Here is a 114,648-nt window from a genome sequence, read left to right on the forward strand (position 1 = left end):
GGTGCAACAGTTTTTTTTGCGTGGGGCGTTTTTGCAACGCTGCGTGCAGCTTGCAAAAACGCTGTTTTCAGAGGAGAAACGGTGCTGAAGGCTATCGATACGCTAGTGTGGCATCCGCGCCGCGCGCTACCAGTCGGCCGGGTCTTCCGCCGCCGCGCGCGCCAGGTCGTCGCGCCAGTCCTGCTGCGCCAGTCGGTAGATATCGGCAAAGAAGGCGCGCGGGTCGTCCATCTCGTCCCACAGGGCCGGCAGCGCATGCGTGCTTTCGGGGTCATGTTCGAGGATGGCCTGGAAATCGTAAGCAGGGTCTTGCAAGGCCTGCGCCAGCACGGCCACCAGCGCGTGGCGGTGGCGGTAGCCGAGTTCCTTGTATTGCGACGTGATGTCGCGCCGTATCAGCGCCGCGCGCTGGGCGGGATCGTTCATGTCCCAGGCATTCAGCTCCACGCCCAGGGTTTCTTCGCGGTCATACACGTCAAAGGGACCGAGGAAATGGTGCAAGGTGGGAAGGTAGGGGGCGTCGCTCCAAGGGCCGCGCAATCCTTTTTGCTGTTGCATGATGGCTCGCCCTTTTACGCGCACTCGGGCAAGGTCCAGCCTTCATACCCGAGGTCGGTCGGGTAGATGGCGCGGTTCTGGCCCCAGCGGGCATGGTCGAGAATGCCGTCTTCATGCATGTCCAGCACCCATTCCGTGCTTTCCAGCAGGGTGCCATCCTTGTGATACACGCGGAAGAAGGTGGAGGTGCTGAGGGCGCGCACGATGTTCTGCGGCACGCCGTTGCCGTAATGCGGCACATAGGTCTTGATCACGCACGTGCCCTGATCGTTCCACTGCTGTGCATAGACGGTGGCATTGCGCGCCGCGCTCACCTTGATGAATAGCCAGCCTGCCAACACAATGATGAGCAGGAAGGCGGCGGCGATCAGGCCGGTTTTCTTGAGTAGCTGCATGAGGTCATGGCATGGCCAAAAACGAAGTTGCCGCATTGTATGTCAAGAGCGGAAATACTTGCTGTACAGCACGTACTGCAAGTATTTCCCCGCGTATGGCTGTCTATTTCGCCAACGTCGCCTGCAGGGCGTTCGCCATTTCCAGGTGATGTTGCAGCGCTGGCAAGGTTTTGACGGCAAAGGCCTTGATGTCGGGATCGCTGGCTTTCTGGCTGGCGTCCGTAAACAGTTTCACGGCTTCCTTGTGCGCCGCCACGCCGATGCTGGCCGCATATTCCTTGTCGAAAGGATGGCCTTCCAGGCGGCTCAGCCTGTCGATCTGCGCCTTGTGTTTGGCGCCGGGCTGGTCGCTGACCTCGATTTGCTTGCTGCTGGCCAGCTGTTTCAGCTCCTCAGCCACTTTCGTGTGGTCAGTGACCATGGCGTCGGCGAATTTCTTCACCTCCCCATTGCTGCTCTTGCTTTGCGCCACTTTGCTGGCAGCAATTTCCGTGCTGCCAGCATCGGCGGCCTTGCTGAGGAATTGCTTGTCGTACGCACCCGGCGCGGCAGCGGCGATGCTGTTGATGGCGATGCCGCTCAGGAGCGCCACGGCGGCGCCGATGGCCACGCTTTTCAGGGAGGGAGTACGCGAACTGGTGGTAGAGATAGGCATGGGAAATCCTTTCATATCATGAGTGCATGCATGGTTTTTTCTGCAAGCTGATGACAATGTTAAGCCCACAGCCTGCGCACACCCATAGGACAGCCACGACCATGCCCGTAGGACTAGTCCTGTTCGTTAGCGCACAATTCGACTTGTTTGAGAGCAAACAAAGCGGCAATGCCCGCATCGCGGCGCCAGGCGGGCATGCCGATATCGAGCCATTCTGCCATCGCGTCCAGGTGGGAAGGCTCCGAGACGCTGTGTTCGAGTTCGTCGAGCACCGTGTCGCGGTCGATATACAGGCTGTCCAGCCAGGCGTCGAAGGATGGCGCCAGCTCCATCATTCCGTGGGCCCGCTTGCCTGTCCAGTCCGGCAACTCCTGCACATAGGCCAGTACCCGGCCGCCGCCTTCCTCCGTCAGGTCCAGGTAGACCATGGAATTGCCGCCATCGCGGGCAAATGGCAGGATGCGCACCGGCATGCCCGTATTCTCGCGTTCGGAGCGGATTTCGCCCACCAAGGTTTCATCGCAGAAATCGCCTTCGTCAGCGCTGAAGAAGGTATTGAAGCCCATTTTTTCCACGCCGCCATTGCCGTCAGGCACATCGCAGGTGTAATCAAAATAAGCGCCATTGGCCACTTGCAAGAACGCGAGGAAGGCCGCCGGCAAGGGCGCTTCCAGCAAGGCTTCGATGGCGGCGATCTGCTGCGCCGTGGGGGCAGGCTTGGCGCCTTGCAGTGCCAGGTGGCGGTATTGCATGTAGTAGTTGCTCATTGATTCTCCTTATTATGTACTGGCGCCGCATCGTCGCAGCCCGTCTCCACCTTGGCCAGCGCATCGGCGAGGCCGGCGCGCAGCACGGCCATCGAGCGGGCCTTGTCATCGATCTGGGCAATTTTCGTTTCCAGCATCGCTCGTTTGGTGGCCGTATCGAGCGCATTTTCCTGCCATACAGCAATGACTTCGGCGATTTCCTTCAAGGTAAAGCCCAGCGCCTTGGCGTGGCCGATCAGCTCGATGCGCCGCAGCGCCTGCGCCGAATATTCCTTGTAGTTATTCGTCAAGCCCGGCTGCGGCGCTTCATCCAGCAGACCCTGGCGCTCGTAAAAACGCACCGTGTCCTTGCTCACGCCCGTCAGACGGGTGATTTCTCCGATGCGCATAGTTTTTTGACTTTCTACTCATTTGCGTCCCACGCTTGACCGTGGACTAAGGTCGACAGTTTACAGTGAATTTCCCTTCACTACGATTCAATTGCCATGACCGCATTCAATTTCACCAAGCAGACCGTGCTGATCACGGGTGCCTCGTCCGGCATCGGCCGCGTCTTCGCGGAAACCCTGGCCGCGCGCGGCGCCCATTTGCTGCTGCTGGCCCGTTCCGGCGCGGTGCTCGACAGCCTGGCCAAGGAACTTTCCCAGCGCCACGGCATCCGCGCGCATGCGCTGGTGGCCGACCTGGGCCTGCCCGGCGCCGCAGCACAAGCCCACGCGCAAGCCTGCGCGCTGGGCATGCCGCCCGATGTACTGATCAATAATGCGGGTTTCGCCACGCACGGCCGCTTCGAAAGCATCGATCTCGCGCGCCAGGGGCTTGAGGTGGCCGTCAATTGCACGGCCCTCATGGAACTGACGCACTGCGCCTTGCCGCACATGCTGGCAAAAGGGCGGGGCGCCATCATCAATGTGGCGTCCACGGCGGCCCTGCAACCCGATCCCTACATGGCCGTGTATGGCGCCAGCAAGGCTTTCGTGCTGTCGTTTTCGGAAGCCCTGTGGGCCGAAAATCGCAGGCGCGGCGTGCGCGTGCTGGCCCTGTGCCCGGGCGCCACGGAAACGGCCTTTTTCGACGTGGTGGCGGCACCCGAAGCGGCCGTGGGCAAGCGCATGGATCCGCAAGCCGTCGTCGATGAAGCGCTGCGCGCGCTGGACCGGGGCCGCAGCAGCCATGTGGCAGGCAGGCCGAACCGGCTGCTGGCCTGGCTGCCGCGCTTGCTGCCGCGCCAGACCGTGCTGGGGATCGTGGAAGGCATGCTCAAGCCGAAGGCGGCGTAGGCTTCAGAAGGCCATGGTGGCGGACATGGCTGGCGCGGTCAGCATGGCTTGCCGCTGCGCATGGTGCCTATTTGATGGCGTCATTGACAAAAACGTCGTCGAGGTTGCGCGGTTCGCGCGCGACCTTGCCCGTGCGTTCGAAGCGGAAACGCGCAGACATCGCGTACGCAGCCTTGCGCACGCGCATGATGGAACCGAGCGGCCGGTGCGCCAGCAGGCCATGCCAGGGACTGAAGGCCATGCCGTCATCGACGGCACGCGACAGGGCCTCGCTCCAGCCCGCCTGCGGCTGGGCCGTGATGCGCGCCACGGGCAGATACGGGCTGTCTGCCTCGGGCCAGGCGACGGACGCGTCTTCCAGCGGCATGCTGGCGATATCGCGGCACAGCTGGATACGCACTTCCCAGGTGGCCGCATGGCGGGCAAAGTAGGCCACGACGGCGTCGCGCAAGCCATTCGGTTTGCCATCCAGGTCAACAGGCGCACCTTTCAGGGCTGACAGTTCCGGCAACACGGGCACCAGCGCCACCTTGGCCATGTAGACGCCATATAAAATGGGCGCCTGGCTATAGTAGGTTTCGCCCAGCACATGGGTTTCCGGATGGCCACCCAGGCTTTTCAGCGTACCGCTTTCGCCACCCACGGCTTCGAGCGCCTTTTCCGCTCCCTGCAGTACGGTCGACAGCGCCTGTTTCAGGCGCGGGACTTTATCCGTGGTGCTGGCCAGCAGCTTCAGGCTGCCGAGGAACTTTTTCGCGCTGGGTGCGAGGAAGGCGGGACCGTTGACGAGCACGAAATCCTGCGTGCTGGCGGGCTCCGTGCCATCGTCCGGTTCCAGGCTGGACAGCTGCGTGCCCGGTACGCCGATCACTTTGATGGCCATGCCACGCGGCACGGACACCTTGTCGTCAAGCATGTCGCCAGGGATGGTGGAGATGCGCATGACCACATCGTAGCTGGCCGGCGTGGCAAACAGGCCTTGCGCCAGCTCGGGCGCCAGGCCATCGAGTACCTGCAGGCGGGCGCGCAGCAAGCCGTGGCTTTTCGCATGCACGCTGCGCGTGGCATGGCCCGAGTCGGCATAGGTAGTGGCGGAAATGCCGTGCAGGGTCTGCAGCAGCTGCGCGCACGTCTCCTGCTCGCCGTCTTCTTCAAACTCGTAGCGCGGCTCGTAGGGCAGGGGCGGGCGTGGAATGGCGAACATGGCTTTTCCTTGTGATGGGTGAGTGTGCCCCCATCATTGCCGCCAACGCCACATCCTTCTGTTTGCTGGCATACACTGGCCCCTAAATACCTGCCGATGCCGCCTTTTGCGCCACGAAAGCGGCCGTCCGGTAGGGCACGCTGATGCTGTCCCGCCCGCGCAATGCCGGCTCCGAGGCGATCATCTGGCGAATTTCGTCGTCGATGCGCTGGCGTTCCTGCGGCGGCAAGGCGGCAATAAAACTGGTGGAGCGCACGCGGTTGAACAGCACGTCTTCGGCCGTGCCCGTATGCTCCTGGGAAAATTGTGTTTCCTGTAAGTGCGTCAGCCCCGCGTGGGGGAAGACGTGGCGCCAGGCGCCCGTGTAGTAGCGGGGCGTGTCGCCCTCGACACGGTTGACGATGGCGTCCAGGCTGGCCACCCAGGGCACGCTGGCGTCGCGCAGATTCCACACCAGGCCCAGCCTGCTGCCAGGCTTGAGCACGCGCAAGATCTCGTCGAGCGCCGCAGAGGTGGCGAACCAGTGGAAGGCTTGCGCGCAAACCACGGCATCGACCGAGGCGTCGGGCAGGGGAATGGCCGTTGCCGTGCCTGCCAGGGCCTGGACTTGCGGCAAGGTTGCGGACAATGTCGCCAGCATGGCCGGCACGGGTTCCACGGCGATGACCGTGGCGCCCGTGTCCAGCAGGCGCGGCGTGAACTTGCCCGTGCCGGCGCCCAGGTCCAGCACGGTTGTGCCCGGCCCCAGGCCCAGGCTATCCTTCAGCCAGACCGACACTTCCGGCGGATAATCGGGCCGGCCCTTGACGTAGCTGGCGGCTGCCGTGGCGTAACCGTCGGCTGCCGCGTGATGGATGTTGCTGCTCATGCAAGACTCCTCGGATGGTCGTGGCATGAGCGTAGCAGATTCCGCACTGGATGGCGCTTCAGTAGCGCGCATCCCTGGGCTTGCCGCCCTTCGGCCAATCCTTGACCTTGTCGGGGAAGTCCGGGCGCGGCATATGCGTAAAATATTCGGCCACGTCGACGGCATCCTGGTCGGACAGATTGCCTTGCCCCAGCGGGAATTTCTGGCCGTGGCCCATCACCATATTGGCCTTGACGAAGCCGGCCGCCGTGTAAGTGCGGGCCATGCCGGCGCCGATATTGAAGGAACGGTCGCCCCACAGCGGCGGGAAGGCTACCACGCCATTGGCGCCCTTGATGCCCTCGCCATTTGCGCCATGGCAGACGGCGCATTGCTCGGCATATACTTTTTTGCCATGCACGGGATCGGGCAGCAGATTGCGGTCGATCTTCGCCACGCCGCGTCCCGCCACCTTGTCGTTCGCCTGCGTGGCGCCCTTCATCCAGTCGATATAGGCGACCATCGCCTGCAGGTCGGGGCCGTCCACGGGCAGCGGCTTGCCGTGCATCGAGCGGCGGAAGCAGCCATTGATGCGCTCGCCCAGGCTGATGATCTTGCCGGCGCGCGGCGCTTCTGACGGGAAGAAGGCGGAAATGCCGAGGAAGGGCGAACCGTTGGCCACCGTGCCGCCATTCAGGTGGCAGCTGCTGCAATTGAGGTCGTTGCCCACGTTTTGCGGCAGGCGGGCGCGTGTTTCCGTCATCAGCTGCATGCCATGGATCAATTGGCTGGCATTCGGATCGGCCGTCAGGGCCGCGAAGCGGGGCGTGACGAAGCCGCCCGCGTCCGGCGCCTTGAGCTTGAGCTCCTTGCGCACCTTGGCGATCTGCGCAGGCGTGACGGGGGCGCCTTGATTGCCCCACTTGCCGCGCACAAAGGTGAGGATTTCCGCCAGTTCCGTGTCCGACAGGCGGTCATACGCGGGCATGCCGAAGGAGCGGGGCGAATGCTGCGTGACGGCCGACTGCCAGCCCGTCAGCGCGATATGGATGACGGAGGTGGCATCCTTCGACTGCACCGAGTCGTTCTGCGCCAGCGGCGGGAAGATGTTGTCCACGCCACGGCCGTCGCGGCGGTGGCAGGTGGCGCAAAACTGCAGGTAGCCGAGGCCGCCGCGCGTGTTGTACAGGGCGTCGTTGCTGGCCGCCACGAGGGGCGCCGTTTTCTTCGGCGGCGCGGCTGCCCCATTCTTGGCCGGCAAACTGTGCAGGTAATGCGCCAGCGCATCGAGGTCGCCATCCGTGAAGTACTGCGTGCTGTGCGTGATGACTTCCGTCATGCTGCCGGCCGCCGTGCCGAAGCTGTTGCGGCCCGTCTTGAGCAATTGCACGATGTCGCCCGGCGTCCACAGGCTGCGCAGGTTCACCGCATGCCAGCCGTCGAAGGTGAAGCCGGACAGGTAGTGCTTGCCGCCGCTGCCATCCTGGCCCATGGTCTTTTCCTGGAAAGCCACGCCGCGCGGCGTGTGGCAAGAGCCGCAATGGCCAAGGCCCTGGGCCAGATAGCTGCCGCGGTTCCACATGGCCGACTTGGCGCTGTCGGGCTTGAACGGCGCGTCGTCGAGGAAGACGGCATTCCACAGCGACAGGCCCCAGCGCATGCTGAACGGCCATTTCATGTCCGTTTCGCGGTTTTGCTGCGCCACGGGCGCCACGCCGCGCTGCAAATAGGCGTACAGCGCCTGCATGTCGTCGGGCGTGATCTTGGCGTAGGAAGGGTAGGGCATGGCCGGATACAGGTTGTGCCCGTCCGCCGCCACGCCCTTGCGCATGGCGCGGTCGAATTGCGCGAAGGTGTACGTGCCCAGGCCCGTCTTGGCGTCCGGCGTGATATTCGTGCTGTAGATGGTGCCGAACGGCGTCTTGAGCTCCAGGCCGCCGGCCATGGCGGCGCCGTTCGGGCTGGTGTGGCAGGCCACGCAGTCGCCCAGGCGGGCGACATATTCGCCGCGCTTGATCAGCTCGGCCGAGGCGGCGGGTTTGGACGGCGCCGCGGCGGGCGCGGCCCAGGCGCCGGCGCAGAAGGCCAGCATGCCCAGGAACATGACGGCAAGCCGGCCAAACAGCGAGGGGGAGGAAGCAGGAGGGCGGCGCGAGCCGCGATGCAGGATGGAAATGGCGTTCATGGTGACCCTTTATTATTACGCGCAAGCTTACGCAGTCGTCACCACGGCGAACATTGGGAGTTTCTTTCGATCGACTAGGTAATTTTGCCTAGTGTTTTGAGATGGAAAATCGTGTAAGCCAACTTACAAGCTGGCCATGATGCGCTCACGCAGCCAGCGGTGCGCCGGGTCCAGGTGCATGCGCTCGTGCCAGACCATGGCCATGTCGTAATCGGGCAGGGTGACGGGCGGTTCCCACGTACGCAAGCCGTCCAGCGCATTCTTCAGCAGGCGCGACGGCAGCAAGGCCACCATGTCGGATACGGCCAGCAGGGGAGGCACGATGAGGAAGTGCGGCACGGACAGCACCACCTTGCGCGTGCGCCCCAGCTGTTCCAGGGCCGTATCGACGTTGCTGCGAAAACCCCCGCCGTTGGGCGAGACGACGATGAATTCCAGCGCGCAAAACTGCTCGAGGTCGGGCGGCGTTTGCAGCAGCGGGTGGTCGCGGCGGCCCGCCAGCACATAGTGCTCGGTGAACAGGGTGCGATGGCGCAAGCCGGGCGGCGCTTCTTCCTGGGCCAGAAAGCCCAGGTCGACCTGGCCGCTTTCCAGGTCGTGCGCCATGCGCGCCGGCACGGCTTCGAAGACGGCCATGCGCGACAGCGGCGCCTGCGCGCGCAGGGCTGGCAGCATCGGCAGCAGGATCGCATACTCGGTGGCATCGGCCGCCGCCAGGTTCCAGCATACCTCGGCCGTGGCTGGCTCGAACGCCTGTTCCGGCTGCAAGACTTGTTCCAGCTGGGCCAGCACGGCTTGCAAGGGCGCGAACAGGGCCAGCGCCCGCGCCGTGGGCAGCATGCCGCGCGGGCCGGGCAAGAGCAGCGGATCGTCGAAAGCGGCTCGCAGCTTGCCCAGTTGCACGCTGACGGACGGCTGGCTCAGGTGTAGCCGCGCCGCCGCCCGCGTGACATTGCGCTCGATCAACAGCGCATTCAGGGTCAGCAGCAGATTCAAGTCCAGCTTACGCAAATTGTTCATGGCTATACCTTGTATATCAACTATTCATTTCCACTATGATAGCGCAAGCCCTAGAGTAGTTCCTGTGATCTCCACTCCTCATCCATTACAGGAATAAACTGATGCAACTCCATGAATATACAAGCTTTGATGGTCTGGGATTGGCCCAGCTGCTGCGCGACGGCGACGTCTCGGCCGTCGAATTGCACGACGCGGCCGTACGCGCCTGCGCCGCCGTCAACCCGCAGATCAACGCCGTGGTCGAGCTGTGGCCGGCGGATTTGACTGCCATCGACAGCTCAGCGCCGTTCGCCGGCGTGCCATTTTTGATCAAGGACGTGGCCGTCACCATGGCCGGCCAGCGCAGCGAAGCGGGCAGCCGCCTGGGCGCCGGCCATGTCGCCGCGCTGGACTCCCACCTGATGACGCAGTTTCGCGCCGCCGGCTTGGCGACGTTCGGCCGCACGAGCACGCCGGAAATGGCGTTTGCCACTACCACGGAACCCGTGCTGTACGGCGCCACGCGCAATCCCTGGAATTTGGGATTGAGCGCCGGCGGCTCCAGCGGCGGCGCGGCGGCGGCCGTGGCGGCCGGCATCGTGCCGCTGGCCCATGCGACGGATGCGGCCGGTTCCATCCGCGTGCCGGCCGCGTCGACTGGCCTGTTCGGCTTCAAACCGAGCCGGGGACGGGTGTCGAACGGTCCCGCCATGGACGAGATCTTCAGTGGCCTGGGCGTGCAGCTGGGCGTGAGCCGCACGGTGCGCGACAGCGCCGCCTTGCTCGATGCCGTGCAGGCAATCCTGCCGGGCGAGCCGTATCTGACGAGTCCGCCCAGCCACAGCTGGCTGTCGCAGGTGAGCGCGGCGCCGGGCAAGCTGCGCATCGCCGTGCAGCGCGCCGCCTGCAATGACGCCCATCCCGTGCCCGCCGTCGACGCCGCGCTGGACACCACCATGCGCCTGCTGCAAAGCCTGGGCCACCACGTGGAAGAAGTGCAAGCCGCGCTGGGCGTGTCGTGGGAAGCGTTCGTGCACGCGAATGCCAGTATCTGGTGCGCCAACCTGGTGCCGTGGATCGATGCCCTGGCGCAAGAGAGCGGGCGCGCCGTGTCGCTGGACAACCTCGAAGCGGCGACCCTGGCCTGTTACCGCCATGGCCAGACGATCTCTGCCGTCGATTTCGTGGCGGCCCTCGACGTGCGCAACACCGTCACGCGCCACGCTGGCGCCTTGTTTGGCAAGTACGACGTCTTGCTGACGCCTACCATGCCAGATGTACCGTGGCCGCTGGGCCGCTATGGCGAAAAGGAGGAACAGCTTGACGGTGTTGGCTGGACGGCGCGCCTGTTCGAGCATTCGCCGTACACGCCGCTGGCGAACGTGGCGGGCTTGCCAGCCATGTCCGTGCCCTTGGGCATGTCGGATGACGGTTTGCCGATCGGCATGCAGTTCATGGCCGGCTACGCCAAGGATGGCGTGCTGCTGCGCCTGGCTGGCCAACTGGAGCGGGCGGCGCCGTGGGTGCAAAGGCGGCCGCCCGTGTGGGCAGGTAATTAAGGAGGGGGATTACAGCGCGGCGAGGCGGGCCGCACCGCGGCTTTCCAGGCGAAAGCGGACTTTTCCCCACAGCCGGTCGTGGAAGGGCAGGACGATCACGTTGCAGATCGGCTCGACCACGGCCAGGAAGCCGCCAAAGGCCATCGAACCCGTGGCCCAGTACATGACGCCGAAGGCCACGCCCATGTGCAGGGCTGTCTGGCTGAGCTTTTCGCCGGCCAGTGCGGCAATGCCCAGGCGGCTGGCGGCGTAGCGGCGGCGGATCGCGTGCCAGGCTTTTTCGTGCCATGGCAGCAGGGCAACATTAATGACCGGTTCGATGATTGCGGCCAAGCCACCGATTGCCAGGGATCCCGTCAGCAAGTAGGCGAGACCGAAGGCGATCGACATATGCGTGCAGACCTGGCTGAATGTTTTGATGGCTGTAAACAAGGGATGCTCCTCTCTGTTGAATTCGCTTATCCTTGACGTAGATAGTAACGATTCTCATTTACAAAAGAAAGTAAAATATTTCAACTGAATCCATAGATTAAGACTATGAATTGAGAAATATCAATTGTCCTTACTGGATTATGGATGGCGTCAGGCACGCGCGGGGGAGGGGAGATGCTTCGCCAGGGCATGTGCTGCGCATGTGAGCAGCAAGGCTCCCATGCGCAGTCGGGCAAAGGCTGTTACGGCAGGGTCTTCAGCACATTCTTCGTCGGCACGGAGAAATTATAGTTGTCGTGGCGGTCCCAGTTGATCGACCACGTCATCACGCCGCGGAAGTCCGGATACGCCTGCAGCGGCTTGATGGTGCCGCAGTTGAGCAGGCGCGTCAGGCAATTCAGGGCATTGCTGACGTCGGCATTCGTCGTGAAGCCCGAACCGGCCGAGCTGCGCCCCGACGGCACGCCGAAGCCCACCTGGTCCGGACGCAGGCCGGCGAAGGTATTTCCGCCATAATTGAATCCCTCGATCAACATGCGCGCCGTGGCCACCAGCTGGTCGGCCGAACCCGCCTTGATGGCGCCCGTCGCGTACGGCGTGTAGATGTCGCCATTGTTGTAGTACTGCGGGTGCAGCACCGTCAGCTCGCTGCGCAAGGCGTTGATGATGGGAATGTAGGCGCCCCAGATGCTGCCATAGCTCGTGTATCCCCCTTCCACATACACCCATTCGGGCGCCATCGACAGGTAAAAGCTGTTGCCGACCTTGGTTTTCAGGTTTTTCACGGCGATCGGCAGATAGGTCTGGATGGCCGCGCCTTGCGCCACGCCATTTTCCAGGTCCAGGTCGATACCGTCGAAGCCATACTTGGTGATGATGGCGTACAGGCTGTTGGTGAAATTGGTCGCTTCGGCCGTATTGCCGACGGAAACGGAACCGTTCTGTCCGCCCAGCGACAGGATGACTTTCTTGCCCTTGGCCCGCTTGGCCGCCACGTCGGCGATGAATTGCGCTTCCGTGCCCGCGCCCGGATCGATGGTCAGGCTGACATTGCCGCCGCCCGCGTTGTCGCCGAATGAGACGACGATCACATCCCAGTCATCGCTGACCTGGCTGATCGGATACGTGGCGCCGCTGGGGTTGGTGAAGTTGTGCCAGTAGCCGATCAGCGCGTGCTTGGCCAGGCCGGTGGGCGTTGGAGTAGGCGTTGGAGTAGGCGTTGGTGTCGGGGTCGGCGTTGGGGTAGGCGTCGGTGTCGGGGTGGGAGTCGGCGTAGGTGTTGGGGTAGGCGTCGGGGTAGGAGTCGGCGTGCCGCAGTCTCCCACCGCCGTCCAGGGCTGGCCGCTGCCGGCGCCGCCGCTGCTGGTCGAAGGATTATTGCCTTGCGTCCACCAGTTGGCCGTGTAATTGACGTTGTTGTAGCTGGCCTTGCCGCCGCCATTGTAGGCAGTGCCGCTGTTCCACGGCGTGTAGCAGGCGACTGCTTCCGTCGAGGCTGCCAACAGCTGGCTCGCGCCTGCGCTGGATCCATCGCCGCCGCCACCGCAGGCGGCCAGCGTGCCGCCGAAGAGGGTAAGGATGAGGGTATTCATGACTGTCCGGTTCACTTGCATCTCCTTGTGTGTTTTTAGTATGGCCGGGCGGCTGGACACCGTCCGCCGTTTCAGAGTGCAAGCATTACAAGTGGTAGTCAACTGGTTTTATTCATTGCGCAAGATCACAATACCAGTTGTGGCGTTGCCCCATTAGATGGGCGATGCGAGCCATACCAGTGCCTGTTTTCCAGTGCGCTGGTATGGTGTCCGGAATGGTGCCGGGAGCAGGGCGGGGAAGGGAGGAGGACGCCAGGCAAAGTCTATGGCACCGTTTCCTTGCGCAAATCAGCATACGGCACGCGCGACAGGTCCAGCCGCATTTGCGTCAAGGCCACCGTCTGGCGCTGCATCAGGCGGTAGTCCAGCGTAGGGTATGCGAGTGTTGAGACTTCTCATGCAAAATGGGCGGCAAATGCCTGATTTCATTGATATTGCTGGCATTGGAAATACTGGCCACGGGCAATAACTTACCACCAGGCCAGGCGCTGATCCCGCGCGCCTCATCAGGCAATGTCTCTTTTTCAAGGGTTCCATGTTCCGCTCCTGAAAGAAAACCTGTAACTTCCTGCATGGCAGCGTGTCATGACGAAAGCGGAAATAATGAAAAAGATACTGATACTGGGTGCAGGCGGACAGGTGGCGCAGTGGGTCATCCGTGCCTTGGCGGGCCGTGAGGACATCGCCTTGACGCTGTTGTTGCGCAATCCCGGCAAGCTGCCTACGCCAGTCCCGTCCAATGGCAGCGTGCTGGCCGGCGACGTGCTGGACCAGCCATTGCTGCGGCAAACGATGCCCGGTCACGATCTGGTCTACGCCAATCTGGTGGGCGACGACATGGAAGACCAGGCCAACAGCATCATTGCCGCCATGCGGGCATCCAGTGTCGGGCGCCTGGTTTTCGTCCTGTCGATGGGCATCTATGATGAAGTTCCCGGCAAGTTCGGCGCATGGAACAACGCCAGGCTGGCAGAACACCTGAAACCATTCCGCCGCGCCGCCGACGCCATCGAAGCGTCCGGCCTGGCATACACCATCGTGCGTCCAGCCTGGATGACGGACGAAGACGAAGTCGACTACGAACTGACCACGCGCCACGCGCCATTCAAAGGCACCGTGGTGTCGCGCAGGAGCGTGGCAGACCTGATCGCCAGCATCATCGAAGCGCCAGACTTGCACCTGCATGCCAACCTGGGCGTGAACAAACCAAACACGGACGGGGACAAGCCGTATTTCATGTAGCTTGTCCAAGCGAAGATATCCAGCGGCCACGACAGCGGCGCGCAGATGGGGAAAATCGCATTTGCGATTGGGGAGTTGGCAAAATGGGGGTTTTCTCAAAAACCTCCATAACTTCGCATAATTTATATTATGTCAAATGTAAGACGGAGAGTGGAATGTACTATTGGTAGTTCAAGTGCGGCAGCTGAAGTACGCCGACAGCATTTTGAGTACTCCAGCGACAGCATTGTAGGTACTCTGGGACTTCCATCTGAAAAAGATCAACTTACTGTCGTGGCAATCTAAGGATGAAAAAGATCAACTTGTTGTCGCACAATGCCTCGAACAATCACCTATATCAGTAAGTAAGCCGACATAATTCTCTATCATTCTCTGCGAACCCCCTTCCGTGCATTTTGCGCGGCTAGTTGGCTGATCATGCCTCGCCAAGTGGCCATATGGGAAAGCAGTCTCGGAATCATTTCAAGGAATATGCTTGTTCCAGCGTAAAAGTCGACCGCGACTCTTATAACCTCCAACTCATCGATATTGGTGATATCACGATATTGTCGCAAGGCATCGGCATCGCGATGCGCAATGGTCGAGTTTCTAAGATAGGCAAACTGTTGCTGCGCCTTTGCTTGGGCCTTCCGAATGGTCCGCATTGCTTCTGTTATGTCGTGTCGAAGGTCCTCTGGAATGTCGCAATCTTCAAGTGACTTTCGCAATTTATTCCCTGCAACCTTATTAATGTCCAACTCGTGGATGGTCAGAAGCATGACTCTCGCCGCGAGACTACGTGCCCAAGCATCAGGATGAGTCAAAGCATCTATCTTCACCGCTTGTATATCCCTTTCAGCAATTAAAAAGAAGAGTCCAAGATTTAGAACAACGGTGTTTGCTTCGAATCCAAGTCGTCGTGCCCTGGCGGTCTCAAGCGCAAGTGTCTCTAGCGCAAATACCAGTGCCAGCCGTCTCCTTTTTTCCGACCATTGAAGTCTAGGGCGACTGAGGCATCTCGCAAGTGCTCGCGTCTTGGGTTTCATCCAGCGGTACACTGCTAGGCTAACGTAGCGTTTAACGAGCTCTTGACGTTGCTGAAAAAGTTTTCGAGGTTGGGGTGACATGCCGATTGACCTAAATATCTAACCAAGCTGCTCAAAAGACGTTCTAACCTATCAGCTAGAAGATAGGTCAGCTAGCTCTGCATCGCGCAACCAGTTCTCTGGAATTTTCATTAACATTGTAGCTGTCCGGGGCCATGCCCGCATGGTTTCCGCCCACTCGCGAGACTCTCTCGCAAGCATATCTGCCCAGGGCTGGAGGTTTAGTGCAGTGATCCAGCGCAATTTCGTTACCTCTCATTTTTGTCGAGATGGTGCATCATTTTTAAGCAAACTATGTGCTATGCTGAAGCAATCGGCAGGTTATTAGCTATAATCATAGCGGTCTGAGATGGCATTATGGCAAGCAATTCAAAAATTCAATACAATAACGGCCCGTTCTTGGACATTGATGAACGTCGTCTCGCAAAGCATGTGCCAGTTGCATTGGCCCTTCGCACTGCACCGGCTGCAATTGTGAACGAAATTATCTTTTTAGCTAACCTCCAGGTAGAAAGTTGGGAAAAGAGTTTGCTCTGTAGCAGAGACTATATTTCTGCTTGGCGAGAACTTCTCAAGCGACCTAGTGACGCGGCTTCCATTTTGGAAGAGCGGTCATCTCGCGCAGCTGCTTTGCGCCAGAACTCCCCTTTTGTTGCCTCGGTTCGAAAATTCCATGCAGCCTCCAAAGTGCTCACACAAGACTAGACACCCATCTTATTGCTGATGGGCTAGGCAAGCACGCGGCTTGAGTGGCACTCACTCCAATGAGTGTCCATGTAGGCGTAGACGCTGGTAGATCGCCATCTTGTGCCCGGACAGAGGAGCACGTTCTGCGTCTTCATGCCAGTCGACCATGGATACTTCTTCAGACGTCACATCATTTGCCCAAAGAAGATCAGCTAGCTCAGTGGCGTCAGCGTGCGATAAATGAAGGCCTCCTTCGCACTCCGCGACTAATACATCGTCAATAAGATAGATTCTGGCTCTCACAATAGTCCTTTGAAGCAAACTTCAAGTGATACTCCCCCGTGCAGGTCGCCGCTGTCATCAGTAGCCAGGTCTGAACACGAATCGGCTTCAGGCTGTCGAAATCTAGCCCCAACAGCCACAATATGGCAAGTTCGGATTGATATTCCGTAAGCCTGGAAGTCACCTTGCTTACATCAAAGGCAAGCTAAATCCGCGCATCGCTCACGGATCACTTTGTCACGCGATGGATGATGCAAGCCCATGTACGGCGTAGCCTTCACTTGTGGATCCGTCCAAAAAATGTGCACCGGGATAGCGATCACTTAAACCCATTACCGCCCTGCCCGCTATGTCGCGCCCCGGAGTTCGGAAGTGAGCTTACAGTACGCAAACAATTCAGGCAGGCGTTTGAAACTATCGTTCCAAGCTATATCGGCAATCTCATTATTCCAACAGTGGCTGCGCGCTCAGCAAGTCGCTCATATACATTCTCAGGAACGGCCAACCAAAATATATCCCTCGCCCTAGTCAGCGCGACGTAGCCGATACGCCCGTTCTCCGTGCCGACTCCTCCGAATAGTTCTTGTGCATGTCTCTCAGTCGCGATATACAGAACCGAACCGATACTTTCCCCCTTTACCTGGTGTACGGTATCGACCCTCACGTAATGCCTGGGACGTACCAGAGGATCAGCATCAAGATCCCTAGCAGTAATTCTTCGCCCTATTTCAGCGAAAGTCATCCCATGGCCCGCAAGATTGAGAAGCAGTGCACGCAGATTGATTAACAATCGTGGTAACCACACATCGCGCGCGCTAAGTTCGCTGCGGGGCAGGCCATTCTCGTGATCACATACAAAGCGCCAGATTTTTGCCTTCACTTCAAGTGCCCATGGTTCTTGCGAGTCGTCCAGCAGTGCCCGGAACCTTGGATTCGGTGGTTCGATTAAAGCAGCGACGACCCCGACACATTCGGAAAATGCGCGGTCGTACTCGTTGGAAATTCTTTTATCCACCGCTTTCACCAAATTTTTCACCAAGCCTGTCCCTCGGCTTGCGGAGCCGCCTCTAAGCTGCTCCACCAACGCATTAGCCCGACAGATCACTGCGCTTTCGTTTAGTGGATAGCCCAAATCATTCGTCACTTGCTGGAAACGATCGAGAATCAATCTCGGGTTTTCCGGAACATAGGGAACGATGAACGCTCCGGAATGGGTCTGAAGTGCTGCTCTATTTGCGACGTCCGTCCGGCCCGTGAGCTGATTTGCGCATCGGACAATCGAAGGCACCGATCTGAAGTTAGTAGATAGTGAATAATGGGCAATCCCATCGGTGGCAACGTATCGCTGAAGATGTCCCCCATCAGCGCCATTAAATCCGAAAATCGCCTGCGCAGGATCGCCAATCAGCGATAGTTGCAATCCATAATCTTTTAAGATTTGAAGAACCGCCCAGTCCAAAGCCCCGATATCTTGGGCTTCATCAACAATAATATGGGGATACCGTGTAACGATAAGTTGGGCAAGATAGGGCCAATTGCTCAAGACCAAGTGAGTCCAATAGCGTGCCGTTTCATAGGTGTAAGCCCCTGTTCTTCCCAAATTTGCAATCGCCGTCTGCGCGACCGGCCAGGGCACTATTTGGTTTTGCCCAAGGATCGCTTGATAGCCTGCGGCAGTGTAGCGGATTTTTAAATCACTTATGTTGTAATGTCGATTCTCATGGAAAATAGTAAACGAGTTCAAAAAAGGCTCATAACCGAAAACGAGGAATGGCTTCTCTGGGCAGGCCATGAAATTCCAGGCGTAAGGGATTACGATGTGTTGTGCAAAAAAAGAATCGAATGTGGACACGTTCACTCGCGCAACGTCTCCGCCCGCCTTAATAAGTCCTTCACGAAAAGTATTTACTGCAATATTCGAAAAGGAAAGTAGTGCCACTCTTTTTAACCGAGGAAGGCGATTCACAATTGCAAGAACTCTGGCGATCGCCGTTTTGGTCTTGCCACTTCCGGCGCCGGCAATGATCGACATACTGATCAGCGGCGCGGTTATTACAGTATTTTGATCTTCGATAGACATTAAAATCCTTACACGGCTAGTGCTGGAGGAGGCAAGACCACCAATGCACGAGGCGGCGCCGGAACCCGGATCCAAGAAAAGGCCGCGTGGATATGTTCGGGAACCACAAAGCCGGCGGGATTCTCTCTTAGCTTCTCCGCTAGCTCTTGAGCGAATGCTGCCTTTGAAACATTTTTGCTTCCTAAGGGGCGCTCGAACATGCCTTGAAAAAGACATCGGGCCGCTTCCGTGTTATCCAATTGAAGACCAACAGCGGCCGCGAGATCCCGGGCAATAACAGGGTGAATTTCTGCCAATGCCGCAAGCATTAGTGAGCGATTAATAGGCCCCTGCAGAGCTATGTCATATTCAAGCGTCTTCGCGCCGATAAACGCCTTCCTGAAAGTCTCATCCATGGCGATAATTGCCAAGGCAGCATTGGAAATGTCACCATGTACGCCCAACGCCGGAAATGGAATTGCGTTAGGATCTCGATCTGTAATGGTGGCCACCTTTACAGGCATCGCGTTCTGTCCAAACAATGGCAGAAAGCAATCAAAATTCAAACCTTCCGCGCTGACCACGGTGACTCCCAGATGCCGCAAGCTGACATTCAGATGAGCGGCCATAGCGGGCACGAGCGCTCGTTCTGCGGCACCCTCAACCATGATTACCGCCCTAGCGAAGAAGAGGTCGGCACGGGTGATGTCCAGATAGCGCTCAAGTTTTTTCTTTTGACGCGCGACAAGATTTGCATTTCTCACCGAGAACGCCGTCAGAACACGGTGATGCTCGCTTAATTTAATTAAGTCGTCTAAGTTTGCCAAAGCAGCAAAATGCGGGCTATGTGTCGTTACGAACAACTGCACTTGCTGTCCCCCATGCGCAACCTCTTGCTGAAAGTACGACAGCAAAATTGATTGTAATTGGGGGTGCAAATGTGCTTTGGGTTCCTCAATAATTAAGGAGCGATATACGGCCTCTTCCGCTAAAGACAATTCACCGAGGACCGCGGCCATGTAAATCAGATTATTGTAGCCAAGTCCATTTCGCTCGATATCGAATCCGTCAGCGAGAATCGCCAAGCGTGCCGCAATTTTCCCGATGTCCTGAGGGCTTAAATTGAGGTCAAGTTGCTGGGTCAGAACGTCGCCAAGCATGCCATTGTACCGCTGGGATATGGCAGCCTTCGTAGCTAAGATTGGTTGCGAGGCTCCCAGTTGTTGATCAACTTGAGCAAGGATTTGGTTGCACTGCTGCAGCCCCTCCGCTGAAGAAACACTTTGCAGCAATCGGGCCAATAGGCTCCGAGCACCGGGTTTCAGGCCCCGTGATGCGTCCCGCAGCGGCGGTAAATAGACGCTGCGCAGTTGCTCAGCCATTTCCGCGGTCATCGCGGTCGTATTTCTCGCGCCACAGTATCGTCGCGCTTTGAGACGGCCTAACCGATCTGGAGCATCAAATTCTGCGAGAAATTCGGCCGAAAAACTCCCGTCTGCGTCCAACACGGTTGCGCCCATGAATAGGGCCGCTTGGTCGATATCGAGGCCCTTGAAAACAAAACGGAAGGTGATCCGCTGGAGCGTTTGATCATTGACATCTTCTAGTCCCAAGCGCGTGTAAAGCTCATCGGGGCCGCTCAATAATGTGCGCAATGCGTCAACAATGGTGGTCTTCCCAATATTGTTCTCTCCTAGTAGGATATTTAGTCCAGAAGAGAATGACATGGTAAGCGCACTAATTTTTCGAAAATTCTTGATTTCCAGTGTTTGTAGATACATAGGGACGTTGGTTGTCGAGCGATAAAGAGTTAATTTGCGGACGTAACATGAAAAAATAATCTATGTCGATCTTTTAAAACACATCCATGAAATGCCATACGGCAACATTGCGAAACCAAAAAAATCACTAACCCGGCAAAAATCTTAGGTCATCTTTGAGTTAGCGATGTGGATTATTTTTTATATTCTATCGGAATTTGCCGTTAATATGTGCGTTAGGCAAGAAGTTCCCCCAATACATATTGGAAGGTTCCCATCAATGACGACCAGAGTTGAGCGCATTTTGATTTTGGCGAAAACTTATCCCTCGCCTAGCGCCAAACATGCGGAGACATCGTGTGTCGCTGGAATCAATGACCGGGGTGAGGCAAGGCGGCTGTATCCGGTCCCATTTCGTATGATTTCTGGAGATCAACAGTTTCAGAAATGGCAGTGGATTGACGTCCGAGTCGAAAAGTCGTCGGCCGATCATCGCCCTGAGAGCCATAAGATTTACGTGGACACGATTCAGGTGCGTGAGAGAATTCCGACGAAAGAGAAATGGTGCACACGCCGTTTGTGGTGGGAAAAGTTGCCCTTATACGACAGCTTCGAGCTGATGGACGGCGAGCGCTCGGGTCGGGGCATGAGCCTCGCGATATTGCGGCCCAAGCGACTAGTTCGACTGGAAATTGTGTCGGTCAGCGAGCCCGATTGGACAGAGGAAGAGATGGCCAAACTACTTCAAGAGCAAAGCCAGGGCAACCTCTTTTCACGGGATGAAGAGCGGAAACACCTGAAACGGCTCGAAAAGTTGCCTTTCGACTTTTATTACCATTACGTTTGCGAGACGCCCGCGGGCGAGGAGGTCCGTAAACACAAGATCGTCGATTGGGAAGTCGGCATGTTCTTCCGCACGTGCCGGACAAATTACGGTGCGGGCTGGGAGGCGCCCTTCCGTGCAAAACTTGAACTCGATTTCGCGGAGAAGGACTTGATCTTCATGATGGGAAACATGCATCGATTCCCGCACCAGTGGCTCATCATCAGCCTGATCTACCCGCCTAAGCGAGTGCCTCAGGACGATTCGCAGTCGTCGCTGTTTTGACCGTGCCTGCTTGGAGATGCGCGACTTCGATGCCGTATGCCAGATGAACCGCGTCGGCGACCATGGAGCGATGGCACATGCGGTAGTTCGCCTCGAAGCAAAGCAGCGCGCAGTTGGAGCTTCCGGCCATTTCCGAAAGGTCGGCGATCACATCATTCTTAAGGGACAGATAGCGCTTGAAATCCTTCTTGTAGCGTTGCCAGTCTCCATCTTGGCGGTACTGGTCGCGTATCGGTTTCGGACATCCGAGTTCGGACATGTGCCGATACGCGAAACCGTTGGCGTTCAACATGTCACGCAGCCCATTCTTTGAGAAGCCGCGCTTGCGCGACAGAGGAAGTTCTCGGATGTCGACGACCATTTCCACGCAGCCCGATCTGAGCAATGCAAGGAAATTGTCGATGTTTAGGCCTTCGTAGCCGATGGTGAATATGCTCATGTTCTATTCCTTGTGATCCCGAAGTTTACACGAAACGAGCAAGCACTCGTTAGAAACCCCGTTTCGCGCCAACATACGCGACGTCTTATGCGCCAGGCTTCTCGCCTTCAAGGCCCCGTTTCATGAATTCGAGGTAGGAGCGCATTTGGTCGTCGATCTCTTGCCGTGCTTGTTCGCGTGCCTCGGCCTGGGTCAGCGCAACTTCGAGTTCCCGAACTCGCTCTGCAGTTGGCGTTATTTGTTCCTTGGTAGCAGCCAGATCCTGCGACAGTATATCGATCTCGACCATTTTGCCTACGAGTTGCCGTTCGAGATCGGGCACCTGCACTTGCAGCGATTGAAGCCGTTCGATTGTCTGTACCTGCTTGCGCACGAGCGTTACTTGTTCGTACAACGACTGCTTGACGTGCGACAGTTCCACGACCAAGCGGGTGGCGTCCTGATTAAGTCGCCCCCCCTCCTCCTGCTTGGCCACCAACGCCTGCTGTTGCAGCCGCAGTTCCGCCTGCACCTGCTGAAGCTGCTGCTCATGGCGTCGCTGTTCTTGGTCGCGCTGTTCCTTGGCCGCCTGGCGATAGTGTTCGAGGGCTGAGCGGGCGTGGGCGTGTTTGTCCTCGAGCGAGGCGCGGTGCTGCTCATTTTCGATGAGCCTGTCCTTGAGACCGGCCGCCTGCTGCTCGGCCGTGTGGCGCAGGATGGTTTCCCGCTGCAGCGCCGCCTTCGTTTCCTCGTGCATGTCCCTTTCGGTTGCCAGCGATTCTGTCAAGTCGCGCTCGCATCTGCGGGCCGCCTCCAGATCTTGCTGAAGCTTTTGGGCGATTTGCGCTTGGCGCCGTGCTTCTTTGGTGCTGTCGACGAGGGCGGCGTCCGCGCGCAGATCTGCTTCCTCGTGTAATCGCGCCGCCAGGCGCGCGACCAGATCCTGCAGCGCATCGCTGACAGCCACGCTACGTCCGTTAACGACGCCCTCCTTCGCCTCGAACTCCTTTAAGTACTTGTGGATCGTGGTCTTCGAGCCTGTATTGCCAAGCGCGACACGAACGGCGTCAACGGAAGGATGTCGCCCCTGTGCAAGCAGTGAATCCCGTGCTTTACGGACGTCTGATGGGTAAAGGCCAGTACGGGACATGGTATCTCCACGAATTAAGATAATGCAGTATGTGCCATGTAATTACATACCATTGCGGGCGAAAATCAAGGCGAGATTCTGCTTGAAATTGAGGCCGGATAATGTATTCTTATCCTGTGCCAGGCCATGTTTTGTGCAGTTTTGACCAGTGCACCTGTACATTTAGCCTGAACGCCAGACAAACGCGACACCGCTCCTTTTGCCAACGACCTCATTACTGCCCTTGCCCGGACTCCTTCAGCTTTGCTTGCCATGTCTGATATCGACCGCTTCCTGCAGGCCGCCACGCGCGAAAATACCCGGCAGAGCTATCAAAGCGCGCTCCGCGACTTCGAGGTGGAATGGGGCGGGTTTTTACCCGCCACGCCTGACAGCATTGCGCGCTACCTGGCCAATCGCGCCGACAAACATGCCGTCAACACCCTGCGTCAGCGTTTAGCTGCATTGGCCAAGTGGCATCTCGATCAAGGCTTTCCAGATCCGACCAAGGCACCCGTGGTACGCCAGGTTTTGCGTGGCATCCAGACCTTGTACCCGGCCCAGGAAAAGCGGGCAAAACCCTTTCAGATTGATCAACTCATGCTAGTCGATCGCTGGTTGACGGCCAGCGCTGACGCGGCACAAGCGCAGGGAGCACTGGGAGCCGAATTGCGGTACCGTCGCAACAAGGCGTTGTTTCTGCTCGGATTCTGGCGTGGGTTTCGCGGCGACGAGCTAACACGCCTGCAAATCGAGCACGTTCACATTACTCCAGGCGAAGGGATGACCTGCTTCCTGCCGCGGACAAAAGGGGATCGCCAGTTTAAAGGCGGCAGCTTCAAGGTGCCACTTCTATCGCGCCTGTGCCCGGTCACCGCTTACGAGGAGTGGGTTACTGCAGTGGCATTGCCGGCCGGTCCTGTGTTCCGCGCAATTGATCGCTGGGGCAATATCCGCCCTACCGGCCTCAATATCGACAGCCTGGTGCCGCTCCTACGCACTATCCTGCACGACGCCGGCGTGGGCGCGCCTGATCTGTACAGCGCGCACTCATTGCGGCGCGGTTTTGCCAGTTGGGCAACAGCCAATGGATGGGATCTCAAAACGCTGATGGAGCACGTAGGCTGGAAGAATGCCCAGTCTGCCTTGCGCTACATTGACCGGGAGGATTCGTTTAATCGACTCCGCATCGAGCAGAACCTACCTCGTCTTGACGCCAAGTAACCGGCCCTTTTCGGCCAGACCACAAGCGGCTACCGATTCTTGACCGGAATGAAGTGATGTTTTTGGTAAAGGCCACCAGCTTGAGTGTTGGTCTGATGCATAAAACCAGCTGACGATGTCGCGTACTGCTCTGTCAATGCGGCAATTCGTACAAGGTCATAGGTGGTAAAAATATATTTTTTGGCCGAAATTTTCGGAGCGTTACTAACTATTAGCTGCTATATTTTCCCGATGGCTCCAGTAGCTTTTACGATTCTCCAGCTCTATATCTAAATCCATAGCTAAAGTGGTTTTCATTAGCAAGTGGTAATGGCTTCCTTCCCCCTATGTGTTTTGTAATTTTCCAGTATGACAATGCAATCGACGAAAGTGAAAAATTATTATTCGCCAGTCTAAGTTTTTGATATATTTATCGCGGAAAATTGCGATGAATATTTTGATTAGCTGAACGGACTATTAGGTACTTTTTAGGCGTTAGTGTTCTTCATTTGATTACGATATCGCATCGGCGCCTTTGATACTTGCTCGACACGCCAGCGATCGGGGCGTTTCCCAACTAGGAAATCTGGGCCGTGGTTACTATATAGGGAGCCCAGTGAGCTGGATGAACGAATGCTGATGTGGTATTGCAGTTGGATGTCAGCAGTGCTAACTGAGCCGCTCTTGCAGCCGAAGCAGCGGCTGAGGCCGAAGTCAGGTCCGTTATGTGAGCGTAGAATCGCTGAAAGAACTCTGGTGCTGAGTCGTCGAACGTCTCCCACAGTGTAGCAAGGACTGTCCGGACTCCGGATCTCAATAGAACTGAGCTAAAGCCTTCGACGTCAATGTCTTGACGAGCAGTTCCGCACGCGGAGAGTACGAACAGACCGGTGTCACAACTCGATTTCTCTAGCAACGTCCTGAGCGTACGTATGCTCAACTTCTTATCTAAAAAGGCGAGACTGGAGGATGCGTCGTTCGAAGGATCGAAACTAGCATGTGTTGCTAGGTGAATGAGACCCTGTCCTCCACGGGGTCTGGTGATCTCACGAAGAAAGTCCTCAGTGCGACATTCTTGGTCGATATAAAAGTCGAGATCAAGGCTTGACCGCATACCCAGTTGCTCTGAGATGATTTTCACCTCTCGAGCAGCGCCTGGTAACTCATCGCCAGGTACATTGGTACAAGCGAAAATGGCGGCGTGCTTAGTGTTGCCTAAAGTTACTTCTGCGTTCGTGTTAAGTGCGACTCTGTTTAGGTAGGTTAGCGAGAAGCGCTGAATCAAATATTCGTATCCGTCATGTAGTGCGGCGAATGGAATGCTGGCAAGGAGTTGGTCGGTCTCGATGTACAGGTGCGTGATTTCCTTACTGATAGCATCTTTGATGGGGTTAAGCAGGATTTGGTACAGCTGCTGCCCAAGAAGGTGTAGAGATGGAAGATCGGATGAGGATGAGCGGCATTGTTGCCTGAACAGAAATATCAGCGATTTCACTGCGCCTAAGTCGATAGACAGAGCAAGCTGTTTTTTTTCGCGATAGGTAGAAAAAGAGACCGAAAGTGTGGATCCAGATGCGATGAATCGGATAATTGCGTCAGCCTTTCCGAGATTTTTCGTAGGATCAATTCCTCGTCGCTCGTATTCCAGAGCATCGGCAAAGCGACGGCTGTCGATTAGCGCCTGTATGGTCCCATCCAGACTCTCAAATATTTCGGCGAGTCGATTTACTGTGGCTTCTCGCTGGTCGAGGCACTTTACTCCGAGCACGGCTGTGCTGAGTCCTGATCGTCGGATAGCCTCCAGTTCGAAGGGGGTAAGGGCAATAGCCTGGGTAATGCCTGCTTCTGTGTTGGATCTCTGGGTGAATTCGTTGTACTCATTTTCCTTTAACAGGTCATACGCCAGTTCGCCCTCGTTATATCTCCCAACTTTACTGAGTTCGTTAATCAATGTTCTGTGTGCCATAGTTCGCGGACCGATATATGCTGGAGCAAGCTCCGCAATCTCCTCCAACGGCACAGATTGATGATGGATCAAGCTGACCGCTGCTTTAGCAAAAAGAATGGCAGTATTTGTATGTCCCAATTCTGCTAGGACTTCACTGTACTTCACCCTCGTGTCGTCATCTGGACAGAAGAATTGAACGAGGTCTTCAACATTGAGTTGATAATACGTCGCGCCTGCCAACAATGCGGCGGCAAAGCGTCGGTGTATGGAGTGGACATGGCCGCAGGCGGCTTCAACGCGCCCTGCGGCAGCCCAGACACGCGTTTCGATCCATCCGTCTCGGCCAAGTTGCTGAAGCAAGTCGATAGCTACATCGAGATGTTCCTTGGCTCTTGTATACATGATGGGCTGCTCGCCCTGCTGGGCCGTCATGGCGAGATTTGAGTATGAGTAGCCGATACCCGCATGGGCTAGCGCTACTTGATACTGGACATCAGGGCTTGTGAGGATTTCGCCGCTGTTTACGTGCTTTATCAATTCTTCGAAATAATGACGCGCCGCCAGATTCCATTCCGATGCAATTGAAACATTCCTCAGCATGGCATTGCCCGCATTTACCCAAGCCATTGCCAATGATTCGCCATCGAGGTCAGGAGGCGGCGCTTCGCGCATAATGCGGAGTGACATCATTCCCGACAACGTAGATAGGTGGGCGTACCGGCCACGATCGAGTCCGTGCATCAGCATATCGACATCCACAAGATCTTCGGCAGCAGCGCGTCGTTTCGCGATGTGTTTCGAGGCGGCCACGGAAATAACTACTAGCGGTGGTACGGTGTTCATGGCGCCCATCGCATTTCGGCATACCGCCAATGTCCAGGCAATGTCGATTTGAAGTGAGGATAAACCATAAACTGCTTTGACGTGTGGCTCTGCCTCGGCATACAGTAAAAGAACGGTAGCGATTTTGGCTTGCAGAGCGTATACCGTTGCTAGCAACCGTAGCGCAAAATCGGCTGTGAGGGGCCGGACGGCTCCGGTGCGGGACATTGTCTGGACGTGCAGTAGCAGAGTCTCTGCGCGCCTAAAGTTACCCTGGAAGTCGAATGCGACTGCGAGCTGTACAAAAAGATCGGCCTTGTTCTTTAGCCCGCGACCATAGGAGCTCCGCAGTAATCTGATCAATATTTCCTTGAACAGATAGGGGTGAAAACAGTTGAGTGAATAGAATGCGACAGCATATGCCGGATGTTCGTGTACTTCTATGGCGTCGCTTGGAACTGAAGCGACCATTCGGGCGCAAAACCGGCATCGCTGCCGATATGAGTGATCGGATGTGTCTTCCTTCACATCTCTCATTAGTATATCGACGATTAATCGTGTTGTAGCTAACGAATTGTCGTTATCCCTCATCCATGAGGCTAAAAAGACAGTCATCTCGGCGCCTGTCCTCATCGATCCGAAACAATATGCTGAATACGCCGTCTCAAGACTTACCGGCGGTTCCTGCTGGCGCGTTGATGCTTTGAGAAAATACTCGGAAAGGCGGCGATGTAGTTCAAAAAAGAGTCGGGTAAAAAGTGACATATGGTTTGGTTGTCCTGCTTCGGGCGCATAGGTTCAAGAATCGTACGAAGGCAAAAATATTGCACCCAACGGGCTGATATCAATGTCACTCAAAGGTTAATCATATCGACTGATAACGTTGAGAATAACCCCAAGGTAATTGTGGTGTCTGTTAATTTTTCCACAAAGAACTCGTTACGCCGAATCCGCAGAGAAAAACATATAAATCTTATATCAAGAAAATTATTTCGACATATAGCCAGTCATTTCCGAAATATGAAACTAATAAAATTCCGTCTTTTGTTACTTCTCGACGACTCAAAAAAAATCGCAGCTCAACCGACCAGGTTCCGATTAGATCCCATATCTCGAATAATCCCTTATCATCGCAGAGTTTTATCTTGATTAAAGGGAGTATTCACCATATTCAAATTGCTCCGTTTCTTCTATGTATGGAAATAGATAGAAATTGCCATAATGGTAACTAGCGCCTGTTAGGTTGCCACTCCTTCATATCGTTGGTCTGAGCGTTCGCAGTGGTGAACTATAATCAGCTGGCCAGCTGCACAACTAATGTAGTTTTCGCCAATGGCTCCGCGTTTGTATCCAACGCGAATCCTACTTCATAAATTCCGGCATATTCCGGCGCCTTCATTACAATCGTAAGATGATCAATTTCAGGCCCGCTATAGTTCACCTGGAAGTTGGTTGTATACCTTTTCCCTGTTGGTGCTAGGCCTTCGGTTGCGACGACGCGACACAGCCGTATCACACCTGCCAAAGTTTGATTGCCGATCGGTAGATTGATTGTTACCCTAATCGTACTTTCTAGATTCACTACAGGCGGGTTTACGGAAATCTCAATAGACGCAGTCTCCGTAGCTAGCACACCTCTTTTCCCTAATAATCCACCGAGAATGAGCTTTAACCCCCGTCCTTGATAGATCGTGCCATGTTCGCCAGAAACTGGCTCAGTTTGAATTCCCGATTGTGATCCGCTCCAGAATGGCACGGTACCGTCGCCAGAATAGCTTCGCTGCATCTTCATGACGGAAAATCTTGTACCGTCGGCGACTAATTGTACTCCAGAGGTAGTTTCTTCTTTTGTGCCAGCGAAGAAAAAATAACGAACATTAAGTGGGCGTCTTGCCAGGTCAAGTAATTTGTGAAAACGTTGTGCAGCTTCAAGATTACTTTTCGAAAGTCCCAGCTTTTTTGCAGTATTAACTTCGTAAATATCCTCTGGTTTAAAGTTTTCTTTAACATCTCTGTTCCAGGCAAACGGTTCATGCTGAGGTGGGAGCAATTGGTACAAGGATGGAAAAAGATCGTTATTTGCAATTTCTTGAACCTGCTCTGCACTTAAAAATAATCGCTTCTCCAGTCCCACCGCTGCAGACAGTGCCATAGGTGCTCCTCTATGGGGAGTTCCCATAGTAATGAGAGACGCCACGGTCGTGAATCCGGGCCTGTTGGAAAAAATTCCGGACTCAAGATAGCAACGACCTATAAGGCCACCCATGCTATGAGCTAAAAGGGTAATTCGGTAATCAGGCCCCAGAGAGGCAGCAAACTGATCAATCAAGTCTGCGAGTGCTGTTGCTGCAAGCTCGTTGTCCTTGCGCCAATCGTAGGGGAAGACACGCAGGTTTCCTTCAGAACCCTCTTGGAACCCAGCTTTTTCTAATGAATCAATAATATTGTCGTATTGAGAAAATAATGAAAAGCTGCGGATTACATCAGTTGCAACCAAATCAGGCTTTCGTAAGGAATCCATGTGATTATACGGGCGCATCAGTTCTAATATGCTACCAGGCCACACAATCTTCCCGTTGTCCTCTAAAACGGAACCCATTATTCCTGGAATTAAGATGATTGCGATTTTCATTTCGTGATCCTTATTCTCATTCGCTTTAAGGTAGTAAGCATGCTTTTAGCTGTTTGAACTTGCTTCGGTTCCATCATCGATTGACACCCGTTATCAATTTGCATTGCTCTTATTGAGTCAATCAAACTAATTCTGTCCGAATTGTAGTCGAAAATACAACCAGTATTTATATTGTGATAGCCAACTGGAGTTATCGTTACAAAAAGCGTCGCAATTAAAAGCATTCCGATTCCGGCCTCAAAAGGACGACCTGCCAGAGCAGAAAATTCTCGTAAGTCTGCTGTGGAAATGAGACTTGAAGCACCTTCAGTTGCCGAAAAGTGATTCGCAAAAACTATTTTCTCAGCCGTTCCACCAAGCATATGCGGAGTCAAACCGATTAATAGATCCAGCCCCATCCCCTTACGGATATCCTCGGCTGCGATTACGAAGTCGTCGAAAATTATTTGTGAAGAGGTGGGTCGGTCATCGCCAAAGTCGATGTCTTCTGATTGCATTTTTAGTTTTGCCCAATCAGTAAATCCATCAATCGTCTTGACCAAACCTGCCGGAATTGGCGCCATGACTTCAAAAATAGTGAATGTGGTTTGTGCTGCGTTTAGACGTTCAAGCAGCTTTGGAAGCTGACCTATCCAAGCCCCCATGTCTACAATTCCGACACGCAGTACGTTTTCTTCACGAGCCAATTTTTCAGTTATTTTCTTTATGTTGTCACTGGCAGTTGCAATGACTTTAGCATCGCGATCATTGACGCTTGTACTGCCATGGGATGATCGCAGCGTCGCCCTAAAGTTCTCATTTAGGTTGGAATATACTTCCTGCAGTCTCCTGTCTGATACCTGCTTGCGTATCGCAAGCGAGCTTGCTTCAAGAGTGCGCTTCTCGACAGTTCGCTTCTTTGAACTAGTTATTGACTTTGATCTGCTTTTGTCGCCCCCAGAAGATGATGATTTGGGCGCACGAGCGATGTACTCCCCCTCGCCACTGATAGTCAAGGGCCTCCTAATCAAGGTGTAGGTCGGAATTTTTTTCATATTTCAAAAAGTTGTCTTGCATCAGAGAGTCTGTAAAGAACGGGAATCCCCCATTCTAAAACTGCAGAGGCCGTAGTATCTTCTAAAGTCACAGCAAGTGAGCTCCGTCCCTCTGCCACAGCCATATCAATATCGCCTTGATTTAGTAGTGAAACGTACACTGTACTGACAAATGATGCGATCGTCTCGGTCGGTATTGGATGTTGATTGGCAATCACAGCTGGAATGCCCGCCTTGATCAAGGCGGTCGAGACCACATCGAACTCGTTGGCATGATTTCCTGCTCCCGTATTGCATGCACTTAGTATTGCTAGTTGAATTCCTTTGCCAGCGAGTGCGACAGCCAACTGCAATGCTGGCACACGGTCGCTGCGACCAGTTTTCGCATCCTCTAGTACTAGACTTCCTACGCCATTAGAGTCGACCTCCCCATGTCCGTAAAAATGGAATACGTCAAAATTCCCCTGCATGAGCGTAGCCATCAGTCCTTTGCGGGTGGCCCCTGCTACAACCTGTACCTCAACCTGCCCTGGAAACAATTCGAACTTGCGCTTCATAGTGGATAGTACTTCGTCCAAAGGAACGCCTTGCTGATCAATAGGATCAGCAGAAACTAAGAGGATTCGGAGTTTACTAAATCGTTTCCGCGGCGGTTGATATACGCCACAGGTTGGGTGAACGCGAACAACTGATCGATTTCTATGCGGAATAATTGGTACGTTGTGAGGAGCTATGTATTCCCAGGGCACCTCCCGGATCGCAGGGTGATCACTCAAAATCTGAAGACTAATCTGCCCTGCTGGCAGCTGATCATACATCTCTTGCAAACTACCTGGAAATATAAAGCTGAAAAGCTCCCTACCAAAATTCTTCAACTCTACCGGAGTAGGCCTCCTGCCACTTCCGCTTACGGAATGCCCTAGTCTACGACCGAAGTGAACCAATCGATCGAGCGTATCATTGAACGCGATCTGTTCTATGGCGGTATCCGCCCCACGTCGACCAAGAGCCAATAGAGAGTTCCCATCACGACCATCAAGTAAAAATAAATCGAATGAGATACTCACTCACCAACTCCTAACAGATAAAAAAACAGGATAGCATGCATGTGAAGCAAAGTGTTCATTGGGCAATGAAAAGACATAAAATTAACGATATATTGGTGTTGTGGCGCCATTCCCTGCCTCGCTTTTCAAATGCTCCGAGATGGCGTAATAGTTAATTTTTTATCTATCGATGAGTAGGTAATTAAGCAGAGATGTCTTTATTAAGTGCAATTACTGTTGATGTTTCGTTTCATGCAAATCTTCTCGCTCGACGCCTTGCTGCTTTCCGTTAGTGATTTGTACCCCCTCATTGATTTTCTCCTTAAGAAACGACGTGGTAGCTCCAGAGTGCCCATCGACTGGATCTTTAGGGTGCGCCTTGATTCTATCTGCGGTGGAAGCCAGCGCAAGTCCTTGCGGGTAAGCCATCACCTTGTAGAATAGGGAGGAAGCCTTCCTTAACATTTTTTTTGGAGATAATCTTGACGGATCTGCGATACATACTGAAAACGAGTTACACAAACAGCCGTGCGCTGATCATCGGGATCAACAAGTATAAAGAGGCGCCCCCCCTGTCGTACGCTGTCAGCGACGCTCTTGGTGTTCGACAGGAACTGATTAACACCCTCAAGTTCAAGCCTGAGAATATAGTTTGTTTACAAGATGAGGGGGCTACCAAGGCCGAAATATTAAAAAATTATTTGCGCCTCGCCAATGATGACGTTGATGTCGATGATCGGATCATCATTTTCTTCGCTGGACATGGCGACACGCGAAGAGGCAACAGAGGTGAAGTCGGGTATTTGGTTCCGCATGACGCTGTCATGGATGATCTGTCAACCTTCATTCGTTGGAATGACCTGACCCGAGACTCTGAACTAATTCGCGCAAAGCACATGCTCTTCATCATGGATGCCTGTTACGGTGGCCTCGCACTGAAACGCAGTCTTCACGCTGGCAGCGCTCGCTTCTTGAAAGACATGATGCTTCGCTTTTCACGCCAAGTTCTCACGGCGGGAAAAGCCAATGAGGAAGTCGCTGACGCCAATGGGCCATTGGCCGATCATTCTATTTTCACGGGTCACCTTTTGGAGGGCATTAGAGGAAAGGCTTTTGGTGAATCTGGCGTACTCACTGCGACCGCCCTCATGGCCTATGTCTATAGCAAGGTTTCAAATGATATCAACTCCAACCAAACACCGCACTATGGGCATTTTGAAGGAGATGGGGACTTTGTGCTTCTGGCCCCGCGGCTGGACCGTGAAGATGAAAAAGCGGATAGGGATATTGATAGCTTACTTATCGTTCCCTATCCCGATGAACCTCCCTGTTTGGCTACTACCGACGAGAAGATTAAAAAGGTCAAGTCGCTGTTAGCCGCTGACTCCTCATCGATAGAACTACATGACGTGGTTGTGGACGAGATGCGCCACTTCCTATCGCAATCTGGTGTTGGAATCTTTCCGACCAGCGGAGAGTCTGGAACGGCTGAGGTAATCTCACGTGTTTCTCGGTATGAATACGTAGTAAATGATCTTGCGCTTATTGCGTCGTGCATGTCTTACTGGGGCCGTCCAGTGCACAATGCCCTTTTTCAAAAAATCTTCTCGCGCGTCACGGATAATATAGATACATCGGGAGGTATGAGTAATTTACTTGCGATGCGTATTTATCCGCTAATCATAGCGGCATATTGCGCCGGCATTGCCGCAGTCGAAGGAGGCCGATACGACTCTTTGGCAGTAATGTTTAACACTGCTGTTGATATAGTCGAATACGGAACGCAACCTCAGCTCGTTATCGATCTTTTGTCACAAGGTATCAGCGAAATAGGGCAAAGCATTTTTAAACAACTTCCCGGGCACGAGAGAAATAGAGTTCCAATGAGCGAGCATCTTTATAAAGAGTTGCAGCCTAAACTTGACGATATACTTTTCATCGGACGTAACTATGAACGTTCGTATGATGATTTTGAAGTATTGCTTGCACTTGCATGCGCAGATAGAAAGCTCAAACGCAGCGATCGCATATGGGGGCCAATTGGGCGGTTTGGTTGGAAGGCTTACAGTAGCAGTGATAACCCTTTAGAGAGAATTATTTTTCAGGCAACTGCGCAGGGATTAAATTGGGCGCCGTTGAGGGCTGGAATGTTTGACGGGAGTAAGGAGAGATTTGAGTACGTCTCGACCCAATACCGCGAACTGATTGGCGGGCTTAATTGGCATTGAAACGTCTTGCAACAATGGTTACCACGCATCAAGAATATGCCTGAACTTCTGGCCCGCAAGTACACGCCAAGACTGCCTGCTTTTTTGGCGTGACGATTTTCGACTCTATTTCATCTCTAATAATTTTACAATTTTTGTGATTAGATTAAAGTGTTGCCATCATCGATTGAGTCCGCAACAAAGCATTGCCATGGAACACGGTTGGGATACAGAAGCGCAGCAAATATCGACAGATACTGCACAAGCTTAGTCGAAGGAGGTTCAATCATTGGCCAGGTTTTAGAAAGTTCGTGAGTCCGGAAGATGTCGTAACCTATTCCCCATGCTAAATTCTCGCCCCCCTCCATGGTTTGATCTCCGAAGGACGAAGAATCCGAATTGATGTAGGCCGAAAAACTAACGTCATCCAGTAGCCATAAGCTTTCATCAACGACCTCCGTAAGACCAAAAAGCGGCGCTAGCCGAAGAAAAACAGTTAATGTTTCATTGGGGCGTTTGATTGCACTGACTACCTTCGAAAAATCTTTTGAATCAACTGCAAGGATGTAGTCCAGGACTTGTTCTCCCGTTACATATGCATGCAGTAACTTCCCTCTGTTGGTGACCAATCCGTAAAACGCTATTCCAAAAATCTCCTCCGCTTCCGAGATAAGTCCGAATTTTTTCAATGCTGATAGACAAACATACCAGTATGCCGCCTGAGTATCAGAGACTGGGGTAATCGAGAATTTGTAATTTTCCAGTAAACGTTTTAAGAGTTCTGCGTATAGAGCTCCTGCTGCATTTATTGGTTGTGTAGACTCCGACTCAAATAGAGGAGGTAGTGCGGTCCATGCCAAGACTTTTGTAACTCGGATAGGCAAAAGGTATAGTTCGGGAAGGGGACTTTCCGCGGATAGGAGCGCAAACGGGTTCGTAGCGAGTGCATCGTTTAATGCCTTACTTGCCACGGCTAGCCGTTTAAAAACTTCGTCGACGATATGCTCGGCTACTTTTATTACTTCATGGGCTCTCAAGTGGGGCAGCAGAGATACTGCAAGTACAGCGTAGACTTCCGCTGATCGAAATTGATCAGCGGAAGCCTCAGCTCGCTGCGTAAGAGATGAAGAAAGACGTAGAGCGAAACTGGCCAGCACTTGGGGAGTATCAGACAGTTCTGCAAATATTGGTCGAACAGTGTTGGCCAAGCTTCGTGGATTCCAATTCGATTCAATCGAGTCATAGATTGACCAGAGTTCCTCGTACTGGTTCCGGCTTAGGTCAACTTCGGATTTGATGGTCCAATCCTTGACGAAAGTATGGATCGAGGAGAGGGTATCCGAATAAAATGGGTTTCGGCAGAATCTCGGTGCACTGGAAAGATTCAGCCCCCATACCACAGGCGTTTGCCCAGAAGCACGCAGTTTGCTACAGACTCGCTTGCTGATTTCGATAAGGTCCAAAGCAGCTGAGTGGTCTTGAACAAAGTCACGACCTTGGATGCAGTCCAATAACGCCGATGTCCCGCACCCTGCCCCGTCTTCCTCTATCGCGCCTTCGTTTTGGGCGGATGTCGCGAACAGGGTGACGCCGGGTGTATGGGCATCTCCAAGGGCATCAGCTTTTAAGAGCACGCCGAGATCATTGATTAGTCCGCCTCCTTCACACGCATCAACGATAATATTTGTCTGAGTTGGAGTGACTTCAGCAATCATTCTGAAAACATCGCTGAGTGAAAGCGCGGTCATTGAAAGGCTGCTTGCGGCCACATCTCGGCCCCACATGTAGAAGCTACCAGCCTTAACGCTACCGTGCCCAGCGAAATAGAACGTAAATGTATCAATAGGGCCATTTTCGGATAGTAAGTTACGCAGTGCTTCTCTTATTTCGGCAAGTGTGGGTGATAGGAGTAGTTTGGAATACTCATATGAATAGCCACCGAAAGAATCAGCGATTAGCACTTCAAACATGCGTTGTGCGTCGCCCTCGGCTCCGTATAAGTCTTCAATTGGCAAGGCATCATAGCTATTGCATCCCACACAAAGTGTGACTCTCATATTTTTTTTCCGTAACCAACAAATCTTGCCTGGCGTTGCAATTCACGTTCCCAGCCTTCTGTGATCTTACGTAATTTTATTTTTTCGATCCGAGCCTCATACTCTGGGGACGTACTTTCGAGAGCTGTTTTGAATTTATCGTAAGCATCGGCACCCACGTGAATTTCAGGTAACTTTGGTGTGCCATCAGGTGAAACTTGGATATCGAGTTTTTCCAACATGGCTTCAAGCGCACCCAAGGTGGATCCTTCTACCTGAGCATCTACAACGTTTCCGACGCTGTCGCATGAATCTGCTAAGGTCGTATAAACCGAACGTATAAATTGTTCGTTCATGGTGGCCTTGAATGACTCAAGCTCTCGCCGAAGGATGGACACATCATGTTCGGCGATGTCTTGGAATCGGACCTCGTGTAATGATGAATGCGTCTTTATCCCTCCATCAAAGTACGTCGATGAAGAGGGTCTACGTAGTGGGCCGCCGTGATCAAAGCGTTGAGTATTTTCGGGATTGGTATAGGCGGATTGGATCTGGCCAAGAATTTCGCCAAATTTTTCAGCCATCGCCCGCTCGATCTCTTGAGAGTCTGTAGCATTAGAAAAGAAAATCACTGAACGATTCTTCAAATTCTCCCCTATTACACATAAATATTTTCTAAAAGGCAATATTAAAATAATGACTGAATTGGTCTTCCACTCCCGAGCATAACAGATGTGAATCGCCATCAGTAGCTTAGACTATCCTGATCCATAGTTCCTTAAGATGAAAGATCGATGGACCGTGTTAGGGGCTGGGTGGCCTAGCAAACTCCTAGTTTGCGATCACGTCGTTGCCTGATCCAATGACGAGATCGGGGCTGACCTGTCTATCTCCCCTGCCCTGCACAAGCTCCTACCACGATCTAGCACGAGCTGCTTTAGCTTCGGTGGATTCCACCTTGAACGTTTCCGTGGCTAAACCTCTCGCAACGTTAATCTCGGGTTCAGCGGGGCGCAGCGCAATTGATTCGGTTTTTCTTTCGCATCATTTCCGCTCTGCAACGATGCATTTAAGTTAAAGTGTTGCGTTGAGCGATTGAATCGGCACCCAAAAGCGGACCTTCTTGATGCTCTCCCTTAAAACGAAAAATTTTTAATCCTTAAAGTGCATATGAACACACTTCACTTCATCTTGGCACTCGCGATCATAGCAATCTCGGCCTCATCACGATCACGATTTGGTCTTTCTTTGTTTTATCCGGGCTTCCCACTCTGGGAGTTATCCCATCGCTTTCTTTGGCTTTTCGGTTATATGCGGCATGCTCCTCGGCACCTGGCGACGGAGAGAGAGCTGGCTATCGTTAGTCGCCCCGGGCCCACAGCTGCGCCTTATTTGCACTGTTGCGGTTCTATTCCGTGCCTTCAGCTATCTCCATGAAAGCGCCCTGCCCCCTCCGCCAAGGTGACATCTTTTGCTGATGCGCAAACCGATCCTTATGGCAAATGATCGTTCAGTATCCCTCACGGTCCGATTAGGGAGGGAGCCTTTCAATAGTGGCAACCGGTCAGAGGCAGCGGATCAAAGCATTAAAACAATTTGAGCTGAAAGTTCGAGAAATTTATGAAACTAACACTCCTGTGCCTTCCCACCTTTCTATTAACTGCCTGCGCCAGTATCGATAACGCGGCCGAGGCAGCTAAGATTGAAGCTGCGGGACATATCTACAGGCAATGCCTCGTCGGTCGGATTCTCAGTAAGCAAGCAGATGTCGACTTGTACTGTCGGCCTGCAAGAATCGCCCTCTTTCAGACAGTGATGGCAGATCCGCGCTAGTACGAAAAATCCCCTTTTTTTGATGCCTTTGCGAAAAATATAATTGAGATGGCCCAAGACGATGTCGAGCTTGCCAAAGACGTGGTGAGTGATAAATCTATTCGCTGATGTAACGGTTTAGGGAACTCGTAAATTGTCATAGAAGATGAGATTGGGGTCGTCATTTAAATGCGGTCTTTCTCCGATGAGACCCTGTTCAGATTAGTCGAAAATGCCGTGTTAGGTAGGTGCAACCACACCGAAATGGGGGTAATCAGGTGGGTTTGTAGGTGGGTACCCGATGCGAATAGTAGCAAAAGCCGACTGATCCGACGCTCAGGGAAATGCTAATGCTGGGCAAAGTGTAACCGATGGCCAGGTTGACGGAACCGGCGACCAATGCATTCAAGGCGGCAGTCTGCAAGGCATCGCAGGCCGGCACCTTGCGTGAAGGTTGCTATCAATGCCCCACACAGGTAGGCGCCGACAATGTCGATCGGCCCGATGGCACGCCAAGCTAAGCAGGGAATATCCGTTGAAATGACTGGCAATCTTCGACGAGCGAAAAATTGTCGGGCGCTCCTAGACCTAGCCCATCTACTACTTTCCCATCGGGCGTAACATAGAGGGGAAACTCATTATTTTCGTCGCCATCTTTCCTAAAAAAAACTTCTCTTATCGGTACAAAGCTCCATTGGACGTGTGCTCCATCGTGGACAGGAATAAGAAGGAAGATATCCAGCAGCTTTCGCCTTTCGTCTATGTTCACATGCTTGCAAAACGACAGCGCATCGTTATGTCTCCAAAACATTGAGGTCTGTGGCAACCAGCCATCTTCATGCCTAATTGCGTAACTCATGACAACATAAATCACCCCTACGTGAAGTGTGACCGCTCTCCATGTTGACACGCCAGGTCCGGTCGCAAAAGGGAATCTAGGGAGCTCATGCTCCTGCTGTGTAGTTAGCATTTCAGTTTTTCACCAACAAATGAACACTATAGATTGTAGTCCTAAAGTGCGCGGCGTGAGTACATCGTGTATTTTGCACTGGACCAATGTATGGGTTTACTTGAACGCTTCGGCGCGGGCCTACAGAAGGCACGGAAGAGCCGTGGACTTACCCAGGAGGACTTTTCGATCGTATCCAGTCGAACTTACCTTAGTAGCTTGGAGCGGGGACTGAAGGCGCCAACTATTTCGAAGATTGACGAAATCTCATCGGTGATGGAAGTGCACCCTCTATCGCTACTCGCACTCGCGTATTTGCCAGAAACAGACGAGCAGCGCAAAGAACTATGGGAGCGAGTCCATGCAGAAATACAGTCGTTTGACCGCATTTTTCCCGACAAGCGTGGCGTTGACGAAACTTAATTGGCGCCACTACGGCGAAAAATACCTTGTTTCACACAGATCAAGAACGCTTCATGTTGACAACAAAAGCAGCATCCGCTGCTTCAGGCTGAAAGACGTTCCTTACCGCCGCGACGACCGCCGCGGCTAACGAGGTAGCAGCGAGCTGAGGAAACTTTTTAATTAGGTCGTTTGACACCGTCCAGCCATTGTCACGCACTGACCGGATGATTTGATCTATATCAGAGTTCAGTCCCTCCAGCGACCCTTTGACGGCGTGCCGTGCACGGTCAATGTCACGCTGATAACTATCTTCGTTGCTCATTTCTACTTCGATGGTGGACCTGATGATATTTCCGAGAAACTCGGTCTGGCTTGTCAGGTCCGGGTAACGCCAGGTCGGCATAGCATCGTCGTAAGCATCAAAATGGAAATTGGAGCGAGCGCCATCTGGACAAGTGTATTCGTCACCGAAATGAAAGTCCTCTTGGTACATGCTTACCAAGGGCCGCGACAAGGTTTCCAGTGCGCGTCTATACCCTAAGCGCTGCTGCGCCTTGTTAGTGATAGTTGCTGAGATCGGCAGGATGAAGGGGGCTGGTATAGCACCGTCTCTGCGCAGCACGTCATTGACCAAAAATCGAGAGATGCGGTCGTTTCCATCGCTCATCGGGTGAATATAAACGAAGCCGAACGATGCGATCGATGCGCGCAATAACGATGATGTACCTGCAGTCTTGGCCAAGCACCGCTGGAGACCTACGAGCAATTCCATCGTTCGCTCCCATGGCGGTGCGATGTACTCGACGATATTCTCAACGCCGTGCGTATATCCGATGACGGCCGGTGATTGGCGTACGCCATAGCGCGTAGCAAGGCCGAGGATTTCAGCTTGAATCTCGCTAAGTGCTTGTAGCGCGAGAGGATCACCATTTTGACCGCATCGATGCTCCATGAGTGCAGCGAAGCGCTTCACTCGATCGACCTGTTTTTCCTCTTTCTCAATTGCAAAAGAGGCACGACTCTCTTTGATGGAAAGCCATACGGCACTACGCGCCAAGATATCGGCACCAAACTGGATCTCGAGGGATTCAAGCGCTGCGGCGCAATTGAAGTGCTCTAGAGCAAGAACAACGTCAGTTCGCCGGATCGTTGGGCAAAAGTATCGGGTTCCAGGTAGATTGTCTCTAACACGCCAGCGCTGGGCGTTGGAAGCGCGGGATGCTACGACGAATTCGGTAGGATCTAGGGCGTCGACGTAATTTCCGGATGAGGTATCTTGCACGTCGAGACGGCGGCCTGTAAGCCATTCGAACAGGAAGCCTGCGCGCCGGGCGTACGCGCCAGTAGGTTCGCTACGAATCCAGTCCTCCAGTACCGCTTCGTCGATGATCGAGAAGAGTTTCGCAAGAAACTCTAGATTAATGAGCTCATGCTTCAAGCCGAAAATGAAATGACTAATGATAGTTGGATCAGGCCGAACTGCAGCGATGTATGTCTCTTCTCTGATTGAATTGATCACTGTCCGACGCGATGGGCCTACTTTGCTTTTCACAGCGAAAGGCTGTACCGTCCGGATGTTCAGATGCATAGCCACCCATTTAAATGCATATCGTCAGAGTTAGGCTCACATCGATTACCCAAAAAATCAGTAACTTAGGGTGTGTTGGCATAACTCGTTTTTTTGTCTTCGCGTCAAAGTTAAGCTCACAAATGCGGAACTCTGTGCGCCGCCCGCTCGTGACCAGTGCATTCCATCCCACTCCAATTCCCCACTTAACTTGTTGAGAGGGATTGTGTCTTAAACGTGTGGCAGATTCGGTTGCAAATTACTGGGTATAGTGGGTCAGATTTCGCTGCAAATCAAGAACTCGGAAATAGTTAGAAAATTTCTACAGATTTTTGCCATTCAACGTCAAACAGATGTTCAATTGCGCGGTTGTGAAGCTCGACAGAATGAAAGCCGACGGTTGATTCGATCAGCTTCGTGTGACCGAAATCTGAACTCGAAATCCAGACCGTTTCTGGTTCCACAAAAACAACCTTGGCATTCATTTTGGGGTGCAGCACAATGCGCACGTTTGGAAACTGCGCCTTGATCAGCCGTGCTTCAGCGGCCGCATCAGCGTTTGCAATCACATATATGTTCTCCGGGCGCTTCGCGAGGATCTTTGCGATGTAATCTGGGTCGGGCAAACCGTGCGTCATGATCCGGATGGCGCCTGGAATCTTTCCGATTTGCGAAAGCCTAGTGTTCCACGTGCTTGCGCAGATGGAAAATTTGGCATCTTCGCACGAAAACGGGAATCCGCCATTATCGGCACTGAAGGTCATTCCTGATCCTTTCATAATTTAGTTACGTAGCCGTATGCTGATCTAGACCAGTGTGAACCTGCAGCGTTCCACACCGGCTCTGTCATCAATGCCTTCAAAAATTGGACATCATAGGCCGCCATATAGCCGGCTATTTTATAATTCCGGGGATTTCTACTAGGCCAGTAGCATTAAAGAATGAAATCCTGTTTTCTGCGGCGACAAGGTCAATCTTAGCTATGTGATGCATACTCTCCCTCACGGTAGATGTGTACATAAGATAATTTAACTCGTCGCAGTTAACCTCTACAACTAGGGATGAAACATCAAGATCGCGGCAAGATTTGAGAACTTTGTGCTTGGTGGATGGAAATTTTATTTTAAATATCTCATTATAATGCGGCTGGAAATATCGTATAAGCGCTGCTTCGATCAATCCAATTTTTTGTTTATTATTTGGTGGATTTGCTATCGCATTCACTAATCTAGTTTCATTTTTTTCTGACGCATCTGCATCTCGCGCTCTCCCGTCCATCGAAGAAAAGAGTTGTTCGTGGTCAAATTGATGCATAAAAATCATTATTTCTTTATCCGGGTAATCATGATTTGTGAGCGCTAAAATCTTTTGTAGCGTTCCATGATTTTTCAATCGTTCCAAGGCTGACCGATTTCCTTGACCTATCGATTGACCAACGTATAAAACTTCGTAGCGGTTTAAGTCATTTGCCCCCTGAGCTGCACCTTTCTGATATTGAAGAGTAAGGGCGGTAGCGGGAACATATGTGCCTTCTGTGCCATCAGGATTATAGCTACGGATTTCCCTGAACGGGTACCGGCATTGTATAAGAGAATCCTTGTGATCTAGAGTCCAGGGATAACCTTCGAATGGTATGCAACTTTCCTGTCCGTCTATCCGGTAGCATATTTCGCCCGATAGTTGGTTATTCGTAAAATTTATTTTATCATTTTTAAAATAAGGAATAGGTCTTGCTGCGATAATATATATGTGGCATTTCGCAATTTCCCGCTCGTCATCGGGGTTTGTCTTTCCCCCTCGAAGCATTTGATGAGCTGGCACGGCGCACGTGTAGCTATTGAGATAGCCCAGTGCATACTCTGTGATAAATTTTCTCTTCATGTTAGCCGTGAGTCTGAACTGACCGGACCATCCTCATCAACAGGAAGTCGTCAGGTTCGATGGTGCACAGGCGGCCGTCAATGATATTGAATTGCGCTAAGCGGGCGTGTCCCAACGCATCGACACCCAGCGGATGCTTGGCGAACGGATTGTGGAAAATATGGAGACCGTCAAGCAGATGCTCGCTGTAGTCACGCTTAATGGCACATCGAAGCTCTGGAATGATGCCATTGTCGCTCGGGTGAAGTGTTTGATAGAACGAGAGGGCATCAGGATTGTCGGCGAGGGCGCGGATCTTTCCCCAAGTGGCCAAGCAACTGTAGATGACTGCGCTCACTTCGCTAGCCCGGTCGTCGCAAAAGAAGCCAAGCGGGACTTCCGCTCCATTAATCTTGGTGGCCGACGAAACCGGAAATTTGGGAATTTCCTTCGCACTCGGGCCCAACGCCTTCGCCGCTTCCTCGTCGTATCGCATTCCATATAAAGCGGCCATGATCGGGCGGCTCGCCGCAAAGTGGGCAAATGGGCGATCGAACGCTGCGATTGCAATCACAAACGGCTGATCCTTCGCGTGCGGCAGCTTCGCATAGCTTGATCGGTGCTTCGAAATTTTAGCGGAGAGTGTGTTAGCGATCCGTATGGCCGCCGCTTCGTTGAATTCGGCAAAGTCTTCTGGGATGGCGGTCGCGTCATATCCGATGGCGGGATCTCCTCCGACCGCCGGCGCAGCGATGGCGGCCTCGATACAAAATTTCACGGGGCGCTCAACCACAAAGTCCGGGGCATGATGGGCGAAGTCCACCTCGGCACCGATCTCCTTCAAATATGCATGCAGATAGAGCTCCCACATGGATGACTCGAACGTGGTCTGAAACTCATTGACGAACTTACCGTCGCGGTCGACGAATCCATCAGCCCACTTTTCGAGAACCCTGCGCTCAGGCAGATACGTTGGGTCCCGGAGCATTTTGAAGACGCGGTGCAGGCGGTCATCATGAAAGCGGTCTGCAAAAAGATCCATATGAGCAACCCTGCTGAAATTGGGAAAATTGTTGGTCGAGTCACATCTTACTTCATCGCTCCGAGGACTTTGAAGCCCACCACCGCAATTTCGGTCTGGGCCGCTAGTCCCACTAGCCATGAGTCTTACACGGTTTCTGACCTCTCCATCATTGTTCTAAGCCTCGGGTGGAGCCTCTGCCGTCGCGTCACCCTGTTCATGGCGCTGGCCATCTACGAACGATTTGACGATCAGGCTAAGGATCAGCCACCAGGCATAGACACCGTGCACGCCTTCGCATAGGCCACTGTCGGCCATGCCGTGCGCCACAGCATTGCGTAGGTTCGGTCCTTCCTGCTCACACATGATCGAGCGGATGGTGAAGGTGAGATCCTCTCCGAACACTTCGATCATCTGCGGGCGCAGCACCAAGGTAGACATACCGGCTTCCATGTCAAGTCCGTCAACATCATGCGTGGTCGTGTGGGCTCCAGCGTCCTGCAGCACGAGCCGCACCATGTGTTCGAATTGCGGCACCAGAATGTGGATCGCCTGCACATAATCGCTGCAGTAACCCGCGTACAGTCCGTTGGCGACGACGTCGACGCGATCGCGAGGCACGAGACCCGCATTGGCCGCGATATGGAGAAAGTCGAGCGGCGTCATGCAATACTCCAGCTGCATCGCCTCCAACGCGGGGATGATCATGCCGTACGCCGTCATCGCTGTAATCTCGCAGCAGCCTTTTGTGGCGCGGGCGGCCACCTGGGATGCCTCTGCTTCGGCGCCATGATCGGCACCTAAGCGCCGAGCGATCGCCCGGCCGTCGCCGGCGAACGTGACGCCACCGAACAGTCGCCCAACAAGGCTCTGACTGACCAACTGCTGCGCCTGCTGATATTGGGTTTCGCGCTTCGGGAAAGGATGGATTGTACAAAACGCCAGCAGGGCATTCATCGGTGTCTTTCCCTGTACTCGCTGCACTGCCTTGCGAACAAATTCCGTCAGGTCGATGCTCCCGCTACTGATTACTTTCATCTCACCCAGGGCAAGCCGTCCAGTCGCTGCCAGCTTAGCGCGCAGCTCGGCAATTATTTCCTCTACGTGGTACGCAACCCGGTGCGCACCAGGCACATCGCGATAGGCCTTGATGGCGCGAGTGATGAATTCCCGCCGCCCGATCGCCGAAGTCGTTGCCTCTGCCTGCGCCGTGAGGCTCGCTCCAATTTGTATCAGCATTTCGGCCTGTTTGTCTGCGAGTTGAGCGCGCTCATACCACTTCTCGGCTTCACCGAAGAAGGTCTCCGCATTCGAAGCGAATCCGGCGGCCAGTCGCTCGCGGCCCAGCCGCTCAAGCTCACTCGCGATCCTGGGCGCCTCCGCACGGGCGCGCTTCTCGGCAAACAGTGGCCGTACATAGAACATCGGTTCGAAAGTTTCAGCGCCCAGCGCTCGATCAAATGCATCAAGCAACGCCGCTTCTATCTCGGCTGCGCGGTTACCGGCCCCGCTGCCAAGTGAAATGGCCAGCCCCAGTGCACGGTGCCAGACTGCTTGGCCGCTCAAGTGCCATGTGTCGAAATTGATTGGATGCGTGCGGTAGGCGTCGATGGCCATGCGCGGGAATGCGATGCCCTTGCTTCGTTCCTTCAACCACACCAGGTCGGCCAAGCGCGCGCGCAGTAGCTGGTGATTCACGGCGCCGGCCAGCTGTGCGGCAAGGTCGACCTGCGCAGGTGTAAGGTCCTCTGGGATGAATGACCGGCCGCCGTTGTTCCAGTGGGCCAATGCCTGGAAGGGGGCGGATTTTTCAGTTGGGATGAGCATCATGGACGCGATCGCGACTATGAAACCGAGGGCATTCGCTTTGGCCAAGTCGCCGGCGCCTTCGGCATTGCCAGCTGCTTTGGCTAGCATTCCGTATAGGTCGTTGTAATCACTGGCAGGATCTTGGTCGAGCAACTCGTTCAGGCCAGCGCCGATGAGGTCGTCGAGGGTCAGGTCAGACTGCTGTTGGTGTTGCTCTGGCGTATCGGGCATGGAATAGCAGCATCAAAATTCGTGGAGACACCCCTAGCTTAACCCTGCGTCACGATCAAAACAACCAAAATGTTTAGATAATAACAATGCTTATCATCCAAGGGGAGTTCTAGGATGCGCGCCGGTCCAGTGCGCCTGCACGTGAGCTTTTCTGCGAGCATCTACAGCGGCCTGGTGCCGTCACGCGCAAGTCAACGGGGCACCGGCGGCGCTGACCAGGATGCGGGCTGTGACGTGCTGCAGAACAGCCTAGCGCTGACTGCGCGACCCACATATTTCGCATTGTGAAATGTGGGTCCTGAAGCGTGAATCGCTGATATTTACCTATGAAAACGCTTCTTTTTACCCCTCATTTTGCCCCCGAAATCTTCAAAGTTAAGCTGTAACTTTGATGATATGTGAGCTTAACTTTGACGATGGCCATTAAATCCAATGTAATTTGTCATTTTTCAATTAAAACCCTCATTTTTCATATAAAAAAAGACTTATTACATAAAATATGATTAAAAAATTGCCATTCTGAAAACCTCGAAACCTGGACGAACTGCTGTGACTGCGCGACGCCGATGCGGCGCCGGCCGTTCCTTCAAGAATAACGGCTTCAGCTACAGCTATAACTAGCTGACGCAGGAATAGACATTGACACACCGCCACCTTATGATCGAATACATTAATTTTTAGCATATCTACGATCGGCCGCTTGAAATTTTCGATCTTAAAGGTGCTCGTATTCGGTCAACCACTTCGTTTCCGGAGAACGTAAACTGAGTTGACGCCGTAATATCACTGAGTAGGCTGGCGGCCTAAAGCAAGCCGATTTTATTCAATGAGTTTCATGTTTGTAAGGTCAATTGTTGTCAATAATTTTTAATTAATCCAAATGAAAAGTCGGCGCTATAAAGAGAATATCCTCCATCAACTCGTTTGGCGGCCGCATTTCTCTTGGCTGCGCGTACTGCAATATTCTTTCACCAATTAAACGACGGGCACCAGTCAGATGCCATAGCGCAGCTGTTTCCCTGAGTTGTAGCTGAACATGTTCTTCATAGGCTTGTGATAAAGTTACCAGCGAACTGCTACGAAGTCGAGCCGCAGCGGCGCCATCCCCGGCAGTTGCCGCCAATATGCTGGCCAATCTGAACAATGGCTTCGTTAACGTATATAGGTAACGATGCATATCTGTCGGGTCGACTTCCATTTCGTTCGACTCAGGGAAATAAAATACTCGTCCAACAATATTGACAAGCCTGCAGGGCCCATTTTTTTCCAGTTTACGAGTGAGATTTTCTGGCTCGACCTTGAGCGCTCGACATAAGTTATCAATGACTGGAGGCAGCAAGTATATCCAGCGGCGCTGCATTTCACGTGAAGGTACAGGAACTCGCCACAGCCCCTCCCCTGCCTGCGCATTAATGAATTCGATCTGGTCGGCCTGAATTGCGCCAATTTCGCTGGGTTTCAAAGACTCATAGTAAGAGAGGAATAGTGCGAGTTCTATCGAAATTGCCTGATCCGGATCCGGAACTTGCGACAACGCCTGCCTAATATACAACCAATCAACGTGTGGCATGACTCTGCTACTGATGCTGACCGATTTTACCGGTGCGTTCTCATATTGCCGACTACCAACAACCTGGAACGGCATATGCCGCCAAGGATTCGCTTCTACGTACATTCGACTTTCCCACCAGCTGAACAAATTGGAGACGATACCGATCGAAAAATCTCGGCTTCGCGCCGCAAGTGGTATTTTAAATGGACTCCAGTCCTTTGTCCGCCTGAGTGCACGTGCGCGATGAAGCCAAATCTCTTGCGGTTTTGGATTCGCTAGAAACTCGCAATATGCACGTGCATCTTCGCTAGTCAGACTAGAGAGGGGTTTATGTAGCTGCGCGACACTCCAGATTAGGCATTTTTCGATATGTTGACGATAAGCCCTAACCGTACTCTTTGAAAAATTTTCTGATGTAAGATAGGCGTTGATTGCCTCGATATCATCGACGGATTGAAGGCGATACTCAAGATGCTGCATTGTGCTTACGCGCGATGCACCGCTCAGTTCTGGTGGTAATACAAGGTCTTCGAGTGGACGGATATACTGCTTCCAAACATCAATGTCGGCTGGAGGCAACAGCATCTGTTCAATGGCGTGACTATCAGCAGTACACATTCCACCTGTTAGATCCCTAGTCGCTAGCGGGACTTTGCTTGAGCAACGGCAAAGCGTTGCGCTGCAGTTGCTAAGCACGTGGCCTAAGTCGCACTCTGACGGGCCGAATACCGCTAGTTGAGCTTGGTCGCTACCGATGTCGAACTCGACGACCGATACCCCAGGCAATATAGGAAGCCTTGCCAAATCGAAAGCCGGCGCGAACTCAGAGTACAATTCGCGTGCCTTGACACGGTCGCTCCCAAAAAGATCCGAGTCTGTAAACTCCTTTGCTCGTTTTGTCCAGGCCGATAGCGTGCCTACTGAAGCCCTGAAACTAGCCAAAAGAAAACCAGCCCAGGCGCGCTTATCAGCTGTCCCGTCCTGCGGCCAATTCAGCACAGGTAGACGTATCGTGGGGCCACCCGCGATTTCCGAGTGATCCTCTATACGAAATCGCCAAAACAGCACAGCGAGACTGAACAAGCAAACGTCTTTCTTCGGGGAAAACACTTCGTTATAGGTGTAGTCTTTCCAGCGATTCCCGTTGGCGTCAGGGACATCCTTGAACAATTTCCCGAATTGCTTTTCTAATTGCCGTCGTAACGATTTGTAAATCAATTGCCTTTCCCTGATTTCGTTGTCACTGAAGCTGACCTTAGAGTATAGTCTCCTGCGCGGCTCTCTTCGGACCTTCAATCCAAAAGATGTTGGAATGCCGCTCCATGTTGCTCCAAACAGGTCAGTATCGAAATCGGGACTGACCAAGCTGGCTAGAACTCGAACAGTAGATTTTCGGCGTTCGGCCTCGGACGTCAGATGTTTGAGCGGCAACCCCCAATCCTCCCATCGGTCCCAACGTATTCCGGCACTTACCAATCGTTGAAGCCAGGACGCAAAAGGTGCCAAGGCGTGTGCTGCAGCTAAGCGAAGCGATTGATTGCCCCACTGCTTCGGGTCGAAGTCTCCAATGCCTATATGACTACCACAATGTACGCAATGAAAAGGATTTTCAAACGTTTCCTTGGATATAGCGTGCGTAGAAGTGGCGCCTCCACAATGATTACAAACAGACAACAGTGATTCCCTGTGGATTGGGCACTTTTGTAGGGCATCGATTTGGTAAATACTAGAGTGAAATCCTTCACCTATACAACGAGCGCAATATCGTATATGCATATCTGATGCGATTAAGAAAGTCCATCGCTCTGCTAGTGTAGCTAGTGAGGCCCGAACAGACATCGTTTTCAAATATGAAGAGGATTCCGCTCCGCCAGCGGATGCCCAGCTAAGATCAAGTAAGGAACGACCTTGCCTCTTAACATTCATAGCCGACAGGACCTTCCTATCGAAGTGGTCTTGGCAAGTATCAGATGCTGTGGCGGCATTGGCCCAAGCAAATTTTAGGAGTAACGAAAGGCTGCCCTCGAATGGTTGTTGCCATGAGTTGAGCCAAGCATAGCCATCAAAGTCACTCATGCCGCGCCCCTTTTTCGACTAAACAGGTTTTTAAGACTGATTCACCCGGGCGACGGAATTTTCAAAACCTGACCGGAGAACAGCTTCCCGCCATTGGTCTCGAGTGCCGAAAGTCGCGTGGTTGTCGGCGACGGCAATCATTGACGTCCACCGCTTGCGCTAAGCGCTGACTCCATTGTCAGGAGCAGGATAGCCGCTATGCCGTTTTCTCCCGATTGATCTATCCGTTGAGTGCCAAACAGTGAGCAGACATGCAGTAGGGCGAATGCTAGCACTTGGTTCAGTCTCTGGCCGAAGACGGCCTCGCATAGTTCGCCAGCCCGAAGTCCGTTGGAAAACGCGAACTTCAACAGCCACGTGTAAGCGCCTTCGTATGGCCGCGGCCGCTCGCGTAGCCAAGCTATTCCTGCCAGCTCTCGGTGTACTGGGGTCGCATTGTCATGTTCTAGGTGATGTAGGTGACACCAAGTGAATCCTTAAATCCCGATTGGGCAACGGCCATCTTCCAGGTATCATCGTCGCCGCGAAATCCCGGATGATCGTATTCAAGGCTCGCCATGAAAAACCGGCGGATGCTGTCGGCCACCCACAGCATGCCGATCTGATTCAGGCCGCCGCTAGCTTGCGCTGCCAGCTTGTATTGGCCCCATAGCGTCTCAACTTCGCTCTGCAATCGCCAACCGCTTGCGTATGCTTGGCTCATAAGTAACTGGCTATAGCTATATCCGCTCCCTTCCGGGTACTCCGACACCTCCGGGTCGTCGTAAAAGGACATGATGATGGCGAGATCCTCTGGAGTCAGCACGCCGCGGAATTCATACTGCTGAATCATGAAGCGTCCGATCAAGTCGATGCGCCCTGATTGAATCAGCGCCGTCCGCAGCGAAGTTAGTTCGGGCGTTCCAAAAAGTACGGCGATGAGCTGCACCTTATGCTCCATCGCAAGTTCGTTGGCAAGGTCACGCAATGTGGTCAATTCTGGCTCATGCCAATTCTGGGCCTCATCGACAAACAACATAATGAGATCGCTATTGCGCGTCTTTGCTTGCGTCCACATAAAGTTGCGCAGTCTCGCCCTACGCTGCTCCACTTTCCCAATCGATGCCATCACGTGCGTACAAGCGGTCAGCAATTCACCCATGAAGGTGAGTTCTGAAAAACGGGAATGCCAAGCCGCGCTGGCAGAGAATATTGGCATATCGGGAAACGACTGCGCCAATTGATCTGCAAGTACAGTAATCCCTTCTGTCTTACCAAAGCGTGGGTGTGCGTAAAAACAACAGCCTGGGGCGCGTTGGAACGCTGTATTGGCAAGCACCTCATAGGCCGTACGAATCGATGGCGTTGGAAGGCGAATTTTGCTACGCAATACTGGATGACTGGCAAGCTGTTCAGAAGTCGGCGCGCATTCCACATTGGCCTTTGTCGTGAAATTCATGAAGACTCCTTCTGGTTAGCGCAAGATCGTTTTCCACGTAGGTGTCGGTACCAAACTTGTCAACGGTTGGCGTGGTGGTTCAACGGGCGGCGTGACGGGTTCGTACTTTGGCAACGACTCGGCAGGTGCAGCATTCTCAGTGGGAATACCTGTCTCCGCACTTGCCCTCGCCAGACGGGTCGCTGAGCGGGAAATTTTTCGCGGCTTTTTAGTGGCGTCCTTGACGGTCTCCGATTGTAGGTGACGCAATAGCGCAACAATCGGATTGTCGTTGTATCTGACGTTCAGCTGTCCAGAATCGCGTAGGGCATTAATCTCTTTTCGCATCTCACGCGTATGTCTGGTTTGGCCCCACGCCCCTTGCGCCGTGAGTATCCCCAACTCATCTCCCGACTCGTGAAAAGCGCGCACTGTGCACATATCGGTTGCGCGGATATGTACGCGCAGTTTTCTCCCAATAAGTGCGAATGCGTTGCTCAAAATGGGACTAGTGTAACGAACTCGATCAATCTCAACATATGGCCGCCGTCCGTTTTCAGGATCTCCACGAACTGTCTTGATTTCGACTTCAATGCCGAGATCGGGAAGTGTTGCGGTCGGGGGAGGAAGCCGACGAGGCAGCAAACCCAAAGACTTTATCGATGCATAGTCCCGTAGTATGCTAAGTGGAGAGCGATTTCCCAGCCCCTCGTTTGGCCCTGTGTTGTAGTCTGTGATCGTCACATCCATCAAATCAAGGAGTTCCTCCAAGCCAATTCCCAGTTCGATTGCGCTTCTAGCTGGGTCGCCTTTCTTCGGATCTGACGGGCTAGATCCCGTCGTCGATGGCAAACGTTGAAAACCGTATGTCTCCAACTTCTTAAATACGCGCTCAAGTGCGCTACGATGCTCCCAATGTCCGATCGGGCCGTAATTGACACAGCACCCAATCCTACGCCTGGCGCGTTCAGCGATCGCATTGGAATAGTGAACAGCTGCGTTGTCAACCATCATGGCGGCCCAGGCACGACCGGAGAACTCGGGGATAACACCTGACGGTAGGCCTGCATCTGGTGCGTAGGTCATGTCCGGCACGACGAGCTTACGCGGCTCCCAAGTCGACATCGCGGAAATGATTGCTTGCTCGATTGTGACTGCCGAGCATTCAGTGCGGATGCCGACGCTATAGCCAAGTATCGCGCGCGAGAAATCATCGACGACAGGAACGAGCCAAAGTCGTTCGATCGCAACGCGTTGTGGGCCTTTGGGCCCAGCGATCCGAACGGTGCCAACGCAATCAATCTTGTGCGGATCAATGCCAACGACATCGTACGGCGCATGCGATATCTTGCCTGAGGGCCGTCCTTTACCAACTGATAAATGCGATTTGGCGGTTTTACCAAACCTAGCGGAAGCTGCCGCTTCAATTTGGCTGAGCATTAGCTTTTTAGCGTAGCGTTCGACCGATCGTCGGCCTCTGGATTTACTGTTGAGAGGATAGGCGTTTCCCAGTATGCCGGCCTGCTCACAGCTATAAACAAAGGCCGCGTGCAAATCTTTCAGTGAAATTCTGGCCTCATGAATATGGCCCTTCTCCGGGCGTTTGAGTATTAGGCCGTCGATCTTCGCTTTAATCTCTGGATGCATTTCCATGAACATTTCGAAAGCACCTGTTGAAATCGCTTTGGTGCCCTTTTCAGAAGGAAGGTCTGCAATCCGACGGTAGTCTTTCGTTCGAAAATTTCGGATTAATGCTGTCCATCCGTAAGGTTTGCCATCTGCGGCAGGTGACACGCAGCGAGTTAACTGTCGGAGGAGATCTGTGCGAGAGATTCCGACCGATTTAACAGATGTCTTTAAGCGTCCAGTACGAAGATAGGCTTCAAGCGCAGACTGGTACTTTATAAAACGTTCACGTTCCCCTTCGTCCAGTGCGTCGATATCAACCGAGCGCCAAGACGACGTGTCTGATAGTTCTGCTGGCAACGTGCTGAAGGTCCACAGTTTCATGGACCACTCTCTATGCTGATGATAGTTTCCGGCGACAGGTTTTCTGTACCAATATTCGATTTGTAAGTGCCCAGAAGCACATTCTGAAACACCGCAGCAACATATAAAGGAAAGGCTGCCTCGCCCCAAATTCTTTCTACGTCGGCAAGTGTGAACGACTGGTGTGACCGAAACATATCTGCGACCTCGTCGCTGTACCATGCCAGGGAGTGCTCTCTTGCAGCAGAAAGCCAGGCCAATATACGCCGCCAGTTGGCGAGCTGCACCGAGTTACTGCGAATTTCGATCTCGGTCCATGACTCGTAGCGAATCATGACAGCGGCCGCCGATTCGATTAAACGTGTCGCTTCCGTCGGATCGTAGTTCGGCTTCCCTCGATCTTGGGAATAACGAACGTGCCGATAGCCGACCTCACCACTTTTATAAGTTACGACGGCCGTCACAGGAAGCTCTATCCCGCCCTCCCCTAACGACACCGAGCGTTTCACGGGAGCGTAATCGCACTGTGCAATCTCGGTATCAAACTCGGTCATGAAGAAGTGATCCCACTCTAGGTCACTTCGCAAAACCCAGTCGCGCTTGGTATGCGGGCTATATACGTACCAGAGGCTATTTAAGGCGCTGCCCCGTTGCCCGTAGGAAGCAGCCAATTTCCCACGAAACCGGGTTCCAAGCCTTGAACCAGCTGATCGCGACGTCGCCATTGATCACTCCGAAAACAATACCAACTCAGCATAGGCTGTGAAATCGGATTTGCAAGGTGAGGCATGGCTTACTGGGTAACATTGTGATTAAAGTCAACTTGCTATCGTCTGCAGTGGGTCGAGAAGAATCAACTTTGTGTCACTTGCCTAGTAGGTCGAAAAAGATCAACTTTATGTCGCGGGCACGAATAAAATCAAATTGCTGTCGAAGAATCGCGACAGTAAGTTAGGTCACATTGCTGGGAGCTTAGAGGAAGAAGTGGAAATTTTGAGTACCTAGAATGCTGTCGGCGTACTGCTGACCACGTCTGACCTTAGGTAGCTGTCGCCCTACAAAGATTACCCGTACCTTCAACAATCTTTAATTAACTTCTCCACATCTTTCCTCAAATCCTCGGCAGCACACTTAGCTAGTCCATACATATTCTGAGTACTTTGGAATAACGCTACAGTGTCCGTTTGGAGTTCTAACTCTAAACGAATCATGACGATGAGTTCATCGGTTGCCTTCTGAATTTCATAAAACTCATTCAAAACAAAATCAATATAATTGTGCTGTTTTTCATTAAGTTCCCCATGAAGAGCAACAACAGCATCAGCACATTCCATAGCCCGCGCATGTAAAATCCGGGACTCTTCGGCTAACTGAGATGCCTCTTGGGGATAGGCTCCTCCTCGAGTAATATCTCTGAATTTTTCTTGAATGTTTTCAGCGTCAATGCTTGCGGCATCCCTTTGAGATATCAATGTATCAATTTCATTTTTCATGATCTGCATCGGTGCAGTAAGAGTCAATGCCTTGAAGTACACCAAATTGATCGAACTCAAAACCTCACGACTTTTAAGAACCGTATCCATCCCACCCAAAATTGTTATCTGTGACACTGCAGCGGAAAGATTATTTAGTCCCTTGTCAGAATCAATTTCAGCTATGTTTTTTTGTGTCAAACCACCAATGAATGCATGTGCCTTTACTACTTCCTTCGTCGCATCTAAATATACAATTCGCCGTGCTGTTGCAATACGCTCACGATGTGCCTCATCTGCGCTATGCTTTCTTTCAGAATTCGCTTGTTCCATTGCAAGTTTACGATCCTCCTCAGCTTGCCCCCTTGAGTAGTCCCGCGCATCGCTTGCCAAAACCAATGCTTGAGAAAGTTCCTTCTTCATTCGCCACCATCCAAGCCAGACAGTGAAAAGTACCCCTATCAAACCAATTGTTGCGACAAGAAATGTAACATTCTCATACCAAACCACTTTCGGAGCTGGCTGAGGTAGCAATTCTATATTAAGAGTTATTGGAGCCCCACTTGATGGAGCATAAGTGCTATCTGGAACGATAGTAAAATGTTTCTTGCTAGAGGTCGCCATGCTGATTCCTTACGCCTTTTAAATTAATTATTATTATGTTGATTCGTAATATTCATTATTCGCCATCACCATAAATATTCCAATGAAATATCGAAGAAATTGCTTAACACCACAATTTTAACTCTAAATGTACATAATTTGGACTACATGGGGTAAATTCATGGCTTCGTATTGAAGTCACCACGTCTAGCACGGGCAAAAATACAATAGCAGCGAACTTCGTCTTTAAAACATCGTTCACATACCCTTAGACGGAGGCAGTACCGAGCGTGCTGTACAGCCCATTTTGGCACCCCAAGCATGTACATGAAATCACCAAGCATTCTGGTATGGTTGACCGCACGCCAGTTTGTCCGCCTGGAATTCCGAATAATCCAATACTGATTGCGGAACTCATCCTCGATTTGCTCCAGTATCTGGAGTGAATTATCATCAAAATTTGCCATAGCACGTCCCTCCTCCCCATCAATCAAGCCGGAGTAACTGTCAGAACGGACAATCGTCCACCACTTGTGGCAATCACGGTGCAGTCGCCAGGTACACGACGCCAAGATTGTTGTTGCACCAGGCCTGCAAGCCGTCCATGCAATGGCCGGATAGCGCCTGGAATGCGACCTGCACAGCGCGCAGCATGTTTGTACAAAACGGCCCCCGCCATACATCGACCTCCGGCGCCATGATGCCTCTGGAACGGAAGTAGCGTTTCTGGTCAAGCGCCCTGCACTGCATTTCCTTGCCGCAGTACTTCGCAAGCCGCATTGGTGCACGCGTTGTCAGGCAGCCGCACCATTTGGGGCTCTGCACTCGATGATGCCTATTTTTCTACAACATATTGCACAACATATTGTATGATCGGGCTTCACCGAGGAGTAACGTTAAAATGCGCTATCACTTATATCTGCTTCAAACGCTATCGGCGCTGTCCATAGTATGCACATCGGGCGCATTTGCCGAGGAACCGGGCATTTCACGAGATGAAAAGGGGGCGATCATCGCCTCCCTTGATAGCACCTTGAAGGCGAACTACCCGTTTCCCGACATCGCAAGAAAAATTGCGCCGGTGCTTCAGGAGCGTCTGAAAAAGGGAGATTATGATTCCGCGGCCACGAAGGCAGAGTTTGCGGGCAAGCTGACCGACGATCTCCTCAAAGTCAGCGGCGACCTGCATTTCTTCGTGGGGGCCGACGCAAAATGGATCGCGGAATTCAAGGCGAAGGCCAATCCGGTGCTCAAGGCCAAGATACGAAAAGAAGAATTAAGCACGCTGGAGGAGAGCAATTTCGGTTTCGATGAGGTCGCTCGCCTGAAGGGAAATATCGGCTATATACGATTCAGCTATTTTGCCGATCCGGAACTTGCCTATGATACAGCCGCGTCCGTCATGCGCTTCGTCGGAAATACGGATGCCCTCATCATCGATTTGCGCTATAACAATGGTGGACATCTGGAAATGGCGCAATTTCTAGCGAGCTATTTCTTCTCCAGCGAGAAAGACCAGCTGCTCTTCGACTATTACTATAATGAGGATGGCAAGCGTATCCAGCGCGGGCAATGGGTGCTGCCGGGCCTGCCTGGCAAGCGCATGGTGGACAAGCCGGTCTATATCCTGACCGGCTCCACGTCGTTTTCCTCCGCAGAATGGTTTTCCTATGCGATGAAGAAGCTCGGGCGAGCGACACTGATCGGGGAGCGGACCGCAGGCGGCGCGCATCCGGTTGCACGCAAGCCGCTCAACGACGATTTTTTCGTGCAAGTACCAATCGGCCAGATCCAGGATCCCGTGGACCATGGCGATTTCGAAGGAGCCGGCGTACAACCCGATATCCCAAGCCCGTCCATCCGCGCACTGCCTGTGGCGCACAAGCTGGCGCTTGAAAATCTGGCGAAGACCGATGATGCCAGGCGAACCGAATTTGCCTGGCTGCTCCCAAGCTTGACGGCAGCCATCGAGCGCCCGCACGTCGATGCGGGGATGTTGACGAAAGCCGCCGGAAAATATGAAGGCCGCCAGATCATCCTGGAGAATGGCACACTCTACTATATCTGGCGCGACCGGTTCCGCGTCGCCCTGGAGCCGATCGGTCCCGACCTGTTCGCGGTGGAAGGCGTGTCCGATTTTCGATACCGCTTGAATGTTTCGCGCGGAAAAGTGACGGCGCTGGAACGCGTGAACCAGGACGGCAGTATCCAGCGGTACCAGCGCCTTGACTAAGGGCACACCTGAGGGGACACATCACCCGGCCGCGATCGATGACGCCGTGTTTCTCGGCCGCGCTGTCGAGCGGCTGAGCGTCCTGATCGCTGAACAATCCCAGACTGTCTTCGATACGATGGGGATCGTCATCCCGGTTCGCTCGTGTTCGCTGATGACTGTTCTTGCAACGCTCGGCACGGCCTCCGCCTCGGATCTGGCGCGCGAACTCGGCCATTCGCACCAGTTGGTCATGCAAAAGATACCCAAGCTGCTCCGTCTGGGCCTGATACAGTATCGGAATGATCACAATGATGCCCGGCGACGGATATTCATGCCCACCGATGAAGGCTTGTCGCAGCTTGCGAAATTCGAACAGTGCACGGTGCTGATCCGGGCGGCCTATGCCGGCTTGTTTGCCGAGGTGGGGGACGTCAGGCAATTCGTGGATCGGGCCGCCGATGCGCTCAAGGAGAGGCCGCTGGAGAAACGCATCAATTCTCCGGTCTGACCATGCCCTGAAGAAGGCTGCTGGCGCACGCATCGCCTTCCTGCCGGAATACATTGATGTAGATCAATCAATTTTCCTGCCGTGTGCAGCAGAATATGATCATTCGCAAGGCTCTGTCGAACAGACCATGGCAGAGCGCTTGGCTGGCACAACAATCCACCACACGTTCCTTGTTCCCAGCTTGGCGCTCGCGCCTGCGCCCTGCCTTACGCATGACCAACTTCACAAGGAATAACATGATCCCCACTACCATGAAAGCCGCCGTTGTCGAACAACTGGGCCAGCCGCTGGTGCTGCGCGACGTTCCCGTGCCGGTGCCAGGCCCCGGCCAGATCCTCGTCAAGACGGAAGCTTGCGGCGTGTGCCACACGGACTTGCATGCGGCGCGCGGAGACTGGCCCGTCAAGCCGACGCCGCCGTTCATTCCCGGCCACGAAGGCATCGGCCTGGTGGTGGCCGTGGGCACGGGCGTAACGGAAGTGCAGCTGGGCGAACGGGTCGGCGTGCCCTGGCTGTACTCTGCTTGCGGCCATTGCGAACATTGCCTGGCAGCCTGGGAAACCGTGTGCGCCGAGGCGCAGTTTGGCGGCTATACCAAGAATGGCGGCTTCGCCGAATACATCCTGGCCGACCCGCGCTACGTCGCGCACATTCCGGCGGGTCTTTCTGCCGTGCAAGCGGCGCCCATCATCTGCGCCGGCGTGACCAGTTACAAGGGCATCAAGGAAACGGGGGCGCGGCCAGGCCAGTGGCTGGCCGTGTCCGGCATCGGCGGACTAGGCCACCTGGCCATCGAATATGCGGTGGCCATGGGCTTGCGCGTGGCGGCCGTCGATATCGATGAAGGCAAGCTGGAGCACGCGCGCGCCCTGGGCGCCGAAGTGACCATCAATGCGCGCCAGGGCGACCCGGTCGCGGCCTTGCGCGAAGCGACCGGGGGCGGCGCTCACGGCGTGCTGATCACGGCGCCGTCGATCGATGCCTTCCAGCAAGGCGTGGCGATGACGCGCAAGCGCGGCACCTGCGTATTGGTCGGCTTGCCGCCGGGCGACTTCCCGACGCCGCTGTTCGACGTGGTCGCCAATTGCGTGACGATACGCGGCTCTTTTGTGGGCACGCGCCAGGACATGGCCGAGGCGCTCGCCTTCGCCGCCACGGGCAAGGTCAAGGCCGGCGTGGAATTGCAGCCGTTGTCGGCCATCAACGAGATCTTCAGCCGGCTGGAACATGGCAAGGTTGCCTCGCGCGTGGTGCTTGATTTCAGCGGCAGCTGAACGACAGGCGGGCAGCGCGGTGTGTCGTGCGACGGCAATTTAATTGCCGTTGCTATGATGGCATCTCATAAGACACACCGAGGACACACCGATGAAGAAATCCCTCTCCCGCCTGCTGGCCTGCGCCGCCCTCGCCTTGTCCTTTTCGGCTGGGGCGGCCAGCGCGGCCGACCCGGCTGCGGCTTCGCTGCCCGGACACTATTACCTGCAAGGCGTCATGGAAACGGGCTCCGAACTGCTGCTGAAAAAGGACGGCAAGTTCGAATGGATGCTCAGCTATGGCAATACCGACGAGCAAGCCAGCGGCGAGTGGCGCGTTGCCGGCGACGTGGTGACCCTGGTGGCGGGCAACGGCGGCAAGGAGCCGCAGTTTCGCGTGTTCGAGGAATCGGAAATGCGCATCCAGAAACCCGCCGAAGCGGGCCTGTGGGTGGCCATCGTCGGCTTCCCCCGGCTGGGACCGATGGCCGGCGTGGAAGTAAAGTTCGAAGCGCAAAGCGGCAAGACGGCCACGGCCGTCAGCGTGGCGAACGGCGACGCCATCGTCCGCATGCCGGCGTCGGAAAGCTGGGTGCGCGCCGGCTTGCGCCGCCAGGGTTCAAAAGCCGACTATCAATGGCTGACCGTTCCGCCCGTGCGCGCGCAGGAACGCATCGCCGCATTCGCCGTCACCGATCCCCAGTGGTTGAGAGGCCAGGCATACCAGAAGCTGTCCTTGCGCGTGGTCAAGGGTGGCCTGAAAGTGGACGATCCGGACCATGGCCTGGCCAGGGGCCTGTATGCCAAACCGGCATCGACGCAATAGCCTTCGTTCCCCGTCTTTCCATTCTCCCGGCACGTTGTCCTGGTCAAGAATAATGACCGGGACAGTACGCGCACGCCCGTGCGCCGTTGACACCCCGCACGGTCTGTCCTATAGTCGCCGGGTTAACGACAAATGAGAATGAGAATCATGTTCAGTTCTATCAAGAAATGGCTCGTCTGCTATCCGCTCGTGGCCGCCAGCCTCAGCCTGCTCCTGGCCGGTGGCGCGCAAGCGCAAGTGGCCGACCAGGGCGCCGGCGCCAAGCAGTTATGGCAATTAATTGATTATGTTGCCGTCGATTACAGCGGCGCCGTCGAGCACGGCAAAGTGGTCAGCGAAGCGGAATACGCGGAAATGCTCGATTTTACGGACAACGCGACGACGCAGATCGCTGCCCTGCCCGCCCACGCGTCGCAGGCGGCCATCGCCGCCGCCATCGCCGACCTGCGCAAAGCCGTCGTCGCCAAGGCGGACGGCGCGGAAGTCAAGCGCCTGGCGCACCACGCGAACGGCTTGCTGATTGCCGCCTACCCGATTCCCGTGGCGCCGAAGGTACTGCCCAACCTGGCGCGCGGCGCCGCCCTGTATGCGGCCCAGTGCGCGTCTTGCCACGGCGTGGCCGGCGGCGGCGACGGTCCGCTGGCGGCCAGCCTGGAACCGAAGCCGATCGCCTTCACGGATGGCGAACGGGCGCAGTCGCGCAGCCTGATGGCGCTGTACCAGGTCATTTCGCAAGGCGTGGCCGGCACCTCGATGGCCAGTTTTGGCCAGCTGTCCGAGAACGAGCGCTGGGACCTGGCGTTCTATGTCGGCGGCATGTCGCACGATACGGCGGCAAGCGCACGCGGAGAAAAGCTGTGGCAGGATGATCCGCGCAGCAAGAACCTGTACGCGGATCTGGCTGCCGTGACGACCCTGACGCAAGAAGCCGTTGCCGCCAAGCTGGGCGCGGACGAGGCGCAAGCCTTGACGGCGTACTTGCGCAGCAACCCTGGCAAGGCCGAGGCGCACAAGCCGGCCGGCCTGGCCCTGTCGCGTTTACGCCTGGCGGAAAGCCTGGAGGCCATGCATGCGGGCGACCGCGCGGGCGCCACGCGCCTGGGCCTGTCGGCCTACCTGGACGGTTTCGAGCCGATCGAGCCGATGGTGGGCGCGCGCAATAAATCCCTGCTGCTGGCCGTGGAAAACGCCATGCTGGCTTACCGCTCCGCCGTGGCCAAGGGCACGGTGGCCGACGCCGACGCGGCCGGCGAAAAGCTGCAGCAACTGTTTACCCACGTGGAAGCGGAACTGGGCGACGCCAAGGCCGACCCGATGACGACCTTTGTCGGCGCCCTGACGATCTTGCTGCGCGAAGGCGTGGAAGCGCTGCTGATCGTCATCGGCATCATCGCCTTCCTGCGCAAGGCCAAGCGCAACGACGTGCTGCCCTATGTGCATGCGGGCTGGGCTAGCGCGCTGGTGGCAGGCGGCCTGACATGGGTGGCGGCAACGTATCTGGTGACCATCAGCGGCGCCAGCCGCGAAGTGAGCGAAGGCCTCGGTTCCGTGTTCGCGGCCCTGGTACTGCTCAGCGTGGGCTTGTGGATGCACCAGAAGAGCAGTGCCGGACGCTGGCAGGAATACCTGCACGAGAAACTCACGGCGGCCATGACGCGGCGCTCCGCCTGGGGCCTGTTCGCCCTGGCCTTCATCGCCGTCTACCGCGAAGTCTTTGAAACCGTGCTGTTCTATTCCGCCCTGGCGGCGGACGGCAATGGCGGCGCCCTGCTGGGCGGCTTCCTGGTGGCCATCGTGCTGCTGGTCGTGATCGCCTGGGCCTTGCTGCGCACCAGCGCGCGCATGCCGATCGGCAAATTCTTCTCGTGGACGTCCGCCTTCGTGGCCGTGCTGGCCGTGATTTTGATGGGCAAAGGCGTGGCCGCGCTGCAGGAAGCGGGCTGGGTCGGCGTGAGTCCCGTCGATTTCATCCGCGTCGACCTGCTGGGCATCCTGCCGACCCTGGAAACCTTGCTGGCGCAGGCGGCCATCCTGGCCATCATCGTCGTTGGCTATGGCTGGAACCGCGTCTCGGCAGGCAAGCGCAAGCTGGCTTGACCTTGTGGAGCCGGCGCGGGCAAGCTGCCCGTGCCGGCCACGGCGCGCCTGTTCAGGCGCGCCATCCCTCCCCCGCCATCGGCCCCACTTTCATCGCCAACATCGTCATGACGGGCGGCGGGCCAGGCAAGGATGCGCCGCCGTTTTCCTTTACCCGGCAAGACATCCTGAATAGAATATGATGGCCATCATGCGGAACTTGCGCAACAACTCAACTGCCCAACCCTCGGCGCCAAACCGCAAGGAAGCCACCCACGAACGCATCGTCGAGGTGGCCACGGCCAGGACATTGCGGACCATTTCCTGACGTCGCCCTTGCGTGGATGGTGCCGTTTTCATCCGGACAGGGCTTTCGACACGCGGTCTCCGAACACCAGCACTGCCAAACCGGAGATCATCAGCAGGTAGCCCATCAGTTTTCCGGGCGAAATCGGGCGTGCCGTTGCACCGAGCAAAGCGAAGTGATCGATGACCAGCGATGACGTGAGCTGGCCGACCACGGCCAGTCCCACCAGCAAGGTTAAGCCGATGCGCGGTGCCAGCAAGACGTTACACAGCAAGGCGCCGGCACCCAGCATGCCACCCAACAGGCTCCAGAGGGGCTGAGCGGGAACTTCCGCCAGTGACGCCACGCTGCCACCGCGCAGCAAGGAGATCACAGCCAGACACAGCGCGCCGATGGTGAAGGACACCAGCGCCGCCGTCAGGGAGTCTCCGCCGATGCCCCGCGCAAGCTGGCCATTCAAAGTGGTTTGCAAGGCAATGGCGATGCCCGCGCCGAAAGCGATGGGTAACAGTAGCGCGTTCATCAGGCGCTGCTTACGCATGGTGGATCGGCGCGAACGATTCAGCAAACAGATCGGGCTGGTAACCGGCGGCATTGAACAGGTGAGCGCAGGATTCGTCGATCGCGGAGCGCAGCCTTGCCTGATCCACGCCCAGTACGACGCCACCGCGTTTGCGCACGCGCCCGTTGATGATGACGGTATCGATATTGCTGCGCTCTGCCGCGTGCACCACGGTACCGATGGCGTTGTTGACCGGGTAGAGGTTGAGGTCGCCGGTGCGTATCAACACCAGGTCGGCCTGCTTGCCTGGCGCCAGGCTGCCGATGCGCTGTTCCAGTCCCGCACACGCGGCGCCGTCGATCGTGGCCGCCTCCAGCAAGCGCAACGCATCGGTGGGTGCCGCCGCATGGCGATGCCCATGCAGGCGCTGGGTATGTCCCAAGACCCGCTGCAGGTAGAACGCCACGCGCATTTCCATGAACATGTCGCCGCTGTACGAGGTCTCGTTGTCGACACTGAGGCCGGGGCGTATGCCGTGCTGGAACGCCGCCTGCCAGGCATTCATGCCATCCTCGATACCGTAGTGGGCATCCGAACGCGGGCATACATTGACGCGCACGCCTGCCTCGCGCAAGATTTTCCAGCCCGATTCCGGCAGGCAGGTGCAGTGGTTGAAGATGTTGTCGCTGCCAAGCATTCCCTGCCGGTGCAGGCCTTCGAGCTCCGCTGCCATGCCACCGCCAAAAAACTCGGTCACGATGGGAATGCCCAGTGCCCGCGCGACGGCCCACTGCTGCGGTTCCAGCTGCGCCATCATGGCCAGCGTCACCAGGCTGTCGGGATTGGCAAAATACTTGGCCTGCAGGCGTGCGAGGTTGCCCGGCCAATGCGCCTCATCCCACTCGCCCGATACGGGCGCACCGGATGCGTGCACCGCGCGGATGCCCGTATCGAGCAATGCTTCGACGGCCGCGTCGGAGTGCGCCGCGGTGCGGCTGTTATGGGAGTTGTCGATCACCGTCGTGATGCCGGCGTCGATGCAGCCCAATGCCGTGAGCAGGTTGCCCACGTAAATGTCGCGCGGCCGGTAGTATTTGGCAAACGAGAAATGGGTGGCGTTGCAATAGTCCTCGAGCGTCGCCGCATTCGGGTTGATGCGGCGCAGCTGGCCTTCCCAGGAATGCCGATGGGTATCGACCATGCCCGGAATGGCGATCATCTCCGCGGCATCGATCACTTCGGCACCGTCGGCCTCCAGGTGCACGCCGATGGCGGCAATGACGCCGTCGGCAATCAGGATGTCGCCCTTGGGCAAATTGCCGACATTGCCATCCATGCTGATGATCGTCGCGCCGCGTATCAGCATCGTGCGGGGGGCTGGGGCCAGTGGCGCCAGCAGAGCCGGCAATTGAGTATCTTGTTCAAGCATGGTTGAGTCCTGCGATAGGTAATGGGTTGCACGCAGTCTAGTGCAGTCAAGCCGACGGAAAAAGTAGCGCCGGGCGTTTTCAGCATGCGGAAAATCCGAACAATGTTGGGTTATAGTGCCATTTCCTTTAGCATCACACGGACAAGACATGGATCGCGTACAAGCAATGCAGGTATTCCTTCGCGTGGTCGAGAGCAGGAGTTTTGTGCGCGCGGCAGAGACCCTGGGCTTGCCCGCATCGTCGGTCACCGGCATCATCAAGCGGCTGGAAAAACATTTGCAGACGCGCCTGCTGAACCGTTCCACACGAAACCTCAGCCTGACACCCGAAGGCGAGCGCTACTTCCACCGCTGCCGCGAAATACTCGACCTCATCGACGATACCGAAGCCAGCCTGCAAGGCCCAGGCGAGCGCCCGCAAGGACGACTGCGCGTGGATATGCCGGGCGGCATCGCCCATGCCGTGATCCTGCCGCAGTTGCGGCAATTTCAGCAGCGCTACCCGGATATCTACCTGATGATCGGCGTCAATGATCGCCAGGTCGACTTGATACAGGAGGGAGTCGATTGCGTCATCCGCACCGGCAGCCTGGAAGACTCGACGCTGGTCGCGCGCCGCTTGGGCGAGCTGCGCTGGATCACCTGCGCGGCGCCGTCCTACCTGGCCGAACACGGTGTTCCCGCGCTCCCGGAGGATTTGGCAAGCCACCGGGCCATCCACTACTTTTCCAGCACGGCGCGGCGGGGGAGCGATCTGCATTTCATCGACGATGGCGTCCGCGTCGCGGTGCCTGTCCCTGGCACGGCCGCAGTCAACGAGACCGGGCTGTACATCAAACTGGGCCTCGACGGCCACGGCTTGATGCAGCTGGCCGAGATCCTGGTGCGCGACCATTTGCAGGCTGGAGCATTGGTAGAGGTGCTGGCCGACAGGCGGCCGGCACCTGTGCCGGTATCGCTACTCTATCCCCACCACCGCTTTCTCTCCCCTGCAATGCGGGCCTTCACCGACTGGACGACAGAACTGTTCAGCAACGCCAGCCTGATTTGACCGCGCCGAGCGCCACCCGCAGGCGCAGCGCATCGCGTGCACGGAGTTGGAAATTACGATATGATGATCATCATGCAGAACTTACCCAACAAGTCAGCGGCCAAAATCATGGCGCAAAGCCGCAAGGAAGCCACACACGAACGCATCGTCGAGGTGGCCACGCGCGCCATCCGCCGCAGCGGTTATGCGGGCACGGGCGTGGCCGATATCATGAAGGAAGCGGGACTGACGCACGGCGGCTTCTATGCGCACTTCGCCTCGCGCGACGCGCTGCTGGCCGAAGCGGGCGACCGCGCGGGAGCCGAAGCGGTGGCGCTGGCGGCCAGGGTGGCGGCTGCCGCCCCTCCCGGCCAGGCCCTGCAGGCGATGATGGCCGCGTATCTGTCGCCCGAACACATCGCCGCCATCGAGGTTGGCTGCCCCGTGTCGGCGCTGGGCTCGGAAATGCCGCGCCAGGCGCCCGAGGTGCGGCGCGCCGCCACCATCCATATCAAGGAAATGATCGACCTGTTCGCGCGCCAGTTGCCGAACTGGGGCCAGCCCGAAGCGCATGCGCAGGCCATGGCGACGGTGTGCGCCCTGATCGGCACCACCATCCTCGCCCGTGCCGTCGACGAACCGGCCCTGTCGGACGCGCTGTGCGCGGCCACCCTGGCGCAGCTTCAAGCGACCAGTTAATTGTCCTGCCTGTGACGTTGATACGTCCCGGGCTTTTTTTTCAACAACAATATGATGATCGTCATATTTTATATCCCAAGCTGTCAATCACTGAAGGAACTGCCATGAAAAACCACAAGATTGCCCTGGTCACCGGCGCTTCGTCCGGCATCGGCGCGGCCACGGCCCAGCGCCTGGCGCAAGCGGGCTACACGGTGTACGGCACCAGCCGGCGCGGTGCACAAACGGCCGGAGTCGGCCATGCGATGCTGGCGCTCGACGTCACCAGCGATGCGTCTGTCGCTGCCGCCGTAGCCGAGGTGATGCAGCGCGAAGGCCGCATCGACCTGCTCGTCAATAACGCCGGTTTCGGCGTGGCTCCGGCGGGCGCCGAGGAAAGCAGCATGGCGCAGGCGCAAGCCATCTTCGACACGAATTTCTATGGCGTGCTGCGCATGACCCTGGCCGTGCTGCCGCACATGCGGGCCCAGGGCGGCGGGCGCATCCTCAATATCGGTTCCGTCGTGGGCTTTTTGCCCATGCCTTACGGCGCGCTGTATTCCGCCACCAAGCACGCCATCGAGGGCTACACGGAATCGCTCGACCATGAAGTGCGCGGCTGGGGCATCCGCGCCAGCGTCATCGAGCCGGCCTATACGAAAACCACGTTCGAAGCCAATCTGCTGGCGCCCGATGCGCCGCTGTCCGCCTACCGGCAAGTCAGCATGGCCGTCACGCGCCGGCTGCAAGCGCTGATGGCCGGCGCCGATGACCCTGGCGTCGTGGCCGACACGGTATTGGCGGCGGCGCAGGCACGCCAGCCCAAGCTGCGCTACACGGCCGGGCCGCTGGCGGCGCGCTTGCGCCTGATGCGCCGCTTCATGCCCGCCGCGCTGATGGACGCCGGCTTGCGCAAGGATCTGCGCCTGGCTTGATCGCCCCCCTTTTCAGCCTTCAGAGAGAACACCATGCAAGCATTGCAACTCAAACAATACGGCGGCCTTGATCACGTGGCGTTTGCCGAACTGCCCCGCCCCATTCCCGGCCCCGGCGAATTGCTGGTGCAGGTGCACGCCGTGGGCTTGAACCCCATCGACAACCTGATTCCCAAGGGCGACTTCAAGCCGATATTGAAACTGCGCTTGCCTGCCACCCTCGGCAGCGACCTGGCCGGCGTGGTCGTGGCCGTGGGCAGCGCCGTCACGCGCTTCAAGGTGGGAGACGCTGTGTATGCCAGTATTTTCGACACGCCATACGGCAGCCTGGCCGAATTTGCCGTGGTGCCCGAACAGGCGGCCGCCCTCAAGCCTGTCAACCTCGATTTCGTGCAGGCGGCCTCGATTCCCATGGTGGGCTTGACGGCGTGGCAAGCCATGCATGAGCGCATGCAGCTCCAGCCAGGCCAGAAAGTATTCATTCCGGCCGGTTCCGGCGGCATCGGCACGTTTGCAATCCAGCTGGCCAGGCACCTGGGCGCCAGCGTGGGCACGACCACCAGCACGGCGAACGTGGAGCTGGTGCGTGGCCTGGGCGCCGATGACGTGGTTGATTACAAGAAACAGCCGTTCGAGGACGTGCTGCGCGATTACGACGCCGTGCTGGGCACGGTGCGCGGCGACGGGCTGGAAAAGGCCTTGCGCATCGTCAAGCCTGGCAGCCATGTCGTCTCGCTGATCGGCCCGCCGGACGCCGCTTTCGCCCGTGCGCGTGGCATGAACGTGGTGCTGAAACTGGTGTTTGGTTTGCTCAGCCGCAAGATCATCGGCCTGGCGAAGCGGCGCGGCGCCAGCTATGCCTTCCACTTCGTGCGTCCCGACGGCAGCCAGCTGGCGCAGATCGCCGCCTTGATCGAAGGGGGAAGCATCCGTCCCGTCATCGACCAGGTGTTTCCTTTCCGTGAGGCGAAACAGGCGCTGGCTTACCTGGCGCAGGGACGCGCGCGCGGCAAGGTGGTGGTGCAATTTCCCGCGGCTTGAGTCACATCTGCCGGAAATGCTGCAGATAGCTGCGGCTGACGGGCAAGGTTTCCTCGCTGCCGCGCAAGTGCAGCTGCGCCGTTTCATTCACGCCCCGCGTTACCTGGCTGACATACGCCAGGTTGACGATGACGGCGCGGTGTATCTGCACGAAGCGTGCCGGGTCCAGCTGTTCGCCCAGTTCCTTGATGCTGGTGCGTATCAGGGCTTCGCCCTCTTCCCACGCCACCAGCGTGTATTTCTCTTCGGCCCGCAGATAACGCACTTGCTCGACGGGAATCAGGCGCACGCTGCTGCCCACGGATGCCTTGATCCATTGCAACCGGGCCGGCGGCGCGGCGCGTCCTCCCAGGCGGCTGGCCAGCTGGTCCAGCATGGCATCGAACGCACCGCCATCGGCCGGTGGGCCGGGCAACTGGCGTTGTAAACGCTGCACGGTGTCGGCCAGGCGGGCCGGATCGACGGGTTTCACCAGGTAATCGATGGCGCCCTGCTCGAACGCTTGCAATGCATACTGGTCATACGCGGTGACGAACACGAGTTGCGCGCGGCGGGCCAGCGCACGCGCCGTAGCGATGCCGTCCAATCCCGGCATGCGGATGTCGAGAAAGACAATGTCGGGTTGATGCAGCTCAAACAATTCAAGCGCTTCGGCGCCGTTGCGCGCATCGCCGATCACGGACAAGGCCGGCCACAGGACGGCCAGGTGGCTGCGCAGGCGTTCGCGCAGCAGCGGTTCGTCGTCGGCAATCAGCGCGGAAATGGTTTTCAAGACTGTCCTCCAGAAAAATGCAGCTCGGCACGCACGCCATGCGGGTCGAGCGCGTGCAGTTCCAGCCGGGCGCTGGCGCCATACACGGCTTGCAAGCGGCTGCGCACATTGTTCAGGCCGGTGCCAGGCTGCGCCGTCTCGGCCATGCCCACGCCCGTATCGCTGACCCAGACGCAGCTCTTGCCGCCGGCCCCCTCCACCGTCGCGCCCACGGCGATGCGCCCGCCCGCCGTAGCGGGATCGATGCCGTGGCGCACGGCGTTTTCCACCAGGGTCAGCAACGCCATGGGCGGAAAGCGCAGGCCGGCTGCCTGCGCGACGTGGGCCACCTCGAATTGCAGGCGGTCCGGCATGCGCACCCGCATCAGTTCCAGGTAGGCGCGCACCAGCTGCAATTCCTGCTCCAGGGTGGCGGCTTCATCGTTCAGGCGCGGCATGGCGGCGCGCAGATAAGCGATCAGGTGGCGCAGCACGGGTCCCGCGTTGGGCGAGCCGGACGCCACCAGCGCTTCCACATTGGCCAGGGTATTGAACAGGAAATGCGGTTCGATCTGCGCCTGCAAGAGGCGCAGGCGCGCGTCCAGCAGTTCGCGCTCCAGGGTATTTTTCTGCAGTTCGGCCTGCAGACGGTCGGCCCGTTCGCGCTCGCGCCGTTCGCTGCGCATGGCCAGCAGGGAAAACAGCATGCCGAAGACGACAGCCAGCACGACCATCAGGAAATGGCCGACGAGGGTTTGCGTTTGCGCGAGATAGGCAAGGAACTGGCCCCGCTGCGTGGCCAGCGCCGTGACCAGGGCTGCCACGGGCGCCATCAGCACCACGGCGCCCAGGCGCGCCGCCGCCAGCGACAGCCAGCGCGGCCGCAAGGCTCCCGCCGCCGAGTACGCCAGCAGCAGCGCCGCGCCAATGAAGCCGATGCGGCCAAACACGCCAAGATACGGCGTACCGCTGAGCAGATGCAGCAGCCACGACAGCAGCAAGGTGAAGACCGTCACGACGAGCGCCTGCCGCGCGGTCGGCAAGAACGCTTGGGCACGGCGGGCGGTGACAGGGGCAGGCCTCATGGCGTCACCATACGCGGGAAGCGGCCGCCGTTCAAGCCCTGAAAACCGCCGTTCGTCGCACCGTCTCCGCCTGTTCGCGCCCGCTCGGGAGGCGGCCGCCTATCCTGATGCTTCGTTCATGCCGCCAGGAGATACCGATGCCATCCGCCAGTTCCACCGCCAGCCCCCTGCCCTCGCCGCACCTGGCGCCATCGCGCCAATGGGCCGCCACGGCACTGTCCGCGTCCGCCCGCTTCTGGTTCCTCGCCACCGTCATCGGCCAGCTGTTCTTCGCCGCCTACATCGTCGCCCTGTATGGCGGCGCTGCGGCGCGCGGCGATTTGCCGGGCTGGAATGCCGTCATGACGCATGGCCACGTGCCCGGCGATGGCGTGGGCAACCTGGCCACCGGCGTGCACCTGCTGCTGGCAGCCATCCTCATGCTGGGCGGCGCGCTGCAACTGGTGCCGCACGTGCGCCGCCACGCGCCCCGCCTGCACCGCTGGAACGGCAGAGTCTACCTGGCCGGCGCCGTGCTGGCCGCCTTGTCCGGACTGTACATGCTGTGGTGGCGCGGCGCCGTGGGCGATACGCTACAGCACCTGGGCATCAGCCTCAATGCCGTGCTGGTGCTGGTCTTCGCCGGCCTGGCCTTGAAGAACGCGTTGCGGCGCGAGTTCGCGGCGCACCGGCGCTGGGCGCTGCGGCTGTTTCTGGCCGTGAGCGGCGTGTGGTTCTTCCGCGTGGGACTGATGTGCTGGCTGGCAGTCAACGGCGGCCCGGCGGGTTTCGACCCTGCAAGCTTCACGGGGCCATTCCTCAGCTTCCTCGCCTTTGCCCAGTATCTGCTGCCGCTGGCCGTGCTGGAAGCCTATCTGCGCTGCCGCGACGGCGGCAACGCGATGCTGCGCCTGGGCATGGCGGCCGTGCTGGCACTGCTGACGGTGGCGATGAGCGCGGGCATCACCGTGGCCGCGATGTGCATGTGGCTGCCGCGCATGCACGGCTGAGCGCCGCCCGGCATGCGGCCGGGCAAACGCCTGTTACCAGTAGCCAAGCACCTTCCACCAGGTGGTACCGACAATGGCAAAGATCAGCAGTTCCACCACGCACATGATGAAGCCGACCCGCCACCAGTTGCCCATCGTCACGAAGCCGCTGCCGAAGATTATGGGCGAGGTGCCCGTCGCATAGTGGGTCAGGGTCATCATGATGGCCGAGCCGGCCGTCATCATCAGCATGAAGGGCACGTGGTATTCGGCCGGGATCAGGTGCAGGCCCACCGTCAGGAAGGCCAGCAGCATGGCGCTGATGTGGGCCGTCGTGCTGGCGAAGAAGTAATGCGAAAAGACGAATACCAGCACCAGGACGGCGGCAATCGGCAGCCAGTCCATGCCGCTGGCGACGATGGCGGCCTTCATGCCGGCCGAAAACCAGGCGATCACGCCCGTCTTGTTCAGCTGCTCGGCCATCATGACCAGCGCGCCGAACCACACCAACGTGTCCCAGGCGCTCTTTTCCGACAACACGTCGTCCCAGTCGATGGTGCCGGTAATGATCAGTACAAACAGGCCGACAAAGGCGACCACCGTCGCATCGAGCGAGAACGCGGAACCGAACAGCATGGCGGGCACGTTTGCCCACAGCAGCAGCAACAGGGCGAAGGTCCCCAGCATGACTTTTTCCGACGGCGACAGCGGGCCCATGCTTTTCAGTTCCGCCTTGGCGTAGGTGACGGCGTCGGGCGTGGCTTTCAGTTCCGGCGGCGACAGCCAATAAATAATCAGCGGCATGACCAGCAGGCAGACCAGGCCCGGCAGCAGCATGCACAGGGCCCAGGTGGTCCACGTCAGGTGAAAACTCTGGCCGCTGGCCTTGGCCACAAAGTCGACCACCAGCGGGTTCGGCGCCGTGGCCGTGAGGAACATCGCCGAGGTGATCGGATTGGCGTGGTAGTTGACGAGGGCCAGATAGGTGCCGACTTTCTTTTCCGTGCCCTTGGCCGGGTCCGAGTCGAAGGCATTGGCGATCGATTTCATGACGGGATGGACGATGCCGCCGCCACGTGCCGTGTTACTCGGTGTAAATGGCGCCAGCACCAGTTCGCAGATCGCCAGGCCATAGCCGATGCCCATGGTGCGCTTGCCCAGCAGGGAAATGAACAGCAGGCCGATGCGGCTGCCCAGCCCCGTCTTTTTCAGGCCGCGCGAAATCAGGATCGCCACGACGATCAGCCAGATCAATGGATTCGAGAAACTGCTGAGCGCATCCGTGATGGCGCCCTTGGACGAGGTCGACGTCACTTGCGACAATGAAACGATGACGATGGCCATCATCGCCATCACGCCGATCGGCATGACCTTCAGAATGATCGCCAGGATGGTGGTGAGGAAAATCGCCACCAGGCCCCAGGCTTTGGGCGTCAAGCCATCCGGCGCCGGCAGCAATAGCATGCTTAACAGCAAGACTGTGCAGATCAGGGCGGGGACGAGGCGGAATGGGACGGCTTCCTTGAAATGCAGGAACAGGTCGCGCACTGTTTTATACATCTTTATTACCTTTCGCTGTGGGTCAGGCATCCTCGCGGTCGGAATCGTGCACGCAGATTCATGGGCCGGTAGGCACAAGAAGCGCGCCCGCAAGATGACAGATGCCCAACAATTCTGTTCGGCAATATCATACACGCAAGGCTGACGCGGCCCCGCCCCGTCACGCCGCCCTCTTCAACTAACTTTCAAATCGTTGATCTGGGAGCGGCATGCGCAACAAAAGCGCCTCTCGCCAGGCGTCAATGTGCTGGCGCGCCGCAAGCCGTTTTCGCATCGGCAGTACCGGCACGCGAAACTTTCTCCACGCCTGTCAGAACCTGAAGTTCGACACGGCGGCCTTGCTCAAAACATGCCCGTTGCTTGAGCGAGTCCTTCATCTCGCCGCAGCCGCTGATGCCGTCGCGATCCAGGCGTATGTCAATCAGTGCATCCGCCTCGCTGATCGATGTGTCGCGTACCAGTTGATGGAACACGGTGCATGCTCTTTTGTGCGCCAAAACGAAATTACCCTCTTTTTCGCGAGGCATCGGGTCGGCAAAGCCCACGATAACTACTTTTTTCTCCTCGCCTTTTTTTGCCTGCGGCATGAATTTATCAATGTACGATTTTGAAATAGCCCACTGTCCTTCTTCGAACGTCTCTTTTCCAGAGCTGAAATAGATCCCGTTTTTCAGCTCCTGGCAAACCGTCTCTTTTCCCCCTCTTGAAACCTTGACGCCGGCGCTATCCAACTCAATCCGCGTATCTGTTGCATCGGCGGCAGCCGTCCCTTTCAATTCGATATAGCTGCGCAGGCCAACCCCATGCCACAGAACCCGGACATTACTGATCGAAAAGCTGTCGCCATCCATTTTGCAACTATGCAGCAACACACCCTTGGCATCGGCCGCAGCTTGCATCGTGGCGAAATTCGTTTTATTGACGATCAATACGGCATCGGAACGCAACCCGAGACCACTCATCACATAATTAAAACTATGCTGGCCTGCCAGCAATGGAATATAGGCAAACAGGATTCCCACTGCAATACTGGCAAAAGCGCTCCGGGAGCTGGCGCTGAGGTTGGCCGTGGCGGGGCCGGGCGGAACGGGTGGAACGGGCGGAATGGGGGGCGGAAGCGGCACGAATGTGGAAAACATCGCCACGCCAAGACTTAAAAACATTCCTGAAAATAGCAACACCAAAGGTATTGCCAGGAAGTTGAAAACTCCACTGCCAGCATCAGGCTTGTTTAGGGCGGCAATATATCCCAGCATGGACGTGGAAGCAATCAATGGCATAACGTAGGCGACGGCGAACCAGCCATCTTCCGTCAATTTGCGAGCCAGGTACCAGTACGCGCCAATGAGAACCACCGCTACGATACTTAACACGACAAATTGGCATCCACTGGCGGAGCCGGCGCCGTTGTTCAAAGCCTCAAAGAAAACCATAACCAGCAGCAGGGAAAGCAGCCAAAGACCAAGCAGGTATGCGGTACTCTTTAACTTCCCGGATGGGAGTATTTTTTGTGTAGCCCACGGAACAAAAGGCAAGAACCCCATGATGACCGATAAGGCACCGATACAGGAAAAAGCCAGCATGACAAAAATAAAGAATAATGTATCGCCAACACTTAACCCGGATGGGAAAAAACCAATCACGAAGAAACAATAAATAAAGACGGCAACCAGGCCAAAAGTAGAGCTCAGACCGGCACATAAACCACTCATGGTTTTCAGGCGTTCAACCCTGAGCTTTTTAATTTCGGCTATTTGCTTCTCTTCATCCAGTGTCATAATATTAGGCGGTGTATTGACGTTTAGATATTATAATGCAACCATCTTTCCTGAAGTCAATAAATTTGCAAGATTGGCATGGGCGGCGGAGTTCCGCCTGAGCGCCAGAAAACTGAGCCAGGTCAAGACTCTGCCTGTCGCCCGCCTGTTTCAAGGGGTATTTCAGCCCAATCTTGCCAACCGCACTATAATGTTGGCACCGCTTGCGGCAGCAATGGCGGCGATAGACGGTAACAATTTCGTGTGGAGGCCGGTACAATAGCGTCTGGGCCTACACAGGGTTTCACTTTTGCCAGCAGTTGCCAGCAACTAACCATTTTTTTGACCAGCCAACAAATACTATGAGTTCGATGAATGAAGAGCGCGTTTTAAGCGTGCACCACTGGACGGATACCCTGTTCTCCTTTACCACCACGCGCGACCCGTCGCTGCGTTTCTCGAATGGCCATTTCACCATGATCGGCCTGCGCGTCGATGGCAAGCCCTTGCTGCGTGCCTATAGTATCGCCAGCGCCAATTATGAAGACCACCTGGAATTTTTCAGCATCAAGGTGCCGGGCGGTCCATTGACGTCGCGCTTGCAGCACTTGCAAGTGGGCGACACGGTCATCGTCGGCCGCAAGCCGACGGGCACCCTGGTGTCCGACTACCTGCTGCCAGGCAAGCGCCTGTACATGCTGTCGACGGGCACGGGCCTGGCGCCTTTCCTCAGCATCGTGCGCGATCCGGACATCTACGAGCGCTTCGACCAGCTGATCCTCGTGCACGGCGTGCGCCAGGTCGATGAATTGGCTTACCACGACTTGCTGGAAGAACATCTGCCGAAGCATGAGTTCCTGGGCGAAATGGTCAGCGACAAGCTGCGCTACTACCCTACCGTGACGCGCGAAGACTTCCGCAACATGGGCCGCATCACCGAACTGATCGAAAACGGCAAGCTGGCCGAAGATCTGGGCGTGCCGGCGCTGAACCCTGCCGAAGACCGTGTGATGATCTGCGGCAGCTCGGACATGCTGCGCGACCTGAAGGAAATGCTGGAGGCACGTGGCTTCAAGGAAGGCAATACCTCGACGCCTGGCGACTTCGTTGTCGAGCGCGCGTTCGCCGAGAAGTAATCCGCAAAAGTCATCCGCAATACCCCAGGGGCCCGGCCCCGCCGCTTCCTGCGGCGGCGCCGGGCCTTTTCATTGGCGGCGGCTACCGCAATCCATTCATGAAGCGCTGCAAGGACGTAAAGGCTTCCTGTCATGGCCGGAAACGAACAGCAGCGAGGCCGCACGGTCGGTCTTGACCTTGCTTGATCTGTCGCAAACGTGGCCTGTAAAACCGCATTGGGATTCGGCCGCATGCCAAAATAAACACGGCCCCTGATGGCGGCGCATCAGTCACGCTCGCTCCTGACAGAAATTGTCAGTGCTTTTCATTATGCTTTCGGCACAAGCAGGCTAGCCAGCCTGTACTATCGATATCTCCACCTGCGACAGGACTTTTCATGACACGTGCCATCACCATTCTGACCGAGAACTTTGCCGATTGGGAAACCGCCCTGATCAATTCCACGGCGCGCCTGTACTACGGCTTTTACACGCAGTTCGCCACGCCCGGCGGCTTGCCCGTCACCTCGTCCGGCGGCATGCTGGTCACGCCGCAACTGGCGCTGGAAGATATTGTGCTAGATGAACTCGATTTGCTGATGGTATGTGGCGGCAGCCACTGGCAAAGCGGCAAGGCGCCCGACCTCTCCCCCTTGCTGCGCGCGGCCCGCGACAGGAATATCGTGCTGGCCGGCATTTGCGACGGCACGCGCGTGCTGGCGCAGGCGGGGGTGCTCGACACGGTGCGCCACACCTCCAATTCCGCCGACAACCTGAAGGATACCGGCTATGCGGGCGCCGCCCTGTACCAGGATGTGCCGTGGGCCGTGGCCGACCAGCGCGTCATCACGGCGCCCGGCACGGCGCCCGTCAGCTTTACGGCCGAGGTCTTGCGCGCCCTGGGCATAGCTGATGACAACCTGGCGGCTTACCTGGCCATGCACGGCGCCGAGCACGGCAAGGCAGCCCAGGCAGTACGCTAGTTGGCATCCAGCACGCGCAAGCGCGCCACGGCGTGCGTGTTGCCCGGATCCAGTTCCAGCGAACGGCGGTAATGCGTGATGGCCAGCGCCTTGGCGCCGTCCGCCTCGTATGCTTCGGCCAGGCTGTCGTGGCCATTTGCCCCTTGCGGGTACAGTTGCACGCCGAGCTGGAAGACGGCCACCGCCTGTTTCGGCTGCTGCCGCAGCAGGAGGCGGTAGCCCCAGGCATTCAAGTCATCGTCGGTGGGCGCAGACAGCCCATGCTGGCGCCGGATGGCCGCCAGTTTCTTGTCCAGTCCATCGAAACCAGCGCTGGCCGCTTTGTTGCGCAGCAGGTGCGCGGCATACGCGCCGCCGCGCTGCTGGCGCAGGGCGGGAAGATAAAAGCCGGCGACGGTATCGATCAGCTGTTCCGGCTGGGCGCCGGCCAGGTTGCTCAGGATAACGACGGCCAGGCCATCGTTCGGATACACATAAAAGGCTGAGCGGGCGCCGCCGATGCCGGCAACGGCACGGTGTCCATCGCGGCCGATGGTGGGCCAGCCCAGCGCCCACGGCGCCGGCTTGCCATCATTCAAGCTGGTCGGCTGCCACAGCCGTTCCATGCTGGCGGACGCCAGCAGGCGCCCCGACTGCAGTGCGATGAGCCAGTTCGCCAGTTCGCCCGCATTGCTGTTGATGCCGGCGCCGGCGCGCATGAACACGGGAAAATCTTCGATCACGTTGCGGTAGCCCTTGCCACCCCTGTCCAGCACGTAGGAACTGGCCTTGTTGACGACCACGTCCTTCGCGTCGCCAAAGCCGCTGTGCGGCATGCCCGCCACGTCAAACTGCCCGCGCTGGACGAAGGCGGTAAAAGGCTGGCCGCCTTGCCGCTCGATCAATTGCGCCAGCAACACGTAATTGGTCTGGTTGTAGCGGTAGCGCTCGCCGGGCTTGGCTTCCACGGGCAGCGCCTGCACGGCTATCCACGCCGCATCGGCGTCGTCCGGCTGCGGCCCCACCAGTTTGCCGCTGCGCTGGTCCAGCACATCGGGCAAGCCCGAGGTATGGTTGAGCAATTGCGTCACCGTCACGGCTTGCCAGGCTGAAGGCAAGCCCGTCAGATACTGGCCGATAGTCGCGGCCAGGTCGATCTTGCCTTGCTGCACCAACTGCATGACGGCCACGCCGGCAAACGCTTTCGTCGCCGAATTGATGGAAAACAGGCTGGCGTCCGTCACCGGCACCTGGTATTGCAGGCTGGACAGTCCAAAATTGCGCGCCAGTACAACCTTGCCACCTTGTATCACGGCCAGTTGCAGCCCCGGAATCTGGCGCTCCTGCATTTCGCTGCGCACGAAGGCGGCAATCTCCTGTTCCGCGTTGGACACCTTCGGCTGGCTGGCGGCAGTTGCAGCCACGGCGCCAACGGGGACGGCGGCAAGCGCCATGAGAAGCAGGACAGACGGGAGACGTGGGTTCAAGATGTGGCTTTCGACAGGAGAAAACGGAACCGCAGCATCCCATACCTATTTATCAACGTCAACGACAATCTTGCCGTTCAGAAAGTTACTCTTCCAGCCACACGTCTTCATACCCTTCCCGGTCGAGAATGAACTTGGCGCCGCTGGGCAAGGCCAGGTAATCGACCACCTGCGGCAGCAGTTCGTGCAGGTGTTCCGCATGCAGGGGTTGGTAAAAGCCGCTGGCATCGTCGTGCTCACCGCAATGGATGAACCAGCTGATGGTGCCATTTTCCGGCAGCGCGATGCGCGTGCCGTAGATGGGCGACTGCGCCAGGCTGGCGATGGCCAGGGCCACCATGGGCTCGGGCGCCTGGGCCGGCAAGCCGAATTTGTCGCAGATGCGCCGTTGTGTTTCGCTGATCAGTTCAGTCATGGTGTTTCAGGATCCGATGTAGTGGTAATGCAGGCGCAGCGCGCCGTCGTGGCCGGACATTTCCAGGTGCAAGGTCGCTTCGCCCGGCTTGCCGTCGGCCAGCAGCAGGCATTCCAGGCCCAGCGGTCCGGCGTCGGTGGCATACACGTCGACGGCGGGACGGCCACCCTTGCCCGGCACGAAGGCTTGCGCCAGCGGCGCCAGGGACAATGTCTGGCTAACCGCAAAATAACTGTCGAGCATCTCGATGATCTCGTCGGCCACGCCCGGCGACAAGCCCCAGTCGCGCTGCAGTGCAACAGGATCGCGCCCGTCCAGCGTCTGCACGAAGGCGGCGGCCTGCGCGTATGCCAGCTGCCGCAGGCTGTCTGTGATGGCCATTTCCATAGAGTACGTTGTGCCTTATCCATTCAACAGGCGCCATTATAGTGCGTCGCCGCGGGAATGCTCGATCCGTTTGCCATCAATAATTGAGCACCATGCCGATTATTTAAAGTGCCGCACCTATTATTTATCGCACTGCAATAACATAAATGGCTCGCGTGATATTTGGTGAGTATTTGAAAAATATAACCGCGGATACGATTGATTTTCAAGTTGACGCTTATTTATTCAGGCGCTAATATCGAATGGCCATATACCATGGCATACAGCGCAAGCAGTACTTAACCATCACAAGAGGATAGTACAATGCAAAACCAAACCAAATTGTTCGCATTCAAACTGGCTGAAAAACAGGTACAAAAACAGGAAGCGCCCGCCACCGCCTGGAAGGTGCGCGACGGCGTCGCCGTGGCCGGCTGCACCGCCGTTGGCACCCATGATCAATATCGCGACTCTTCGCGCCTCAAGCCCAACGACAGCGGCCAGTATTGCTGATATCCGGCACGCCATAACCCCCCGCCCGGCGTGGGGGTTTCATATATTCCCCCATATTCAAACCGGCGCCGTGCGGCGCGGCTATTCCGCGCGCAATGCATATGCAAACACCTTTCAATTAAAGTTTCCATTTTTTAAAATAAGTATTTATCGGAAAAATCGGAACACCACCATTAATAGAGGATCACATGCACAAAGAAACCAAACTGTTCGCATTCAAACTGGCGGAAAAAAAGGAAGAAAAGAAGCCAGCACATCCTGCGCTCTGGAAAGTACGCGATGGCGTCGCCGTGGCCGGCTGCACGGCTGTCGACAGCGAGGAGCAATACCGCTATTCGCGTATCGGTTCGAGTGACGGCGGCGTGTTCTGCTGATACCTTCGCCAGCTGAAAGCCTTGCCACAGCAAGGCTTTTTTACCTTCCTTTACCGCAAGCCCACGACATGCACAAAAAGGTTTTGATTATCAGCCATAGCGGCGATCTGCACGCCGACCTGGTCGAAGCCATCCTCGCCGTCCGCGGCCATGCCCCCTTCCGTATCGACCTCGACGCCTTTCCCCGCGATTACCAGCTGTGCCAGCGCCTGCACGACGGCCGCGCCAGCGCGCGCCTGCGCCACTTGCCCGATGGCGACTGGCTCAACTTGCAGGACGTGGGCGCCGTCTGGCTGCGCAAGGCGGCCGACTACGCCTACGCCAGCGCCGACCTGACGCAGCAGGAGCGCGCCTACGCGCAACTGGAAACGGAGCAAGCCATATTCAGCGTGCTGTACGGGCTCGATTGCTACTGGCTCAGCCATCCGCTGGCCCTGCGCGGCGCCCAATGGAAAGGCGAACAGCTTGCGCGGGCCGCGCGCATGGGCTTTCGCGTGCCCGCCACCGTGATCACCAACGTGCCCGACGACGTGCGCGCTTTCCGCGCTGGCATCAAAGGGCCCATCATTTTCAAGAGCATGTCGACGCCCAGCCTGGCCGCCGAAGCGGTCGAGGATGTTGACAGGGTCAGCGCCGGCATCGGCACCACCATCGTCGACGATGCCATGCTCGATAGCCTGGACGCCGTCAGCGAACTGAGCTGCCAGTTCCAGGAATATATCGCCAAGCAATACGAACTGCGGATCACCGTGATCGGCAAGCAACTGTTTGCCGCGCGCCTGTATTCCCAGGACGATGCGCGCACGGCCATCGACTCGCGCGACATGTCGGCCCCCATCCGCTATGAAGCATGCACCTTGCCGGCGGAAATACAGCAGCGCTGCCTCGCTTTCGTGCACAGCTATGGCCTCGAATATGGCGCGCTCGATCTCATCGTCACGCCCGGTGGCGAGTATGTTTTCCTGGAAAACAATCCTGTTGGTCAATTTTTGTATGTACAACAACTGGTGCCAGCCTTGCCCATGCTGGAAAGCGTGGCCGCAGCCCTGATCGAAGGAGCCGTATGCCGCAGCCAGACTTGAACCAGATTCCCGTCCGGCTGCGCGAACTGGAACAGGCGCGCGACAGCCGCGCCATCGTCCTGGCCGCCTCGCACCTGGACATGGAGCTGCTCCCCGCCCTGTACGAGCTGTGCCAGGGCATCGGCCCCGTGGCGCGCCTTGACGTGGTGCTGCACGGCCGCGGCGGCATCGTCAACGCGGCGCGCCGCATCGCCATCCTGCTGCGCCAGCATGCGCGCCACCTGAGCTTTATCGTGCCCTTCCACTGCCAGTCGGCCGCCACCCTGCTGGCCCTGGGCGCCGATGAAATCATCGCGGGCGACCTGGCCCTGTTCTCGCCCATCGACCCGCAGCTCGATGGCGCCGACGGCGGCTCGATGTCCAGCCTGGACATCAAGGTGTTCGGCGACATGGCGCAGCAGTGGTTTGGCGTCGATGCCAGCGAGGCGCGCCAGCAATCGCTGTCCCTGCTGTGCGGCAGCATCTTCCCCCCTTCCCTGACGGCCTTCTACCGCACCACCCTGGAACTGGCGCAGATCGGCGAGGAATTGCTGGCTTGGCAATTGCCAGATGCCACACAAGAGGCGCGGCGCGCCATCGTCGCGCAACTGGTGACGGGTTATCACTCGCATAACTATGCCTTGACGCGCGAAGAGCTTGCCCAACTGGGCCTGAACATGGCGCGCGATATCCACGCCGAAAGGCTGGGCTGGGCCATCTCGACGCAATTGCAGGCAAGCATAGGCGGCGCCTTGCGCAGCGCGCCAGACGAGCCGTGGAACGATGCCCTGCTGGCGTCGCGCGACGGCGTGCAGCTGCGGCGCCAGCGTCCGGGCGGCTTCGCGCCCGTGTGGAGCGCACAATGCTGACGTCCGTGCTGGCCGCGTTACTGGCCGACATCGCGCGCTACTGTATCGCCTTGCTGCTGCTGGCGGCCAGCGCGGGCAAGCTGCGCAGCTACGGAGACTTTCGCGGCAACCTGGCCACCTCGTTCGGCATGCTGCCCACCGCAACCCAATTCGCTGCGCCAGCCCTGGTGATGACAGAACTGCTGCTGGCCGGCTGGCTGCTGGCCGGCGGTACCCACATACCGATGCTGCTGTCGCTATTGCTGCTCAGCACGCTCACCGCCATATTGACTTACCGTTACTTCACGCACAGCGTGGTGCGCTGCAGCTGCTTTGGCGAAGCGGCACGGCCCGTGTCGCAGTACGACCTGCTGCGCAACATGCTGGCGGTCGGCATCAACGGCGCCTACTTTGCGCTGGCGCAGGAACCGGCCTTGCCCATCGCCACCTCCATATTGGCCGCCGGCCTGGCAGCCATCGTGTGCGTGGCCACGATTTCCCTGCACGAGATCGCCACTCTGGCAAAGGCAGACTGATGGATTCCACGACCCTGCAACTGGTGCTGGCGGCGCTGGCGTTTGCCCTCGCCGGCAATATCTGGCTCAGCCTGGCCGTGCTGCGCGCCAGCCGCCGCGAACGCATCGCGCCCACGGCGCTGGAGCCGGGCCAGCCCCTGCCTGCCGTGCAAGCCCGTCCGCTGGCTGGCGGCGCGCATTTCCAGCCGGGCGCCGGCGGCCAGGCGGCCGTGCTGCTGTTCCTGGCCAGCCGCTGTCCGAAATGCGGGGAAAAGCTGGCCGGCATCGAACAGTTGCTGCCGCTGGCGCGGGAAGCGGGCCTGGCCCTGTGGCTGCTCAGCGAAGAGCCGGTCCGCCGCCTGCGCGCCTTTTTGCCCGGCAACACCTTGCGGGCGGCCACGGCACGGCTGACGCTGCGCGACTACCGGCGCGTGAATCCGCTAATGAGCTCGCCTTCCTATGTATTCGTCAATCACCAGGGCAGCGTGGAAGCGGCCGGCCTGATCGGCGATGAAGACTGGCTGGCCCTCGTCGAGCAACTGGCTGACGAGACGGCACAGGAGCGCGCCGCATGAGCCATCTGAATGTCGGCCCGCATCTTGAACGCCTGCGCCTGCTGTATCCCGTGCGCTGGCGCGTCGCCGCCGGCCTGCTGTGCATGGCCCTTACCGTGGGCGCGCAGCTGGCCTTCCCGCAAGCCATCGCGTATTTCATCGACAACGTGGCGGAACTGACCCGGCGCGGCGTCACGCCGGGCATGGTGGCCGCCATGCTGGCCGTCAGCCTGCTGTATGCGCTGATCACGACCGCACGCTTCTATCTGCTGCAGTCGAGCGGCCACATGATCGTCATGGGGGTGCGCCGGCGCCTGTTCGACGTGGTGATCAACCAGCCCATCGCCTTCTTCGACAAGCACCATGGCGGCGAACTGAACAGCCGGCTCACGTCCGACGTCTCGGCCCTGCATGAAAGCCTGACCATCGGCGCGGCCAATGCCCTGCGCTCGCTATGCGTCTTTCTGGGCGGCATCGCCATGCTGCTGCATCTGTCACCGATGCTGAGCCTGCCGCTGGCCCTGTTCATCCCCATCAGCCTGTATCTCGGCAAGTTATCAGGCAGCAATTACCGGCAGCGCGCGCGGGCCATTTCCGCCAGCCTGGCTGCCAGCGGCAAGGTGGCGCAGGAATACTTTGCCCATGCCCGGCTGGTGCAGGCGTTCAACCAGCAAGGCGGCGCCATGGCCCGCTATGCGCAAGCCATGCGGCAACTGCTGGAGGTATCCCTGGCCGGCACGCGGCTGCTGGCCGTGTTCCAGGGCGCGCAAGGCTTGCTGGCTTTTGTCGCCCTGCTGACCACCCTGTGCTTCGGCGCCCACCTGATCGGCCAGGGCCGTTTGAGTGTGGGAGAGCTGACGGCCTTTGTCATCTATGCCAGCATGGTGACGGACACGGCCGGCTCCATCAGCGAATTCTGGAACACATGGATGCGCACCATGGGCTCGACCGACCGCATCTTCGAGATCCTGCGCAGCCACCGCGCGGTGCCCGAAGCGGCGCCGCAACCGCCGCTGGCCGGCCACATCGCGCTGCGCGACGCGCGCTTTTCGTATCCCGAGCGCACGCAGGTCACGGCCCTCGACGGCGTCAGCCTGTCGATACGGGCGGGCGAAAAAATTGCCCTGGTGGGCGCCTCGGGCGCGGGCAAGTCCACCATCGCCAGCCTGGTGCTGGGCCACTACCAGCTTGACGCGGGCAGCCTGCAATTCGACGGCATCGATGCGCACGTGCTGGGCGTAACGCAGCTGCGGCGCCAGATGGCCGTGGTGGAACAGGAACCTGCCCTGTTTTCCGGCAGCATCGCGGACAATATCGCCTTTGCCGTGCCAGACCGCCAGGTGACGCGCGACGAGATGGTGGCGGCGGCGCGCCTGGCGCACGCCCACGATTTCATCGCGGCCTTCCCTGACGGCTACGACACCCTGGTGGGCGAACGGGGCGTGCAATTGTCCGGTGGACAGAAGCAGCGCATCGCGATTGCCCGCGCCATCCTGCGCGCGCCGAAAATCCTCATCCTGGACGAAGCCACCAGCGCGCTCGACGCCGCCAGCGAACAGCAGGTGCAGCTCGCCCTCGATACACTGATGCAAGGGCGCACCACCATCATCATCGCCCACCGCTTTTCCACCATTATCAAAGCGGACCGCATCATCGTCATGGACAAGGGCCGGATATGCCAGCAAGGCACGCACGCCGAGCTGCTGCGCGCGGGCGGCCAGTATGCGCGGCTGATGCAGCAGCAGTTGTCGCAATTCCAGCAGTTGCATGCGAGTGCGGCAACGCTGTAAAGTAAGACACGATGAAAAAAACCTGTCATGGCAGTTGCCACTGCGGCGCCGTGCGCTTCGCGGCCGAGATCGACCTAGCGGCGCCCAGCCTGCGCTGCAACTGTTCCTATTGCCTGAAAATCCGCTGCTGGGCCAGCCAAGTGCCGCCCACGGCCTTCCGCCTGCTGGCCGGCGAGGCGGACTTGAGCGAATACCGCTTCGGCGCCGGCCGCGAACGCCACTACTTTTGCCGCCACTGCGGCGTGCGCCTGTTCGGGAGTGGCGATTCCGCCCGCAGCGGTCCGTTTTTCGGCATCGGCGTCAACTGCCTCGACGATGTCTCGGCGGCCGAACTGGCCCGGGTGCCCGTCACCTTTGTCGATGGCTTGCATGACGAGTGGAATGTGTCGCCGCAGGAAACACGGCATCTGTAGGGCGTAGGCATCGCTGGGAAGGGAAATGCGGGAGCGTAGCGCCGCGGCCGGCCAGATAAGCACGCGCACCCCGTTGTCTGGATCGGCATTCTGGGCGATAATTACGCCCATGAACGATACCACCACCTTACCCCCATTGCCCGATCGCCTGTCGATCGACCCTAGCAGCCCTTACCACGTTGCAGCCGTGTTCGAGAACGACGTCGGCATCCGCTTCAACGACAAGGAACGTCTTGACGTGGAAGAATATTGCATCAGCGAACGCTGGATCAAGGTCGCTTCCACCAAGTCCCTCGACCGCCGCGGCCGTCCGCTGCAGATCAAGCTGAAGGGCAAAGTCGAAGCGTTTTACCGTTAAGCAACACATTCAGTTGTCATCGAGGCCGATTTCCATCGGCCTTTTTTGCGTCAGCCGCTTTCTGCGCATACATCGATGGTGACCAGCCCGGCCGCGGCCGCCAGCGGCAGCCACAGCATGGCGTCGGCCAGCACCTCGTCCGCCGCCCTGCCGCTAGCCCGCGCCGCCTGCCCCGCGCACTGTGCCAGCGGCGCGCCGCCGGCCAACGCTTGCAGACAATAAAACTGCCAGGGCTGCAATTCCTGCATGGCAAGCCGGTAATGCATGCGCGAAATGGCGACAAAGGCGGGACTTGCCTCTGGCTGGGCCGGCACGGCGTCGTCCGGCGCGGCCTGCGCCTGTTGCCAGTAGTCGGCCAGAGGGAACGACAGGGCCAGCAGCCGCGTGCACGGCGCCAGGCGCCAGGCCGGTGCATTTCCCAATAGCAAGTCCAATCCGCACGGCAACATGGGCGGCGCCAGCTTTTCCAGGCCGGGCGCCCTGCCCGCTTCGCTGCGCGCCCGTTCCAGCTGCGCCAGTTCCACGGGAAAGCGCAGGGCCGCCCCTTGCGCGCCAGCGGCATGCTGGCTGGCGGCGAGAAAATCGGCAAAGCCGGCGCCCAGGTCATACAGGGTCGCGGATGCGGACGGGTGGCGCCAGACATAGGCGCGGGCAAAGAAGGCGAACAGCTCGTCACCCATGACCTTGCGCAACACGGGATAGTCGGCTTGCAGGCATTCGAGCAGGCGCTGCACATAGCCATCCGCATGGATGTGCAGCGGTGCCGGACCGCCCCGCGCCTGTTTCAGCACCTGCTCCTGCATCAAGCCATGGCGCTCGCTGGCCAGCTGTGCGCCGCGCACCGCGCCGCCCGGCGCCGTCATCGCCGTCAGGAACCAGGCCTGCAATTGCGCCAGCGGTGCGCGGGCCTCGCCAGATTCGCCTGCGGCGGTGCTACGGGGCATGGGCCGCCTCCAGGTGAAAGCCCAGCGGCGCCGAGACGGCGCCCGCAGCGCCGGCCATGGCTGGCGATGCGTCGGCGAATTCTCCCCGCTCGGCCGCGCGCGCCTTGTCGAGCTCGGCCAGCAGCTGCGGGTACGGGGGAATCTCCGCATCCCATTCCAGCAGGGCCGACACGCCGCCCGTCAGCCGCTGCGCCAGCGCGTACAGGCGCCACACGGCAGCCGGCACGGGGGCGTCATGGGTATCGATCAGCACGGCGCCGCACACGGTGGGGCCGGCCAGGTGGATCTGCACGATGTGCGCGTGCGGCAACTGGCGGATGTAGTGGGCCGCGTCATAGCCGTGGTTATGCGCGCTGACGTGGACATTGTTGACGTCGAGCAAGAGTCCGCAGCCCGTGTCTTCGGCCAGGCGGCCCAGGAATTCCCATTCCGGCATGCTGGACTGGGCAAATTCCACGTAGCTGCTGGGGTTTTCCAGGATCAGCGGACGGCCCAGGAATTCCTGCACCTGCCGCACGCGTCCCGCCACGTGGCGCAGGCTGGCCTCGTCCAGCGGCAGCGGCAGCAAGTCGTGGCTGTTGAGCGAGGCGGCGCCCGTCCAGCACAGGTGGTCGGAAATCCACGCGGGCCGGATCTCGCCGGCCAGCTGGCGCAGCTTGCGCAGGTAGGCGAGATTGAGCGGATCGCTGCTGCCGATCGACAGCGAGACGCTATGCATGACGATGGGCACTTGCGCCGCCACCTGCTCCAGCACATGGCGCGCATAGCCGTGGTTGTCGATGAAGTTCTCGCTGATGATCTCGAACCAGTCCACCTGCGGCCCGTGGCGCAGGATGTGCGCATAGTGCGGCGGGCGCAGCCCCACGCCCAGGCCCAGGTGCGGCAAGCCCAGGCGTGGCGCTACCGTGTGCATGGCGTGCCGCATCAGGTCGACGGCGGCAAGGCCAGGCGCAGGTCGGTGGGCGCCGGCGGCGCCCCCACCGGCGTGCCGCGCGCCGCCATCACCTTGCCGTAGGCTTCCCAGGCCTTGTCGTAGACATTGTCGCCCAGCGCAAAGCTCATGCTCTGGCCCAGCGGAATGCTGCGGTGCTCGGGCGCGGGTCCGAAGTCGTACAAAGTCATGGTGGCGGGCTCGGGCGGTTCCTTGCCCGTCGTGTTCGGATACAGTTGCGAGGCCGAGATCGGCACGGCGCAGCCGCCGAATCCCCCGCATTTGTTGTCGCTGGGCGCGCTGTAGACTTTATCGGGCTGCGGCGGCGGTGGCGGCACATAGCACGGTGTGCCCGGCGACGCAGCCAGCTTGACCGAGTGGCCGCAGGACGAACCGCCCGTGTCGGCCTGGGCAAAGCCGCAGCCGCCCTGGGCATGGCAGCCGTTGGAGCCGCGGCAGGTATGGTAGACGGCCAGCGCGGCGCAGGTGGACGAGGCCTCGCCTTCCAGGTGCATGCCCTGGCAGGCGTGGTACAGCACGCTTTTCTCGGCCAGCGGCACGCCCGTCGCCAGGTTCGGCGCCTGGCCCAGCACGGCCCAGCAGATGGCCATGCGGTCGCCCGCGCCCACCATCGACGGATACGGAAAGGCCAGTTGCTGGTTCTGCCAGTACTTGTCCAGCACGGAAGTGATGCCGTAGATGGCGCCCGTGGCCACCGTGCTCAGCATCTCCAGGGTACCGCTGGCGTCCTTCAGGCGGTTCAGGGCACCCGCCACGGCCGTCGGCGCGGGGATATTCTGCGGCGCGCTGGCCGGGTTGTAGCGTTCGTTGGTCAGCATGGCCGCGCTCCACTGCTGGCCCTGCTTGTGCCAGCTGGCCCAGGTAGTCACGGGCAGCATCGCCTTGACCTGGCCGAAACGCTCGTAGTGGTCGAACGGGGCGCTGTCGTGGCGCGCCTGCGCGTCGCGCGATTCGGCATCCTTGCCATTGTTCGCGTAGGACGGATAATCGCACTTCAAGGCATCCAGGTCTTCGCGGTAGTCGGGCTGCACGGCCTTCAGGCGCAGTGCCGCATCGCGGCGGTAACGCTGGATGGCCGCTTCGCTGCCCTCGCCCTGGTCCGTGATGGCCGCCATCATGTCGATGGCCTTGTTGAACGAGCCCGTCTGGCCGCCATCCTGGTCCTGCGGGCCGAAGCAGGTGTCGAATTTGGGAAATTCCGCCCGCGCATGGCCCTGGACCTGGCTGTTGAACATGTCCTGCTGCACCGAACCGTTGACGAACAGCTTTTGCCACAGGGTCTGGCCATCCGCATATTCGATGCTGATGTAGCGCGCATAGCATTCGTACATGTAGCCGATGGTGCCGAACAGGGGCAGATCATGCACGTGCTTGCCCGGGGTCCAGCCCGGCAGCGGCACTTCCGGGAAGTATTTGGTGTGGTTGTGCTTGTCGAACTCGGCCAGCTGGGCGCGTGCCTGCTCCTCTGGTTGCTCGATGGCGAGGAACAGGTCGCACTGGTTGCTGTTCAGCTCTTCCAGGTTGACGCGCACGTGGCGGTAGCCGGACGTGTCCTGCAAGTCGACGATGTGCGGGATCACCGTGCAATCCTTGCCATAGCAGGTCCAGCCATGATCCTGCGATTGCAGCTCCGAGCCCGTGAAGCATGGCGCCGTGCCGATGGCCGTGGCCAGGTTGGCCGCCATCTGCAGATGCAGCATTTCCTGGATGAAGACGCTGAAGATGATGTTGAAGGCCTTTTGCTCCTTCAACTCGGGCCGGGCCGTGGTGCCCATGCCCGGCCACTGGCGGCCCTCATAGTAGGTGACGCCTTTCGAGTTGATCTGGTGCGTGCCGTGGATCGAGTACATGGTGGCCATGTACAGGGGAATGGTGAACAGCTCGACGCTGACGGCCGCCTGGGCGATGGCGCGCACGGCGGCCGTGTCGGTGTCCAGCATGTCTAGCGGGCGCCTGATGATGGGGGCCTGGGTGCTTCCTAAAACGGGCATTTTCATTCTGTATCTCCACAGGAAGGATGCGTTTCGGATATCGGGCCGGTCCGCGCCATCTGCGTGCGCTGTTCACGGCAAGGAAATCATACGCCTGAGAAAGATACTTTTGCGGCAAGATTTATGCGCAGGCCTTGGGGTAAGGCAGTCAGCTCTGGGCCATGAAAATAGGCGTTTTCAGCGGCCATTCGATGACAATTGAATAGAATCGGCAAAACCTGCGCGTGTATAAGCGCCGCACCGGCAAGCGCCGGCGCGTGGCTTGCATGCTGATAGTCAGGCGCCGGGCAGCGGCTGGAAGGCGCAAAAGCCCGGCCACTGGTCGCGGCTGTCGCACACTTTCAGACAGCCTTTATCTTCCTTGAAGGTGGCGACGACCTTGATGGGGAAGCCATATTTTGGCGTGGTGGCCAGGAAGGCGGACGGGCAGCTTTGCTCGTTGCTGAAGCGGAAAGTGATTTCTTCGCGACGGCCCTTGCGCTCAAAACTCAGCATGAAGGTTTCATTGCTGTTCCACTGCGCCTTGCCCGGCACGCGGAAGCGGTAGCGCGGGCTGCCCTGCTGCTGGCCGTCAAGTTTCTGGCCGAAGACGCGGCTTCTGGCCGTGGCCGTCTCGACCTTGGCAACGGGATACACGACGGCAAAAATATACGTGCCGGCAAAACCCTGGTCGAAGCCGAGTCCCTTCTGGTAAAACGGCACGACGATGTGCGGCGCGCCTGCGTACTCCACGGTATTGCGGGCCGTCACGCTCGACGTCAGCTTGTCATCGGGCTCTTTGCCGAAGACCACGTCCAGTTCCAGCAAGGCTTGTTGCTTATCGATATCTTGCGCCAGATAATCCTTGGGGAACATTTCGCCATGCACGCAGCCGGCCAGCAGGGAGGCGGCGAGGCAGCCGGCGAGGAGTTTGGGTATTGTCATGGCTGTTTTCCTTCCGGCGGCGCAGAACTGAGGCCCAGCCCCGTCACTTGCCAGCCGTTCTTGCCTTGTTTCCATTGAAATTGCTGGCCGAACCAGGCCAGTTCCAGCTCGCGCCGGATGCGGTTCGAATCCGTGCGGCCCTGGCGCGCCTTGATGGCGGCGCCCGCCTGCGCGGAAGCGGCTTCCGACAAGGGCTTCAGCCACCGTTGATGGGTATCTGGCGGCAAGTCCAGGACGCCGGCCATGCCGTCGTCGCGCGTGGCAACGATAATCCCTACCTTCGTCAGCGCATTCGTCAGATAAGCGCCGCGCCGCCCGTCGGGCGAGACGGAGACCAGCATAGCGGGCGCGTAATCGCCCGTGACGATGCCCGGCACGTCAAACCACAGCAGCTCGCCCGTGTCCGTATCGAGCGCCCGGCCATCGCGGGCGAACAGCAGTATTTCGCTGCGCCCCGGCTGCGGCACGCCCCATTCGGGGTCGCGCTCCGTGCGCACCATGTCGTCGCGCTGCATGGGACTGATGGGGCGCATCAGCGGTTCGCCGTTCTGCACGCCGATGAGGATCGTGCCCTGGCCCGTATAGCCCTTGGTAAAGGCCAGCAGCATGGGCTGGCCTTCGCGCCTGGCCTTGATGGGGCGCACTTCCACCACTTCACGCGCGCCGCCAGGCCAATAGCCGTGCTTACGGAAAGACAAGTTGACGAGCGGGTCGTGGCGGTCGCGCGTGACGACAAAGTCGCCGTATTGCTGCATCACCGGCACGTATGGTGTTTGCGCCTGCGCGGCAGGCAGGACGGCGGCAAGCAAGCTGGCGGCGGCCGCCAGGCGGCATAAAGGTAGCAACAGAGGTAGGAACGGCATGGCATCCTGCAAGGGTCGCACGGGGCGAAGAATCAGGATGATAAACGATTCCTCGTCAGCAACACTGTCCGATAGGAAACATCAACGGCGCTGGATTTCAATCAGTTCGATCTCGAACAGCTTGGGCCACAGCTTGCCCGTGACAAACAAACGCTTGCCGCGCGCATCCCAGGCGATGCCATTGAGCACGGCGTCGGGATTGGCCGTACCCCGCTGCGCGGGCGGCAGCAAGCCCGTCAGGTCGATCCAGCCGACCACCTTGCCGCTGGCCGGGTCGATGCGGGCGATCACGTCCGCGCCCCACACATTCGCGTACAGCTCGCCGTCGACCATTTCCAGTTCGTTCAGGCGCTCGATGGGGCGGCCTTCCGCCTTCACCTCGAAACGGCGCACCTCGGCCAGGGTTTTCGGATTCAGCACGCGGATGGCGGAGCTGCCGTCGCTCATGTAGACAAATTGACTGTCGCTGGCCAAGCCCCAGCCTTCGCCCTGGTAGCTGAATGTGCGTTTCAGCTTGAACGTTTTCTGGTCAAACACATAACCGGTCTGCGACATCCACGTCAGGCCAAGGATGTCATCGCCCACGTCCGTGATGCCTTCGCCGAATACTTTTTTATCGAGCATGCTTTTCTGCAGCACCTTGCCAGTCGTCAATTCCACCTTGCGCAAGGAGGACTGGCCATTCTGGCCCGTGCTTTCATACAGATGGCCATCCTTGAACAGCAAGCCCTGGGTAAACGCCCGGGGGTCGTGAGGATAGGTATTCTTGACGAAATAGCCATACACGGGAATGGCGGCCTGGGCGTAGCCCATTTCGCTCATCAGGCCCACGGTGCATAACAATCCCAGCAGCAGCGAGCCTGCCGTGCGTTTCAGACTTGTTTTACCGATATTCTTCATATTCTTGGCGGTGGTTGGCGAGCGCCTATTGTAATCGCCCGGGCTGCGCCATGCGCGCCCTGACGAGCTCCAGCCAGGCGCGGGCAGCGAAAGACAGCCGACCGCCGCGGCGCCAGGCCAGCATCAGATTCCATTCCACGGGCGGACCGGCCAGGGGAATCACGGCAAACTGCGCTGGCTCGAGCGTGTCGCAATACATCTTCGGCAACAGGCAGATGCCCACGCCCAGGCGGACCAGCGAGGCGATGAAATCCCACTGGCCGCTGCGGCCCGTGATGCGCGGGGCGAAACCGGCCCGCTGGCAGGCATCGAGCACGATGTCATTCAAGGCGAAGGCGGCACCGTAAAAGATGAAGGGACTGTCGGCCAGCTCGGCCAGGGCCACGGAAGAGCGTCCCTGCCACGGCGAACCGGGCGCGGCCAGCAGGCACAGCGGCGAGCGCACGAGGGGCAAGGCCTCGAAATCCTGCCACGTGGCCGCATTGCCCGGGTAATCGAGCATGGTGCCCAGCTCCACCATGCCGGTGCGCAAGTCGCGCTCGATGGCTTGCGTGCCGCTTTCATACATTTTCAGCTCGATGCCCGGATAGCGCTGGTGGTACTCGGCCAGCCACGGCGCCAGGGTGGAATGCGTCTGCGGCGACACGCCGACCCGCAACTCGCCCCGCTCCAGCTCTTCCAGGTCGCGTAATTCCACCTTCAGTTCCGCGTGCAGGGCCAGCAATGTATGCGCGCGCGCCAGCACCACCTTGCCCGCGTCCGTCAGGGTAAAACGTTTGCCGGCGCGGTCCAGCAAGGCCAGGTCCAGCGACTGTTCCAGCTGTTGGACCATCTTGCTGACGGTGGGCTGCGTGACGTGCAGCCTGGCGGCCGCCCGCGTAAAACTGTTCTGTTCCACCACTTCGACGAAGTAGCGCAAGGAGCGGATATCCATGATGCATTCCAATATCGAATGATAATCATAAGTTTAAGTCATTTTATCTTTTGATGTGGCGTCCCTACAATGAAACCTTCCCCTGCCGTTTGAAAGCCTGCCGTGAAAGCCGTCCCCTATCCCGCCGCCCTGCCCTCCATCCCCGCCTGGCGCCAGCCTGCGCAGACCGTGTGGCAAGTGGGCGCGCTGATCGCCGCCTGGTGGCTGGCCGACGAGGCCGCTTCCGCACTGCACTTGCCGTTTTCCGGCGGCGTGGTGGGTCTGTTCGTGCTGGTGGCCCTGCTGCTGGCGGGTTGGGTGCGGCCTGCCGCCATCGAACTGGGCGCGAACTGGCTGCTGGCCAACATGCTGCTGTTCTTTATTCCGCTGGTCGTCTCCGTGGTGCAATTTACGCAGCTGTTGAAGTCGCAGGGCTTGATGTTGTTCGTAAACATCGGCCTGGGCTTTGCCAGCGTGATGCTGGCCACGGCCTTCACCGTGGAATGGGTGTGCCGCTATGAACGCAAGCTGCGCCTGCAAACACTGCGGCGCCAGCGCGCAGCCAGGGCGGCAGCATGAGCACCTTGCTCCTGTCCCTGCTGTTCTTGCTGCTGACCCTGGTGCTGTTCTACGCCAACCAGGCGCTGCACCGCCGCCATCCGCATTTCCTGCTGACGCCCGCCATCTGCACCTCGGCGATATTGATCGTCATCGTGCAGGCGACCTCGACGCCGTTCGCCACGTATTTCGGCGAAACGCGCTGGCTGCCGTGGCTGCTGGGCCCAGCCACCATCGCGTTTGCGCTGCCCATCTTCCAGGAGCGCAAGCTGATCCGCAAGCACTGGCTGGCCTTGAGCCTGGGCAGCTGCGCCGGCATCGTGGCATCGGTTGCCGCCACCCTGCTGCTGGATCGGGTCTTTGGTGTGCATGGCGACATGGCGCGCAGCCTGCTGGCGCGTTCCGTGTCGACGCCGTTCGCGCTGGAAGCATCGCGCCACATGGGCGGCTCGGCCCAGCTGACGGGTATCTTCGTGGTGATGACGGGTTTGTTCGGCCTGATGCTGGGCAAACCGCTCTTAAAACTGCTGCCCTTGCGCATGCGCATCGCCCGTGGCGCCCCGTATGGCGCGGCCGCGCACGGCTTTGGCTTGTCGGTGGCGCGCCGGGTCGGCACGGAAGAAGGCGCCGTGGCCAGCCTGACGATGATTTTCTCGGGCGTCGTGACGGTGCTGCTGGCGCCCCTGCTGGGGCATCTGCTGGGCTAGCGGCCCGCTTGCAGCGCCTGCATGCCATGCACGATCAGGTCGATTCCTGCCAGGAAATCCTCGCGGTCATCGTGCGCGCGCAGCTGTCCCGCCACCTTGCGGGCAAATGGAAACGCCTGCGCGTCGAGGCGTGACCAGGCGCCCGCCATGGTGTCGAGGAAATGCGCGCGCTCCAGGCCTTTTTCCCGGGCGATGGCGGCATTGGCCGCATTCTGCCCGCTCACACCCAGCAGATAATTGAGCAGGGTGCATGCCGCCAGCCATTGCCTGTCCTGCGGCACGCCCAGCGCATCCACCTGCCGCCCCAGGCGTTCCAGGATGCGCACGGTAGGCAGCTGGCCCGGCGCGCGCGACAAGGCCGAACCCAGCCAGGGATGCGCATCCATCGCCTCGAACATGGCCAGCGCCACGGCGCGGATGCCCGCCTGCGGCGTCTCGCACTGCAGGACGGCATCCATGGCGCGGGCGACGATGGCGTCGCTGGCGGCCGTGAACAAATCATCCTTGTCGGCCACGTGCCAGTAAATGGCGCCCGCTCCCGTCGCCAGGCGAGCAGCCAGGGCGCGGAACGTCAGGCCGCCCTCGCCCGCCGTGTCGAGCAGGTCAATGGCGGCGTCGATGATGGTCTCGCGCGTCAGCGAGTCGGCGCGTCGTGGTGGGGGCGTTACGGTATGGGACATCGCCTATCTTGACACAGATGCCGCCGTGCCGCAAAATTCTTGTGGAACATAGTTCCAGTTCCATTTTAAAACCACCTTCAAGGATCACCATGCATATCGCCATCATCGGCGCGGGGCTGGGCGGGCTGATGCTCGCCCGCGTGCTGCACGTCCACGGCATCGCCGCCGCCATCTATGAAGCGGACGCTTCGCCGCAGGCGCGCCGCCAGGGCGGCATGCTCGACATCCACGAGGACACGGGCCAGCAAGCGCTGCGGGCGGCCGGCCTGCATGAGGTCTTCCGCACCCTCATCCATACAGGCGGCGAAGCGAGCCGCGTGCTCGACCAGCACGGCACGGTCTTGCTCGACGAAGGGGACGATGGCACGGGTGGCCGTCCCGAAGTGCCGCGCGGCGAGCTGCGCCGCATCCTGCTCGAGTCCCTGCCCGCCGGCACGGTGCGCTGGGGACATAAGCTGACAGGCGTGGCGACACTGGATGGTGGCCGGCACAGGCTGGGTTTTGCGAATGGCGCCACGGCCACCGCCGACCTGCTGGTCGGCGCGGACGGCGCCTGGTCGAAGGTGCGGCCTCTGCTCTCCAGCGCGCAGCCCGCATATAGCGGCATTGCCTTTATTGAAACGTATCTGCTCGACAGCGACCGCCGCCACCCGGCCAGCGCGCACGCCGTGGGCGCCGGCGCCCTGTTCGCGCTGGCGCCCGGCAAGGGCATCCAGGCCCACCGCGAAGCCGATGGCGTGCTGCATGCCTACGTGGCCCTGAGCAAACCGGAAGCCTGGCTGGCCGGCATCGATTTTGCCGATCCCGCCGCCGCCCGGGCCCGCATCGCCGCGCAATTTTCCGGCTGGGCGCCGGCGCTGACGGCCCTGATCACGGACGCCGACACGCCGCCCGTGCCCCGTCCCGTACACTTGCTGCCCGTCGGGCACCGCTGGCAGCGCGTGGCGGGCGCGACCTTGCTGGGCGATGCGGCCCATCTGATGGCGCCGGCCGGCGAAGGGGCGAATCTCGCCATGTTCGATGGCGCCGAACTGGCGCAGGCGCTTGCCGCGCAGCCGGACGACATGGAAACGGCCCTGCGGGTCTATGAAACGGCGCTGTTTGCGCGCAGCAGCGCGGCGGCGGCCGAGTCCGAGCGCATCCTTCGCCTGTGCTTTGCCGACGACGCGCCGCACAGCCTGGTGCGGTTCTTTGCCGGCATGCAAGACAGCGGCCCGGCGCGCGAAGTGCAGGCAGCGGCGCCTGAGCCCCACGCCAGCGGCGTTTATCGGGGATAATACGTCTTTCCCCATTCCCAGCAGCCGCGCCACGATGAAATACCCTGCAGTTCAGCCTTTCAGCGACATCCTGCCCAGCTTGAGCGAGTTCGATGCCATCATCGACGTGCGCAGCCCGTCCGAATTCGCGGAAGACCACTTGCCGGGCGCCATCAACCTGCCCGTGCTGGACGACGAGCAGCGCGTGCGCGTGGGTACCTTATATAAGCAGACCAGTGCCTTCGAAGCGAAGAAGCTGGGCGCGGCGCTGATCGCGAAAAATATCGCGCGGCATATCGAAGACGGTTTTCTCGGCCATCCGCAGCATTGGAAGCCACTGGTTTACTGCTGGCGCGGCGGCAACCGCAGCGGCGCCATGGCGCACATCCTGGCGCGCATCGGCTGGCCCGTCACGCAGCTCGAGGGCGGCTACAAGGATTACCGGCGCCACGTGAACGCCGAGCTGGCCACCCTGCCCGAACGTTTCGACTTCATCAACGTGCTGTGCGGCCCCACGGGCAGCGGCAAGAGCCGTTTGCTGCAAGTGCTGGACAGGCAAGGCGCGCAAGTGATCGATCTGGAAGACCTGGCGGCCCACCGCGGCTCCGTGCTGGGCGGCTTGCCGGAGGAACACCAGCCATCGCAAAAAGCGTTTGAAAGCGTGCTGTGGCAGCAGTTGCGCCATTTCGACCCGGCGCTGCCCGTCTTCATCGAGTCCGAAAGCAAGAAGGTAGGCCGTTTGCGCGTGCCCGATGCGCTGATGGACAAGATGCGCGCGGCCGTTTGCACGGACGTGCGCCTGGACATCGGGGAGCGCGTGCAATTGCTGATGCAGGACTATGCGCATTTCGTCGGCGACCCGGCGCGCCTGAACGTGCAGCTGGCGCTGTTGACGCAGCTGCACGGCAAGGAAAAAATTGCCCACTGGCAGCAGCTGGCCACGGCTGGCCGCATGGCCGAGCTGGTGGAAGAACTGCTGGTGCAGCATTACGACCCCGTCTACCGGCAATCGATCGCCCGCAACTTCAGCCGCTACGCCCAGGCAACGCCGCTGGTCTTGCCCGATATTTCAGAACATGCCTTTGAGCAAGCCGCGCGCGCATTATGTGCTATCGTCGGCGAACACCGTACCGCCAGCGCCGCGTAAGCGCCGGCGCAGCTTTTAATGACCTTTTCCAGCAGGATGACGACCATGTCCGATACCGCAGCACCATCTAAACCACCCATTCGATTGACCGAATTTGCCCATGGCGGCGGCTGCGGCTGCAAGATTGCGCCGGGCGTGCTGGCTGACATTTTAAAGGGCAGCGGCGGCTTTCCCCTGCCGAAGGAATTGCTGGTCGGTATAGAAACCTCGGATGACGCGGCCGTCTACCAGCTCAACGACGAGCAGGCGCTGATCGCCACGACGGATTTCTTCATGCCCATCGTCGACGACCCGTTCGACTTCGGCCGCATCGCCGCCACCAATGCCATTTCCGACGTGTACGCCATGGGCGGCACGCCCATCATGGCGCTGGCCCTGGTCGGCATGCCGATCAACAAGCTGCCCGTGGAAACCATCGGCCTCATCTTGAAAGGCGGCGAAACCATCTGCGCCCAGGCCGGCATCCCCATCGCGGGCGGCCACACCATCGATTCCGTCGAGCCGATCTATGGCCTGGTCGTGCTGGGCCTCGTGCACCCGTCGCAGGTGAAACGCAACGCGGGCGCGCGCGCCGGCGATAAACTGGTGCTGGGCAAGCCGATCGGCGTGGGCATCTTGTCGGCCGCGCTGAAAAAGAACGCGCTGGACGCGGAGGGCTACGCTTCCTTAATCGACAACACCACCAAATTGAATACCCCGGGCAAGAAACTGGCTCTGCTGGACGGTGTGCATGCGCTGACGGATGTGACGGGCTTCGGCTTGCTGGGCCATACGCTGGAACTGGCGCGCGGCGCCAAGTTGCAGGCGCGCATCGCCATGGCTTCCGTGCCGCTGCTGCCGCAAGTGCAGCAACTGGCGCAAAATGGCAACATCACGGGCGCCTCCGGCCGCAACTGGCAGGGCTACGGCGCGCAAGTGGCGCTGGACGACAGCCTGAGCGCCATCGACAAGGCGATTTTGACGGACCCGCAAACGGCCGGCCCCCTGCTGGTGGCCTGCGCGCCAGAAGCCGTCGAACAAGTGCTGGCGATTTTCCGCGCCGAAGGCTTTGCCGACGCCGTCGTCATCGGCGAGATGCTGGAAGGAAGTACCGGGGTTTCCGTAATCTAATGAATATTTTTTGCAAAGGCAGTCCCATGACCACATTCTCCAACTCATTTTCCAAATTCCCCGCCATCCTGGCCACCGTCGCCGCCACCCTGGCCATCCACAGCGGCCTGGCGCAGGCGCAGCAAGTGTTGCGCGTGTCCGCCATTCCCGATGAAGCGCCGACGGAATTACAGCGCAAGTTCAAGCCGCTGGGCAGCTATCTGGAGAAAAAGCTGGGCATGAAGGTGGAATTCACGCCTGTCACCGATTACGCGGCCTCCGTGGAAGGCTTGATCAATAACAAGCTCGACATGGTCTGGTTCGGCGGTTTTACCTTCGTGCAAGCGAACGTGCGCAGCGGCGGCAAGATCGTCCCGCTGGTACAGCGCGAAGAAGACACGAAGTTCCGCTCCGTGTTTGTGACCACCAGCAAGGACATCAACCAGTTGTCCGACCTGAAAGGCAAGAATTTCACCTTCGGCTCGGAATCGTCGACGTCCGGCCACTTGATGCCGCGCTACTACCTGCTGGCTGCCAAGATCAATCCGGACACGGACATGAAGCGCATCGCGTTTTCCGGCGCGCATGACGCCACCGTGGCGGCAGTGGCCGGCGGCAAGGTCGACGCGGGCACCTTGAACATTTCCGTATGGGAAAAACTGGTGGAAGCGAAAAAGGTCGATCCAAGCAAGGTGCGCGTGTTCTACACGACACCGGGCTACTACGACTACAACTGGAGCGTGCGCGCCGACATGAACCCCGTCGTGCGCAAAAAGCTGACGGACGCCTTCCTGGCGCTGGACCCAGCGACGGCCGAAGGCAAGGAAATCCTCGAACTGCAGCGCGCCACCAAGTTCATCCCGACCAAGGCCGAGAACTACAAGGATATCGAAGCGGCTGCGCGCGATGCGAAGCTGCTGAAGTAACTTGCATCGACGCGTTTTACCGTAGGTCGGATTAGCGGCGAAGCCGCGTAATCCGACACAGGCAATAATGCCAACAATGTTGTCGGATTACGGCCTGCGGCCTAATCCGACCTACCGATTTCTCAAGCATGACATTCCAACTTTACAAGGTCAGCGTCCACCACGCGGGCGCGGCCGGCAATGCGCTGGCCCTGCGCGACCTCGACCTGGACGTGGCCCAGGGTGAGCAGATCGCCCTGATCGGCCCGTCCGGCGCCGGCAAGACCAGCCTGCTGCACACGCTGGCGTGCGCGCTGCGTCCCGAATCCGGCACCTTGGACATCCTGGGCATTTCTCCGTGGAAAATCGGCAGCGCCGAGCGCCATGCCTTGCGCGCGCGCCTGTTCCTGGCGCCGCAAACGCCGCCCTTGCCGCCGCGCCAGCGCGTCGTCAACGCCGTGCTGGCGGGACGCTTGCCGCAATGGAGCTTGTGGACGGCCATCCGGTCACTGCTGGCGCCCGTCGACCCGCGCGCCGCGTGGGTAGCCCTGGGCAAGTTCAACCTGCAGGATAAACTGTATGCGCGTGTCGACCGCCTGTCCGGCGGCGAACGCCAGCGCTGCGGCATGGCCCGCGCGCTGGTGTCCGATGCGGAAGTCTTCCTCGTAGACGAACCCTTGTCCGCGCTCGACCCCACACTCGCTTTGCAGACAATCAATGTGCTGCAGGCCGAAGCGCAGGCGCGCCACGCCACGCTGATCTGCAGCCTGCACCAGGTGGAAATCGCCCGCGCCTGCTTTACGCGCATCGTCGCCCTGCGCGATGGCAAGATCGTCTTCGACCTGCCTGGCGCCCAGGTCAGCGACGCCATGATCGCCGAGCTGTACCGCAACAAGGCCGATCCCGCGCCGCAGTTCGAGGCCGTGGAAACGAATCTGGATGCCGCGAGGCCCCTTTGCTGAAGAGCACCGCCATCCCCCGCGACCCCGCCTGGCGCGGCCGCCTGACCGGCGCCGCCATCGTGCTGCTGGTGCTGTGGCCGATGCTGGTGCAGGCCGAATTCAAGCCGTGGATCTTATGGGATGCGCAAAGCCTGGCGGCCACCTGGCAGTTCCTTGCCAGCTTCGTCCCGCCCGCCCACTCGCTGGAATTCCTGCAACTGGTGGCCATTTCCAGTTGGGAAACCATCGCCATGGCCACGGCCGGCATGGCGCTGGCCATGCTGGGCGCCATCCCGCTGACCCTGCTGGTGACGGAGTGCCTGTCGGTCTCGCGCATCGGCAGCGGCCAGGTGTCGCCCCTGGCCGCCGGCGTGCGCCACGCAGTCCGTGCGCTGCTGGTGCTGCTGCGCAGCGTGCCGGAACTGGTCTGGGCCTTGTTGCTGGTGCGCATAGTCGGCTTGGGACCGACGGCGGGCGTCATCGCCATTGCCCTCACCTATTGCGGCATGCTGGGCAAGGTGTACGCGGAAATCCTCGAATCGTCGGATGCGTCCGCCTGCAACGCCCTGCTTCACAATGGCAGCGGCAGATTGAAGGCCTTGCTGTACGGCGCCTTGCCCGAATCGGCCGCCGAACTGGTGTCGTACACGATTTACCGCTGGGAATGCGCGATCCGCGGCTCCGTCGTCATGGGATTTGTCGGCGCAGGCGGCCTGGGCCAGCGTATGGATGAATCGATGAAGATGATGGCGGGCAGCGAACTGGCCACCATGCTGATGGTCTTCGTGCTGCTGGTGGCGGGCGCCGACGCTGTGTCCGCCATGCTGCGCCGGAGACTGGCATGAAGCATCAGCATTTCGCCGCGATGCCCGCGCCTGCTCCCGTGCGCTGGTCGACCTGGGCCTTGCTGGCTGGTTTATTGCTGCTGGTCATTGCCAGCTTCGCCACCCTGCCCCTGAAATGGGGCGAGTTCTTCAGCGCCGACGCCGTGCGCACGAGCGCCGACTTCCTGCACGGTTTCGCCCCACCCGAACTGGCCAGCCCCTTCCTGATGAAAGTCGGTGTGGCCACGTTCGAGACCCTGGCCATGTCGGCCATCGGCACGGTGATCGCGGCAGTCTTGGGCGCATTGCTGGCCCTGCCCGCCAGCGGGCGTTTCGGCAATGTGGCGCGCAACGCGACGCGTGGCGTGTTGAATGTGCTGCGCTCGATCCCGGAACTGGTGTGGGCGTCGATCCTGCTGATTGCCGCCGGCCTGGGCCCGTTCGCCGGCACCCTGGCGCTGGCCCTGCACACGGTGGGCGTGCTGGGCCGCTTGTTTGCCGACGCCTTCGAGAATTGCCCGCCCCTGCCGGCGGCCACCTTGCGCATCAATGGCGCGCGCCCCGCCGTGGCCTTCCTGTACGCGACCTTGCCGCAATGCAGCCCGCAAATGATGTCCTACACCTTGTACCGTTGGGAAAACAATATCCGCGCCGCCGCCATCCTCGGCGTCGTCGGTGCGGGCGGCCTGGGGCAAATGCTGAAATACCATCTGTCGCTGTTCCAGATGCAGAACGCCGCCACCGTCATCATCGCCATGCTGCTGATGGTGGCCGCCGTCGATGGCCTCAGCTACCTGCTGCGCCGCGCCATGACCCGTTAAATTTTTCTTTTCACAAGGAACGCCCATGTCAGGCTGGTGGACCATTATCTCGACAGAAACGCCGGAGCAGATGGCCGATATGACGAAAGTCAACAAGGAAGCGTTTCTCGCCACCTGGGAAGCAGGCCTGTTCGGCGCCGACTGGATCGCGCAATTGTGCGCACAAGGCAAGGCGACCCAGCTGGCCTTCAACGGCTTTCCCAACCGCTACACGGCCAGGGCGGACGTCATCGCGCCCCTGCTGCAGGCGGGCATCGCCGAGGCGCAGGACGGTGAGTTTCCTCAAGACAAGCCCACGGGCTGGCCCGGCAGCATTACCGTGCACCGGGAACGCGTCGCCGCCTGCGTGCCCGGGCAACTGCTGAGCATCGAAGTGTGGGATCAGTCATGACACAAGCGTTGATCATTCGCAAGGAAACCGCTGCCGACATCGATGCCATCGATCAGGTCACGCGCGAAGCGTTCTTGCACGCCGAACACACGAACCATACGGAACAGTTCATCGTGCACGCGCTGCGTGCTGCGAGCGCCTTGAGCGTCTCGCTGGTGGCCGAACTGGAAGGCACCATCATCGGCCACGCTGCGGCCTCGCCCGTCAGCATCAGCGACGGCACGTCGCGCTGGTATGGATTGGGTCCCGTTTCCGTTAGGCCCGACCACCAGCACCAAGGCGTGGGCAGCCAGCTCATTAGGCAGTTGCTGGACGCATTGCGCCAGCTGGGCGCGGCCGGTTGCGTGGTGCTGGGCAACCCTGCCTATTACGGGCGTTTCGGCTTCCGCGCGGACGCTGCCTTGGTCTTGCCGGGTGTGCCGGCCGAGTATTTCCAGGCGCTGCGTCTGACAAGGGAATTGCCTGCAGGTAGCGTCAGCTATCATCCTGCCTTTGATGCCCAACACTGACACTACATTTCCAGCATGACAAATCAGCATAACAGGGTTCCCCTGCAGATTGAACACCTCGCCTGGTTCAGCCAGCACCTGGGCGGGCGCTTCCGCGCGGCGGGATTGCGCATTCAATTTCATGATAATCAGGAAGCGGGCATCCAATGGAAGGTGGCATGTCCTGAAGAATACCAGGCCGCCATCCTGCAAGGTTTGCGCGAGGGCATGAACGATGCTTTTCCGCAATATCTGGCGAGCAGAAGCGTGTGGATTACGGACGTGCTGGTCGACGACGTCAACTCCTCTCCTGATGCCTTTTACCGCGTGAGCTTGCTGGTGGTAGCCCAGGCCAAGATGCTGCTGGAACTGTCAGGGAGAATATACAACCCGGCATGAGCAAAATAGTGGGAGCGTCTGCAAACGGAGCAGCGACTCTATTAATATTGCCAAATACTTAAACGACTTGGCGACCGTCACGATACGGGCCGAAGCGTACAAGAAGATTTCCGCCTCCACGGCCGCGCCCACCAGTTCAGGAATGTCGCAAACTTGAATCACATCCTCATCCGCCCCACCACCGCCAGTGACTGGCCCGCCCTGAAAGCCACGCGCCTGGCCGCCCTGCTCGACGCCCCCACGGCCTTTGGCGCCAGCCACGCCAGCGCCGCCGCTTTTTCGGACGCCGACTGGCAGCAGCGCGCCGTCAGCACGCCGCAGCGCACGTTTTTCCTCGCCTTCGATGGAGAACAGCCCATCGGCCTCGCCGCGCAAGTCGTGGCCGGCAATGGCGAATGCCATCTGATCGCCATGTGGGTACATCGGGAATATCGGGGCATGGCCGTGGCGCAGGGCCTGGTCGATGCCGTCAAACAATGCGCCGTCGGCAACGGCCACACGCGGCTGGTGCTCGACGTGGCGCCGGAGAACACCCGCGCAGCCGCGTTTTACCAGAAACAGGGGTTTGTCTTTCTACCGGAATGGGAAGCGCTGGAAAGCCACCCGCATATCCAGGTGCAGAAGATGGAGTGGCTGGCGCCTGCATGAACTCAAGCAATTGGAACAGCCCGAGGATGAACTGTGCTTGACTGGATTTTTGATGCCATCGTCTGGATAGTTCGCCTGTTGCTCTATAACCTGTTAGGAACAGTCATAGAAAAGCTGTTCTATTGGCCGGGCTGGGCAATGCTACGGCTGCTCACGCTAGGCCACTACCCTCCAGCGAGGGGGACGCCTCACAATCACTTTGCCGTCGCGCTGTTTGCTGCGACAGTCATTGCTTCCGGCTTGTTGATGGCATTGACGTAAATACAGTTGCGCGTATGGGGGAAATTCAGCGATTTCATACACTCCGTTCATCCAAATTTGCATTCTGTCTTAAACATCTGCCCTTACCTCTGTTTTTTTCTACACTCACGTTTTCATTGATGAGTAGAAAGATAGGGTATGCGTGCAATCAAACAAGCTGGTCTTCTGCTGTGTTTATGCGCCGCCGCGGTGCAGGCTTACGCTGATACGGATCAAGCCGTGGAGCAAGCGGGCCAGGAGGCGGCGTCCGTCAATGTCAAAGGCATCCGCGACCCGGACTGGAAACCCTACAGCGCCATGCTCAAGGGAGTGAAACGCTTCGAGGAAAAGCACGGCCTGGCGCCTGGCGCCGAATTGCGCTTCATCCTGGAACCGCGCCGTGCCGATGTCGACATGCACGCCATCGCGCTGCGGCTGGAAAGCGACGAAGCGGGTATGGCGATACCGCTGGGAGAGCGCAATATCTTCAGCTTGCCCGTCGAGCCGGGTCCGCTGTATGAGAAGGCCGAGCTGACCGTGAACCGCAAGGCGGGGTCGGTCAGGTGGATACCCTACGTCAGGAGTGCGGCCACCAGCGACACGCTGCGCCGCCTGGGCGACCTGCGGCTGGCGTGCGAAGTGCATTGGGCCATCGACAAGGAAACCTTGCCTTTCGCCATGCGCACGGCAATGAGCGCACTGGGCGGCCCGTGCAATTTCGTGTCGCCAAAGGGAACCTACAGCTTTTCCGAGCCGCGGCACATCACGGCGGCGACGATCAGCTTCAACGGGAAAAGCGCGCCCGTGCCCTTCAGCGGCTCGTCGTTTACGCCGCCGCTGCGGGAGCAGGACTGGAGCGATGACAGCGTGCTCGAATTGACATTCGACAACGATTAGGCCGCGCTGGGGCTATTTGACCCGTTGCTTTTCCAGCTTGCGGGCCAGGGTGCGCCGGTGCATGCCCAACCTTCTCGCCGTTTCCGAGATATTGAAATCCGTCTCGGCCAGCATTTCGTGGATGCGTTCCCATTCCAGGGTCTTGATGTTGGTGGCGCGGTTCGTCAGTTCGATATCGGCGTTGCCGGCCACGTGGCCGAAGGCCGCTTCGATGTCGTCCGTATTCGACGGTTTCGCCAGGTACTGGCAGGCACCCAGCTTGATCGCTTCGACGGCCGTGCCGATGCTGGCGTAACCGGTGAGCACGACGATCAGCATCTCCGGGTCGTGCTGGTGCAGCATTTGCACGCAGGCCAGGCCCGAGGTATTGCCATTGAGTTTTAAGTCGACGACGGCGTAGTCGGGGCAATGCTGCTCGAGCAAGGCGCTCGCTTCATCGAAATTGGTGGCCAGGATGACCTGGTAGCCGCGCCGCTCGAACGAACGGCCCAGGGTGCGGGCAAACGCGGCGTCGTCTTCCACGATCAGTAACAGACGGTCATCCTGCATGGTGGTCGCTTTCTCTTTCCAGTTTGATGGCCGCCAGCGGCAAGGCCAGGTGCACCACCGCCCCGCCCTGCACCCTGTTGCGCGCCGTCACCGTGCCGCCCAGGGTACGCGCGACATTGACCACCAGGAACAGCCCGAGGCCGCCGCCGGGCTTGCCCTTGCTGCTTTGGTAGGGTTTGCCCAGGTGCGTCAGCATCGATGGCTCGAAGCCGGGGCCCGCATCGGTAATGACCAGGTGCAAGGCGTCCGCTTCGCGCGTCGCTTCGAAGCGCAGCCACTCGGGCGACGCTTCCAGCGCATTGTCGAGCACATTGCAGATGGTTTGTTTCAGGGTCGAATCGAAGACGACGGGCACGTCGTGCTCGATGCGGTTATCGTACTCGAAATCCTGGATCGGGCGGCTGGTGCGCCACTCGTCGACCAGGTCGTTGAGGAAGGTATTGATCGTCGTCTTGACGGACGATTCGCCGCGCGCCTCGCCCGCCGACAGCAAGATGCCGCTGACGATGCTCTTGCAGCGCTGCAACTGCGCCTGCATTTCCGTGATTTCTTCCAGCAATTCGCTGTTCTTGCTCAGCTCCGGCATGCGGCGCCAGTCGCCGAGGATGACGGACAGGGTCGCCAGCGGCGTGCCCAGCTCGTGCGCGGCGCCCGAGGCCAGCAGGCCCATGCGGATGATGTGCTCCTCTTCCGCCGCGCGCTGGCGCAGGTCGGCCACCTTGGCGTCGCCGGCGCGCTGGTTGCGGTTGATGCGCGTGATGAACACCACCAGCAAGGCGGCGTTCAAAATGAAGCAGATCAGCAAGCCTTGCACGTACAGGCTGGAAAAACCCCGCTCGGGGTCGATCGGCAGGATCAAGGGGCCGGGCAGCAAGGCCAGGCCGGCCAGGCACAGGCTGGTAATGGCCACCATGATCCACGTCGACCACACTTCCAGCAGGACGGCGCTGAGGATGACTTGCAGCAGATACAGGAAGGCGAACGGGTTGCTGATGCCGCCGCTCAGGTAGAGCTGGGCCGTCAGCACGGTGACGTCGACCAGCAGAGCGAGGAACAGGGCCGTGTTGGAAACGGGCTGTCGTTCGTGCCAGCGCAAGAGGCTGGCCAGATTGAAGGCGATGAGGCAGGACAGCACTTCGAGCATGTAAGGCACGGGCAAGGCGATGCCCAGTCCCACGCCCACGCCGAAGATCGTGCTGATCTGGCCGATCACGGCCAGCCAGCGCAGCTGGATCAGCAGCTTCATGTTCTGGTGGCCGGCCGGATGCTCCATCTCGGCCGCCACCGCACCGCGCTCTAAGACTTCGCGGTTGGGCAGGATCTCAATCCTGCCCGGCATGGTCGCTTTCTTGCGATTGATCAAGGTGCTGTTGGGACAAACCAGCCTTGCGTGCGCGGCGGCGCTTGTCTTCGCGCACGATCCACCACGTGATGCCGGCCACCATCAGGGCCAGCGCAAACCACGTCAAGGCGTAAACCAAATGGTTGTTGTGGAAGGAAATCACGGTCAGGCCGCCGACGGGGGCGTCGCTGGCCGTTTCCGATTTTTCCTTCGCATCGACAAAATATGGCGCCACATTGGTCAGCATGTGCGAGGCGCCGATGGCGGCCACGTCGCGCGAATACCAATGCTGCGTGGCAGGACTGTTTTCGCGCAGGAAACCGCCGCCCGTCTCGCTGATGCGCAGCAAGCCATTGACCTCGACGATGCCGGCCGGCGTGCCGGCGGCGATGCCTTCGCGTTTCGGCACGAAGCCGCGGTTGACCAGCACGGTGCTGCCATCAGCCAGGCGCAATGGCGTGATCAGCCAATAACCGCTGCCCAGTGCCGTCGTTGCCTGCACCAGGGTATTGAAAATGGGGAGATACGTTCCGGAGAGTCGCACATGGCGGTATTCATCCGTTTGCTGCGTGACACTGGCCCAGGCTGCGGGTCCAGGTGCGTCCGTTGCGGGCGCATGTACGCGTTGTTCGACGCGCTCGATCAGGTCAAGCTTCCAGAAGAGGCGCTTGACTTGCCAGGTGCCCAGGGCACAGAAACCGGCAAACAAGATCCCCGCCAGCAAGGCCAGTGCATACCGCACGACCATGCCGCGTGGGCCTGGCGCGGCATCTTGCGATGCGGCGCCAGGGGCGCGCCCGGTGTTGCTTGGGCGCGTATTACTCATCATGGAGCCGTTTTCGTATGCATGTACTCAGGCATCAGATCCGGCATCATGTTGTGGTTCATGTGGTACATGACCCACAGGGAACCGGCCATGGCAATGCCCACGATCATGATGGTGAAGATCAGCGCCATCATGTTCCAGCCGCCTTCGGACTTGGTGTTCATGTGCAGGAAGTACACCATGTGCACGACCACTTGAACAGCCGCGAACGCCAGCAGGACCAGGCCCATGGTGCCCGAGTTGGTGATGGCTTTCGTCATCACCAGCCAGAAAGGAATGGCCGTCAGGATCACCGACAGGATGAAGCCGATGGCATAGCTTTTCAGGCTGCCATGATCGTGATTGTCATGGTGGTGGCTATCGCCGTGTGTGTGGTGGTCGCTCATGGCAGCACTCCCATCAGGTAGACAAAGGTGAAGACGCCGATCCAGATGACGTCCAGGAAGTGCCAGAACAGCGACAGACACATCATGCGACGGCCGTTTTCCGGGGTCAGACCATGCTTGTTCAACTGGAACATCAAGGTCACGAGCCAGATCACGCCGAACGTCACGTGCAAGCCGTGGGTACCGACCAGTGCAAAGAACGACGACAGGAACGCGCTGCGCTGCGGACCGGCGCCTTCGTGGATCAGATGAATGAATTCATACATTTCCAGCGACAGGAAGGCCAGGCCGAACAGGCCCGTGATGCCCAGCCAGACCAGGGTGCTGCGCAATTGCTTGCGCTGCATGGCCAGCATGGCGAAACCGTAGGTGATCGACGACAGCAGCAGCATGGCCGTGTTGACGGCCACCAGCGGCAGGTCGAACAGCGCGGCGCCCGTCGGGCCGTCCGCGTAGCTGCGGCCGACCACGGCGTACGTGGCGAACAGACAGGCGAAGATCAGGCAATCGCTCATCAGGTAGAGCCAGAAACCCAGCAGGCTGCCGTTTTCCGGGTGGTGCTCGCGCACAAAGTAGCTGCGCGTGCTTGGTGCGGCGCCAGCGGCGCCGGTGTTATGGGCGATGGTATCAGACATGGCTGCTCAGCAATTTAGTATAAGCGTCTTCGGTACGGACCACTTCTTCCGCAGGAATGTAGTAATCGCGCTTGTAGTTAAAGGTATGGACGATGATGGTGACCATCATGATCACGAAGCCAATGCTGGCGACGAGCCACATTTGCCAGATCAGGCCAAAACCGACCAGTGCGGACAGTGCGGCGATCACGAAACCAGCCCAGGTGTTCTTCGGCATGTGGATCTTCGTGAAACCGGACGTCGGACGCTGGTAACCGTGTTTCTTCATGTCAGTCCATGCATCGAGTTCGTGCACTTGTGGCGTGAAGGCGAAATTATAGTCTGGCGGTGGCGACGACGTCGACCATTCCAGCGTACGGCCGCCCCATGGGTCGCCGGTCACGTCGCGCAGGGCGTGACGGTTGCGGTAGCTGACATAGAACTGGATCAGCATGGAAGCGATACCCAGTGCGATCGAGACGGCGCCAAACCAGGCGATAATGGTCCAGATTTGCAGCGATGGATCTTCAAAGTGGTTGACACGACGGGTCACGCCCATCAGGCCCAGCACGTACAGCGGCATGAAGGCCAGGTAGAAGCCGACGAACCAGAACCAGAACGAGCACTTGCCCCAGAACGCGTCGAGCTTGTAGCCGAAGGCTTTCGGGTACCAGTAGTTGATCGCAGCGAATACACCGAAGACCACGCCGCCGATAATCACGTTATGGAAGTGGGCGATCAGGAACAGGCTGTTATGCAATACGAAGTCAGCTGGTGGTACGGCCAGCAGCACGCCGGTCATGCCGCCGATGGTGAAGGTGACCATGAAGCCGATCGTCCACAGCATCGGCAGTTCGAAGCGGATACGGCCGCGGTACATGGTAAACAGCCAGTTGAAGATCTTCGCGCCCGTCGGGATCGAAATGATCATCGTCGTGATGCCGAAGAAGGAGTTGACGCTGGCGCCCGAACCCATGGTGAAGAAGTGATGCAGCCATACCAGGTACGACAGGATCATGATGACGCAGGTGGCGTACACCATCGAAGCGTAGCCGAACAGGCGCTTGCTGCTGAACGTGGCGACGACTTCCGAGAACACGCCGAACAGTGGCAGGATCAGGATGTACACCTCTGGGTGGCCCCAGATCCAGATCAGGTTGACGTACATCATGGCGTTGCCGCCCAGTTCCGTCGTGAAGAAGTTAAAGCCTGCAACGCGGTCCAGCGACAGCATGGCCAGCACAGCCGTCAGCACCGGGAAAGCGGCGACGATCAGGATGTTGGTGCACAGTGCGGTCCAGGTGAAGACGGGCATTTTCATCCAGGTCATGCCTGGCGCGCGCATCTTGACGATGGTGGCGATCAGGTTGACACCGGACAATAGCGTCCCGACCCCGGCAATCTGCAAGGACCAGATGTAATAGTCTACCCCCACGTCCGGACTGCCGACGATGCCCGACAGCGGCGGATAGGCCAGCCAGCCCGTACGGGCGAATTCGCCGACGAACAGCGAAGCCATGACCAGGGCGGCGCCCATGGTGGTCATCCAGAAGCTGAAGTTGTTAAGGAATGGGAAAGCCACGTCGCGCGCGCCGATTTGCAGCGGCACCACGTAGTTCATCAGACCAGTCACGAAAGGCATCGCGACGAAGAAGATCATGATCACGCCGTGGGCGGTGAAGATCTGGTCGTAGTGATGCGGTGGCAGGAAGCCGGCATTGTCGCCAAAGGCGACAGCCTGCTGGGTGCGCATCATGAGCGCGTCGGCAAAGCCGCGCAGCAGCATGACGAGGCCCAGGATCATGTACATGATACCGATTTTTTTATGGTCGATACTGGTGATCCAGTCGCGCCACAGGGTACCCCAGACGCGGAAATACGTCAGTGCCGCAACGAGTGCGATACCGCCCAGGGCAACCATGGCAAAGGTCACCAGCAGGATAGGTTCGTGAAATGGAATTGCATCCCAAGTCAGACGGCCGAATATAAGCTTCGTCAGATCAATATGGTCTAGCATTGTTACTCTCAGAGAAAAAAGGGAGGCGCCAGGCAAGCGGCGCCAGTATCTGCAGCGCAATGCGCTGCGGGATTCATGCAGTCGTTACTTGGCTTGAACGCCCTTTTCAACTACTGCATCGCTAGCGACTACTGCCGTTACGGCCGCTACCGGGCTATTTGCCATCGTCAATTTGTATGGCTCGACCGGCGTCACGCACAGGGCGTCGGAAACGATGGTGCGGTTCAGGATTGCCTTGTACAGATCGCTAGGTACGGCGCTGTAGCGGCGGACCGGGTCGCGTTCGCTAGGCTGGGCCAGCGACAGGTAGTCGTCGCGGTTCAGCGCGCCGCCACCGGCACGTGCCGATGCCACCCATTTATCGAAGTCCGCATCATTCACGCCGTGGAACTTGAAGCGCATGCCCGAGAAACCGGCACCGCTGTAGTTGGCGGAGAAGCCCTTGTAGACGCCAGGCTTGTTGATGACGGCATTCAACTGCGTTTCCATGCCCGGCATGGCGTAGATCTGACCTGCCAGTGCGGGGATGAAGAACGAGTTCATGACGGACGACGCGGTGATCTTGAAGCGGATCGGACGATCGACGGGCGCGTACAGTTCATTCACGGAAGCGATGCCTTGCTCCGGATAGATGAACAGCCATTTCCAGTCCAGGGCCACGACTTCGACGATCATCGGCTTGTGGCTGGCAGGAATCGGACGGTTGGCGTCGATACGGCTCAGCGGACGATAAGGATCGAGGGTGTGGGTGCTGATCCAGGTCAGCAGGCCCAGCACGATGATGATCAGCAGGGGCGCGCCCCAGATGATCAGCTCGAGGCGAGTCGAGTGGTCCCAGTCCGGCTCGTATTTGGCCGCGGTGTTGTTTTTTCTATAGCGCCATGCGAAAAGCAGGGTCAGGGCGATTACCGGAACGATAATCAACAGCATCAGCAATGTCGAGATGACAATCAAATTGCCTTGCTGAACTGCGATGTCACCAGACGCATTCAGTACCACCGTATTGCAACCAGCCAACAATGCGAGAGGTAAAAGAAGCAGTCCGCGACGAACTTTTAATGAAAACATACAGGAAAGTCCAGTACAGGGGATGAAGATATGGTACTGTATTCTCACTGGAGCGCGTTGGCAATTGGACGTTTTGTCCTACCCCTTGCTCGGACTTTCACTGCGTAGACGCGGAGTTTTCCTACGGCTACCTGATGAATAGTCCTACTCCGGGCGTGAGACACCCGGAGTAAGTTACGCGTTGGCCGAACTCGAAACTATATTGGAGACGATCATCATGTCCAGCACGCGCATACACAGCGGGGATGTACCCGCCGACTTTTCCCCCCACTCCCTGCGCGACGCACGCGGGGCCGGCACGGTCGAATCGCATATCGACCCTGGTGAGATCGCCGTCGGCGTGATCATCGGCCGCGCTTCCGAATACTTTGACTTCTTTGTCTACGCCATCGCCTCGGTGCTGGTGTTTCCGCGCGTCTTCTTCCCATTTGAAGAACGCCTGGAAGGTACCTTATATGCGTTCCTGATTTTCTCGTTCGCCTTCATCGCCCGTCCCTTCGGCACCGTGATCTTCATGGAGATCCAGCGCCGCATGGGACGCAGCGCCAAGCTGACGATCGCCCTCTTCCTGTTGGGCGTGTCGACGGCCGGCATCGCCTTCCTGCCAACCTATTCGCACCTGGGCTTTGCCGCCATCATCTGGCTGTCCGTGCTGCGCATCGGCCAGGGCGTGGCGCTGGGCGGTTCATGGGATGGCCTGCCATCGCTGCTGGCCCTGAACGCGCCGGAAAACAAGCGCGGCTGGTACGCCATGCTGGGCCAGCTGGGTGCGCCCACCGGCTTCCTGATCGCCGCCGGCCTGTTCTGGTTCATGCTGACCACCCTGACGGATGAAGACTTCCTCGACTGGGGCTGGCGCTATCCGTTCTATGTGGCGTTCGCCATCAACGTGGTGGCCCTGTTTGCCCGTTTGCGCCTGGTGTCGACGAATGAATATGCGCGCCTGCTGGACGAACGCGAACTGCAGCCCGTGAGCGTGTTTGAAATGAGCCGCGGCCAGGGCCGCAACGTGCTGATCGGCGCCCTCGCCGCGCTGGCCAGCTACGCCCTGTTCCACCTGGTGACCGTGTTCCCGCTGTCCTGGATTTCCGTCTACCAGACGCGTTCCGCTTCGGACTTCCTGCAAGTGCAAATGATGGGCGCCGTGCTGGCTGCCATCGGCGTTGTGATTTCCGGCTTGCTGGCCGATAAGGTGGGCCGCCGCACCACCCTGGGCGTGCTGGCCGTGCTGATCGCCATCTTCAGCGCCTTCGTGCCGACCCTAATGGGTGGCGGCAACTTCGGCCAGGACGTCTTCATCCTCGTCGGCTTCAGCCTGCTGGGCTTGTCCTACGGCCAGGCAGCCGGCGCCGTGACGGCCAACTTCCCTGCCCGCTTCCGCTACACGGGCGCGGCATTGACCTCCGACCTGGCCTGGCTGGTCGGCGCCGGCTTCGCCCCGCTGGTGGCACTGGGCCTGTCGGCCAACTTCGGCCTCGCCTATGTCAGCTTCTACCTGCTGTCAGGCGCCGTCGCCTCGCTGGCCGCCCTGAGCCTGAACCGGGCGCTGGAAATCCGCGACTGACATATATATAGAGGCAAACCGGGTGGCAGCGCGCTGCCACCCAGCCCCCTCCAAAAAAACGCCGGCTCCGTCCGGCGTTTTTTCATGCCCCGGCCCGTGTCACTGTATCGCCAGCTGCCGCCCGCCCGTGCCTTCCCTCTTCGGCAAGTCGAGCAGCAACACGCCATTTTCATAGCGGGCCTGCGCGCCGGCCTCGTCCACTTCATGCTGCAGCACGAAGCTACGGTATTGCTGGCCGTACTCGCGTTCACTGCGCACGACCTTGCCTCCGCCGTCGCGCGTCACCCTTTCATTCTTGAGTTCGGCGCTGATGGAGACGCGGTTGCCGTCGATGGAGACCTTGATATCGTCCTTGTTGACGCCTGGAATGTCCGCCTGCACCAGGTAAGCTTGCTCGGTTTCGGCAATGTCGATACGCATGCGTCCATTGCCCACGTCGCGCGCGCGCAAGGCGGGCAACAAAAAGTCGCGCATCATGTCTTCCATGTCGCTGAACGGGTCAAAACGCCCCAAGGGATTGAGCGCATCGCGCTGTATCAAATGATTGGCCATGATGTCCTCCTGCATGGGCTCTGGCTTGCACACGGCGGCCGTCCGCAAGAACGCCACCACCTCCTGCATCTTAGGATGGCAACAGCCAATCTCTTTGATTTGTCTCAATCGTGGCCAACTTGATTTTTCCTTGACTTTCATCCGTGCGCTACCGCGCTTTGCACAGTCTTGCAAGTCGGAAATTGTCCCCAAGGCTGTTATGCTAGCGCACGCTATGCTTGACCACCAGAAAGCTTGCATTTCAATTAAAATTGATTTTTTCGCGACAGCCTTATACGGACATGATGAATACCAAGACCCCGATCGATTCCTTCAGCTTTCGCCGCATCCTCGCCCGCAATGTCACCTTGCCGCTGGTCATCGGGGTCATCACGGCCCTCGTGTTTGTCGCCCTCATCGCTTACCTGCTCTCGGCCCTGCGCTCGGTCGAGCATTCCGAACGGGTGATCGGCAATGCAAATGAAGTCATGAAATTGTCGGTCGACCTGGAAACAGGCATGCGCGGCTACCTGCTGACGGGCGACGAAACGTTTTTGGCGCCATATAAATCGGGCAAGGCGAAGATCGCCGTCGAAATGACCACCCTGCTGGAACTGGTATCCGACAGTCCCATCCAGGTGGACCGCTTGCGCCGCATCCGCGCGCTGCAAGGCCAGTGGCTCGATTACGCCGAAGGCGTGATCGCCCAGCGCCGCAGCAACCAGGAATTCCTCGCGCGCGTGCGCCAGGGAGAAGGCAAGCTGGAATTTGACGAAATCCGCCGCGAATTCCTCGCCTTCCTGTCCATGGAACAGCGGCTGCGCCAGGAACGGGCCGACACGGCCGAAAGCCGCACCATGCTGGCCGTGGTCGTATTCCTCATCCTCAGCCTGGGACTGTCGGGCCTGCTGGCCTATCTGGGACGGCGCGAACTGCTGCGCCTGTCCGATATCTACAACGATGCGCTCGAGCAGCGCGGCAAGGACAACGACGTGCTGCAGGAACAAGCCTGGCTGCGCACGGGGCAGACGGAACTGGCGGCGCATACGAGCGGCCAGCTGGGCTTGCCGCAGCTGGGACGGCACGTGCTGGACTTCCTGGCGCACCGCCTCGACGTGGCCATCGCCACCCTGTACGTCGTCGACGAGGATGGCAGCCTGCGCCGCACGGCCGTGTACGGTTTCAACGACCAGGGCGTGAAGGACAAGCAAGTCTTCAAGCTGGGCGAAGGCCTGGTGGGCGAGACGGCGCGCGAAAAACGCCTCAAGCATATACGGCAAGTGCCCGACGATTACCTGACCGTGACGTCAAGCCTGGGCCGCGGCACGCCGCTGGAACTGGTCTTGACGCCAGTCAACAATGAAGGCGCCGTCAACGGCGTCATCGAACTGGGCTTTACACATCCCGTCAGTGCCCGCGCCAAGGAATGGCTGAACCTGATTGCCGCAAATGTCGGCACCTCGCTGGAAGCGGCCCTGTACCGCCAGCGCCTGCAAAATGTGCTGGAAGAAACGCAGCAACTGAATGAAGAACTGGAAGTGCAGCAGGAAGAACTGCGCACGGCCAATGAAGAGCTGGGCGAGCAGTCGCGCGTGCTGGAACAGTCGCAAGCCCATCTGGAAGAGCAAAAGGCGGCGCTGGAGCAGTCGAACGAGCAGCTGGCCGTGCAGGCGCTGTCGCTGGACCAGAAAAACATGGCCATCGGCGAGGCGCATGCCCAGCTGGAAGCCCGCGCGGAAGAACTGCAGCGGGCCAGCCGCTACAAGTCCGAATTCCTGGCGAACATGTCGCATGAGCTGCGCACGCCGCTGAACAGCTCGCTCATCCTGTCGAAACTGCTGTCGGACAACACCAGCGGCAACTTGACGCCGGAGCAAGTGACTTTTGCGCAAACCATTTATTCGGCCGGCAACGACTTACTCACCCTTATCAACGATATCCTCGACATTTCCAAGGTCGAGGCGGGCAAGCTGGAATTGACGCCGGAAACCGTTCCCTTCGACGAACTGCTCAGCAGCATGAGGATGCTGTTTGGCGCCCAGGCGCAGCAAAAGAAACTGGTTTTTGACGTCAAGGTGGCGCCGGACGCTCCGCCGTCATTCGTCAGCGACCGCCAGCGCCTCGAGCAAATCCTGAAAAACCTGCTGTCGAACGCCATCAAATTCACCGATGCGGGCACGGTATCGCTGCACGTGAGCACCGCTGCGGCCGGCCAGGTGCGCTTCCAGGTGCAAGATACGGGCATCGGCATCGCCGGCGACCAGCAGCACAAGATTTTCGATGCCTTCCACCAGGCCGACGGCACCACCAGCCGCCGCTATGGCGGCACGGGCCTGGGCCTGTCGATTTCGCGCGACCTGGCAGCCTTGCTGGGCGGCAGCATCGAGCTGGCCAGCACGCCAGGCCAGGGCAGCACGTTTACCCTCGTGCTGCCGGCCGCCATGCCGGAACACGCGGTGGTAGCGGCGGCCGTACCCACGGCCGCGCCGCAAGCACCCGCCGCGGCTGCCGCGCCCAAGGCGGCGCCCGCCGCCAAGCCCGTCCCGCTGCCCACCTTCCAGGATGACAGGAATAGCGTGCCGGCTGCCAAGACCGGCCAGCGTTCCGTGCTCGTGATCGAGGATGAGCCGTCGTTTGCCGGCATCCT

General features: G+C 58.3%; 105 protein-coding genes (1 of these 105 only partly in view). 47 read left to right on the forward strand and 58 right to left on the reverse strand.

Going from position 1 to position 114,648, the window contains the following annotated elements:
- Positions 1-126: 126 nt before the first annotated feature.
- The 5 genes from LSO07_RS15540 to LSO07_RS15560 all read right to left on the reverse strand — a co-directional run bounded on the left by LSO07_RS15540 (position 127) and on the right by LSO07_RS15560 (position 2,764).
- Positions 127-558 (reverse strand): hypothetical protein, encoded by a 432-nt coding sequence (locus LSO07_RS15540; RefSeq protein ID WP_151095224.1) that lies wholly within the window; start codon positions 556-558, stop codon positions 127-129.
- Between the two features lie 14 nt (positions 559-572).
- Entirely contained in the window at positions 573-953 is a 381-nt protein-coding gene (locus tag LSO07_RS15545) for a hypothetical protein (RefSeq protein WP_034787511.1), read from the reverse strand.
- Between the two features lie 103 nt (positions 954-1,056).
- Positions 1,057-1,608, reverse strand: a complete 552-nt coding sequence (locus LSO07_RS15550) for a DUF4142 domain-containing protein (protein ID WP_191909689.1) — start codon at positions 1,606-1,608, stop codon at positions 1,057-1,059.
- Positions 1,609-1,721: 113 nt separating this feature from the next.
- Positions 1,722-2,375: an SMI1/KNR4 family protein gene (locus LSO07_RS15555; RefSeq protein ID WP_099393658.1), complete on the reverse strand. Its 654-nt coding sequence runs from the start codon at positions 2,373-2,375 to the stop codon at positions 1,722-1,724.
- Positions 2,372-2,764: a MerR family transcriptional regulator gene (locus tag LSO07_RS15560; protein WP_099393659.1), complete on the reverse strand. Its 393-nt coding sequence runs from the start codon at positions 2,762-2,764 to the stop codon at positions 2,372-2,374. The genes LSO07_RS15555 and LSO07_RS15560 overlap by 4 nt, the downstream gene beginning before the upstream one ends.
- A 96-nt stretch (positions 2,765-2,860) precedes the next feature.
- Between LSO07_RS15560 and LSO07_RS15565 the strand changes: the two genes are divergently transcribed.
- A complete protein-coding gene (locus LSO07_RS15565) occupies positions 2,861-3,655 on the forward strand; it encodes an SDR family NAD(P)-dependent oxidoreductase (protein ID WP_151095228.1) in 795 nt (264 codons plus the stop codon).
- A gap of 67 nt (positions 3,656-3,722) precedes the next feature.
- Here the strand turns inward: LSO07_RS15565 and LSO07_RS15570 are convergent, their stop codons facing one another.
- From LSO07_RS15570 to LSO07_RS15585, 4 genes are all read right to left on the reverse strand, one after another.
- Entirely contained in the window at positions 3,723-4,859 is a 1,137-nt protein-coding gene (locus tag LSO07_RS15570) for a catalase family protein (protein WP_151095230.1), read from the reverse strand.
- Positions 4,860-4,941: 82 nt separating this feature from the next.
- On the reverse strand, positions 4,942-5,727 hold the full coding sequence (locus LSO07_RS15575; protein WP_151095232.1) for a class I SAM-dependent methyltransferase: 786 nt from the start codon (positions 5,725-5,727) through the stop codon (positions 4,942-4,944).
- 58 nt (positions 5,728-5,785) lie between these two features.
- The gene (locus tag LSO07_RS15580; RefSeq protein WP_225317460.1) at positions 5,786-7,798 is read right to left on the reverse strand and encodes a c-type cytochrome; all 2,013 of its coding nucleotides are present in this window, start codon (positions 7,796-7,798) and stop codon (positions 5,786-5,788) included.
- A gap of 216 nt (positions 7,799-8,014) precedes the next feature.
- The gene (locus LSO07_RS15585; protein WP_151095234.1) at positions 8,015-8,911 is read right to left on the reverse strand and encodes a LysR family transcriptional regulator; all 897 of its coding nucleotides are present in this window, start codon (positions 8,909-8,911) and stop codon (positions 8,015-8,017) included.
- 101 nt (positions 8,912-9,012) lie between these two features.
- On the opposite strand from LSO07_RS15585, the gene LSO07_RS15590 reads away from it, so the two are divergent.
- Entirely contained in the window at positions 9,013-10,449 is a 1,437-nt protein-coding gene (locus tag LSO07_RS15590) for an amidase (protein WP_151095236.1), read from the forward strand.
- A 9-nt stretch (positions 10,450-10,458) separates the two neighbouring features.
- Here the strand turns inward: LSO07_RS15590 and LSO07_RS15595 are convergent, their stop codons facing one another.
- The 3 genes from LSO07_RS15595 to LSO07_RS15605 form a co-directional block, all read right to left on the reverse strand.
- Complete coding sequence (locus LSO07_RS15595) at positions 10,459-10,881, reverse strand: DUF2061 domain-containing protein (RefSeq protein WP_151095238.1); 423 nt, start codon at positions 10,879-10,881, stop codon at positions 10,459-10,461.
- A 242-nt stretch (positions 10,882-11,123) separates the two neighbouring features.
- The gene (locus LSO07_RS15600) at positions 11,124-12,473 is read right to left on the reverse strand and encodes a chitinase (protein ID WP_225317317.1); all 1,350 of its coding nucleotides are present in this window, start codon (positions 12,471-12,473) and stop codon (positions 11,124-11,126) included.
- 352 nt (positions 12,474-12,825) lie between these two features.
- Positions 12,826-13,047, reverse strand: a complete 222-nt coding sequence (locus tag LSO07_RS15605) for a hypothetical protein (protein ID WP_151095240.1) — start codon at positions 13,045-13,047, stop codon at positions 12,826-12,828.
- A 29-nt stretch (positions 13,048-13,076) separates the two neighbouring features.
- Here LSO07_RS15605 and LSO07_RS15610 point away from each other — a divergent pair, with 29 nt between their 5' ends.
- Positions 13,077-13,715, forward strand: coding sequence for an NAD(P)H-binding protein (locus LSO07_RS15610; RefSeq protein ID WP_151095242.1), 639 nt, complete (start codon positions 13,077-13,079; stop codon positions 13,713-13,715).
- Positions 13,716-14,080: 365 nt separating this feature from the next.
- Here LSO07_RS15610 and LSO07_RS15615 read toward each other — a convergent pair whose 3' ends face one another.
- The gene (locus LSO07_RS15615; RefSeq protein WP_151095244.1) at positions 14,081-14,740 is read right to left on the reverse strand and encodes a hypothetical protein; all 660 of its coding nucleotides are present in this window, start codon (positions 14,738-14,740) and stop codon (positions 14,081-14,083) included.
- A 417-nt stretch (positions 14,741-15,157) separates the two neighbouring features.
- Here LSO07_RS15615 and LSO07_RS15620 point away from each other — a divergent pair, with 417 nt between their 5' ends.
- Complete coding sequence (locus LSO07_RS15620; protein ID WP_151095246.1) at positions 15,158-15,505, forward strand: hypothetical protein; 348 nt, start codon at positions 15,158-15,160, stop codon at positions 15,503-15,505.
- Positions 15,506-16,196: 691 nt separating this feature from the next.
- On the opposite strand, the gene LSO07_RS15625 is transcribed toward LSO07_RS15620, so the two are convergent.
- Positions 16,197-17,849, reverse strand: coding sequence for a UvrD-helicase domain-containing protein (locus LSO07_RS15625; RefSeq protein WP_191909691.1), 1,653 nt, complete (start codon positions 17,847-17,849; stop codon positions 16,197-16,199).
- Between the two features lie 8 nt (positions 17,850-17,857).
- On the reverse strand, positions 17,858-19,609 hold the full coding sequence (locus LSO07_RS15630; protein ID WP_151095250.1) for an ATP-dependent nuclease: 1,752 nt from the start codon (positions 19,607-19,609) through the stop codon (positions 17,858-17,860).
- A 259-nt stretch (positions 19,610-19,868) separates the two neighbouring features.
- Here LSO07_RS15630 and LSO07_RS15635 point away from each other — a divergent pair, with 259 nt between their 5' ends.
- Positions 19,869-20,696 (forward strand): hypothetical protein, encoded by an 828-nt coding sequence (locus LSO07_RS15635; protein ID WP_151095252.1) that lies wholly within the window; start codon positions 19,869-19,871, stop codon positions 20,694-20,696.
- Here LSO07_RS15635 and LSO07_RS15640 read toward each other — a convergent pair.
- Both LSO07_RS15640 and LSO07_RS15645 read right to left on the reverse strand, forming a co-directional pair.
- Positions 20,653-21,135 carry a DUF488 domain-containing protein gene (locus LSO07_RS15640; protein WP_151095255.1) on the reverse strand — a complete coding sequence of 161 codons (483 nt, stop codon included), beginning with the start codon at positions 21,133-21,135 and terminating at the stop codon, positions 20,653-20,655. The two genes, LSO07_RS15635 and LSO07_RS15640, sit on opposite strands and share 44 nt — an antisense overlap.
- A gap of 85 nt (positions 21,136-21,220) precedes the next feature.
- Entirely contained in the window at positions 21,221-22,264 is a 1,044-nt protein-coding gene (locus tag LSO07_RS15645; protein WP_151095257.1) for a DNA-binding protein, read from the reverse strand.
- 252 nt (positions 22,265-22,516) lie between these two features.
- Between LSO07_RS15645 and LSO07_RS15650 the strand changes: the two genes are divergently transcribed.
- Positions 22,517-23,467, forward strand: a complete 951-nt coding sequence (locus LSO07_RS15650; protein WP_151095259.1) for a site-specific integrase — start codon at positions 22,517-22,519, stop codon at positions 23,465-23,467.
- Positions 23,468-24,023: 556 nt separating this feature from the next.
- Here the strand turns inward: LSO07_RS15650 and LSO07_RS15655 are convergent.
- From LSO07_RS15655 to LSO07_RS15670, 4 genes are all read right to left on the reverse strand, one after another.
- Positions 24,024-26,981 carry a CHAT domain-containing protein gene (locus tag LSO07_RS15655; RefSeq protein WP_151095261.1) on the reverse strand — a complete coding sequence of 986 codons (2,958 nt, stop codon included), beginning with the start codon at positions 26,979-26,981 and terminating at the stop codon, positions 24,024-24,026.
- Between the two features lie 529 nt (positions 26,982-27,510).
- Positions 27,511-28,848: a lipase/acyltransferase domain-containing protein gene (locus LSO07_RS15660; RefSeq protein ID WP_151095263.1), complete on the reverse strand. Its 1,338-nt coding sequence runs from the start codon at positions 28,846-28,848 to the stop codon at positions 27,511-27,513.
- On the reverse strand, positions 28,845-29,843 hold the full coding sequence (locus tag LSO07_RS15665; protein ID WP_151095265.1) for a hypothetical protein: 999 nt from the start codon (positions 29,841-29,843) through the stop codon (positions 28,845-28,847). The genes LSO07_RS15660 and LSO07_RS15665 overlap by 4 nt, the downstream gene beginning before the upstream one ends.
- A gap of 35 nt (positions 29,844-29,878) precedes the next feature.
- A complete protein-coding gene (locus LSO07_RS15670; protein WP_151095267.1) occupies positions 29,879-30,949 on the reverse strand; it encodes a CHAT domain-containing protein in 1,071 nt (356 codons plus the stop codon).
- Between the two features lie 461 nt (positions 30,950-31,410).
- Between LSO07_RS15670 and LSO07_RS15675 the strand changes: the two genes are divergently transcribed.
- Complete coding sequence (locus LSO07_RS15675) at positions 31,411-33,156, forward strand: caspase family protein (protein ID WP_151095269.1); 1,746 nt, start codon at positions 31,411-31,413, stop codon at positions 33,154-33,156.
- A 140-nt stretch (positions 33,157-33,296) separates the two neighbouring features.
- Here the strand turns inward: LSO07_RS15675 and LSO07_RS15680 are convergent, their stop codons facing one another.
- On the reverse strand, positions 33,297-35,192 hold the full coding sequence (locus LSO07_RS15680; protein ID WP_151095271.1) for a caspase family protein: 1,896 nt from the start codon (positions 35,190-35,192) through the stop codon (positions 33,297-33,299).
- On the reverse strand, positions 35,189-35,917 hold the full coding sequence (locus LSO07_RS15685) for a hypothetical protein (protein WP_151095273.1): 729 nt from the start codon (positions 35,915-35,917) through the stop codon (positions 35,189-35,191). Before LSO07_RS15685 ends, LSO07_RS15680 begins: the two co-directional genes overlap by 4 nt.
- A gap of 2,126 nt (positions 35,918-38,043) precedes the next feature.
- Here LSO07_RS15685 and LSO07_RS15690 point away from each other — a divergent pair.
- Entirely contained in the window at positions 38,044-38,355 is a 312-nt protein-coding gene (locus LSO07_RS15690; protein ID WP_151095275.1) for a helix-turn-helix domain-containing protein, read from the forward strand.
- 40 nt (positions 38,356-38,395) lie between these two features.
- Here LSO07_RS15690 and LSO07_RS15695 read toward each other — a convergent pair whose 3' ends face one another.
- The 10 genes from LSO07_RS15695 to LSO07_RS15740 form a co-directional block, all read right to left on the reverse strand.
- Positions 38,396-39,925 carry a Fic family protein gene (locus LSO07_RS15695; protein WP_151095277.1) on the reverse strand — a complete coding sequence of 510 codons (1,530 nt, stop codon included), beginning with the start codon at positions 39,923-39,925 and terminating at the stop codon, positions 38,396-38,398.
- Between the two features lie 290 nt (positions 39,926-40,215).
- Complete coding sequence (locus LSO07_RS15700; protein WP_151095279.1) at positions 40,216-40,668, reverse strand: hypothetical protein; 453 nt, start codon at positions 40,666-40,668, stop codon at positions 40,216-40,218.
- Positions 40,669-40,798: 130 nt separating this feature from the next.
- Positions 40,799-41,785: a hypothetical protein gene (locus LSO07_RS15705; RefSeq protein ID WP_151095281.1), complete on the reverse strand. Its 987-nt coding sequence runs from the start codon at positions 41,783-41,785 to the stop codon at positions 40,799-40,801.
- Position 41,786: 1 nt separating this feature from the next.
- A complete protein-coding gene (locus LSO07_RS15710; RefSeq protein WP_151095283.1) occupies positions 41,787-42,806 on the reverse strand; it encodes a glycosaminoglycan attachment site in 1,020 nt (339 codons plus the stop codon).
- A 156-nt stretch (positions 42,807-42,962) separates the two neighbouring features.
- Positions 42,963-44,825, reverse strand: coding sequence for a DUF4209 domain-containing protein (locus LSO07_RS15715; RefSeq protein ID WP_151095285.1), 1,863 nt, complete (start codon positions 44,823-44,825; stop codon positions 42,963-42,965).
- An 871-nt stretch (positions 44,826-45,696) separates the two neighbouring features.
- On the reverse strand, positions 45,697-48,453 hold the full coding sequence (locus LSO07_RS15720; RefSeq protein ID WP_151095287.1) for a hypothetical protein: 2,757 nt from the start codon (positions 48,451-48,453) through the stop codon (positions 45,697-45,699).
- 445 nt (positions 48,454-48,898) lie between these two features.
- Positions 48,899-49,891 (reverse strand): ATP-binding protein, encoded by a 993-nt coding sequence (locus LSO07_RS15725; protein ID WP_151095289.1) that lies wholly within the window; start codon positions 49,889-49,891, stop codon positions 48,899-48,901.
- Between the two features lie 15 nt (positions 49,892-49,906).
- Positions 49,907-51,880 carry a transposase family protein gene (locus tag LSO07_RS15730; protein ID WP_151095291.1) on the reverse strand — a complete coding sequence of 658 codons (1,974 nt, stop codon included), beginning with the start codon at positions 51,878-51,880 and terminating at the stop codon, positions 49,907-49,909.
- Positions 51,877-52,413: a hypothetical protein gene (locus LSO07_RS15735; protein WP_151095293.1), complete on the reverse strand. Its 537-nt coding sequence runs from the start codon at positions 52,411-52,413 to the stop codon at positions 51,877-51,879. Before LSO07_RS15735 ends, LSO07_RS15730 begins: the two co-directional genes overlap by 4 nt.
- Before the next feature lie 522 nt (positions 52,414-52,935).
- Positions 52,936-53,955 (reverse strand): hypothetical protein, encoded by a 1,020-nt coding sequence (locus LSO07_RS15740; protein ID WP_151095295.1) that lies wholly within the window; start codon positions 53,953-53,955, stop codon positions 52,936-52,938.
- A gap of 880 nt (positions 53,956-54,835) precedes the next feature.
- Between LSO07_RS15740 and LSO07_RS15745 the strand changes: the two genes are divergently transcribed.
- The 6 genes from LSO07_RS15745 (at position 54,836) to LSO07_RS15770 (ending at position 61,015) form a co-directional block, all read left to right on the forward strand.
- Positions 54,836-56,167 (forward strand): S41 family peptidase, encoded by a 1,332-nt coding sequence (locus tag LSO07_RS15745; protein ID WP_151095297.1) that lies wholly within the window; start codon positions 54,836-54,838, stop codon positions 56,165-56,167.
- On the forward strand, positions 56,160-56,657 hold the full coding sequence (locus LSO07_RS15750) for a MarR family winged helix-turn-helix transcriptional regulator (protein WP_151095299.1): 498 nt from the start codon (positions 56,160-56,162) through the stop codon (positions 56,655-56,657). Before LSO07_RS15745 ends, LSO07_RS15750 begins: the two co-directional genes overlap by 8 nt.
- A 236-nt stretch (positions 56,658-56,893) precedes the next feature.
- Positions 56,894-57,931: a zinc-dependent alcohol dehydrogenase gene (locus LSO07_RS15755; RefSeq protein WP_370385388.1), complete on the forward strand. Its 1,038-nt coding sequence runs from the start codon at positions 56,894-56,896 to the stop codon at positions 57,929-57,931.
- Between the two features lie 91 nt (positions 57,932-58,022).
- On the forward strand, positions 58,023-58,736 hold the full coding sequence (locus LSO07_RS15760) for a hypothetical protein (RefSeq protein ID WP_151095301.1): 714 nt from the start codon (positions 58,023-58,025) through the stop codon (positions 58,734-58,736).
- 147 nt (positions 58,737-58,883) lie between these two features.
- Positions 58,884-60,833, forward strand: coding sequence for a cytochrome c/FTR1 family iron permease (locus LSO07_RS15765; RefSeq protein ID WP_151095303.1), 1,950 nt, complete (start codon positions 58,884-58,886; stop codon positions 60,831-60,833).
- Complete coding sequence (locus LSO07_RS15770; RefSeq protein ID WP_151095305.1) at positions 60,830-61,015, forward strand: hypothetical protein; 186 nt, start codon at positions 60,830-60,832, stop codon at positions 61,013-61,015. Before LSO07_RS15765 ends, LSO07_RS15770 begins: the two co-directional genes overlap by 4 nt.
- Positions 61,016-61,168: 153 nt before the next feature.
- Here LSO07_RS15770 and LSO07_RS15775 read toward each other — a convergent pair whose 3' ends face one another.
- Both LSO07_RS15775 and LSO07_RS15780 read right to left on the reverse strand, forming a co-directional pair.
- Positions 61,169-61,642 carry a DMT family transporter gene (locus tag LSO07_RS15775; RefSeq protein WP_151095307.1) on the reverse strand — a complete coding sequence of 158 codons (474 nt, stop codon included), beginning with the start codon at positions 61,640-61,642 and terminating at the stop codon, positions 61,169-61,171.
- Positions 61,643-61,652: 10 nt separating this feature from the next.
- Positions 61,653-63,050 (reverse strand): amidohydrolase family protein, encoded by a 1,398-nt coding sequence (locus LSO07_RS15780; protein WP_151095309.1) that lies wholly within the window; start codon positions 63,048-63,050, stop codon positions 61,653-61,655.
- Between the two features lie 148 nt (positions 63,051-63,198).
- On the opposite strand from LSO07_RS15780, the gene LSO07_RS15785 reads away from it, so the two are divergent.
- From LSO07_RS15785 to LSO07_RS15800, 4 genes are all read left to right on the forward strand, one after another.
- The gene (locus tag LSO07_RS15785; RefSeq protein WP_099387790.1) at positions 63,199-64,101 is read left to right on the forward strand and encodes a LysR family transcriptional regulator; all 903 of its coding nucleotides are present in this window, start codon (positions 63,199-63,201) and stop codon (positions 64,099-64,101) included.
- Between the two features lie 60 nt (positions 64,102-64,161).
- The gene (locus LSO07_RS15790; protein ID WP_151095311.1) at positions 64,162-64,779 is read left to right on the forward strand and encodes a TetR/AcrR family transcriptional regulator; all 618 of its coding nucleotides are present in this window, start codon (positions 64,162-64,164) and stop codon (positions 64,777-64,779) included.
- Positions 64,780-64,883: 104 nt separating this feature from the next.
- A complete protein-coding gene (locus LSO07_RS15795) occupies positions 64,884-65,693 on the forward strand; it encodes an oxidoreductase (RefSeq protein ID WP_151095313.1) in 810 nt (269 codons plus the stop codon).
- A gap of 33 nt (positions 65,694-65,726) precedes the next feature.
- Positions 65,727-66,734 (forward strand): NADP-dependent oxidoreductase, encoded by a 1,008-nt coding sequence (locus tag LSO07_RS15800; RefSeq protein WP_151095315.1) that lies wholly within the window; start codon positions 65,727-65,729, stop codon positions 66,732-66,734.
- Between the two features lies 1 nt (position 66,735).
- On the opposite strand, the gene LSO07_RS15805 is transcribed toward LSO07_RS15800, so the two are convergent.
- Together LSO07_RS15805 and LSO07_RS15810 are read right to left on the reverse strand one after the other, a co-directional pair.
- A complete protein-coding gene (locus tag LSO07_RS15805) occupies positions 66,736-67,506 on the reverse strand; it encodes a LytR/AlgR family response regulator transcription factor (protein WP_151095317.1) in 771 nt (256 codons plus the stop codon).
- Positions 67,503-68,570: a sensor histidine kinase gene (locus LSO07_RS15810; RefSeq protein WP_151095319.1), complete on the reverse strand. Its 1,068-nt coding sequence runs from the start codon at positions 68,568-68,570 to the stop codon at positions 67,503-67,505. Before LSO07_RS15810 ends, LSO07_RS15805 begins: the two co-directional genes overlap by 4 nt.
- 137 nt (positions 68,571-68,707) lie before the next feature.
- On the opposite strand from LSO07_RS15810, the gene LSO07_RS15815 reads away from it, so the two are divergent.
- Entirely contained in the window at positions 68,708-69,559 is an 852-nt protein-coding gene (locus LSO07_RS15815) for a DUF2306 domain-containing protein (RefSeq protein ID WP_151095321.1), read from the forward strand.
- A 33-nt stretch (positions 69,560-69,592) separates the two neighbouring features.
- Here the strand turns inward: LSO07_RS15815 and LSO07_RS15820 are convergent, their stop codons facing one another.
- Both LSO07_RS15820 and LSO07_RS15825 read right to left on the reverse strand, forming a co-directional pair.
- Positions 69,593-71,098: an anion permease gene (locus LSO07_RS15820; protein WP_151095323.1), complete on the reverse strand. Its 1,506-nt coding sequence runs from the start codon at positions 71,096-71,098 to the stop codon at positions 69,593-69,595.
- Positions 71,099-71,337: 239 nt separating this feature from the next.
- Entirely contained in the window at positions 71,338-72,876 is a 1,539-nt protein-coding gene (locus LSO07_RS15825) for a hypothetical protein (protein WP_151095325.1), read from the reverse strand.
- Positions 72,877-73,217: 341 nt separating this feature from the next.
- Here LSO07_RS15825 and LSO07_RS15830 point away from each other — a divergent pair, with 341 nt between their 5' ends.
- Positions 73,218-73,991: a ferredoxin--NADP reductase gene (locus LSO07_RS15830; protein ID WP_034748152.1), complete on the forward strand. Its 774-nt coding sequence runs from the start codon at positions 73,218-73,220 to the stop codon at positions 73,989-73,991.
- Positions 73,992-74,368: 377 nt separating this feature from the next.
- Complete coding sequence (locus LSO07_RS15835; protein ID WP_151095327.1) at positions 74,369-74,953, forward strand: type 1 glutamine amidotransferase family protein; 585 nt, start codon at positions 74,369-74,371, stop codon at positions 74,951-74,953.
- Here LSO07_RS15835 and LSO07_RS15840 read toward each other — a convergent pair.
- The 3 genes from LSO07_RS15840 to LSO07_RS15850 form a co-directional block, all read right to left on the reverse strand.
- Complete coding sequence (locus LSO07_RS15840) at positions 74,950-76,419, reverse strand: serine hydrolase domain-containing protein (RefSeq protein WP_208672404.1); 1,470 nt, start codon at positions 76,417-76,419, stop codon at positions 74,950-74,952. The genes LSO07_RS15835 and LSO07_RS15840 overlap by 4 nt on opposite strands.
- Positions 76,420-76,504: 85 nt before the next feature.
- Complete coding sequence (locus LSO07_RS15845) at positions 76,505-76,834, reverse strand: immunity protein Imm33 domain-containing protein (RefSeq protein ID WP_070279608.1); 330 nt, start codon at positions 76,832-76,834, stop codon at positions 76,505-76,507.
- A 6-nt stretch (positions 76,835-76,840) separates the two neighbouring features.
- Positions 76,841-77,221 (reverse strand): hypothetical protein, encoded by a 381-nt coding sequence (locus tag LSO07_RS15850; RefSeq protein ID WP_151095329.1) that lies wholly within the window; start codon positions 77,219-77,221, stop codon positions 76,841-76,843.
- 303 nt (positions 77,222-77,524) lie between these two features.
- Between LSO07_RS15850 and LSO07_RS15855 the strand changes: the two genes are divergently transcribed.
- The 9 genes from LSO07_RS15855 (at position 77,525) to LSO07_RS15895 (ending at position 83,626) form a co-directional block, all read left to right on the forward strand.
- Complete coding sequence (locus LSO07_RS15855) at positions 77,525-77,713, forward strand: hypothetical protein (protein ID WP_034786916.1); 189 nt, start codon at positions 77,525-77,527, stop codon at positions 77,711-77,713.
- A gap of 188 nt (positions 77,714-77,901) precedes the next feature.
- Entirely contained in the window at positions 77,902-78,087 is a 186-nt protein-coding gene (locus LSO07_RS15860; RefSeq protein ID WP_151095331.1) for a hypothetical protein, read from the forward strand.
- Between the two features lie 68 nt (positions 78,088-78,155).
- Entirely contained in the window at positions 78,156-79,169 is a 1,014-nt protein-coding gene (locus LSO07_RS15865) for an ATP-grasp domain-containing protein (RefSeq protein WP_151095333.1), read from the forward strand.
- Complete coding sequence (locus LSO07_RS15870; RefSeq protein ID WP_151095335.1) at positions 79,151-80,017, forward strand: SDH family Clp fold serine proteinase; 867 nt, start codon at positions 79,151-79,153, stop codon at positions 80,015-80,017. Before LSO07_RS15865 ends, LSO07_RS15870 begins: the two co-directional genes overlap by 19 nt.
- On the forward strand, positions 80,011-80,532 hold the full coding sequence (locus tag LSO07_RS15875) for a MauE/DoxX family redox-associated membrane protein (protein ID WP_151095337.1): 522 nt from the start codon (positions 80,011-80,013) through the stop codon (positions 80,530-80,532). The genes LSO07_RS15870 and LSO07_RS15875 overlap by 7 nt, the downstream gene beginning before the upstream one ends.
- Complete coding sequence (locus tag LSO07_RS15880) at positions 80,532-81,086, forward strand: hypothetical protein (RefSeq protein WP_151095339.1); 555 nt, start codon at positions 80,532-80,534, stop codon at positions 81,084-81,086. The genes LSO07_RS15875 and LSO07_RS15880 overlap by 1 nt, the downstream gene beginning before the upstream one ends.
- Entirely contained in the window at positions 81,083-82,855 is a 1,773-nt protein-coding gene (locus LSO07_RS15885) for an ABC transporter ATP-binding protein (RefSeq protein ID WP_151095341.1), read from the forward strand. The genes LSO07_RS15880 and LSO07_RS15885 overlap by 4 nt, the downstream gene beginning before the upstream one ends.
- Positions 82,856-82,866: 11 nt before the next feature.
- A complete protein-coding gene (locus LSO07_RS15890) occupies positions 82,867-83,268 on the forward strand; it encodes a GFA family protein (RefSeq protein WP_151095343.1) in 402 nt (133 codons plus the stop codon).
- Between the two features lie 109 nt (positions 83,269-83,377).
- Positions 83,378-83,626, forward strand: coding sequence for a DUF3297 family protein (locus tag LSO07_RS15895; RefSeq protein WP_010398340.1), 249 nt, complete (start codon positions 83,378-83,380; stop codon positions 83,624-83,626).
- 50 nt (positions 83,627-83,676) lie between these two features.
- Here LSO07_RS15895 and LSO07_RS15900 read toward each other — a convergent pair whose 3' ends face one another.
- The 7 genes from LSO07_RS15900 to LSO07_RS15930 all read right to left on the reverse strand — a co-directional run bounded on the left by LSO07_RS15900 (position 83,677) and on the right by LSO07_RS15930 (position 91,134).
- The gene (locus LSO07_RS15900) at positions 83,677-84,570 is read right to left on the reverse strand and encodes an HvfC/BufC N-terminal domain-containing protein (protein ID WP_151095345.1); all 894 of its coding nucleotides are present in this window, start codon (positions 84,568-84,570) and stop codon (positions 83,677-83,679) included.
- Positions 84,560-85,483 carry an MNIO family bufferin maturase gene (gene bufB / locus LSO07_RS15905; RefSeq protein WP_151095347.1) on the reverse strand — a complete coding sequence of 308 codons (924 nt, stop codon included), beginning with the start codon at positions 85,481-85,483 and terminating at the stop codon, positions 84,560-84,562. Before bufB ends, LSO07_RS15900 begins: the two co-directional genes overlap by 11 nt.
- Before the next feature lie 11 nt (positions 85,484-85,494).
- Entirely contained in the window at positions 85,495-87,462 is a 1,968-nt protein-coding gene (locus LSO07_RS15910) for a ferritin-like protein (RefSeq protein ID WP_225317318.1), read from the reverse strand.
- Positions 87,463-87,789: 327 nt separating this feature from the next.
- A complete protein-coding gene (locus LSO07_RS15915) occupies positions 87,790-88,437 on the reverse strand; it encodes a hypothetical protein (protein ID WP_151095351.1) in 648 nt (215 codons plus the stop codon).
- Positions 88,434-89,300: a hypothetical protein gene (locus LSO07_RS15920; protein WP_151095353.1), complete on the reverse strand. Its 867-nt coding sequence runs from the start codon at positions 89,298-89,300 to the stop codon at positions 88,434-88,436. Before LSO07_RS15920 ends, LSO07_RS15915 begins: the two co-directional genes overlap by 4 nt.
- 81 nt (positions 89,301-89,381) lie before the next feature.
- Entirely contained in the window at positions 89,382-90,200 is an 819-nt protein-coding gene (locus LSO07_RS15925; protein ID WP_208672405.1) for a glutaminyl-peptide cyclotransferase, read from the reverse strand.
- A gap of 25 nt (positions 90,201-90,225) precedes the next feature.
- Positions 90,226-91,134 (reverse strand): LysR family transcriptional regulator, encoded by a 909-nt coding sequence (locus tag LSO07_RS15930; protein WP_151095355.1) that lies wholly within the window; start codon positions 91,132-91,134, stop codon positions 90,226-90,228.
- Between the two features lie 102 nt (positions 91,135-91,236).
- Between LSO07_RS15930 and LSO07_RS15935 the strand changes: the two genes are divergently transcribed.
- Together LSO07_RS15935 and LSO07_RS15940 are read left to right on the forward strand one after the other, a co-directional pair.
- Positions 91,237-91,692: a CidA/LrgA family protein gene (locus LSO07_RS15935; RefSeq protein ID WP_151095357.1), complete on the forward strand. Its 456-nt coding sequence runs from the start codon at positions 91,237-91,239 to the stop codon at positions 91,690-91,692.
- Positions 91,689-92,378 carry an LrgB family protein gene (locus LSO07_RS15940; RefSeq protein ID WP_077404605.1) on the forward strand — a complete coding sequence of 230 codons (690 nt, stop codon included), beginning with the start codon at positions 91,689-91,691 and terminating at the stop codon, positions 92,376-92,378. The genes LSO07_RS15935 and LSO07_RS15940 overlap by 4 nt, the downstream gene beginning before the upstream one ends.
- On the opposite strand, the gene LSO07_RS15945 is transcribed toward LSO07_RS15940, so the two are convergent.
- The gene (locus LSO07_RS15945; protein WP_151095360.1) at positions 92,375-93,058 is read right to left on the reverse strand and encodes a TetR/AcrR family transcriptional regulator; all 684 of its coding nucleotides are present in this window, start codon (positions 93,056-93,058) and stop codon (positions 92,375-92,377) included. The two genes, LSO07_RS15940 and LSO07_RS15945, sit on opposite strands and share 4 nt — an antisense overlap.
- 89 nt (positions 93,059-93,147) lie before the next feature.
- On the opposite strand from LSO07_RS15945, the gene LSO07_RS15950 reads away from it, so the two are divergent.
- From LSO07_RS15950 to LSO07_RS16010, 13 genes are all read left to right on the forward strand, one after another.
- Positions 93,148-94,335 (forward strand): FAD-dependent oxidoreductase, encoded by a 1,188-nt coding sequence (locus LSO07_RS15950; protein ID WP_225317319.1) that lies wholly within the window; start codon positions 93,148-93,150, stop codon positions 94,333-94,335.
- Positions 94,336-94,369: 34 nt separating this feature from the next.
- Complete coding sequence (gene mnmH, locus LSO07_RS15955; protein WP_151095362.1) at positions 94,370-95,461, forward strand: tRNA 2-selenouridine(34) synthase MnmH; 1,092 nt, start codon at positions 94,370-94,372, stop codon at positions 95,459-95,461.
- Positions 95,462-95,506: 45 nt separating this feature from the next.
- A complete protein-coding gene (gene selD, locus LSO07_RS15960; protein WP_151095364.1) occupies positions 95,507-96,571 on the forward strand; it encodes a selenide, water dikinase SelD in 1,065 nt (354 codons plus the stop codon).
- A gap of 26 nt (positions 96,572-96,597) precedes the next feature.
- Positions 96,598-97,476 (forward strand): putative selenate ABC transporter substrate-binding protein, encoded by an 879-nt coding sequence (locus LSO07_RS15965; RefSeq protein ID WP_034788498.1) that lies wholly within the window; start codon positions 96,598-96,600, stop codon positions 97,474-97,476.
- Positions 97,477-97,604: 128 nt separating this feature from the next.
- Positions 97,605-98,417 carry a phosphonate ABC transporter ATP-binding protein gene (locus tag LSO07_RS15970; RefSeq protein WP_151095366.1) on the forward strand — a complete coding sequence of 271 codons (813 nt, stop codon included), beginning with the start codon at positions 97,605-97,607 and terminating at the stop codon, positions 98,415-98,417.
- Entirely contained in the window at positions 98,411-99,241 is an 831-nt protein-coding gene (locus LSO07_RS15975; RefSeq protein ID WP_151095368.1) for a PhnE/PtxC family ABC transporter permease, read from the forward strand. The genes LSO07_RS15970 and LSO07_RS15975 overlap by 7 nt, the downstream gene beginning before the upstream one ends.
- Positions 99,238-100,041 carry a phosphonate ABC transporter, permease protein PhnE gene (gene phnE, locus LSO07_RS15980; protein ID WP_034788459.1) on the forward strand — a complete coding sequence of 268 codons (804 nt, stop codon included), beginning with the start codon at positions 99,238-99,240 and terminating at the stop codon, positions 100,039-100,041. The genes LSO07_RS15975 and phnE overlap by 4 nt, the downstream gene beginning before the upstream one ends.
- A gap of 25 nt (positions 100,042-100,066) precedes the next feature.
- Positions 100,067-100,432, forward strand: a complete 366-nt coding sequence (locus tag LSO07_RS15985) for a hypothetical protein (RefSeq protein ID WP_151095370.1) — start codon at positions 100,067-100,069, stop codon at positions 100,430-100,432.
- Positions 100,429-100,941: a GNAT family N-acetyltransferase gene (locus LSO07_RS15990; RefSeq protein WP_151095372.1), complete on the forward strand. Its 513-nt coding sequence runs from the start codon at positions 100,429-100,431 to the stop codon at positions 100,939-100,941. The genes LSO07_RS15985 and LSO07_RS15990 overlap by 4 nt, the downstream gene beginning before the upstream one ends.
- 15 nt (positions 100,942-100,956) lie before the next feature.
- Positions 100,957-101,319, forward strand: coding sequence for a hypothetical protein (locus LSO07_RS15995; RefSeq protein ID WP_151095374.1), 363 nt, complete (start codon positions 100,957-100,959; stop codon positions 101,317-101,319).
- Between the two features lie 153 nt (positions 101,320-101,472).
- Positions 101,473-101,967: a GNAT family N-acetyltransferase gene (locus LSO07_RS16000; protein ID WP_151095376.1), complete on the forward strand. Its 495-nt coding sequence runs from the start codon at positions 101,473-101,475 to the stop codon at positions 101,965-101,967.
- A gap of 33 nt (positions 101,968-102,000) precedes the next feature.
- Entirely contained in the window at positions 102,001-102,228 is a 228-nt protein-coding gene (locus LSO07_RS16005; protein ID WP_208672406.1) for a hypothetical protein, read from the forward strand.
- 138 nt (positions 102,229-102,366) lie between these two features.
- The gene (locus LSO07_RS16010) at positions 102,367-103,104 is read left to right on the forward strand and encodes a hypothetical protein (RefSeq protein ID WP_151095378.1); all 738 of its coding nucleotides are present in this window, start codon (positions 102,367-102,369) and stop codon (positions 103,102-103,104) included.
- Between the two features lie 12 nt (positions 103,105-103,116).
- On the opposite strand, the gene LSO07_RS16015 is transcribed toward LSO07_RS16010, so the two are convergent.
- The 7 genes from LSO07_RS16015 to cyoA all read right to left on the reverse strand — a co-directional run bounded on the left by LSO07_RS16015 (position 103,117) and on the right by cyoA (position 109,906).
- The gene (locus tag LSO07_RS16015; protein WP_034788474.1) at positions 103,117-103,653 is read right to left on the reverse strand and encodes a response regulator transcription factor; all 537 of its coding nucleotides are present in this window, start codon (positions 103,651-103,653) and stop codon (positions 103,117-103,119) included.
- Positions 103,643-104,992: an ATP-binding protein gene (locus tag LSO07_RS16020; protein WP_034788477.1), complete on the reverse strand. Its 1,350-nt coding sequence runs from the start codon at positions 104,990-104,992 to the stop codon at positions 103,643-103,645. The genes LSO07_RS16015 and LSO07_RS16020 overlap by 11 nt, the downstream gene beginning before the upstream one ends.
- Positions 104,976-105,824: an SURF1 family protein gene (locus tag LSO07_RS16025; RefSeq protein WP_151095380.1), complete on the reverse strand. Its 849-nt coding sequence runs from the start codon at positions 105,822-105,824 to the stop codon at positions 104,976-104,978. The genes LSO07_RS16020 and LSO07_RS16025 overlap by 17 nt, the downstream gene beginning before the upstream one ends.
- A complete protein-coding gene (gene cyoD / locus LSO07_RS16030; RefSeq protein WP_034788483.1) occupies positions 105,821-106,207 on the reverse strand; it encodes a cytochrome o ubiquinol oxidase subunit IV in 387 nt (128 codons plus the stop codon). Before cyoD ends, LSO07_RS16025 begins: the two co-directional genes overlap by 4 nt.
- Complete coding sequence (cyoC, locus tag LSO07_RS16035) at positions 106,204-106,842, reverse strand: cytochrome o ubiquinol oxidase subunit III (protein WP_034788486.1); 639 nt, start codon at positions 106,840-106,842, stop codon at positions 106,204-106,206. The genes cyoD and cyoC overlap by 4 nt, the downstream gene beginning before the upstream one ends.
- Positions 106,835-108,838: a cytochrome o ubiquinol oxidase subunit I gene (gene cyoB, locus LSO07_RS16040; protein WP_070253477.1), complete on the reverse strand. Its 2,004-nt coding sequence runs from the start codon at positions 108,836-108,838 to the stop codon at positions 106,835-106,837. The genes cyoC and cyoB overlap by 8 nt, the downstream gene beginning before the upstream one ends.
- 84 nt (positions 108,839-108,922) lie before the next feature.
- Complete coding sequence (cyoA, locus tag LSO07_RS16045) at positions 108,923-109,906, reverse strand: ubiquinol oxidase subunit II (protein WP_071653323.1); 984 nt, start codon at positions 109,904-109,906, stop codon at positions 108,923-108,925.
- A 217-nt stretch (positions 109,907-110,123) separates the two neighbouring features.
- On the opposite strand from cyoA, the gene LSO07_RS16050 reads away from it, so the two are divergent.
- Positions 110,124-111,470, forward strand: coding sequence for an MFS transporter (locus tag LSO07_RS16050; protein WP_034784578.1), 1,347 nt, complete (start codon positions 110,124-110,126; stop codon positions 111,468-111,470).
- Positions 111,471-111,569: 99 nt separating this feature from the next.
- On the opposite strand, the gene LSO07_RS16055 is transcribed toward LSO07_RS16050, so the two are convergent.
- On the reverse strand, positions 111,570-112,022 hold the full coding sequence (locus tag LSO07_RS16055; RefSeq protein ID WP_151095382.1) for an Hsp20/alpha crystallin family protein: 453 nt from the start codon (positions 112,020-112,022) through the stop codon (positions 111,570-111,572).
- A 284-nt stretch (positions 112,023-112,306) separates the two neighbouring features.
- Here LSO07_RS16055 and LSO07_RS16060 point away from each other — a divergent pair, with 284 nt between their 5' ends.
- Positions 112,307-114,648: the 5' portion of a response regulator gene (locus LSO07_RS16060; RefSeq protein WP_151095384.1), read on the forward strand. The gene runs 1,135 nt beyond the window's last position; 2,342 of the gene's 3,477 nt are visible here — the first part of the coding sequence; its start codon is at positions 112,307-112,309; its stop codon lies beyond the right edge, outside the window.

Origin of the sequence: Janthinobacterium sp. PLB04 (genome assembly GCF_021165895.1) — a bacterium.
Classification (GTDB): Bacteria; Pseudomonadota; Gammaproteobacteria; order Burkholderiales; family Burkholderiaceae_D; genus Janthinobacterium; species Janthinobacterium lividum.

Coding starts and splice junctions, on each gene's coding strand:
- LSO07_RS15540 (WP_151095224.1), bottom strand. CDS start 558: ATGCAACAGCAAAAAGGATTGCGCGGCCCTTGGAGCGACGCCCCCTAC.
- LSO07_RS15545 (WP_034787511.1), bottom strand. CDS start 953: ATGCAGCTACTCAAGAAAACCGGCCTGATCGCCGCCGCCTTCCTGCTC.
- LSO07_RS15550 (WP_191909689.1), bottom strand. CDS start 1,608: ATGCCTATCTCTACCACCAGTTCGCGTACTCCCTCCCTGAAAAGCGTG.
- LSO07_RS15555 (WP_099393658.1), bottom strand. CDS start 2,375: ATGAGCAACTACTACATGCAATACCGCCACCTGGCACTGCAAGGCGCC.
- LSO07_RS15560 (WP_099393659.1), bottom strand. CDS start 2,764: ATGCGCATCGGAGAAATCACCCGTCTGACGGGCGTGAGCAAGGACACG.
- LSO07_RS15565 (WP_151095228.1), top strand. CDS start 2,861: ATGACCGCATTCAATTTCACCAAGCAGACCGTGCTGATCACGGGTGCC.
- LSO07_RS15570 (WP_151095230.1), bottom strand. CDS start 4,859: ATGTTCGCCATTCCACGCCCGCCCCTGCCCTACGAGCCGCGCTACGAG.
- LSO07_RS15575 (WP_151095232.1), bottom strand. CDS start 5,727: ATGAGCAGCAACATCCATCACGCGGCAGCCGACGGTTACGCCACGGCA.
- LSO07_RS15580 (WP_225317460.1), bottom strand. CDS start 7,798: ATGCTGGCCTTCTGCGCCGGCGCCTGGGCCGCGCCCGCCGCGGCGCCG.
- LSO07_RS15585 (WP_151095234.1), bottom strand. CDS start 8,911: ATGAACAATTTGCGTAAGCTGGACTTGAATCTGCTGCTGACCCTGAAT.
- LSO07_RS15590 (WP_151095236.1), top strand. CDS start 9,013: ATGCAACTCCATGAATATACAAGCTTTGATGGTCTGGGATTGGCCCAG.
- LSO07_RS15600 (WP_225317317.1), bottom strand. CDS start 12,473: ATGAATACCCTCATCCTTACCCTCTTCGGCGGCACGCTGGCCGCCTGC.
- LSO07_RS15605 (WP_151095240.1), bottom strand. CDS start 13,047: ATGCAGGAAGTTACAGGTTTTCTTTCAGGAGCGGAACATGGAACCCTT.
- LSO07_RS15610 (WP_151095242.1), top strand. CDS start 13,077: ATGAAAAAGATACTGATACTGGGTGCAGGCGGACAGGTGGCGCAGTGG.
- LSO07_RS15615 (WP_151095244.1), bottom strand. CDS start 14,740: ATGAAACCCAAGACGCGAGCACTTGCGAGATGCCTCAGTCGCCCTAGA.
- LSO07_RS15620 (WP_151095246.1), top strand. CDS start 15,158: ATGGCAAGCAATTCAAAAATTCAATACAATAACGGCCCGTTCTTGGAC.
- LSO07_RS15625 (WP_191909691.1), bottom strand. CDS start 17,849: ATGTCTATCGAAGATCAAAATACTGTAATAACCGCGCCGCTGATCAGT.
- LSO07_RS15630 (WP_151095250.1), bottom strand. CDS start 19,609: ATGTATCTACAAACACTGGAAATCAAGAATTTTCGAAAAATTAGTGCG.
- LSO07_RS15635 (WP_151095252.1), top strand. CDS start 19,869: ATGACGACCAGAGTTGAGCGCATTTTGATTTTGGCGAAAACTTATCCC.
- LSO07_RS15640 (WP_151095255.1), bottom strand. CDS start 21,135: ATGAGCATATTCACCATCGGCTACGAAGGCCTAAACATCGACAATTTC.
- LSO07_RS15645 (WP_151095257.1), bottom strand. CDS start 22,264: ATGTCCCGTACTGGCCTTTACCCATCAGACGTCCGTAAAGCACGGGAT.
- LSO07_RS15650 (WP_151095259.1), top strand. CDS start 22,517: ATGTCTGATATCGACCGCTTCCTGCAGGCCGCCACGCGCGAAAATACC.
- LSO07_RS15655 (WP_151095261.1), bottom strand. CDS start 26,981: ATGTCACTTTTTACCCGACTCTTTTTTGAACTACATCGCCGCCTTTCC.
- LSO07_RS15660 (WP_151095263.1), bottom strand. CDS start 28,848: ATGAAAATCGCAATCATCTTAATTCCAGGAATAATGGGTTCCGTTTTA.
- LSO07_RS15680 (WP_151095271.1), bottom strand. CDS start 35,192: ATGAGAGTCACACTTTGTGTGGGATGCAATAGCTATGATGCCTTGCCA.
- LSO07_RS15685 (WP_151095273.1), bottom strand. CDS start 35,917: ATGGCGATTCACATCTGTTATGCTCGGGAGTGGAAGACCAATTCAGTC.
- LSO07_RS15690 (WP_151095275.1), top strand. CDS start 38,044: ATGGGTTTACTTGAACGCTTCGGCGCGGGCCTACAGAAGGCACGGAAG.
- LSO07_RS15695 (WP_151095277.1), bottom strand. CDS start 39,925: ATGCATCTGAACATCCGGACGGTACAGCCTTTCGCTGTGAAAAGCAAA.
- LSO07_RS15700 (WP_151095279.1), bottom strand. CDS start 40,668: ATGACCTTCAGTGCCGATAATGGCGGATTCCCGTTTTCGTGCGAAGAT.
- LSO07_RS15705 (WP_151095281.1), bottom strand. CDS start 41,785: ATGAAGAGAAAATTTATCACAGAGTATGCACTGGGCTATCTCAATAGC.
- LSO07_RS15710 (WP_151095283.1), bottom strand. CDS start 42,806: ATGGATCTTTTTGCAGACCGCTTTCATGATGACCGCCTGCACCGCGTC.
- LSO07_RS15715 (WP_151095285.1), bottom strand. CDS start 44,825: ATGCCCGATACGCCAGAGCAACACCAACAGCAGTCTGACCTGACCCTC.
- LSO07_RS15720 (WP_151095287.1), bottom strand. CDS start 48,453: ATGAGTGACTTTGATGGCTATGCTTGGCTCAACTCATGGCAACAACCA.
- LSO07_RS15725 (WP_151095289.1), bottom strand. CDS start 49,891: ATGAATTTCACGACAAAGGCCAATGTGGAATGCGCGCCGACTTCTGAA.
- LSO07_RS15730 (WP_151095291.1), bottom strand. CDS start 51,880: ATGAAACTGTGGACCTTCAGCACGTTGCCAGCAGAACTATCAGACACG.
- LSO07_RS15735 (WP_151095293.1), bottom strand. CDS start 52,413: ATGACCGAGTTTGATACCGAGATTGCACAGTGCGATTACGCTCCCGTG.
- LSO07_RS15740 (WP_151095295.1), bottom strand. CDS start 53,955: ATGGCGACCTCTAGCAAGAAACATTTTACTATCGTTCCAGATAGCACT.
- LSO07_RS15745 (WP_151095297.1), top strand. CDS start 54,836: ATGCGCTATCACTTATATCTGCTTCAAACGCTATCGGCGCTGTCCATA.
- LSO07_RS15755 (WP_370385388.1), top strand. CDS start 56,894: ATGATCCCCACTACCATGAAAGCCGCCGTTGTCGAACAACTGGGCCAG.
- LSO07_RS15760 (WP_151095301.1), top strand. CDS start 58,023: ATGAAGAAATCCCTCTCCCGCCTGCTGGCCTGCGCCGCCCTCGCCTTG.
- LSO07_RS15765 (WP_151095303.1), top strand. CDS start 58,884: ATGTTCAGTTCTATCAAGAAATGGCTCGTCTGCTATCCGCTCGTGGCC.
- LSO07_RS15775 (WP_151095307.1), bottom strand. CDS start 61,642: ATGAACGCGCTACTGTTACCCATCGCTTTCGGCGCGGGCATCGCCATT.
- LSO07_RS15780 (WP_151095309.1), bottom strand. CDS start 63,050: ATGCTTGAACAAGATACTCAATTGCCGGCTCTGCTGGCGCCACTGGCC.
- LSO07_RS15785 (WP_099387790.1), top strand. CDS start 63,199: ATGGATCGCGTACAAGCAATGCAGGTATTCCTTCGCGTGGTCGAGAGC.
- LSO07_RS15790 (WP_151095311.1), top strand. CDS start 64,162: ATGATGATCATCATGCAGAACTTACCCAACAAGTCAGCGGCCAAAATC.
- LSO07_RS15795 (WP_151095313.1), top strand. CDS start 64,884: ATGAAAAACCACAAGATTGCCCTGGTCACCGGCGCTTCGTCCGGCATC.
- LSO07_RS15800 (WP_151095315.1), top strand. CDS start 65,727: ATGCAAGCATTGCAACTCAAACAATACGGCGGCCTTGATCACGTGGCG.
- LSO07_RS15810 (WP_151095319.1), bottom strand. CDS start 68,570: ATGAGGCCTGCCCCTGTCACCGCCCGCCGTGCCCAAGCGTTCTTGCCG.
- LSO07_RS15815 (WP_151095321.1), top strand. CDS start 68,708: ATGCCATCCGCCAGTTCCACCGCCAGCCCCCTGCCCTCGCCGCACCTG.
- LSO07_RS15820 (WP_151095323.1), bottom strand. CDS start 71,098: ATGTATAAAACAGTGCGCGACCTGTTCCTGCATTTCAAGGAAGCCGTC.
- LSO07_RS15825 (WP_151095325.1), bottom strand. CDS start 72,876: ATGACACTGGATGAAGAGAAGCAAATAGCCGAAATTAAAAAGCTCAGG.
- LSO07_RS15830 (WP_034748152.1), top strand. CDS start 73,218: ATGAGTTCGATGAATGAAGAGCGCGTTTTAAGCGTGCACCACTGGACG.
- LSO07_RS15835 (WP_151095327.1), top strand. CDS start 74,369: ATGACACGTGCCATCACCATTCTGACCGAGAACTTTGCCGATTGGGAA.
- LSO07_RS15845 (WP_070279608.1), bottom strand. CDS start 76,834: ATGACTGAACTGATCAGCGAAACACAACGGCGCATCTGCGACAAATTC.
- LSO07_RS15850 (WP_151095329.1), bottom strand. CDS start 77,221: ATGGAAATGGCCATCACAGACAGCCTGCGGCAGCTGGCATACGCGCAG.
- LSO07_RS15855 (WP_034786916.1), top strand. CDS start 77,525: ATGCAAAACCAAACCAAATTGTTCGCATTCAAACTGGCTGAAAAACAG.
- LSO07_RS15860 (WP_151095331.1), top strand. CDS start 77,902: ATGCACAAAGAAACCAAACTGTTCGCATTCAAACTGGCGGAAAAAAAG.
- LSO07_RS15865 (WP_151095333.1), top strand. CDS start 78,156: ATGCACAAAAAGGTTTTGATTATCAGCCATAGCGGCGATCTGCACGCC.
- LSO07_RS15870 (WP_151095335.1), top strand. CDS start 79,151: ATGCCGCAGCCAGACTTGAACCAGATTCCCGTCCGGCTGCGCGAACTG.
- LSO07_RS15875 (WP_151095337.1), top strand. CDS start 80,011: ATGCTGACGTCCGTGCTGGCCGCGTTACTGGCCGACATCGCGCGCTAC.
- LSO07_RS15880 (WP_151095339.1), top strand. CDS start 80,532: ATGGATTCCACGACCCTGCAACTGGTGCTGGCGGCGCTGGCGTTTGCC.
- LSO07_RS15885 (WP_151095341.1), top strand. CDS start 81,083: ATGAGCCATCTGAATGTCGGCCCGCATCTTGAACGCCTGCGCCTGCTG.
- LSO07_RS15890 (WP_151095343.1), top strand. CDS start 82,867: ATGAAAAAAACCTGTCATGGCAGTTGCCACTGCGGCGCCGTGCGCTTC.
- LSO07_RS15895 (WP_010398340.1), top strand. CDS start 83,378: ATGAACGATACCACCACCTTACCCCCATTGCCCGATCGCCTGTCGATC.
- LSO07_RS15900 (WP_151095345.1), bottom strand. CDS start 84,570: ATGCCCCGTAGCACCGCCGCAGGCGAATCTGGCGAGGCCCGCGCACCG.
- bufB (WP_151095347.1), bottom strand. CDS start 85,483: ATGCACACGGTAGCGCCACGCCTGGGCTTGCCGCACCTGGGCCTGGGC.
- LSO07_RS15910 (WP_225317318.1), bottom strand. CDS start 87,462: ATGCTGGACACCGACACGGCCGCCGTGCGCGCCATCGCCCAGGCGGCC.
- LSO07_RS15915 (WP_151095351.1), bottom strand. CDS start 88,437: ATGACAATACCCAAACTCCTCGCCGGCTGCCTCGCCGCCTCCCTGCTG.
- LSO07_RS15920 (WP_151095353.1), bottom strand. CDS start 89,300: ATGCCGTTCCTACCTCTGTTGCTACCTTTATGCCGCCTGGCGGCCGCC.
- LSO07_RS15925 (WP_208672405.1), bottom strand. CDS start 90,200: ATGAAGAATATCGGTAAAACAAGTCTGAAACGCACGGCAGGCTCGCTG.
- LSO07_RS15930 (WP_151095355.1), bottom strand. CDS start 91,134: ATGGATATCCGCTCCTTGCGCTACTTCGTCGAAGTGGTGGAACAGAAC.
- LSO07_RS15940 (WP_077404605.1), top strand. CDS start 91,689: ATGAGCACCTTGCTCCTGTCCCTGCTGTTCTTGCTGCTGACCCTGGTG.
- LSO07_RS15945 (WP_151095360.1), bottom strand. CDS start 93,058: ATGTCCCATACCGTAACGCCCCCACCACGACGCGCCGACTCGCTGACG.
- LSO07_RS15950 (WP_225317319.1), top strand. CDS start 93,148: ATGCATATCGCCATCATCGGCGCGGGGCTGGGCGGGCTGATGCTCGCC.
- mnmH (WP_151095362.1), top strand. CDS start 94,370: ATGAAATACCCTGCAGTTCAGCCTTTCAGCGACATCCTGCCCAGCTTG.
- selD (WP_151095364.1), top strand. CDS start 95,507: ATGTCCGATACCGCAGCACCATCTAAACCACCCATTCGATTGACCGAA.
- LSO07_RS15965 (WP_034788498.1), top strand. CDS start 96,598: ATGACCACATTCTCCAACTCATTTTCCAAATTCCCCGCCATCCTGGCC.
- LSO07_RS15970 (WP_151095366.1), top strand. CDS start 97,605: ATGACATTCCAACTTTACAAGGTCAGCGTCCACCACGCGGGCGCGGCC.
- phnE (WP_034788459.1), top strand. CDS start 99,238: ATGAAGCATCAGCATTTCGCCGCGATGCCCGCGCCTGCTCCCGTGCGC.
- LSO07_RS15985 (WP_151095370.1), top strand. CDS start 100,067: ATGTCAGGCTGGTGGACCATTATCTCGACAGAAACGCCGGAGCAGATG.
- LSO07_RS15990 (WP_151095372.1), top strand. CDS start 100,429: ATGACACAAGCGTTGATCATTCGCAAGGAAACCGCTGCCGACATCGAT.
- LSO07_RS15995 (WP_151095374.1), top strand. CDS start 100,957: ATGACAAATCAGCATAACAGGGTTCCCCTGCAGATTGAACACCTCGCC.
- LSO07_RS16010 (WP_151095378.1), top strand. CDS start 102,367: ATGCGTGCAATCAAACAAGCTGGTCTTCTGCTGTGTTTATGCGCCGCC.
- LSO07_RS16015 (WP_034788474.1), bottom strand. CDS start 103,653: ATGCAGGATGACCGTCTGTTACTGATCGTGGAAGACGACGCCGCGTTT.
- LSO07_RS16020 (WP_034788477.1), bottom strand. CDS start 104,992: ATGCCGGGCAGGATTGAGATCCTGCCCAACCGCGAAGTCTTAGAGCGC.
- LSO07_RS16025 (WP_151095380.1), bottom strand. CDS start 105,824: ATGATGAGTAATACGCGCCCAAGCAACACCGGGCGCGCCCCTGGCGCC.
- cyoD (WP_034788483.1), bottom strand. CDS start 106,207: ATGAGCGACCACCACACACACGGCGATAGCCACCACCATGACAATCAC.
- cyoC (WP_034788486.1), bottom strand. CDS start 106,842: ATGTCTGATACCATCGCCCATAACACCGGCGCCGCTGGCGCCGCACCA.
- cyoB (WP_070253477.1), bottom strand. CDS start 108,838: ATGCTAGACCATATTGATCTGACGAAGCTTATATTCGGCCGTCTGACT.
- cyoA (WP_071653323.1), bottom strand. CDS start 109,906: ATGTTTTCATTAAAAGTTCGTCGCGGACTGCTTCTTTTACCTCTCGCA.
- LSO07_RS16050 (WP_034784578.1), top strand. CDS start 110,124: ATGTCCAGCACGCGCATACACAGCGGGGATGTACCCGCCGACTTTTCC.
- LSO07_RS16055 (WP_151095382.1), bottom strand. CDS start 112,022: ATGGCCAATCATTTGATACAGCGCGATGCGCTCAATCCCTTGGGGCGT.